Source organism: Arthrobacter sp. Z1-9 (assembly GCF_054792695.1).
Map to the genome: position 1 here is coordinate 629,083 of NZ_CP096456.1, position 108,751 is coordinate 737,833.

114 protein-coding genes, 3 tRNA genes and 1 pseudogene (2 of these 118 running past the window's edge) are annotated in these 108,751 nt (G+C 66.0%); 70 read left to right on the forward strand and 48 right to left on the reverse strand.

Translation table 11 applies throughout. The features are described 5' to 3' along the window. From M1D93_RS02915 to M1D93_RS02925, 3 genes are all read right to left on the reverse strand, one after another. Positions 1-10 carry the 5' portion of a 1-phosphofructokinase family hexose kinase gene (locus M1D93_RS02915; RefSeq protein WP_461173700.1) on the reverse strand. 986 nt of this gene lie to the left of the window's left edge, so only the first 10 of its 996 coding nucleotides appear in the window; it begins with the start codon at positions 8-10; its stop codon lies off the left edge, out of view. Continuing rightward, positions 7-813 carry a DeoR/GlpR family DNA-binding transcription regulator gene (locus M1D93_RS02920; RefSeq protein ID WP_461173701.1) on the reverse strand — a complete coding sequence of 269 codons (807 nt, stop codon included), beginning with the start codon at positions 811-813 and terminating at the stop codon, positions 7-9. The genes M1D93_RS02915 and M1D93_RS02920 overlap by 4 nt, the downstream gene beginning before the upstream one ends. Positions 814-1,128: 315 nt before the next feature. After that, positions 1,129-1,386 (reverse strand): DUF6458 family protein, encoded by a 258-nt coding sequence (locus tag M1D93_RS02925; RefSeq protein ID WP_458780808.1) that lies wholly within the window; start codon positions 1,384-1,386, stop codon positions 1,129-1,131. Positions 1,387-1,630: 244 nt separating this feature from the next. On the opposite strand from M1D93_RS02925, the gene M1D93_RS02930 reads away from it, so the two are divergent. From M1D93_RS02930 to M1D93_RS02940, 3 genes are all read left to right on the forward strand, one after another. Then, positions 1,631-2,269: an alpha/beta hydrolase gene (locus M1D93_RS02930; RefSeq protein ID WP_461173702.1), complete on the forward strand. Its 639-nt coding sequence runs from the start codon at positions 1,631-1,633 to the stop codon at positions 2,267-2,269. A 402-nt stretch (positions 2,270-2,671) separates the two neighbouring features. Then, entirely contained in the window at positions 2,672-3,421 is a 750-nt protein-coding gene (locus M1D93_RS02935) for an HAD family hydrolase (RefSeq protein WP_461173703.1), read from the forward strand. 162 nt (positions 3,422-3,583) lie between these two features. Next, positions 3,584-5,926, forward strand: a complete 2,343-nt coding sequence (locus M1D93_RS02940; protein ID WP_461173704.1) for a glycoside hydrolase family 65 protein — start codon at positions 3,584-3,586, stop codon at positions 5,924-5,926. Positions 5,927-5,992: 66 nt separating this feature from the next. Here the strand turns inward: M1D93_RS02940 and M1D93_RS02945 are convergent, their stop codons facing one another. Then, the gene (locus M1D93_RS02945; protein WP_461173705.1) at positions 5,993-7,324 is read right to left on the reverse strand and encodes an MFS transporter; all 1,332 of its coding nucleotides are present in this window, start codon (positions 7,322-7,324) and stop codon (positions 5,993-5,995) included. A 153-nt stretch (positions 7,325-7,477) separates the two neighbouring features. Here M1D93_RS02945 and M1D93_RS02950 point away from each other — a divergent pair, with 153 nt between their 5' ends. Together M1D93_RS02950 and M1D93_RS02955 are read left to right on the forward strand one after the other, a co-directional pair. Then, on the forward strand, positions 7,478-8,284 hold the full coding sequence (locus M1D93_RS02950; protein ID WP_461173706.1) for a hypothetical protein: 807 nt from the start codon (positions 7,478-7,480) through the stop codon (positions 8,282-8,284). Further along, a complete protein-coding gene (locus M1D93_RS02955; RefSeq protein ID WP_461173707.1) occupies positions 8,268-9,017 on the forward strand; it encodes a LamB/YcsF family protein in 750 nt (249 codons plus the stop codon). The genes M1D93_RS02950 and M1D93_RS02955 overlap by 17 nt, the downstream gene beginning before the upstream one ends. Positions 9,018-9,025: 8 nt before the next feature. Here the strand turns inward: M1D93_RS02955 and M1D93_RS02960 are convergent, their stop codons facing one another. Further along, the gene (locus tag M1D93_RS02960) at positions 9,026-10,381 is read right to left on the reverse strand and encodes a DUF445 domain-containing protein (protein ID WP_461173708.1); all 1,356 of its coding nucleotides are present in this window, start codon (positions 10,379-10,381) and stop codon (positions 9,026-9,028) included. A 49-nt stretch (positions 10,382-10,430) separates the two neighbouring features. Between M1D93_RS02960 and M1D93_RS02965 the strand changes: the two genes are divergently transcribed. The 6 genes from M1D93_RS02965 (at position 10,431) to M1D93_RS02990 (ending at position 14,878) form a co-directional block, all read left to right on the forward strand. Then, positions 10,431-11,330 carry a glycerophosphodiester phosphodiesterase gene (locus M1D93_RS02965; RefSeq protein ID WP_461173709.1) on the forward strand — a complete coding sequence of 300 codons (900 nt, stop codon included), beginning with the start codon at positions 10,431-10,433 and terminating at the stop codon, positions 11,328-11,330. 9 nt (positions 11,331-11,339) lie between these two features. After that, complete coding sequence (locus M1D93_RS02970; RefSeq protein WP_461173710.1) at positions 11,340-12,755, forward strand: CoA transferase; 1,416 nt, start codon at positions 11,340-11,342, stop codon at positions 12,753-12,755. Positions 12,756-12,852: 97 nt separating this feature from the next. Beyond that, complete coding sequence (locus M1D93_RS02975; protein WP_461173711.1) at positions 12,853-13,419, forward strand: DoxX family protein; 567 nt, start codon at positions 12,853-12,855, stop codon at positions 13,417-13,419. Further along, positions 13,380-14,216, forward strand: a complete 837-nt coding sequence (locus M1D93_RS02980; RefSeq protein ID WP_461173712.1) for an AzlC family ABC transporter permease — start codon at positions 13,380-13,382, stop codon at positions 14,214-14,216. Before M1D93_RS02975 ends, M1D93_RS02980 begins: the two co-directional genes overlap by 40 nt. Beyond that, the gene (locus tag M1D93_RS02985; protein ID WP_461173713.1) at positions 14,213-14,524 is read left to right on the forward strand and encodes an AzlD domain-containing protein; all 312 of its coding nucleotides are present in this window, start codon (positions 14,213-14,215) and stop codon (positions 14,522-14,524) included. Before M1D93_RS02980 ends, M1D93_RS02985 begins: the two co-directional genes overlap by 4 nt. A 105-nt stretch (positions 14,525-14,629) precedes the next feature. Further along, complete coding sequence (locus M1D93_RS02990) at positions 14,630-14,878, forward strand: hypothetical protein (RefSeq protein WP_461173714.1); 249 nt, start codon at positions 14,630-14,632, stop codon at positions 14,876-14,878. A 67-nt stretch (positions 14,879-14,945) separates the two neighbouring features. Here M1D93_RS02990 and M1D93_RS02995 read toward each other — a convergent pair whose 3' ends face one another. Continuing rightward, on the reverse strand, positions 14,946-15,170 hold the full coding sequence (locus M1D93_RS02995; protein WP_461173715.1) for a hypothetical protein: 225 nt from the start codon (positions 15,168-15,170) through the stop codon (positions 14,946-14,948). A gap of 161 nt (positions 15,171-15,331) precedes the next feature. After that, on the reverse strand, positions 15,332-15,979 hold the full coding sequence (locus tag M1D93_RS03000; RefSeq protein ID WP_461173716.1) for a TetR/AcrR family transcriptional regulator: 648 nt from the start codon (positions 15,977-15,979) through the stop codon (positions 15,332-15,334). A 120-nt stretch (positions 15,980-16,099) separates the two neighbouring features. On the opposite strand from M1D93_RS03000, the gene M1D93_RS03005 reads away from it, so the two are divergent. From M1D93_RS03005 to M1D93_RS03015, 3 genes are all read left to right on the forward strand, one after another. Beyond that, entirely contained in the window at positions 16,100-16,423 is a 324-nt protein-coding gene (locus M1D93_RS03005; RefSeq protein WP_461173717.1) for a thiamine-binding protein, read from the forward strand. A 72-nt stretch (positions 16,424-16,495) separates the two neighbouring features. Then, a complete protein-coding gene (locus M1D93_RS03010; RefSeq protein ID WP_461173718.1) occupies positions 16,496-17,173 on the forward strand; it encodes an O-methyltransferase in 678 nt (225 codons plus the stop codon). A 109-nt stretch (positions 17,174-17,282) separates the two neighbouring features. Continuing rightward, positions 17,283-17,756: a Dps family protein gene (locus M1D93_RS03015; RefSeq protein WP_461175100.1), complete on the forward strand. Its 474-nt coding sequence runs from the start codon at positions 17,283-17,285 to the stop codon at positions 17,754-17,756. A gap of 65 nt (positions 17,757-17,821) precedes the next feature. On the opposite strand, the gene M1D93_RS03020 is transcribed toward M1D93_RS03015, so the two are convergent. The 6 genes from M1D93_RS03020 to M1D93_RS03045 form a co-directional block, all read right to left on the reverse strand. Beyond that, positions 17,822-17,998 carry a CsbD family protein gene (locus tag M1D93_RS03020; protein WP_461173719.1) on the reverse strand — a complete coding sequence of 59 codons (177 nt, stop codon included), beginning with the start codon at positions 17,996-17,998 and terminating at the stop codon, positions 17,822-17,824. Between the two features lie 99 nt (positions 17,999-18,097). Continuing rightward, positions 18,098-18,355, reverse strand: coding sequence for a hypothetical protein (locus M1D93_RS03025; RefSeq protein ID WP_458780826.1), 258 nt, complete (start codon positions 18,353-18,355; stop codon positions 18,098-18,100). Positions 18,356-18,703: 348 nt separating this feature from the next. Further along, positions 18,704-19,900 (reverse strand): YihY/virulence factor BrkB family protein, encoded by a 1,197-nt coding sequence (locus M1D93_RS03030; protein WP_461173720.1) that lies wholly within the window; start codon positions 19,898-19,900, stop codon positions 18,704-18,706. A gap of 107 nt (positions 19,901-20,007) precedes the next feature. After that, positions 20,008-20,703, reverse strand: coding sequence for a DUF3618 domain-containing protein (locus tag M1D93_RS03035; protein ID WP_461173721.1), 696 nt, complete (start codon positions 20,701-20,703; stop codon positions 20,008-20,010). Continuing rightward, positions 20,700-21,131 carry a phage holin family protein gene (locus M1D93_RS03040; RefSeq protein ID WP_461173722.1) on the reverse strand — a complete coding sequence of 144 codons (432 nt, stop codon included), beginning with the start codon at positions 21,129-21,131 and terminating at the stop codon, positions 20,700-20,702. The genes M1D93_RS03035 and M1D93_RS03040 overlap by 4 nt, the downstream gene beginning before the upstream one ends. After that, a complete protein-coding gene (locus M1D93_RS03045; protein WP_461173723.1) occupies positions 21,131-22,105 on the reverse strand; it encodes a hypothetical protein in 975 nt (324 codons plus the stop codon). The genes M1D93_RS03040 and M1D93_RS03045 overlap by 1 nt, the downstream gene beginning before the upstream one ends. Positions 22,106-22,297: 192 nt before the next feature. On the opposite strand from M1D93_RS03045, the gene M1D93_RS03050 reads away from it, so the two are divergent. Continuing rightward, on the forward strand, positions 22,298-22,819 hold the full coding sequence (locus M1D93_RS03050) for a hypothetical protein (protein WP_461173724.1): 522 nt from the start codon (positions 22,298-22,300) through the stop codon (positions 22,817-22,819). Positions 22,820-22,861: 42 nt separating this feature from the next. Here the strand turns inward: M1D93_RS03050 and M1D93_RS03055 are convergent, their stop codons facing one another. Then, positions 22,862-23,917, reverse strand: a complete 1,056-nt coding sequence (locus M1D93_RS03055) for an NAD-dependent epimerase/dehydratase family protein (RefSeq protein WP_461173725.1) — start codon at positions 23,915-23,917, stop codon at positions 22,862-22,864. Positions 23,918-24,063: 146 nt separating this feature from the next. Here M1D93_RS03055 and M1D93_RS03060 point away from each other — a divergent pair, with 146 nt between their 5' ends. The 11 genes from M1D93_RS03060 to M1D93_RS03110 all read left to right on the forward strand — a co-directional run bounded on the left by M1D93_RS03060 (position 24,064) and on the right by M1D93_RS03110 (position 36,084). Beyond that, positions 24,064-25,002, forward strand: a complete 939-nt coding sequence (locus M1D93_RS03060) for a sigma-70 family RNA polymerase sigma factor (protein WP_461173726.1) — start codon at positions 24,064-24,066, stop codon at positions 25,000-25,002. Positions 25,003-25,157: 155 nt separating this feature from the next. Then, on the forward strand, positions 25,158-25,694 hold the full coding sequence (locus M1D93_RS03065) for a D-glycero-alpha-D-manno-heptose-1,7-bisphosphate 7-phosphatase (RefSeq protein ID WP_461173727.1): 537 nt from the start codon (positions 25,158-25,160) through the stop codon (positions 25,692-25,694). Continuing rightward, positions 25,694-26,782 carry a glycosyltransferase family 9 protein gene (locus M1D93_RS03070; RefSeq protein ID WP_461173728.1) on the forward strand — a complete coding sequence of 363 codons (1,089 nt, stop codon included), beginning with the start codon at positions 25,694-25,696 and terminating at the stop codon, positions 26,780-26,782. The genes M1D93_RS03065 and M1D93_RS03070 overlap by 1 nt, the downstream gene beginning before the upstream one ends. Beyond that, positions 26,779-27,813 carry a glycosyltransferase gene (locus M1D93_RS03075; RefSeq protein ID WP_461173729.1) on the forward strand — a complete coding sequence of 345 codons (1,035 nt, stop codon included), beginning with the start codon at positions 26,779-26,781 and terminating at the stop codon, positions 27,811-27,813. The genes M1D93_RS03070 and M1D93_RS03075 overlap by 4 nt, the downstream gene beginning before the upstream one ends. Next, positions 27,810-29,063, forward strand: coding sequence for a glycosyltransferase (locus tag M1D93_RS03080; protein ID WP_461173730.1), 1,254 nt, complete (start codon positions 27,810-27,812; stop codon positions 29,061-29,063). The genes M1D93_RS03075 and M1D93_RS03080 overlap by 4 nt, the downstream gene beginning before the upstream one ends. After that, complete coding sequence (locus tag M1D93_RS03085; protein WP_461173731.1) at positions 29,060-29,800, forward strand: D-sedoheptulose-7-phosphate isomerase; 741 nt, start codon at positions 29,060-29,062, stop codon at positions 29,798-29,800. The genes M1D93_RS03080 and M1D93_RS03085 overlap by 4 nt, the downstream gene beginning before the upstream one ends. Beyond that, complete coding sequence (locus M1D93_RS03090; protein ID WP_461173732.1) at positions 29,797-31,239, forward strand: PfkB family carbohydrate kinase; 1,443 nt, start codon at positions 29,797-29,799, stop codon at positions 31,237-31,239. The genes M1D93_RS03085 and M1D93_RS03090 overlap by 4 nt, the downstream gene beginning before the upstream one ends. 75 nt (positions 31,240-31,314) lie before the next feature. After that, the gene (locus tag M1D93_RS03095) at positions 31,315-32,013 is read left to right on the forward strand and encodes an SDR family oxidoreductase (RefSeq protein WP_461173733.1); all 699 of its coding nucleotides are present in this window, start codon (positions 31,315-31,317) and stop codon (positions 32,011-32,013) included. A 41-nt stretch (positions 32,014-32,054) separates the two neighbouring features. Next, positions 32,055-33,515 carry an aldehyde dehydrogenase family protein gene (locus M1D93_RS03100; RefSeq protein WP_461173734.1) on the forward strand — a complete coding sequence of 487 codons (1,461 nt, stop codon included), beginning with the start codon at positions 32,055-32,057 and terminating at the stop codon, positions 33,513-33,515. 38 nt (positions 33,516-33,553) lie between these two features. After that, on the forward strand, positions 33,554-35,110 hold the full coding sequence (gene rfaE2, locus M1D93_RS03105; protein WP_461175101.1) for a D-glycero-beta-D-manno-heptose 1-phosphate adenylyltransferase: 1,557 nt from the start codon (positions 33,554-33,556) through the stop codon (positions 35,108-35,110). A 65-nt stretch (positions 35,111-35,175) separates the two neighbouring features. Next, complete coding sequence (locus tag M1D93_RS03110) at positions 35,176-36,084, forward strand: spermidine synthase (protein WP_461173735.1); 909 nt, start codon at positions 35,176-35,178, stop codon at positions 36,082-36,084. A gap of 1 nt (position 36,085) precedes the next feature. Here the strand turns inward: M1D93_RS03110 and M1D93_RS03115 are convergent, their stop codons facing one another. Next, entirely contained in the window at positions 36,086-36,991 is a 906-nt protein-coding gene (locus tag M1D93_RS03115; RefSeq protein ID WP_461173736.1) for a LysR family transcriptional regulator, read from the reverse strand. Between the two features lie 94 nt (positions 36,992-37,085). On the opposite strand from M1D93_RS03115, the gene M1D93_RS03120 reads away from it, so the two are divergent. Next, positions 37,086-37,835 carry a 3-hydroxybutyrate dehydrogenase gene (locus M1D93_RS03120; RefSeq protein ID WP_256249421.1) on the forward strand — a complete coding sequence of 250 codons (750 nt, stop codon included), beginning with the start codon at positions 37,086-37,088 and terminating at the stop codon, positions 37,833-37,835. A gap of 49 nt (positions 37,836-37,884) precedes the next feature. On the opposite strand, the gene M1D93_RS03125 is transcribed toward M1D93_RS03120, so the two are convergent. Together M1D93_RS03125 and M1D93_RS03130 are read right to left on the reverse strand one after the other, a co-directional pair. Further along, positions 37,885-38,148 (reverse strand): hypothetical protein, encoded by a 264-nt coding sequence (locus tag M1D93_RS03125; RefSeq protein ID WP_461173737.1) that lies wholly within the window; start codon positions 38,146-38,148, stop codon positions 37,885-37,887. Between the two features lie 234 nt (positions 38,149-38,382). Next, positions 38,383-38,775: a winged helix-turn-helix transcriptional regulator gene (locus M1D93_RS03130; RefSeq protein WP_461173738.1), complete on the reverse strand. Its 393-nt coding sequence runs from the start codon at positions 38,773-38,775 to the stop codon at positions 38,383-38,385. A 98-nt stretch (positions 38,776-38,873) separates the two neighbouring features. On the opposite strand from M1D93_RS03130, the gene M1D93_RS03135 reads away from it, so the two are divergent. Then, entirely contained in the window at positions 38,874-39,737 is an 864-nt protein-coding gene (locus tag M1D93_RS03135) for an SDR family oxidoreductase (protein WP_461173739.1), read from the forward strand. Positions 39,738-39,822: 85 nt separating this feature from the next. On the opposite strand, the gene M1D93_RS03140 is transcribed toward M1D93_RS03135, so the two are convergent. Then, a complete protein-coding gene (locus tag M1D93_RS03140; RefSeq protein WP_461173740.1) occupies positions 39,823-41,316 on the reverse strand; it encodes an amino acid permease in 1,494 nt (497 codons plus the stop codon). 267 nt (positions 41,317-41,583) lie between these two features. On the opposite strand from M1D93_RS03140, the gene M1D93_RS03145 reads away from it, so the two are divergent. Next, entirely contained in the window at positions 41,584-42,555 is a 972-nt protein-coding gene (locus M1D93_RS03145) for an NAD(P)-dependent alcohol dehydrogenase (protein ID WP_461173741.1), read from the forward strand. A gap of 358 nt (positions 42,556-42,913) precedes the next feature. Here the strand turns inward: M1D93_RS03145 and M1D93_RS03150 are convergent, their stop codons facing one another. Further along, entirely contained in the window at positions 42,914-43,105 is a 192-nt protein-coding gene (locus M1D93_RS03150; RefSeq protein ID WP_461173742.1) for a hypothetical protein, read from the reverse strand. 361 nt (positions 43,106-43,466) lie between these two features. Between M1D93_RS03150 and M1D93_RS03155 the strand changes: the two genes are divergently transcribed. The 4 genes from M1D93_RS03155 (at position 43,467) to M1D93_RS03170 (ending at position 48,225) form a co-directional block, all read left to right on the forward strand. Then, complete coding sequence (locus M1D93_RS03155; RefSeq protein WP_461173743.1) at positions 43,467-44,300, forward strand: IclR family transcriptional regulator; 834 nt, start codon at positions 43,467-43,469, stop codon at positions 44,298-44,300. 206 nt (positions 44,301-44,506) lie between these two features. After that, positions 44,507-46,225 carry a urocanate hydratase gene (locus M1D93_RS03160; protein WP_461173744.1) on the forward strand — a complete coding sequence of 573 codons (1,719 nt, stop codon included), beginning with the start codon at positions 44,507-44,509 and terminating at the stop codon, positions 46,223-46,225. Between the two features lie 8 nt (positions 46,226-46,233). Next, a complete protein-coding gene (hutH, locus tag M1D93_RS03165; RefSeq protein ID WP_461173745.1) occupies positions 46,234-47,826 on the forward strand; it encodes a histidine ammonia-lyase in 1,593 nt (530 codons plus the stop codon). Between the two features lie 162 nt (positions 47,827-47,988). Continuing rightward, positions 47,989-48,225, forward strand: a complete 237-nt coding sequence (locus tag M1D93_RS03170) for a hypothetical protein (protein WP_461173746.1) — start codon at positions 47,989-47,991, stop codon at positions 48,223-48,225. An 84-nt stretch (positions 48,226-48,309) separates the two neighbouring features. Here M1D93_RS03170 and M1D93_RS03175 read toward each other — a convergent pair whose 3' ends face one another. Next, positions 48,310-48,570, reverse strand: coding sequence for a hypothetical protein (locus M1D93_RS03175; RefSeq protein ID WP_461173747.1), 261 nt, complete (start codon positions 48,568-48,570; stop codon positions 48,310-48,312). Between the two features lie 224 nt (positions 48,571-48,794). Here M1D93_RS03175 and M1D93_RS03180 point away from each other — a divergent pair, with 224 nt between their 5' ends. Next, positions 48,795-49,715 carry a fumarylacetoacetate hydrolase family protein gene (locus M1D93_RS03180; RefSeq protein WP_461173748.1) on the forward strand — a complete coding sequence of 307 codons (921 nt, stop codon included), beginning with the start codon at positions 48,795-48,797 and terminating at the stop codon, positions 49,713-49,715. Here the strand turns inward: M1D93_RS03180 and M1D93_RS03185 are convergent. The 4 genes from M1D93_RS03185 to M1D93_RS03200 form a co-directional block, all read right to left on the reverse strand. Then, positions 49,712-50,104, reverse strand: coding sequence for a universal stress protein (locus M1D93_RS03185; protein WP_142043255.1), 393 nt, complete (start codon positions 50,102-50,104; stop codon positions 49,712-49,714). The genes M1D93_RS03180 and M1D93_RS03185 overlap by 4 nt on opposite strands. A gap of 114 nt (positions 50,105-50,218) precedes the next feature. Then, positions 50,219-51,838 carry a tripartite tricarboxylate transporter permease gene (locus M1D93_RS03190; RefSeq protein WP_461173749.1) on the reverse strand — a complete coding sequence of 540 codons (1,620 nt, stop codon included), beginning with the start codon at positions 51,836-51,838 and terminating at the stop codon, positions 50,219-50,221. After that, positions 51,838-52,341, reverse strand: a complete 504-nt coding sequence (locus tag M1D93_RS03195; RefSeq protein WP_461173750.1) for a tripartite tricarboxylate transporter TctB family protein — start codon at positions 52,339-52,341, stop codon at positions 51,838-51,840. Before M1D93_RS03195 ends, M1D93_RS03190 begins: the two co-directional genes overlap by 1 nt. Then, on the reverse strand, positions 52,338-53,348 hold the full coding sequence (locus tag M1D93_RS03200) for a Bug family tripartite tricarboxylate transporter substrate binding protein (RefSeq protein ID WP_461173751.1): 1,011 nt from the start codon (positions 53,346-53,348) through the stop codon (positions 52,338-52,340). The genes M1D93_RS03195 and M1D93_RS03200 overlap by 4 nt, the downstream gene beginning before the upstream one ends. 328 nt (positions 53,349-53,676) lie before the next feature. Here M1D93_RS03200 and M1D93_RS03205 point away from each other — a divergent pair, with 328 nt between their 5' ends. Together M1D93_RS03205 and M1D93_RS03210 are read left to right on the forward strand one after the other, a co-directional pair. Continuing rightward, positions 53,677-55,254 carry a sensor histidine kinase gene (locus tag M1D93_RS03205; protein WP_461175102.1) on the forward strand — a complete coding sequence of 526 codons (1,578 nt, stop codon included), beginning with the start codon at positions 53,677-53,679 and terminating at the stop codon, positions 55,252-55,254. Next, positions 55,251-55,919, forward strand: a complete 669-nt coding sequence (locus tag M1D93_RS03210; RefSeq protein ID WP_461173752.1) for a response regulator — start codon at positions 55,251-55,253, stop codon at positions 55,917-55,919. The genes M1D93_RS03205 and M1D93_RS03210 overlap by 4 nt, the downstream gene beginning before the upstream one ends. A gap of 81 nt (positions 55,920-56,000) precedes the next feature. Here M1D93_RS03210 and M1D93_RS03215 read toward each other — a convergent pair whose 3' ends face one another. The 3 genes from M1D93_RS03215 to hutG form a co-directional block, all read right to left on the reverse strand. Next, positions 56,001-57,011 carry a cation transporter gene (locus M1D93_RS03215; protein ID WP_461173753.1) on the reverse strand — a complete coding sequence of 337 codons (1,011 nt, stop codon included), beginning with the start codon at positions 57,009-57,011 and terminating at the stop codon, positions 56,001-56,003. Then, on the reverse strand, positions 57,008-57,511 hold the full coding sequence (locus M1D93_RS03220) for a transporter substrate-binding domain-containing protein (protein WP_461173754.1): 504 nt from the start codon (positions 57,509-57,511) through the stop codon (positions 57,008-57,010). Before M1D93_RS03220 ends, M1D93_RS03215 begins: the two co-directional genes overlap by 4 nt. 171 nt (positions 57,512-57,682) lie before the next feature. Beyond that, positions 57,683-58,636: a formimidoylglutamase gene (hutG, locus tag M1D93_RS03225; protein ID WP_461173755.1), complete on the reverse strand. Its 954-nt coding sequence runs from the start codon at positions 58,634-58,636 to the stop codon at positions 57,683-57,685. A 209-nt stretch (positions 58,637-58,845) separates the two neighbouring features. Between hutG and M1D93_RS03230 the strand changes: the two genes are divergently transcribed. After that, on the forward strand, positions 58,846-60,150 hold the full coding sequence (locus M1D93_RS03230) for a cation:proton antiporter (RefSeq protein WP_461175103.1): 1,305 nt from the start codon (positions 58,846-58,848) through the stop codon (positions 60,148-60,150). A gap of 50 nt (positions 60,151-60,200) precedes the next feature. Here M1D93_RS03230 and M1D93_RS03235 read toward each other — a convergent pair whose 3' ends face one another. Next, positions 60,201-61,643: an NCS2 family permease gene (locus M1D93_RS03235; RefSeq protein ID WP_461173756.1), complete on the reverse strand. Its 1,443-nt coding sequence runs from the start codon at positions 61,641-61,643 to the stop codon at positions 60,201-60,203. 113 nt (positions 61,644-61,756) lie between these two features. On the opposite strand from M1D93_RS03235, the gene M1D93_RS03240 reads away from it, so the two are divergent. Then, positions 61,757-62,362 (forward strand): copper resistance CopC family protein, encoded by a 606-nt coding sequence (locus M1D93_RS03240; RefSeq protein WP_461173757.1) that lies wholly within the window; start codon positions 61,757-61,759, stop codon positions 62,360-62,362. A 6-nt stretch (positions 62,363-62,368) separates the two neighbouring features. On the opposite strand, the gene M1D93_RS03245 is transcribed toward M1D93_RS03240, so the two are convergent. Next, entirely contained in the window at positions 62,369-62,992 is a 624-nt protein-coding gene (locus M1D93_RS03245) for an NAD(P)-binding protein (protein ID WP_461175104.1), read from the reverse strand. A 422-nt stretch (positions 62,993-63,414) separates the two neighbouring features. On the opposite strand from M1D93_RS03245, the gene M1D93_RS03250 reads away from it, so the two are divergent. From M1D93_RS03250 to M1D93_RS03270, 5 genes are all read left to right on the forward strand, one after another. Then, entirely contained in the window at positions 63,415-64,452 is a 1,038-nt protein-coding gene (locus M1D93_RS03250) for a universal stress protein (protein WP_461173758.1), read from the forward strand. Between the two features lie 27 nt (positions 64,453-64,479). After that, complete coding sequence (locus M1D93_RS03255; protein WP_461173759.1) at positions 64,480-67,251, forward strand: PEP/pyruvate-binding domain-containing protein; 2,772 nt, start codon at positions 64,480-64,482, stop codon at positions 67,249-67,251. Positions 67,252-67,378: 127 nt separating this feature from the next. Continuing rightward, on the forward strand, positions 67,379-68,599 hold the full coding sequence (locus M1D93_RS03260) for a LolA family protein (protein WP_461175105.1): 1,221 nt from the start codon (positions 67,379-67,381) through the stop codon (positions 68,597-68,599). Between the two features lie 38 nt (positions 68,600-68,637). Beyond that, positions 68,638-69,633, forward strand: a complete 996-nt coding sequence (locus tag M1D93_RS03265) for an ABC transporter ATP-binding protein (protein WP_461173760.1) — start codon at positions 68,638-68,640, stop codon at positions 69,631-69,633. After that, positions 69,620-70,504: an ABC transporter permease gene (locus M1D93_RS03270; RefSeq protein ID WP_461173761.1), complete on the forward strand. Its 885-nt coding sequence runs from the start codon at positions 69,620-69,622 to the stop codon at positions 70,502-70,504. Before M1D93_RS03265 ends, M1D93_RS03270 begins: the two co-directional genes overlap by 14 nt. Before the next feature lie 34 nt (positions 70,505-70,538). Here M1D93_RS03270 and M1D93_RS03275 read toward each other — a convergent pair. The 5 genes and pseudogenes from M1D93_RS03275 to M1D93_RS03295 form a co-directional block, all read right to left on the reverse strand. Continuing rightward, a pseudogene (locus tag M1D93_RS03275) lies at positions 70,539-71,995 on the reverse strand (C40 family peptidase). Positions 71,996-72,225: 230 nt separating this feature from the next. Then, positions 72,226-73,146 carry a cation diffusion facilitator family transporter gene (locus M1D93_RS03280; protein WP_461173762.1) on the reverse strand — a complete coding sequence of 307 codons (921 nt, stop codon included), beginning with the start codon at positions 73,144-73,146 and terminating at the stop codon, positions 72,226-72,228. A 10-nt stretch (positions 73,147-73,156) separates the two neighbouring features. Then, positions 73,157-73,603 (reverse strand): metallopeptidase family protein, encoded by a 447-nt coding sequence (locus M1D93_RS03285; protein ID WP_461173763.1) that lies wholly within the window; start codon positions 73,601-73,603, stop codon positions 73,157-73,159. 21 nt (positions 73,604-73,624) lie between these two features. Continuing rightward, the gene (locus M1D93_RS03290; RefSeq protein WP_461173764.1) at positions 73,625-74,587 is read right to left on the reverse strand and encodes a DMT family transporter; all 963 of its coding nucleotides are present in this window, start codon (positions 74,585-74,587) and stop codon (positions 73,625-73,627) included. 110 nt (positions 74,588-74,697) lie between these two features. Next, positions 74,698-75,741, reverse strand: a complete 1,044-nt coding sequence (locus M1D93_RS03295) for a PHP domain-containing protein (protein WP_461173765.1) — start codon at positions 75,739-75,741, stop codon at positions 74,698-74,700. A gap of 164 nt (positions 75,742-75,905) precedes the next feature. On the opposite strand from M1D93_RS03295, the gene M1D93_RS03300 reads away from it, so the two are divergent. From M1D93_RS03300 to M1D93_RS03335, 8 genes are all read left to right on the forward strand, one after another. Then, positions 75,906-75,978: transfer RNA gene (locus M1D93_RS03300), tRNA-Glu, on the forward strand. A 91-nt stretch (positions 75,979-76,069) separates the two neighbouring features. Further along, a tRNA-Asp gene (locus tag M1D93_RS03305) sits at positions 76,070-76,143 on the forward strand. A gap of 48 nt (positions 76,144-76,191) precedes the next feature. After that, positions 76,192-76,267, forward strand: a tRNA-Phe gene (locus M1D93_RS03310). A 134-nt stretch (positions 76,268-76,401) separates the two neighbouring features. Beyond that, positions 76,402-76,857, forward strand: coding sequence for an Asp23/Gls24 family envelope stress response protein (locus M1D93_RS03315; protein WP_461173766.1), 456 nt, complete (start codon positions 76,402-76,404; stop codon positions 76,855-76,857). Further along, positions 76,854-77,045, forward strand: a complete 192-nt coding sequence (locus M1D93_RS03320) for a hypothetical protein (protein WP_159823958.1) — start codon at positions 76,854-76,856, stop codon at positions 77,043-77,045. Before M1D93_RS03315 ends, M1D93_RS03320 begins: the two co-directional genes overlap by 4 nt. Then, on the forward strand, positions 77,042-77,422 hold the full coding sequence (locus tag M1D93_RS03325; protein ID WP_461173767.1) for a hypothetical protein: 381 nt from the start codon (positions 77,042-77,044) through the stop codon (positions 77,420-77,422). The genes M1D93_RS03320 and M1D93_RS03325 overlap by 4 nt, the downstream gene beginning before the upstream one ends. Continuing rightward, positions 77,419-78,024: a hypothetical protein gene (locus M1D93_RS03330; protein WP_461173768.1), complete on the forward strand. Its 606-nt coding sequence runs from the start codon at positions 77,419-77,421 to the stop codon at positions 78,022-78,024. Before M1D93_RS03325 ends, M1D93_RS03330 begins: the two co-directional genes overlap by 4 nt. Beyond that, positions 78,021-78,632, forward strand: coding sequence for a hypothetical protein (locus tag M1D93_RS03335; RefSeq protein ID WP_461173769.1), 612 nt, complete (start codon positions 78,021-78,023; stop codon positions 78,630-78,632). The genes M1D93_RS03330 and M1D93_RS03335 overlap by 4 nt, the downstream gene beginning before the upstream one ends. Before the next feature lie 7 nt (positions 78,633-78,639). Here the strand turns inward: M1D93_RS03335 and M1D93_RS03340 are convergent, their stop codons facing one another. Further along, positions 78,640-80,448 (reverse strand): glycoside hydrolase family 13 protein, encoded by a 1,809-nt coding sequence (locus tag M1D93_RS03340; RefSeq protein WP_461173770.1) that lies wholly within the window; start codon positions 80,446-80,448, stop codon positions 78,640-78,642. A gap of 140 nt (positions 80,449-80,588) precedes the next feature. Between M1D93_RS03340 and M1D93_RS03345 the strand changes: the two genes are divergently transcribed. The 5 genes from M1D93_RS03345 (at position 80,589) to M1D93_RS03365 (ending at position 85,252) form a co-directional block, all read left to right on the forward strand. Continuing rightward, positions 80,589-81,881, forward strand: a complete 1,293-nt coding sequence (locus M1D93_RS03345; protein WP_461173771.1) for an ABC transporter substrate-binding protein — start codon at positions 80,589-80,591, stop codon at positions 81,879-81,881. 6 nt (positions 81,882-81,887) lie between these two features. Then, positions 81,888-82,925, forward strand: coding sequence for a carbohydrate ABC transporter permease (locus tag M1D93_RS03350; RefSeq protein ID WP_461173772.1), 1,038 nt, complete (start codon positions 81,888-81,890; stop codon positions 82,923-82,925). Next, positions 82,922-83,818, forward strand: a complete 897-nt coding sequence (locus M1D93_RS03355) for a carbohydrate ABC transporter permease (protein ID WP_461173773.1) — start codon at positions 82,922-82,924, stop codon at positions 83,816-83,818. Before M1D93_RS03350 ends, M1D93_RS03355 begins: the two co-directional genes overlap by 4 nt. After that, positions 83,815-84,063 carry a hypothetical protein gene (locus M1D93_RS03360; protein ID WP_461173774.1) on the forward strand — a complete coding sequence of 83 codons (249 nt, stop codon included), beginning with the start codon at positions 83,815-83,817 and terminating at the stop codon, positions 84,061-84,063. The genes M1D93_RS03355 and M1D93_RS03360 overlap by 4 nt, the downstream gene beginning before the upstream one ends. A 136-nt stretch (positions 84,064-84,199) precedes the next feature. Next, entirely contained in the window at positions 84,200-85,252 is a 1,053-nt protein-coding gene (locus tag M1D93_RS03365) for a LacI family DNA-binding transcriptional regulator (RefSeq protein WP_461173775.1), read from the forward strand. A 37-nt stretch (positions 85,253-85,289) separates the two neighbouring features. Here the strand turns inward: M1D93_RS03365 and M1D93_RS03370 are convergent, their stop codons facing one another. After that, positions 85,290-86,174 carry a hypothetical protein gene (locus M1D93_RS03370; RefSeq protein WP_461173776.1) on the reverse strand — a complete coding sequence of 295 codons (885 nt, stop codon included), beginning with the start codon at positions 86,172-86,174 and terminating at the stop codon, positions 85,290-85,292. A gap of 34 nt (positions 86,175-86,208) precedes the next feature. After that, positions 86,209-87,015, reverse strand: a complete 807-nt coding sequence (locus M1D93_RS03375) for an exodeoxyribonuclease III (protein WP_461173777.1) — start codon at positions 87,013-87,015, stop codon at positions 86,209-86,211. A gap of 182 nt (positions 87,016-87,197) precedes the next feature. Here M1D93_RS03375 and M1D93_RS03380 point away from each other — a divergent pair, with 182 nt between their 5' ends. From M1D93_RS03380 to M1D93_RS03395, 4 genes are read left to right on the forward strand one after another with little or no spacing between them, the layout of a single operon-like run. Then, positions 87,198-88,697 carry a CoA-acylating methylmalonate-semialdehyde dehydrogenase gene (locus tag M1D93_RS03380; RefSeq protein ID WP_461173778.1) on the forward strand — a complete coding sequence of 500 codons (1,500 nt, stop codon included), beginning with the start codon at positions 87,198-87,200 and terminating at the stop codon, positions 88,695-88,697. Then, the gene (locus M1D93_RS03385) at positions 88,697-89,788 is read left to right on the forward strand and encodes an enoyl-CoA hydratase/isomerase family protein (protein ID WP_461173779.1); all 1,092 of its coding nucleotides are present in this window, start codon (positions 88,697-88,699) and stop codon (positions 89,786-89,788) included. The genes M1D93_RS03380 and M1D93_RS03385 overlap by 1 nt, the downstream gene beginning before the upstream one ends. Beyond that, positions 89,781-90,839, forward strand: coding sequence for a 3-hydroxyisobutyrate dehydrogenase (gene mmsB / locus M1D93_RS03390; RefSeq protein ID WP_461173780.1), 1,059 nt, complete (start codon positions 89,781-89,783; stop codon positions 90,837-90,839). Before M1D93_RS03385 ends, mmsB begins: the two co-directional genes overlap by 8 nt. After that, the gene (locus M1D93_RS03395) at positions 90,836-91,612 is read left to right on the forward strand and encodes an enoyl-CoA hydratase (protein ID WP_461173781.1); all 777 of its coding nucleotides are present in this window, start codon (positions 90,836-90,838) and stop codon (positions 91,610-91,612) included. The genes mmsB and M1D93_RS03395 overlap by 4 nt, the downstream gene beginning before the upstream one ends. Here the strand turns inward: M1D93_RS03395 and M1D93_RS03400 are convergent. Then, complete coding sequence (locus M1D93_RS03400) at positions 91,599-92,576, reverse strand: NAD(P)/FAD-dependent oxidoreductase (protein ID WP_461173782.1); 978 nt, start codon at positions 92,574-92,576, stop codon at positions 91,599-91,601. The genes M1D93_RS03395 and M1D93_RS03400 overlap by 14 nt on opposite strands. A gap of 66 nt (positions 92,577-92,642) precedes the next feature. Here M1D93_RS03400 and M1D93_RS03405 point away from each other — a divergent pair, with 66 nt between their 5' ends. Both M1D93_RS03405 and M1D93_RS03410 read left to right on the forward strand, forming a co-directional pair. After that, positions 92,643-93,218: a helix-turn-helix domain-containing protein gene (locus tag M1D93_RS03405; RefSeq protein WP_461173783.1), complete on the forward strand. Its 576-nt coding sequence runs from the start codon at positions 92,643-92,645 to the stop codon at positions 93,216-93,218. Positions 93,219-93,293: 75 nt separating this feature from the next. Beyond that, the gene (locus tag M1D93_RS03410; protein ID WP_461173784.1) at positions 93,294-93,947 is read left to right on the forward strand and encodes a DedA family protein; all 654 of its coding nucleotides are present in this window, start codon (positions 93,294-93,296) and stop codon (positions 93,945-93,947) included. Between the two features lie 44 nt (positions 93,948-93,991). On the opposite strand, the gene M1D93_RS03415 is transcribed toward M1D93_RS03410, so the two are convergent. Then, the gene (locus M1D93_RS03415; RefSeq protein WP_461173785.1) at positions 93,992-94,501 is read right to left on the reverse strand and encodes a MarR family winged helix-turn-helix transcriptional regulator; all 510 of its coding nucleotides are present in this window, start codon (positions 94,499-94,501) and stop codon (positions 93,992-93,994) included. Positions 94,502-94,610: 109 nt separating this feature from the next. Here M1D93_RS03415 and M1D93_RS03420 point away from each other — a divergent pair, with 109 nt between their 5' ends. Continuing rightward, the gene (locus M1D93_RS03420) at positions 94,611-95,798 is read left to right on the forward strand and encodes an acyl-CoA dehydrogenase family protein (RefSeq protein ID WP_461173786.1); all 1,188 of its coding nucleotides are present in this window, start codon (positions 94,611-94,613) and stop codon (positions 95,796-95,798) included. 126 nt (positions 95,799-95,924) lie between these two features. Beyond that, positions 95,925-96,902 carry an SDR family oxidoreductase gene (locus M1D93_RS03425; RefSeq protein WP_461173787.1) on the forward strand — a complete coding sequence of 326 codons (978 nt, stop codon included), beginning with the start codon at positions 95,925-95,927 and terminating at the stop codon, positions 96,900-96,902. Between the two features lie 60 nt (positions 96,903-96,962). On the opposite strand, the gene M1D93_RS03430 is transcribed toward M1D93_RS03425, so the two are convergent. The 5 genes from M1D93_RS03430 to M1D93_RS03450 form a co-directional block, all read right to left on the reverse strand. After that, positions 96,963-97,748, reverse strand: coding sequence for a MerR family transcriptional regulator (locus M1D93_RS03430; protein ID WP_461173788.1), 786 nt, complete (start codon positions 97,746-97,748; stop codon positions 96,963-96,965). A 33-nt stretch (positions 97,749-97,781) separates the two neighbouring features. After that, positions 97,782-98,174, reverse strand: a complete 393-nt coding sequence (locus M1D93_RS03435; RefSeq protein ID WP_461173789.1) for a hypothetical protein — start codon at positions 98,172-98,174, stop codon at positions 97,782-97,784. A 169-nt stretch (positions 98,175-98,343) separates the two neighbouring features. Next, on the reverse strand, positions 98,344-98,547 hold the full coding sequence (locus M1D93_RS03440) for a cold-shock protein (RefSeq protein WP_013599688.1): 204 nt from the start codon (positions 98,545-98,547) through the stop codon (positions 98,344-98,346). A 131-nt stretch (positions 98,548-98,678) separates the two neighbouring features. Then, the gene (locus M1D93_RS03445) at positions 98,679-99,305 is read right to left on the reverse strand and encodes a response regulator (RefSeq protein WP_461173790.1); all 627 of its coding nucleotides are present in this window, start codon (positions 99,303-99,305) and stop codon (positions 98,679-98,681) included. Beyond that, entirely contained in the window at positions 99,302-100,558 is a 1,257-nt protein-coding gene (locus tag M1D93_RS03450; RefSeq protein ID WP_461173791.1) for a sensor histidine kinase, read from the reverse strand. Before M1D93_RS03450 ends, M1D93_RS03445 begins: the two co-directional genes overlap by 4 nt. 207 nt (positions 100,559-100,765) lie before the next feature. Between M1D93_RS03450 and M1D93_RS03455 the strand changes: the two genes are divergently transcribed. Together M1D93_RS03455 and M1D93_RS03460 are read left to right on the forward strand one after the other, a co-directional pair. Continuing rightward, entirely contained in the window at positions 100,766-101,335 is a 570-nt protein-coding gene (locus M1D93_RS03455) for a GlcG/HbpS family heme-binding protein (RefSeq protein ID WP_461173792.1), read from the forward strand. A 9-nt stretch (positions 101,336-101,344) separates the two neighbouring features. Continuing rightward, entirely contained in the window at positions 101,345-102,046 is a 702-nt protein-coding gene (locus tag M1D93_RS03460) for an ankyrin repeat domain-containing protein (protein WP_461173793.1), read from the forward strand. Positions 102,047-102,162: 116 nt separating this feature from the next. Here the strand turns inward: M1D93_RS03460 and M1D93_RS03465 are convergent, their stop codons facing one another. Genes M1D93_RS03465 through M1D93_RS03475 form a run of 3 tightly spaced genes read right to left on the reverse strand, consistent with a single transcriptional unit; the run spans position 102,163 to position 104,819 of the window. Next, a complete protein-coding gene (locus M1D93_RS03465; protein ID WP_461173794.1) occupies positions 102,163-103,356 on the reverse strand; it encodes an acetyl-CoA acetyltransferase in 1,194 nt (397 codons plus the stop codon). Further along, complete coding sequence (locus M1D93_RS03470; RefSeq protein WP_461173795.1) at positions 103,353-104,060, reverse strand: CoA transferase subunit B; 708 nt, start codon at positions 104,058-104,060, stop codon at positions 103,353-103,355. Before M1D93_RS03470 ends, M1D93_RS03465 begins: the two co-directional genes overlap by 4 nt. Before the next feature lie 27 nt (positions 104,061-104,087). Further along, positions 104,088-104,819 (reverse strand): CoA transferase subunit A, encoded by a 732-nt coding sequence (locus tag M1D93_RS03475; protein WP_461173796.1) that lies wholly within the window; start codon positions 104,817-104,819, stop codon positions 104,088-104,090. Positions 104,820-105,000: 181 nt separating this feature from the next. On the opposite strand from M1D93_RS03475, the gene M1D93_RS03480 reads away from it, so the two are divergent. Continuing rightward, on the forward strand, positions 105,001-105,795 hold the full coding sequence (locus M1D93_RS03480; RefSeq protein WP_461173797.1) for an IclR family transcriptional regulator: 795 nt from the start codon (positions 105,001-105,003) through the stop codon (positions 105,793-105,795). A 119-nt stretch (positions 105,796-105,914) separates the two neighbouring features. On the opposite strand, the gene nadE is transcribed toward M1D93_RS03480, so the two are convergent. Beyond that, complete coding sequence (nadE, locus tag M1D93_RS03485) at positions 105,915-106,769, reverse strand: ammonia-dependent NAD(+) synthetase (protein WP_461173798.1); 855 nt, start codon at positions 106,767-106,769, stop codon at positions 105,915-105,917. Positions 106,770-106,843: 74 nt separating this feature from the next. On the opposite strand from nadE, the gene pyrE reads away from it, so the two are divergent. From pyrE to M1D93_RS03500, 3 genes are all read left to right on the forward strand, one after another. Beyond that, the gene (gene pyrE, locus M1D93_RS03490) at positions 106,844-107,428 is read left to right on the forward strand and encodes an orotate phosphoribosyltransferase (protein WP_461173799.1); all 585 of its coding nucleotides are present in this window, start codon (positions 106,844-106,846) and stop codon (positions 107,426-107,428) included. A gap of 117 nt (positions 107,429-107,545) precedes the next feature. Then, positions 107,546-108,313, forward strand: a complete 768-nt coding sequence (locus M1D93_RS03495; protein ID WP_461173800.1) for a GAF and ANTAR domain-containing protein — start codon at positions 107,546-107,548, stop codon at positions 108,311-108,313. A gap of 85 nt (positions 108,314-108,398) precedes the next feature. Then, a protein-coding gene (locus M1D93_RS03500; protein WP_461173801.1) for a hypothetical protein crosses the window boundary here: on the forward strand, positions 108,399-108,751 show its 5' portion. It continues 298 nt past the right edge of the window; only the first 353 of its 651 coding nucleotides appear in the window; the start codon lies at positions 108,399-108,401; its stop codon lies beyond the right edge, outside the window.

A 108,751-nucleotide genomic window follows, 5' to 3' on the forward strand; every position in this document is an offset into this window, starting at 1 on the left:
TGACGATCATGCGATCACCACGTCTACGCCGGCTTCTTCCAGGGCGGCTGCAAGGTCCGGGCCGGGTTCGCTGTCTGTAATCAAGGTGTCCAGGTCTTTCAGGGAGGCGAACTGGACCAGGGTTTCCGTGTCCAGCTTGGAGGAGTCGGCCAGCACCACAATGCTGCGGGCCGAACGGACAAAAGCTGCCTTGACGGCCGCTTCTTCGGGATCGGGAGTGCTGAGCCCGAATTGTGGGTGGATGCCGTTGGTGCCGATGAAGGCAATATCCGGCCGAAGCCTGCCGGCGGCGTCGACTGTTGCCTGGCCCACGGCAACCTGGGTGATGCCGCGTACCCGGCCGCCCAGGATCTCCAGGGCGATGCCGGGAACGCTCGAAAGCTTGCCGGCAATGGGAACCGCGTGGGTAATGGCAACCAGTTCCGCCCGGGGTGCTCCGCCGTCGAAAGGCTCGACGGCGGTGCGCCGCGAGAGCAGGTCCGCCAGTACTTCCGTGGTGGTGCCGCCGTCGATGAGGACGCTGCCCCGGGAATTGCGGGGGATGAGCGCCAGCGCAGCCTCGGCGATCCGGATCTTCTGGTCGGGCCGCTGGATGGCCCGTTCGTTGACGCTTTCTTCGGTGGTGCTGAAGCGGTCTGCCGCCACGGCCCCGCCATGCACGCGCCGGACGGTGCCGGCGTTCTCGAGGGTGGCGAGGTCCCGCCTGACGGTTTCGGTGGTGATGCGGAAGCGCTCGGCCAGGAGGGTCACGCTGACCCGGCCGGTGCCGGCTACAAGCTCGGCGATCTTTTGCTGGCGCTCCTCGGCAAACACATACCCTCCGTTGCGTAAAGCCTGATCCTGCGGCTGTTGATGGTGCTGCTTCTGATGCTGAGACGCCCGCTGCTGCGTGACTGGCATCACATGATGTTGAGTTACTTGACTTTATCTTTGCTTGTGTTGGTTTGTCAATGGAAATCCACATGAAACAAAGTTGGGGCAGGTTTGATCCTTGCGAGGGGCGGTGGACCGTGGCAGGGCCGTGGTCTGGCGCCTTCAAGGAAGTACGACTCAGCGAAAAAGAAAACCGGGCCGGACCACAGTGGGGTCCGGCCCGGCTTGGCGGGTCATGGCGATTCTTCTGCGCCGTTACAGCCTGCCGTCGCGGCTTTCGTTCCGGGTAATGCGCTCTCCGGTGTTGGGGTCCACGACGGAGCGGCTTTCGCTGATGCGCCTGCTGCGGCCCGGGGACGCGAGGATGAGTGAGGCGATGAGGCCGATCACGCCGACGGCCATCAGGATGTAGCCAACCAGGACCTGGTCAACGAAGGGGATGAGGCCTGGAGCGACCGCCCACGCGAGGATGGCGCCGAGGGCGATGAGGAAGATGGAGGATCCGATTCTCATGACTGCTCCTTGTTGTGGCTGGTGGGCGCGTTCTGAGCCCATTGACGGTTGCTAAGCATGCTTCCCGTTAAGCGTCACGCTACAGCCCGGAGTTGTCGTATTCAATGACCGTCTCAGGACATTCGGTGGCGGTGGGACGTGGGGCGCTTGTGGCTGATGTGTTTTTTGGTTCCCGTTCCTGTTGTGGCTGTAGGGTGCGGCACGGCTTCAAGTGCTTCCCGATCTGCCTCGTTAGGCTGATTCGATGGAAACAGTTGTGTGGTCAAAGCCGGAGGACGAGCGGGCGGGAACTCCGTTGCTGGTGATGATGCACGGTTACGGCACTGATGAGTCGCGCATGGTCCGCCTTTTTGAGTACCTGCCGCCAGAATTCACCTGCGCGGCGCTGCGGGCCCCCATGCCCATCGGTGACCACTTCGGCTGGTTCCTGCTGGACTACTTCCTGGCCAATGACTTTGCAGACGTCATCAAAGCCTCCAGCGCCGTCCAGGCCTGGATTAAGAGCGTCAAGGGCCAGCACAGCAGCGTCAGCCTGCTGGGGTACTCGCAGGGCATGGCAATGGCCAGCACGCTGCTGCGCCTGCACCCCAAGGATTACGTCGCAGTTGTGGGGCTTTCCGGTTTTGTGCTCGAAAATGAGTTGCTCTCCCTGACGGAGTCCTTTGATACCAAGCCGCCGTTCTTTTGGGGGCGGGACAAGGCTGACCTGGTCATCAACGAAGACGCGATTGCGTATACGGAGGAGTGGCTCCAGGAAAACACCCTCCTGACTGCCAGGACCTACCCGGGGATGGGACATGCTATGTCCAAAACCGAGATGGTGGACGTGAGTGCCTTCCTGCGCCATTACGTGTTGAAGCCCAATGGAGCTTTGAAGGCGTAGGCGCCCCGGGCCATCTTGGGTGAGAAGTCCGTCACAGGAAGGATGGCGCGTAAAAACAGTTGCCAGCCAAATTTGTAAGCGCTTACACTCATCTTCGGCCGTTGTTGCGGCCCTGAACTGGGCGGACAAGGAGATCAGTGCGGTGCGGACGTTTTACTGCGGGCCGATACGGCATGGCGCCCTTGCCTTCGCGGTCGCTGCCCCGTCCTTCACGGGCTTGTCTGGTGGCGGGCAACACGTCCATGATGGTATTAACGATCAGCAAGGCTGCGGCAACCCTCAGCCTGCGCGCCGGCCATTGACTGCCGCGCCTGCGGATCGTCCGGGCATCGAGGCCTCCACACTCCCACAGCATCCCGTCCTCGAGGCTGCCCGCCGTCCTGAAAGGACAACCCACCGCTCATGACTGAAAACACGGCTACCGAACACGCCACCGCCGAGCTCTCGGCCTGGACCGGCGCCTCTGCCATCCTTTTCGATCTGGACGGGGTGCTGACCCCCACAGCCACCGTCCACGAGCGGGCGTGGCAGGAGCTGTTCGAAGGCTACCTCGCGTCCCAGCCGCAGGTGGCCGGCTACAGCGAAAGCGACTACTTCGACCACATTGACGGTAAGCCGCGCTTCGACGGCGTCCGGGACTTCCTGGCTTCGCGCGGGATCGTGCTTCCGGAAGGCCCCACGGACGACGACCCCGCCAACATTACGGTCCAGGGCCTGGGCAACCGGAAGAACCGGATTTTCAATGACATCGTCAGTGCCGGCGTCGAGCCCTTCGAGGGCTCCGTGCGGTTCCTTGAAGCCGCGCTGGAACGCGGACTGAAGGTCGCCGTCGTCTCTTCCTCCCGCAATGCTCCCGCTGTTTTGGCGGCCGCAGGCCTCAGCAGCCACTTCCCCGTGGTCGTGGACGGAGTGGTGGCAGCCAGGGAAGGCCTGCCGGGAAAACCGAGCCCCGCCACCTACGATTACGCAGCCCGGCTGCTGGACCTGCCCAGCGAGGAATGCGTGGTTGTTGAGGACGCAGTCTCCGGTGTCCAGGCCGGAAGCGCCGGCTCATTCCACTCCGTGGTTGGTGTGGACCGCGGCGCCGGACGGCAGACACTTCTCGACGCCGGGGCCACCATGGTGGTGAACGAGCTCGACGAGCTCCTCTAGCCGCACCGTACCGGCTGGCGTCCCCCATCGCGCCGCCGGAACACAACGAATCACTTAAGCAAGCAGTAAGAAGTAAGCAGCACCCCCAGCTGCCACAATCATCATCGGCACGCCCAGCCGGCCAACCGGCAGCACCGCCACTCGCACAAGGACCCCAACATCATGGCTCTGATCTCCGCGGACCGCGAAAGGTTCCCCAACACACCCTGGCAGCTCGTGGAAACACGCCACGAACAGGGCAACGAAGGGACGCTGGAAACCCTCTTTGCCCTGGGCAACGGGCACTTGGGGATCCGCGGTGCCCACTGGGCGGCAGCCGACTCCGACCTGCCGGGCAGCTTCATCAATGGCCTGCACGAAATCTGGGACATCAAGCACGCCGAAAACGCGTTCGGCTTCGCCCGCACCGGCCAGCGCATCCTGTACATCCCGGACGCCAACAACTTCAACGTCGTCATTGACGGCGAACCCCTGAGCCTGGCCGAATCCGAGGTGCTGGACTACCGGCGGTCCGTTGACTTCTCCAACGGCGTCTACGAATGCCGGATCACCTGGCAGTGCCGTTCCGGCGCCACCGTCACCACCACCGAACGACGCGCCGTCGGATTCGCTTCCCGGGGCACCCTCGGCATCTCGCTGGAAGTTGCAACGGACCGTGATATCTCCGTGGACGTCACGTCGTCAGTGGTCAACCGCCAGGACCAGCCGGTGGAAGACCACTCCGTCCACGATCCGCGCCGGGCGGGCCGCCACGCCGGACGCGTGCTGCTGCCCCTGCGCCTCGACGGTGCTGACGGATCCCTCCGGTTGGCCTGGGAGGCCGCCGAATCCAAGCGACGGATCGGCGTCGCGGTGGACCACTGGACCTCAGCAGGGCATCAGCCCTTTGACACGCTCGTGGACCAGGACGACAGCAGCGTGCGCTATGTCCTGGCAGTGGGCGCCGATGAGCCTTTCCGCCTCGAGAAGAGCGTCAGCTACTCGGCGGGCGCCGCTGTCCAGGACCCGTCGACTGACCCGGCGGCGGTGGCAGAAGGAAACCTGCGTTCCGTCCGTGACATATTCGCCGAAAGCGAAGCGCACTACAGCGGTTACTGGGCCACGTCGGACATCGTGGTGGCCGGCCAGCCCGAATTGCAGCAGGCCATCAGGTGGAACCTGTTCCAGCTTGCCCAGGCAACGGCCCGCGCGGACGTTGCCGGGATCCCGGCGAAGGGCGTCACGGGTTCAGGGTACGAGGGCCATTACTTCTGGGACCAGGAGGTCTACCTCCTGCCGTATCTGACCTACACCAATCCGGACGGGGCCCGCCAGGTCCTGGAGTTCCGCCACGGCATCCTTCCCGAGGCCAAGATCCGCGCCAAGGAACTCAGCGTGGACGGGGCGCTGTTCCCGTGGCGCACCATCAACGGACTGGAAGCCAGCGCCTACTATGCAGCCGGTACCGCCCAGTTCCACATTGCAGCGGCCATCGCCTTTGCCACCAACCGGTACGTCTGGGCTACGGGGGACACCGCGTTCCGCGACGGAATGGGTGCGGAACTGCTCATCGAGACCGCTCGCATGTGGATCTCGCTGGGCTTCTTCGGCAAGGACGGGCTCTTCCATATCCACGGCGTCACCGGGCCGGACGAATACACGGCCGTGGTCAACGACAACCTCTATACAAACGTCATGGCGCGGTTCAACCTGCGTGCTGCCGCTGCCCTGGAACATGCCGGCATCAGCCAGGAGGAGCGGCAGCTGTGGGAGGCGGCCGCGAACCGTATGCAGTTGCCGTTCGACGAGCGCATGCAGGTCCACTCCCAGGACAACGACTTCATGACCCTCGAACCCTGGGACTGGACCACGCCCCGGTCCAAGTACCCCCTGCTGCTGCATTTCCACCCGCTGGTCATCTACCGCCACCAGGTCCTGAAACAGGCGGACACCGTCCTGGCAATGTTCCTGCAGTGGCAGGATTTCTCCGCGGAGGAAAAACAGCGGGCCTTCGACTTCTACGATCCGCTGACAACGGGCGATTCAACGCTGTCCGCGTGCGTCCAGGGCATCATGGCGGCCGAGGTGGGATACTCCCGCGAAGCGCTTGAGCACTTCACGAACGCCGTGTTCATCGACCTCGACGATACGCACGGGAACACCATCGACGGTGTCCATATCGCCTCCACCGGCGGCGTGTGGAGCTCCCTGGTGTGCGGGTTCGCCGGCCTGAGGGACCAGGGCCCGGTCCCGTACTTCGATCCCCGGCTCCCCGCGGAATGGGAAGGTTTGGCGTTCCACCTCAAGATCCGTGGCCGCCTGCTGCTGGTTGAGCTCACCGCCGGTGCCATCACCCTGACTGTCAAGGAAGGCGATGCCCTGGAGGTGGACGTCCGCGGCCAGGTACTCATCGTGGGCGCGGAGCCCGTCCGGGCAGCACTTGAACCCGTGCCGGAACCTGAACCTACGGTGTTCCCCAGCGGGCATCCGACGGCGAGCATCCCGGTGGTGCGCGCCAACCATTGACCCCGCGGGCTCCCCGGAGGCAGGGGCCGCCTGCGGACCGCCCCTGCCCGCAGCCCGTTCGGCAGCCTAATCTCCGGCCGCGTAGTCTCCGGCCGCCGTCGAACGTTCCGCAACAGGAGCCCTGTCCAGCGGGTGGGCCAGTTCGTCGTCGGGCATGCGTGCCACCATCATGGCGATAACCGCCATGACGGGGCAGACGAGGCCGGCCACCAGGAAGATCAGCCAGATGGGCAGGACCTCCGCGGCCGGCCCGGCCAGGGCCATGGACACGGGCATGAGGGCGAGCGACACAAAAAAGTCCAGGCTGGAAACGCGGCCCAGAAGGTGGGGCGGGACGCGCCGCTGGAGCAGGGTCCCCCAGATGACCATGCCCACGCTGCCGGTCACGCCCCAGATGAACAAGGCAGCCGCGAGGATCCAGAAGCTGTCCATGATCCCGACGGCGGCCACCGGCAAACTGCCCGCGCCCCAGGACACCATCATCACCGTGAGGTAGCGCCGGGGCAGCGTCAATGATGCCGTGACCAGCGAACCCAAGGCTGCGCCCACGCCCATCACGGCGAGGAGGAAGCCGAACATGCGCGAATCACCGCCCAGCTGGTCACGCACCACAAACGGCAGCAGCACCTCGATGGGGCCTATCAGGAACAGGACCGAGATGCATGCCCACACCAGGGTCCACAGCAGCCACGGGGTACGCAGCGTGTAGCTGACACCCTCGCGCAGGTCCTGAAGGAAGGACGACCTGCCCCTTTCGGCTCCCGCAGTCGGGGAACCGTCCTCGGCCCCGTTGACGGGCGCGTCCAGCGAGTGCCGGCCCAGGAAGTTCAGGACAACGAAGGCCGAAAGGTGGCAGAAGGCCACCGCCGTCACGGCATGCGACGGCGAGAGGGCGGCCACCACAACGCCCGCAACGGCAGGACCTGCGGCCTGTTGGAGCACCGGCCGCATGGAACCCTCCACGCCGTTCGCTGCGAGCAGGTCTTCCGGCGGGAGGATACGCGGCAGGATGGCCGAATACGCGGGGAAGAAGAAAGCCGCTCCGACGCCCAGCACGAAGGCGCCTCCAGCCAGGTGCCAGAGTTGCAGCCAGCCGGCAATGGCCAGCCCGCTGATGGCGGCGATGACGGCGAGATTCGCTCCCTCCACGGCGATGATCAGGCGGCGCTGCGGAACCCTGTCGGCAGCGATCCCGCCGGCCAGGAGAAAAGCCACCAGGCCCACACTTCCGGCTGCAGCCACAAAGGACAACTCCAGCGGCCCGCCGCCCAGATGGATCACCTGGTAAACCATCGCGACGGCCCACATCCCGGAACCGAAAATAGAGATGGCCAGCGCCGAAATCAGTACCCGGTACTCACGATGGGCAAAGGGCCGCAAGGCTTTGGGGGCGGGCATAGGGTAAGTCTAGGCTTTGGCCGGATGCCCCGGACAGCCGGGCAGATACTCCAGATGCGGAGCCTGTCCGGGGTGCGGTGGCCTAGTGTTAAGCAACCTTAGTATTAGGAAAGGCCGCGACCATCGCGGCCGGCGAGACCAACAGAGGTGACCATGGCCAAGCGCAGCAATCCCGCAGTACGAATCGCACACGAAACGGCCCATAACGCCGTCTTCGACGCCGACGGCAACCCGAAGCCGGGCGTCCACAACATGCTCCTCCGGGCGGTGGAAATCCAGCGACCGCTGGTCCTGGCCTACATCCGGCGGCTGCAGCGCAAGCACCCGCGTGCCACCGCCGCCCAGTTGGCGGACATCATCGAACGCGACTACCTCCGCGCCGTCACAGGTGGCGGTGCAGTGGTTGGCGCCACCGCCGTCGTTCCCGGCGTCGGTACCGTGGCGTCCCTCGGCCTCTCCGCCGCCGCGACCGTGGGATTCCTGGAAGCAACGGCCCTTTACGCCACGTCACTGGCCGAACTGCACGGCATCCGCCTCACCAACCCGGAAAAAGCAAGCACGATGGTCATGGCCCTCATGCTGGGCGAGGAAGGCACCGCACTGCTCGGGACGCTCAGCGGCCAGGCGGCGGGCAACGGCGTTAACGCCACCAAGGCCTGGGGCAACGTCCTGTCAAAGTCGATGCCCGTGCCCGGCTTTGGCTCCGTCCGGACCCGGATCCAGAAAGCCTTCCTCAAGAACCTCCTCAAACGCCAGGGCACGGCGCTGTTCGGCCGGGCGCTGCCGTTCGGCATCGGCGCAGTAGTGGGCGGAGCCGGTAACCTCATGATGGGCCGTGCGGTGGTGTCCAACGCGAAGGAAGCGTTTGGTCCCATGCCGGAGACCATCCCCGGCGAGCTCAACGCAGCCGCACCGGACAACCTGACGCTGGAAGGCAACAACCTTGGATCTCAACGCTGACCTTGGCGAATCATTCGGCTCCTGGAACATGGGGGACGACGCCTCGATGTTCCGGCTGGTCACCAGCGCCAACGTGGCCTGCGGCTTCCACGCCGGGGACCCCATCACCATGCTGGGCAGCTGCCGGGCGGCCTATGAGCTGGACGTGACCGTTGGCGCCCACGTGGGCTACCGCGACCTCGCCGGGTTCGGCCGCCGCTCGCTGGACATGTCCTTTGACGAGTTGTTCGGCGACGTGCTGTACCAGCTCGGCGCGCTCGACGGCGTCGCCCACGCGGTGGGTGCCTCCGTTGACTACGTCAAGCCGCATGGCGCGCTGTACAACCGGCTGGTCCACGACGCGGACCAGGCCTCCGCGGTGGTGGCCGCCGTGAACTCCTACGATCCCGGCCTGCCCATCCTTGGCCTCCCCAACTCGGAGCTCCTCAAGCAGGCCCAGGAAACCGGCCACCCGGTCTTCATCGAAGCATTTGTGGACCGCGCCTACCTGCCTGACGGGACACTGGTGCCGCGCTCGCAGGAGGGCGCCGTCCTGCATGATGTCGACTCGATCGTCGAGCGTGCCGTGCGCATGGCCACCAACGGCGAAGTGGTTGCCCTTGACGGCACCGTGCTGCAGGTACGGCCGGATTCGCTGTGCATCCACGGCGACACCCCGGGGGCGGTTGAGATGGCGGCACGCGTCCGGGCAGGCCTTGAGGCTGCCGGTGTGGAGCTGGAGTCTTTCGCGTAGGTGCTGGCTCACCCAAAAATCAGGTGCGCCACCGTAAAGATGGTGAGCCCGGCCAGTGAACCCACCACGGTGCCGTTGATCCGGATGAACTGCAGGTCCTTGCCCACCTGGAGCTCGATCTTCTGGGAGGTCTCCTCGGCATCCCAGCGGGCAACGGTATCCGTGATAACCCCGGCGATGTCGGAGCGGTACGTCCGCACCAGGTAGCCCGCGGCGTCCCCGATCCAGGCGTTGACCTTGCCGGCGAGTTCGGGGTCGTTGACCAGCCGCGAGCCGAAGTCACGGACCGCTGCCTTGAACTTGACGGTCAGGTCGCTTTGCGGATCATCAACAGCACCCAGCAGGGCGTTCTTCACGGTTCCCCACGTCCGGGTTGCGAGTTCCCGGACTTCGGGATCACCAAGGACCTGGGCCTTGATGTCCTCGGCACGCGCGATCATCGCCGGATCGTGCTGCAGGTCCTGGGCAAGGTCGTTCAGGTACTTGTCGATGGACTGCCGGACCTGGTGGTTCGGATCGGACTGCACGGCCCGGACGAATTTGAGGAATTCGATGTAGACCTTGTCGCCCACGAGCCCGTCCACGAACTGCGGTACCCAGGTGGGGGAGCGCTCCGAGACCAGCCGGCTCACCGTTTCGTGGTTTTCGCTGACCCAGTCGGCCGCACGGTCCACCAGCAGGTCCACCAGCTTGTGGTGGTGCCCGTCATGGAAGATCCGCTCGGCCATCCTGCCCACGGGAGGTCCCCACGGCGGAGTGAGCAGGTGCTTGCGGACCATGCCCTCGATGACTGCCTGGACGTCGTCGTCGTTAAGGACCTTGAACGCACCGCGGATCACGGCGGCACCCTCCTTGGCCACCCGCTCGGCACCTGCCGGCGTCGCCAGCCATTCGCCCGCCCGGCGCGCAATGTTCACGCTGGCCAGCTTGTCTTGGACCACCTGCTCGGACAGGAAGTTGGTTTCCACGAACTCGCCCAGTGACGCGCCGATCTGGTCCTTCCGGCGCGGAATGATGGCGGTGTGCGGGATCTTGATGCCCATGGGGTACTTGAACAGCGCGGTGACGGCGAACCAGTCCGCCAGCGCGCCGACCATGCCGCCTTCAGCCGCAGCACGCACGTACTGGAGCCACGGGTACTCCTTCTGCAGCGCAAACGCGAACACAAAGATTACCGCCATGGCCACGAGCAGCCCCAGCGCCACAAGCTTCATTTTCCGCAGCGCTGCCGCCTTTTCGGCGTCACCGGCACTGAGCTGGTGGCCGACGGCGGCACGGACCTTTGTGCCGGGCGGTGCGGCCGGAGCGGACGGTGTCTGGTTGGTGCGTGCTTCCCGGGTAGTTGTCTCAGAGTTCACCTGCATGTGCCAAGCCTAGTCCCGCAGGACGGGCCCGGTCGGTTACCGTGTCTCCATGACTACTGACCGGTCAGTGCCGCAACGGCCCTTGGTCTTTGCCCACCGGGGCTCGAGTGGCGCGTTTGCCGAGCACACCCGCGCGGCTTACCTGCAGGCGCTGGCAGACGGCGCGGACGGCGTGGAGTGCGACGTCCACCTTACCCGCGACCAGCACGTCATCCTCCTGCACGACGCCAACCTGGACCGCACCTCGGATGGAACCGGGCCGGTGGCGGAACGGACGCTGCGCGAACTCCGCCGCCTGGACTTTTCTTCCTGGAAGGGGGTGCGCATCCCCGAGGAGTACGGTGCGCGGTCCGAGCAGTTCCTGACTCTTCCCGAGCTGCTGGAGATCCTCCGCGGGGCCGGACGGCCCGTGGGGCTGGCCATCGAGCTGAAGCATCCCAGCCCGTACCAGCTTAAACTGGAGGACCGGGTGCTTGAAGTTCTCCGCGACGAGGGCTGGGACGCCAAAAGCTCAGCGGTGGACAATGTGGCGGTGACCTTCATGAGCTTCAGCCCGGAGTCCGTGCGCCGCCTGCTCCGGTCGGTTCCGGCAGAGTTCGTCTGTCAGCTGGTGGATGACGTGGACGTACGCGAGCTCCGCCAGGAATTGGGTTTGGGATTGATCACCGGCGGAGCGATTGCCAACGTGATGAAAGCCGCGCAGTTGGAGGGTGAGCGGATCCTGGAGCACGGCGAAGCGTCGCTCGCCGGTCCGGGCGTGGACTACGTCCGCCGCCACCCGGCGACCATCCAGCGGTGGCTGGAGCAGGGCCGGCGCTTCCGGGTGTGGACCGTGGACTCCGAGCAGGACGTGGCACTCTGCCAAGGCCTCGGCGTCCACGAGATCACCACCAACGTGCCGGCGCGCGTGCTCAGCCAGCTTGAGGTGGCTTCGCCGCAGGGAAGGTAGGCAGGCACAGTGGGCAACTTTTTCCACAGCATTCCGCTGCTCCGGGATCTCGAGCCCGCGTTCGGCAGTCTGGGGGCGGTGGGTGGTGGTGCGGAGGCTGCAACCGGCAGTGGCGCGCCGCCTTGGTCCGGTCCCCGAAGCTGGTGGGGTGGCCCGCTGGACGTGGAAGGACTCGCGCTGGGAGCCGTTGGGACTGCGGCCGCAGCCTTGAACCTCCTCGCCGGCGCGCCGGGCCGCTTCGCGACCACGGCGGCCCTGACGGCCGGCGCTTTTGACTCCTCAGGGCACCTGCGGATCAACGGCCGGAAGATCCAGGGCTTCGCCCCGCTGTCGGGCTTCCGGCGCACCCAAGACGGCTGGATCAGGCTGCACGCCAACTACCCGCACCATGAACAGCGGCTGATGCAGGGGCTGGGAACCGGCACGGCAGACGGCCTTGCCGCTGCCCTCCGCACCATGACGTCCCTCGAAGCCGAGGCCGCCATCCAAGCCCCTGGCGGGGTTGCCGCAGCGGTGCGGCGCCGCAGCGAATGGCTGGAGTCCGGGATGGGCCAGGCTGCAGCAGCGGGGCCATGGATCGAATGGACCCTTGCGGACGGAAAAGCTTCAGGAGACGGGCAACCGGGGCTGTCCGCCGAAGACCCGCGCCGCCCACTCAGGGGAGTGCGCGTGCTGGACCTGACCCGCGTCATCGCCGGACCTGTGTCCACCAGGCTGCTCGGGGCATTGGGTGCCGACGTCCTGCGGATCGATCCGCCGCACCTTCCCGAAATCACCGACCAGTTCGTTGACACCGGATTCGACAAGAGGAGCGCCGAGGCCCACCTTGCCGCGGCCGGGAACAGGCATCGGCTGGAGCCGTTGCTGCAGGCAGCCGACGTGGTGGTCACCGGTTATAGGCGTGGCGCCCTTAACCGCTTCGGCCTGGAGCCGGAGGTTCTGCTCGCATCCCGGCCGGAGCTGGCCGTGGTCACGCTGGACGCCTGGGGTGCAGCAGGCCCTTGGAGCGGCCTGCGCGGTTTCGACAGCATCGTCCAGGCGGCCACCGGAATCGCCCACCTTTACGGGTCGGAGAACAACGACGGCGAGTGGCGGCCGGGTGCGCTCCCGGTTCAGGCCCTGGACCACGCCACCGGGTACGGGGTGGCCGCGGCGGCCATCGCGCTGCTTGCCCGGCGCCGGCAGACCGGCTTCGGCGGGTCGGCCCGGCTGTCGCTGGCCCGCACCGCAGAGGAGCTTTTCACCCTGCCGGCCGTGCCTTCCGCCGACAAGCCAGGCCTGCTGCCGGAACCCGAACTGGGAAACATGGAGAGCACCTACGGAGAACTGCGCTACGCCCTGCCACCTCTCCTGCTGGCCGGACAACCCCTCGACTACACCTCCCCGCCAGTGCCTTACGGGAGTTCGGCCCTCGCCTGGGCCTGACTGTTCGCACAGGGCTGCTGCGGTCCGAGTTGTGCGTGACGGGTTTACGGTGGCTGGCGGTTGTAATGGCCGGCGGTGCTTGTGGTTGAGTGGAGCCATGCCCTTTCCCCGGTCCGGCCGGGCCCTCCAGAGCCTTTCCGCTGCAGCCATGAGCGCACTGCTGCTGGCCAGCGCCATGAAGCATTTCCGCGACCCCGGCTTCTTCCGCCAGGTGGTGCCCGACTACCTCTGCCGGGAGGACACGCAAAGGCAAGCAACGGGCGGCGCCCGTCCTGCCGCCGGCGGCACTGATACGCCCACCGGCACTTCCGCCGGAGCTTCTGCCGGCGGTGCCGCAGCGGCCTTCGGCGGCGGAATGGAACAGGACCGCCGTCGGCACTTGGCCGTGATGACCAGGGAGGAATGGATAGCCGTCAGCGGCCTGCTGGAGCTCTCTGCCGCCGTCGGCATTGTTGTCCCGTTGACACGCAAGGCGGCCGCAACCGCCCTTACCGCGATGTTCATCGCCTTCCTTGCCGGCCATGCCGATGCCCTCCGCCGCGCCTACGGCCCGGAGGGATCCGCTCTGCAGCGCAAGGTGCATACCCTGCGCCTCCCGCTTCAGGCGCCGCTGATCCTCTGGGCATGGAGTCTTCGGAAGCCTGCACTGGGTTTGCGGACGTGAAACTCCTGGCTTCCCCTGCCGTGCGCGTGGGGCTCTCCATCAGCGTTGCCACCGGCCTGTACGGAATATCCTTTGGCGCACTCTCCGTAACGTCCGGGCTGGACTTCTGGCAGACAATGGCGCTGAGCCTGCTCCTGTTCAGCGGCGGTTCGCAGTTCGCGTTTATCGGGGTCGTGGGCGGTGGCGGCTCAGGCATCGCCGCGATGAGCGCCGCCACGCTCCTGGGAATGCGCAACGGCATCTATGGCATGCAGCTCAACGCCTTGCTGCACCCCACGGGGTGGCGCAGGTACGTTGCCGCCCAGGTGACGATTGATGAATCCACCGCCACCAGCACCGGCCAGAGCGATCCCGCTGAGCAGCGGCGTGGTTTCTGGGCGGCCGGCATCGGCATCTACGTGCTCTGGAACCTGTTCACCGCAGTGGGAGCGCTCGCCGGAAGCGGGCTGGGGGATCCCAAGCAGTGGGGACTGGACGGGGCAGCCGTGGCCGCCTTCCTGGCCCTGCTTTGGCCCCGGCTGAAGGGCCGCGAACCGATCGCCATTGCGGTGGTGTGCGCACTCGCCACGGTGATGGCAGTGCCGTTCGTTCCTGCCGGCGTACCGATCCTGGTGGCCGCCGTCGTGGCGGCTGTGCTCGGCTGGTTCAGCCACGGCCGGAGCGACGAGGGCCTTGAGCCGGACGTGGATCCCTACCGGGAGCACCTCCACCGCGGCGCGGACCATCAGGGCGGGCACCGCCAGCCCGGCGGGCAACACCGTGGCAGCGACGGCGGCACCCCGGGGGCCGCCACATGAGTCTTTGGGTCTGGCTGCTGATTGCCTGTGCCTTGGCCTACGCCTGGAAGCTGGAGGGCTACTTTGTCCCGGCCAGGTTTTTGAAGGACCCCCGGATGTCGCGGGTCGCAGGCACCATGACCATCGGGCTGCTTGCCTCCCTGACGGTGGTGAACGCCGTAGCGTCGGGGCAGGCGCTGGCAGCCGATGCGCGCCTGGGTGCCCTGGCCGCAGCTGCGATCGCCCTGGCGCTGAGGGCACCGTTTCTCGTGGTGGTGGTCGCCGGCGCGGGAACTGCCGCACTGCTTCGGATGCTGGGCTGGAACTGAATCACCCCACCCCCGAATGTGGCAGGCATCACTTCCCTTGCCCGTGCTGAGTTGTACTATGGGATCGGCTATGCAGCTGGCCCAACGACTTGACGAATGGCACCAATGGAAGATCAACTGCACGCGGCCAAAAAACCTCAATCCAACGTCAATCACGGACGACGCGCGGGGCTGCCCGTCAAGCGTTTCTTCACCCGCTTTGCCCGTGTTTCCGACGTCCCTGCCGAGGACTTGGAGGCGCTCTCCGAAAGCCTCCGAAGGGCGATGGACGTGGACCCTGCGTCCCAGGTTTCCGCGCTGCAGGCCCTGGTGCGCCGGGAGATCCTCGCCAGGGGAGCAGCCGACAGCAACTAACCTTGCCGGGCACGCCAGGAGGCTTGCGGGAACCGGGGGGACTCACCGCGTTTGTGAACGTAGGTGGCTAAGCTACCCCGTGGGCGGCGCCGTCAGGTGCTGCTGACCGCCGACAGCTTTCTTCAACCGCCATCTCGTACCAGGCCTGGGCGCCGAACTCCGGCTCGGGAGTGTCAAGGTTCTGGTAAAGGGCATCCAGCAGTTTTGCGAGTTCCTCCGCCGGCAGTGTGGGAAGGACTTCCTCGGGGCCGCGCGGATCGTTGATGTAGTGCAAAAGTTTGGAACTGTTCATCGCGCTGCGGCCGTGGAGGGCCGGAGGTGCAGGAACTGTGGCATCGGTGGCTCCATCTGGAAAGAACAGAGGCTGGCTGCGTAACCCACTTGAAGTGTATTGCACCCGCTGGAGGCCCACAATGGGGAGGACCCGGCCTCCCGCGCGCGGGAATCCTGCGGTTAGACGGGCTGCTGACCCGCCAGCTGGCCCGCCAGGGAAGCGGCCGGCAGCGGCACATGGATGGGAAGCGGTCGGCTGGGCCGGACCGATCGGATGGCGTCCTCCACCAGGGCCAGCGGACGGCGCCAGGCGTCGGACCCGGGTTCCATGGTGTCCACAACCCCGATGAGCATGGCGAGCAGCCGGAACATGTCAGTCATGGAGATGTCCGCGCGCAGGCTTCCCTGGCCTTGCCCCCGGACCAGCAGCACACCCATCGACTCCATCAGGGAGCCGGTAATGCCGGTAAGCAGCTCACGGCGGCCGGCCACGGCTCCCAAAAGATTGGCGTCATCGCTCGCGGCGGCCATGAGGGCCTCCATGACCCGCAGCAGTCCGGCGGCCGCATCGATATCTGCGAGGGCCCCGTCCACCACCGGATCCACGGTGAGCCGCAGCTGCCTGTTGAGGGCTGCCAGGACCAGCTCCTCCTTGTCGGAAAAATTGCGGAACAGGGTGGCCGGGCCCACTCCCGCTGTGGCCGCAATGGTCTGCAACGGTACGTCGGGGCCGAACTCGCGGAAGCATTGGCGCGCCGCCGTGATGATCTTGTCCACGTTCCGCGCTGCGTCGGCGCGGAGCGGCTTGCGGGCGACTGCGAGGCTCATGCTCAAAGGTTAGCAATCGGGCCTTCGGCGTTCACCGTTACTGCACGGTAGGGGGTTTTGTGACGGCGGCGCCCGCTGCCCCGCTGCAGGTGGCGTGGACGCCGTGGCACACTGGGCAACATGTTGCTTGCGTTTTCTGTCGCCCCGTCCGGTACTCCCAGCGAAGGTTCACGGCCCGGTGACGCCTCCGTTCACGACGCCGTCGCCGCCGCCGTGAAGATCGTCAGGGAATCGGGACTGCCCAACAAAACGGACTCCATGTTCACCACCATCGAGGGTGATTGGGATGAGGTGTTCGATGTTGTGAAGCGTGCTACCGAAGCGGTGGGCCGCTACGGCAGCCGGGTTTCCCTGGTGATCAAGGCTGACATCAGGCCCGGTTACTCCGGTGAGCTGACGGCCAAAGTGGACCGCTTGGAAGAGGCGCTCTCCGGCGGTTCCTGAACGCGCGCGTCCCATCCGGCGTCGTCTGTAGTTCCTCTGGACCCGCACGTGGGCGCGTGCCAGACTGTGCCCATGTTTGAGCACAAGCCCCGGCCAGAGTGGATTGCCACGGAGAAGTTCCTGTCCGACGTCGTGGTCCATCCGGATCCCGCCGTGCTCAGGGCCGTGCAGTCCGCCGCCGCTGCCGGCATGCCGGCCATCGAGGTGGCGCCCAACGCCGGCAAGCTCCTCAAGCTCCTGGTTCAGCTCTCCGGCGCGCGCCGGATCCTGGAGATCGGCACCCTGGCCGGCTTCAGCACCATCTGGATGGGGCAGGGGCTGCCCGACGACGGCACCCTGGTGACGTGCGAATTCCTCCCCAAGCATGCGGAGGTGGCGTGGGCCAACATTGACGCTGCCGGATTGGGGCAGAAGGTGGAGATCCGGCTTGGACCGGCCCTGGACACCCTCGCCGCACTGGCAGAGGAGGACCGGGAACCCTTTGACTTCATCTTCATTGATGCTGATAAGGAGAACAACAGCCGTTATCTGGACTGGGCCATCCGCCTGGGGCGCCCTGGGACAACCGTGGTCCTGGACAACACCATCTGGGAAGGGGCCGTGATGGACCCCGACATGGATCCTGTTAACGCCCAGGGAATTGTTGATGCACTCCGGCTCTTGGGCGGGCATCCCCGGCTCGATGCCACCGTCATCCAGACAGTGGGCTCCAAAGGCTGGGACGGTTTCGCGCTCGCGCTCATTCGATAGGGCGGTGGTCCGCCCCGTTTTCCTGCCGTTGATTCAAAACCGCTAAGTATGCTTAGAGTAATTGTCCGGTTTGATTCGCATCCGGAAGCAGCCGCAGCGGAGGAACATGATGAAAGCGTCGCCCGCCCTTGCCAGCAATTTGCAAATGGTGCTCACCGACCTCATTGAATTGCACCTGCAGGGGAAGCAGGCCCACTGGAACCTCGTGGGCACTAATTTCCGTGACCTGCACCTGCAATTGGACGAAATTATTGCGGCTGCGAGGCTCTTTGCGGACCAGGCGGCAGAACGGATGCGCGCCCTGCATGCCCTTCCCGACGGCCGCAGCAGCACAGTCTCGGCGGGCAGCCGGCTGGAGGAGTTTCCGCAGGGGCTGACCCCTACCAAGGACACCGTTCAGCTCGTCACTGACCGGCTGGAGCGGACGGTTCAGACCATGCGGGACGTCCATGACGAGGTGGACGAAGAGGACCCCGCCAGCGCAGATCTGCTGCATGCTGCAATCGAGCGCCTGGAACAGCTGGCCTGGATGGTCAACGCGGAAATCATGGCTGCCACCACGCCCGTCACTGAGCCGGCCTAGCCACTGCTCCCGTTCAACGAAAAAGGGCCCGCCGCGGTATCCGCAGCAGGCCCTTTTTGCTTAATTCACTCTTTCCTGAAAGCGTCCTTGACCTTCTCGCCGGCCTGTTTCAGGTCCGCTTTGGCCTGGTCCATTTTCCCTTCGGAACGAAGGCCCTCGTCATTGGTGGCCGCACCGGTAGCCTCTTTGGCCTTGCCGCCCATTTTCTCTGCGGCGTTGTCGATTTTGTCATCCAAACCCATGGTGATTCTCCCTTCGGCTGGTGGCCGGCGGACAATAACCGCTGGCCAAGTTCAATGCTAACCAGCCACGGGTAGCTTCAACAGGTTTGAGGAGGATTGTCAGACCAGGTCCGGCGCGCTGGCCACGATATAGTCGGCGGCGGCAGGACCGGTCATGGACAGGTTGTTGCTGTCCGGGTTGATCCCGTGGGACTGAAGCGCCTCCCACAGGGCTTCCGGAGCGTGGAGCGGTGCTTTGTGGAGGAGGCACCAGCTGGTGTAAAGCCCGTAGAGCTCATCGCGTCGGAGGCCCAAGCCAGGCTCCCTGTCTGCGACAACTGCTTCGGCAAGAAAATCTTCAAAATGTGTAGCAGGCATGTTCGCTCATTCGGGGTCGACCGTGTTGCCGCCGTTTCTGCTTCAGCGGCACTGCCGGCCCTTAGCGGAACCAGCAGAGTAATCACGAACGTATGGCAGGAGGGATCGTTTTGTCCAGTTACGGCGGGAATTTCACTGGATCGAGGGGGCCGACGGCGACTGGGGGGACTGGCCTCGGTCTCAGAAGAGGCCATCTCACCGCCGGCCCCGCCTTTGCCCCGGGCCACCTTGCTGACCCGGGAAACATGAACAGGACCTCCAAGACAATTTTCCCCCATCTTGAAGGTCCTGCCTAGTCCCCGGAAACAACGGCTAACGCCTGCGGGCCGCGGTCATTGTGCCAAAGTTTCAGTCCCGGTTGGTGCCACGGTCACGCAGCTTGTTCCGAACCCGGTCGCGATGCGGCTCCCTGGGCTGGCCTGCGTCCTGATTACCGTCCTGGCCGTTGTCTCCGTTTCCCCCGGAATCCCCTTCCTCGCCGTTCTGCGCGCTGTACTTTTCACGCAGTTCACGACCGTGCTGGATGTCCTCTTCTTCCTGCTTCTGCAGCTTCTCGCTTTTCTTGGTGTCCCGGGGCGGCAGCTGGATGGTCTCCTCCGCCTTGATGCCGGCCTGGAGCTGGCGTCCCCGCTCCATTTCCGCGTCGAATTCTGCACCGAAGAGCAGCGACATGTTCAGGATCCACAGCCACAGCAGCATGACGATCACGCCACCCAGGGCACCGTAGGTCTTGTTGTAGTTTCCGAAGTTGCCTACGTAGAACCCGAAACCAAGTGAGGCCAGCAGGAAGACGAACAGTGCGATGCCCGAACCCATGCTCATCCACTTGAACTTGGGCTGCTTGACGTTGGGGGTTGCGTAGTAGAGGACCGCGATGATCGCGATGATGAGCACGATCATGACCGGCCACTTGGCGATGTTCCAGATGGTGAGGAATACGCCACTGAGCCCGATCAGGCCCCCAACCGCCTCAGCTACCGGGCCGCTGAGGACCAGCATGCCGGCGAGGATGGCAACAATAACCACAGCCAGGAGCGTGACCGCCAGCATGGTCCCGCGGAGCTTGACGAACGCACGGCCTTCATCCACCTCATAGACCCGGTTCATGGCCCGTCCAAAAGCGCCCACGTACCCGGAGGCGGACCACAGTGCGGTGGCAAGGCCGATCACCAGGGTCAAGCCGGCAGCAGGTGCATTGGCAAGGTCTGCCACCACTCCGCCTACCGTGTCAGCAGTTTCGGCCGGGACAAATCCCCTGACGATCTGCAGTAGCGCGTCGGTGGTCTTCTGCGGGTCACCAAAGAGGCCTATCAGGGACACAAGCGCCAGGATGGCCGGAAACAGTGACAGGACCGCGTAATAGGTCAGGGCCGCCGCGAGGTCCGGGCACTGGTCCTTATTAAACTCCCGCAGGGTCTTCTTGGCGATGTATTTCCAGTTCGGCTTGTCCAATTCCTTGGGGCTGTCCGGCTTCCGGGGATCGTTTGGATCCGGCGCCTGCCCTGCCTTCGCAGTGCTGGTTTCGGAAGAGTCGTGAGTGGCCATGGAGTGTCCTCTCGGTCAGGGCCTATACCTGACAAGCCGGCTCCGCGGTTTGGCGGGCCGGCCTGTCAGGTGGTGCTTGTTGCCTTTGGGGTGCCGCAGCAGGCCCGTTAGGTGTTCTGGACGTTGGTTTTGGCGTCGGCGGCGCGGTCCTTGACGTCGGTGGCGGCGCTTTGGCCTTCGGCTTTGACGTTCTGCATGCCGTCGGTGGCCGTGGTTTTGACGCTTTCCATGGCTTCCTGGGCAGGTTCCTTCAGGTCCTGGACCATGTCCTTGGCTGCGTCGGTGACCTGGGTGGCCAAGGGCTGCGCGGCGGTTTTGAGCTGGTCGGCCGCTTCGCGTTCCTTTTGGCTGGCCGGGATCAGGGACGAGACGAGCATCCCGGCGCCAAACGCGATCAGGCCGGCGGCCAGGGGGTTGCCCTGGGTTTTGGCTTTGACCTGGTCCGGCGCGTGGGAGATCGCGGTCCCGGCGTCAGAAAGCTTAGCGGCGGCAGTGTCCTTGGCCCCGTGCAGGGATTCGCCGGTGCTGTGCAGGGCGTCCCCGGTGTGGCTGGTGCCGGAGGACACCTTGCCCTGGACCGTGGAGACCTTGTCTCCGACTGTGGACGTAGCGGAATCGGCTGCTCCCATCACCTTCTCCTTGACGCCTGCAACGGCGTCTTTGACGCTGCCCTTGACCTTGTCGGTCTGCCGCTGGACGACATTTGCTGGCGTGACCTTGTCGGCGACCGCGTCCACGTTGGTGCCCAGGCGTGCTCGGGTGGCTTCTATGTCTTGGCGGATTGCGTCCGGGTTATCGCTCATCGGTTTACCTCACCTGGTTTTAGGGTTGGGGGAATTTCGGAAAGTGTTTCGGTGGTCTGCGGGATGCCCTTGATTTGTTTGAGTTCCTTGCGGCCCATCGAGGCCAGGACCGCGGCGATAATGCCCCAGATCACGGCGACGATCACGGCGGCCCAGCCCAGCGGCATCAGGGCGCCCAGGGCGAACATCAGGGCCAGGGACAGGAACAGCAGGACGAAGTGTCCTGCGACGCCGGCGCCGGCGAGCATGCCCGCGCCCTTGCCGGCCTTGGTGGCGGACTGCTTGGCCTCTGCCTTGGCCAGTTCGACTTCCTGGCGCATCAGCGTGGACAGGTCCCGGGTCACATCACCCAGCAACTCACCCAACGACGCGTTGTCCGCCTTCACATGCGCCTCACTCGGAGGCGGCTCCGGTATCTGGCTGCTCATCAGAGCCCGCCTGTCTGCCCACCGGCACGGCGGTCGCGGGCGAGGGGATCGTCATCCAGCGGATCAGCGGCAAGACGGGGGTCACCCAGGGGGTCCTCAGCTGTCCGGTTTCCGGACCAGGGCTCCTCTTCCACCAGCTGGGGGCTGTCCAGCGGGCTGGCAGGACGTGCTGCGTCCGGGTAGCTGGTACCCGTGGCGCCGCCCGCGTAACCCGCTGTGGTGGTGGCCGGACCGGGAAGCTGGACCGGAGGAGGCGGTACCGTTCCGCCGGCCGGGCTGTATCCTCCCGTGTACTGGTCGCCGTAGGGGCTGGAGTATTGGCCGGAAAGCCCTGCAGTGCCGGCAGTGCCCGACGTGGATGAAGTCCCGGTGGTGCCTGCCGTGAGGCCGCGGGTCAGGCGGCCTGCGAGGACGCCGGCGCCGGCGGCAAGCAGGAGGAAGGTGCCGGGCTTGTTGCGGGCGAACCTCTGGACCTCGCCGAGCAGATCGCCTGGCTGCTTGTTCTCGAGCCAGGAAGCTACCGACTCGCTGCGCTGCGCAGCCTGCCGGATCAGGTCGCTCGCCATACCCTGCTGGTCCGGGGCGTCAGCCATGCTCTGCAGCTGGCTGGAAATGGTGCGGATGCCTTCGGCTGCCTTCTGCTGCTGCGTGCCGGCCTGGCTGGACAGCCCTGATTTTGCCTGGGACAGCAGGCCCTGCGCGCTGGACTTCGCCTCGGAAGCGACGTTGGCCACTTCCTCCTTCGCCGTCTGGGCCACATTCTGGGCGGAACCCTTCGCGGTCCGGGCTACATCAGCTGCTTCTTCCTTTGCTGCGTCCTTGCGGGACGAGCCGGAGGCGTCGCCGGTGGGGGTCTCGCCATATTGGGGGGTGGCGGCGGACGGGAAAGTGCTCGCGGTTCGCTCGCCCGGAATTCCTGTAGAGGCCGGCGGAGCCGTGTAAGCGGGATCCTCGGGCCATTGGTTCTCTGTCATCTTCGCTCTCTCTTTCCAAGAAGGCCGGTTGTTGATCAAGAACCAGCGATACTGGCCCTAAAATAATAAGCATGATTACTAATAAAAGGTAAGTACGCTTGCTAAGCGAGTTATAAACGGTTCCAAAAAGTCAGCCGGAATGGCTTCCGCCGGCCCGGTCACATCGAAGTGGAAGTGGTGGGTAATTTGGAAATGGCTCCGTGGGTTTGGGTGGTAATTGCCGTTGTTGTGGTGGTGCTGATTGTGCTGCTGCTGCTCGGAACGGGACGGCGCCGGAAGGCGATTCAGCAAAAGCGGGACAACGCGAACCGCGAGAAGGCGGCGGAAATCCGGCGCGAGGCCGAGAACAGGGAGCTCGACGCCCGGGAGCGGGAAGCGAAGGCGGCACGTGCCAGGGCGGACGCAGAGCAGGCGCAGGTCGAAGCCGCACGGTTGAGCCAGCATGCGGACCAGCAGGCCACCGAGGCCAAGACGCTCCGCGATGACGTGGGCGAAAGGACGCGGAAAGCCGACGAGCTCGACCCCGACGTCAAGAGGGACCGCGACGCCAACCGCGGTGCGGCCAACCCCGCAAATGCCGCCCGCGACGCTGCTGACTCCGCCCGGGGAGCGGGAGCCCGTGATGGCGCCCGCGAGGACCGCCGCAACGATGGTGCCAACCCTGGCCAGGGCGGTTCCCACCTTGATCGCGACAATCCGCGCTCAGGCATCTAGGCCGTTTGGCTGGCGGCATGCAGTCCAGGGGCGGGGCGGCAGCTAGCTCGTAGGTGCAGTGCCGCGCCTCGGTTTCAGGGCGGGGGAGGGAGTGATTCCTTCCCCCGTTCCTATGCCGTCCAGCACGTCAAGAACTGCCTCTACTGCCGAAGTCTTCGCCTCCCAGCCCAGGATCCGGCGGGCCCGGCCGGTGTCCATGACTGGTACCCCGGCCGCCATCTCTACCCAGCCGGAGTCGGTGGGTATAAGCCGGAGCCGCCAGGCCAGGCCCACCGCCTTGTGGAGCAGGCCCATGGGGATGGGAAGGATCCTTTGTGCCCGCACGATCCGGGCAAGTTCCTGCGGTGTGAGTACCGGCTCCGCTGCAATATTAAAGGCCCCGGAGGCCCGCTGGTCGATCACGCGCCAGTAGGCCTCGGCTACGTCATCCGCATGGACTGCCTGGAAAACCAGGTTGTCCGGAGCGGGCAGCAGCGGAAGCCAGGGTCTTCTTGGCAGGAGCCGGGGAATGAGCGGTCCGAGGAAATACCTGCCGATCTCGCTCCCCGCGTCACGCTGGAAGATAAGCCCGGGCCGGAGCCTTGCGACGGCGATGCCCGGCTCGGCTGCCGCGAACTCGTCCAGGAGTTTTTCCTGCGCCGCCTTGTGCCGGCTGTAATGCGAGCCCGCCATGCCCTGCGCCGGCCAGGATTCATCCGTTCGCCGGTCCTTGGGCGCCTTGCTGTAGGCACCGATCGATGACGCGCAGACGACCTGTTTGACGCCGGCCTTCCGGGCGGCTTCCAGGACATTCGCTGTTCCAGTGACGTTGGTCCGGTACAGCTGGTCCAGGTCCCTGTTTGGTTGAATCTGCCAGGCCAGGTGGACAACGGAGTCCACTCCGGCCAGCGCCGATTCAAGCTTTGGGCGGTCGCTTCCCAGCCCGACATCCAGCGTGTGCCACTCCACGCCCCCATAGGGCGGCTGTGACGTGTCCGGCAGGCGCCTGCTGATCCCCTTCAGTTGCAGACTTTCCGGCTTCCTGGACAGCTGGGCCTGCAGGTTCCGAAGCAGTGCTGTTCCTGCGTTTCCGCTGGCTCCGATAACGGCGATGCGCATGACAAAGGCTCCTTGGCAGGGGGTATGCGGTTCGTCTTACATGCCGAGCCTAATGCCGCCGAGGATTGTTTTATAAGCAACCTTATGATTTCCTATGGCTAAGTCTTGCCGCAGGCTTCGGAACCAGACCGAGGGAACCAACGACAATGCCCGAATCTTTTGCCGCGCTTGCCGTGGACGCTATGCCTGTCCAGGAGCCGTGCCTGGAACCACCGAAGGACAACCGCTCAGCCGCCAAGGCCGGGCGGTTGCGGGAGACCTTCGAAAATGACCTGGTCCTGAGTTATCTGGACCTTGCCGAGGCCCTCGCCGCCCGCTTCGAAGCCCGGGGACGGGAACGGGCAGACCTGAACCAGGTGGCCTACCTCGGCCTGGTCAAGGCCGCCCGCGGCTTCGACCAGACCAAAGGCGAGAGCTTCCCCGCCTATGCTGCTCCGACCATCGCAGGGGAGTTGAAGCGTTACTTGCGTGACCGGACATGGGTGGTCCGGCCGCCCCGGCACATCCAGGATCTTCGCACCAGGATGTTTCGGGTGGAACCGGAGCTGGTGCAGTCCTTGGGCAGGAATCCCAGCGTGACGGAACTGGCCACGGAGCTGGGGGCGGATGCTGCCGACGTGCAGGAAGCCATCTCGGCGTCCAGCAGCATGCATCCGGACTCCTTGGACGCGGCGAACGTCCACAGTGACGCTCCCTCGATCGGTGATTTGCTGGCTTGCCCGGAGACGCCGCTGGAGCGGCTTGAGGACCTTGCCTGCCTGCGGGAGGCCATGCAGGACCTGGATGCCGCGGACAGGGAACTTTTGTACCGCCGCTACTTCTGCGAGGAAACCCAGGTTCAGTTGGGGAAGCGGCTGGGGATGTCGCAGATGCAGGTTTCGCGCCGGTTGGCCCGGGTCCTCGTTGAACTCCAGCGCAGGCTCTTGAGCAGTGCCCAGGGAGACGGCGTGCGTCCGGAGCAGGTGCGCGCAACGGGCTCCACGGCGTCTGTAGGGCCGGTCAGCCGTACGGCCGGCCCAGGATCTTCGACAACCGTTTCCGCCCGCAGGAGCGGCTCGCGGGCAGGAGCAGATAGCCCTGCATAGCCCGCCCAGGGGCCCCGGAAGCAGGCTCCGACCGGGGCGGGTGGAGCATTGACAGCCTATCTTGCCTGTTCAAACCCCTGGGAGTTATTCAACCGAAAGGCGAGAAAAGCAGCAGCCCCTGTTTAGGAGCAGCAGCAGTGGGGAACAAGGAGGATATGGGAAGCTCCGTATCCTCCAAGCTCCGCGCTGTCCTGTTCGACCGGGACGGGACCCTGGTGGTCGACGTGCCCTACAACGGCGACCCCGGGCTGGTCACACCAATGCCCGGTGCCAAGGCAGTCCTCGACGCGCTTCGTGCCGACGGGATAGCAACCGGCGTCATCAGCAACCAGTCCGGAATCGCCCGCGGCCTGATCACCGCCGCCAACGTGGCGGACGTCAATGCCCGGGTGGAAGAGCTCCTGGGCCCCTTTGATGTGTGGGAGGTGTGTCCACATTCCGAACAGGACGGCTGTGCCTGCCGCAAGCCTGCGCCGGGGATGGTCCACAGCGCCTGCCGGAAACTCGGCATCCAGGCATCGCAGGCGGCGCTGATCGGTGACATCGGCGCTGACGTCCGGGCCGCAGAGGCCGCCGGAGCCACCGGGGTCCTGGTACCAACGCCCGTGACCCGGGCCGAGGAAGTGGCCGAGGCGCAGCTGGTGGCCCGGACCCTGGCCGAGGCCGTATCGCTGTTGTCGGAGCAGCCCTGATGGGCCGCGTCCTGGTGGCACGCCTGGACAGCATGGGCGACGTCCTCCTGGCCGGACCCGCAGTACGTGCCGTGGCCAATGGACGGTTCCCGGACGGCAGCCGGCCAAACCATGTGGTGATGCTGTGCGGAAGGCAGGGCGAGGCCGCTGCGGGCATGCTGCCGGGCGCCGCCGAGGTCTACAGCTGGGACAGCCCATGGATCATGAATCCCGCGCCCAAGATGACCGGCCCGCACGCTGACAGGCTCATCGAGTATGTCCGGAATTCCAGGATCACCGAAGCGGTCATCCTTACCTCCTTCCACCAGTCGCCCCTGCCGCTCGCCCTGCTTCTCCGGCTGGCCGGTGTTGAGCGAATCACCGGCGCCTCCACCGATTACGCCGGCTCCCTGCTGGATGTCCGGCTCAAACCGGGTGAAGACTTTCCTGAGGACCAGCCCGAGGCGGAACGAGCGCTGGGCATCGCCGAGGCGGGAGGATTCCGGCTCCCGGCAGGGGATGACGGAAAACTCCGAATTGCGTCCGTCCCCAATGTCCGCGACCTGGTGGGTGAGGACCCGTACGTGGTGGTCCACCCCGGAGCTGCCGTTCCCGCCAGGGCGTGGCCGCCGCTGCACCATGCGGCCGCCGTCGAACTTCTCCAGGGCGCGGGACACCGCGTCGTGGTGACCGGCGGTCCCGGGGAGACTTCGCTGACTGCCACCGTCGCCGGGCCGTCCGCACTTGACCTTGGCGGGCGCACGGACCTGCACACCCTGGCGGGAGTCATGGCGGGGGCCGACGCCGTGGTCACCGGCAACACCGGGCCCGCACACCTTGCGGCAGCAGTGGGCACACCCGTTGCATGCCTCTTTTCACCGGTAGTGCCCGCCATCCGTTGGGCGCCGTACGGGGTATCGCTGGAGCTGCTCGGTGACCAGAATGCTCCCTGCCGGATGACCAGGGCCCGTGTCTGCCCCGTCCCGGGCCATCCCTGCCTCGACTCCGTTTCACCTGAGGAAGTAGTGGCGGCCGTAGAACGCCTGATCGGCGGAGTCAGCTCCTTCAGCACCCACGTCAGTACCCGTAGAAAGGCCCGCAACAGATGAGAATCCTGCTCTGGCATGTCCACGGTTCCTGGACGGACGCGTTTGTGCGCGGCCGTCATGAGTACCTCCTTCCCGTCCTGCCGGAAGGTGGTGCCTGGGGGCTTGGCCGTGCCGGCAGGGATTGGCCGGCGTCGGTGCGGGAGGTGGACCTCGCGGCGCTGGACGCCGGCGCCGTTGACGCCGTCGTTCTTCAACGCCCCGAGGAAATTGACGAAGTTGCCCGGCTGCTGGGCCGGCGGCCCGGCGTTGACCTGCCCGCCGTGTACCTTGAGCACAACACCCCCAAGGGCAATTTCCCCTTCACGCCGCATCCGCTCGCGGACCAGCACGCCATCCCCCTGGTGCACGTCACCCATTTCAACAAACTGGCCTGGGACAACGGATCAGCCCGCAGCCTGGTGATCGAACATGGAATCCCGGACCCCGGGGAGCTCTATACGGGGGAGTTGCCGGAGCTGGGCGTGGTGGTGAACGAGCCCATCCGCCGTGGCCGGGTCACCGGGACGGACCTGCTGCCCGCCTTCGCATCCGTGGCGCCGCTGCAGGTCTTCGGCATGAAGACGGACGGCTTGGCTGCCGCGGCCGGGATCGACGAGTCCCGGCTGACGGCCCGCGGCGACCTCCAGACCCGGGAACTGCACCGCGAACTGGCCCGCTGCCGCGTTTATGTGCACCCCATGCGCTGGACCTCCCTGGGCCTGTCCCTGCTCGAAGCCATGCACCTGGGGATGCCGGTGGTCGCCCTGGCAACCACCGAAGCACCGCGGGCGGTGCCGCCGGAAGCCGGCGCCGTTTCCGCCGACATTGACGAGCTGCTCCGCTGTGCGCGGCGGCTGGTCAAGGATCCGGATGAAGCCCGACGGCGGGGCCTTGCCGCCCGCGAGGCAGCACTGGAACGCTACAGCCTGGGCAAATTCCAGGACCGCTGGGATGAGCTCCTGGCGGACCTGGGCGGCCGGCTCCGGCACTCCGACAACGAACGCCTGGACGGGAAGATCCTTGTTCCGGCGGGAGAGAGGAAGACCCCATGAAAATCTCCATGATTTCCGAGCACGCGAGTCCGCTGGCGGCACTGGGGGGCGTGGACGCCGGCGGGCAGAACGTGCACGTTGCCGCGCTGTCCGAAGCCCTTGCCAAGCGGGGCCACCACGTAACGGTTTATACGCGCAGGGATGCAACGGAGCTCCCGGCCCGGGTCCGCGTGGGGCGCCGCCTGGAGGTGGTCCATGTGGACGCCGGCCCGGCCTGCCATGTCCCCAAGGACGAACTGCTGCCCTACATGGGAGAACTTGCCGACGGCGTGGCCAGGGACTGGGGCCAGCGGCCGCCGGACGTTGTGCACGGGCACTTCTGGATGTCCGGCGTTGCCGCCCTGGACGCAGCCCGGCGGGCAGACCAGGGCTACCGGGTCCCCGTCATCCAAACCTTCCACGCACTGGGCACCGTCAAGCGGCGGCACCAGGGCGCAGAGGACACCAGCCCCCTGGAGCGGCGTTGGCTGGAGCCCGGAGTCGGGCGCTCCGCGGACCGGATCGTCGCCACCTGCTCTGACGAGGTCTTCGAACTCAAGGCCATGGGAATCACCACGGGGAAGATCTCCATCGCACCCTGCGGCGTTGACCTTGGCTTCTTTTCCGCTGAAGGTCACGTCGCGGCCAGGAAGCGTACGCACCGCATCCTCTCGGTAGGCCGCCTGGTGCCGCGCAAGGGCGTGGACCTGGTGATCCGGGCGCTCCCGTACCTGCGCGAGGCGGGTTTTGACGACGTCGAACTCCTGATCGTGGGCGGCGGCGGAGACTCGGGTGCGCTCCATGCCGACCCCGAGGTGCGCCGCCTCATGGACCTGGCAGCGGAACTTGGCGTTACCGACCAAGTGAGCCTGCAGGGCCAGGTGTCCCGCGGTGAGATGCCCGGGATTTTCCGCAGCGCCGACGCCGTGGTGTGCGCACCGTGGTACGAGCCGTTCGGCATCGTCCCGCTGGAGGCCATGGCCTGCGGTGTGCCGGTCGTTGCTGCCGCAGTGGGCGGCCTGCGGGATACGGTGGTGGACCACGGAACGGGCCTGCACGTGCCGCCGCGGGACCCCGAAGCGATCGCATCGGCGCTCTCCCTGCTGCTCGCGAACCCCACCCTGCGGGTGGAGCTTGGCAGCGCAGGCAAGAAGCGTGCCCGCACCCGGTATTCCTGGGACCGGGTGGCGGCCGAAACCGAAAAGGCCTATCAGCTGGCCCTGGCCGGGGCTGCCGCCGGTGTTGTCCCGATGGAAGGAGCGGCACTGTGACTGCGGAATCGTCCCTGCGTGAGACCCTGCAAACTTTGGCAGCACCTGCCGCGTTGCCCGAAGTCCTGCCGGGTGCCTCCTTTGTGGACCCCGACAGTGTGGACGCTGTCCGTATCCATCTGGACAACGTGATACCGGCGCTCGATTCGCTGCGGAACCAGTCCGGCCGACTTGCGGCCTGGGGTGTGGAACTGGCCCAGCGCCTGCTCCGCGGCCAACGGCTGCTTGCCGCCGGCAACGGCGGTTCAGCAGCGGAGGCCCAGCACCTCACCGCGGAGCTGGTGGGCAGGTTCGACGGCGAGCGGGTTCCGTTTTCTGCCATTTCCCTGCACGCGGAGTCCTCTGCTGTAACCGCCATCGCCAACGATTACGGCTACGACGACGTCTTCGCCCGCCAGGTGCGGGCGCATGGCCGGTCCGGGGACGTGCTGATCCTGCTGTCCACCAGCGGCAAGAGTCCCAACCTGCTGCGGGCCGCCGAGGTTGCCTCCCGGCTGAACGTGACCACCTGGGCGCTCACGGGAGCCGGCCCCAATCCGCTGGCCGACGCCTGCGATCAGGCCGTGATGATTGACGCCCTCAATGCCAATGCCCAGGAGGGCCACCTGATCGCCCTGCATGCGGTCTGCCGCGCCTTCGACATGGAAGTGGCCAGGCACAGCTCAACGGAGGGGCAGGGCCTGCAGAACCTGGGCCTGCAAAACAATGGACTGCAGAAGCGGGGTGCTGGGGCATGAGGATCGTCGTTGTCGGTGATGTGATGCTGGACGTGGACCTGTCCGGCGAGGCCACGCGGCTGAGCCCGGACGCGCCCGTTCCCGTGGTTGATGTTTCCGGCGTCCAGCGCCGTGCCGGGGGAGCTGGGCTGGTGGCGCGGATGCTTGCCGAGGACAAGTGGCCAGTGACGCTGGTGACGGTCCTGGGCGATGACGACGCCGGCCGCCAGCTTGAAGCCCACCTCGCCGGAGTGCGGCTCGTGGCTGGTCCGAGCGGCCACCCTTCGCCGGTGAAGACCCGCGTGCGGGCCGGATCGCATCCGGTGGTCCGTTTCGACCAGGGCTGCGAGAAGGCTCCCGTCCCCGATGTCAGTCCTGCCATGCTCCGCGAGGTGGAAAAGGCGGGTGTGATCATCGTGGCCGACTACGGCCGGGGACTGGCTGCCAACCCGCAGCTCCGGGAGCTACTGGCCCGGCTTGCCGGTCACGTGCCCATCGTGTGGGACCCGCATCCTGCCGGGCCGGACCCGGTGCCGGGGGTCGCCGTCGTCACGCCCAACCTGTCCGAGGCGCAGAAGGCCCTGCAGCTGCGAGGCCGCAACGGAACCCGGCGCAGGCAGGAGGACTCGTCACGCGGAAACGCTGTTGCCGGCGATGCCGCTGCCGGGGGCGATGCCGCTGGCGATCCTGCCGCCGAGGCGGGCGCAGTCCTGCTGGAGGACTGGGGCAGCCGCGCTGTCCTGGTTACCAAGGGCGAGCAGGGCGCTGTCCTGTGCCGGCAAGGCCACAGTCCCCAGCCTGTTCCCGCGCCGCGGGTGGAAGCGGGAGACCCCTGCGGAGCCGGTGACCGGCTCGCAGCCAGCCTCGCGGTCCACCTTCTGGCCGGGCGGGATCTTGCCGAAGCCGCCGAACTGGCCGTCCACGACGCCGCCGATTTCCTCGCCAACGGCGGGGTGTCCGCCCTTCCCGATCGCGGCGGGGAACCCACGCAACCAAAGCCACGGGTCAATGACCCCCTGCTGCTGGCCCGCGCCGTGCGGGAAAACGGCGGCAAGGTAGTAGCCACCGGCGGTTGCTTCGACCTGCTGCACGCCGGGCACGTCCGGTCACTGGCCGCCGCCCGTGAGCTGGGGGACTGCTTGATCGTCTGCCTGAACTCGGACGACTCCGTGCGGCGGCTGAAGGGTCCGGAGCGGCCCATCATTGGCCAGCACGACAGGGCTGAACTGCTCCTGGCCATGGAGTGCGTGGACGCCGTGATGGTCTTTGACGAAGACACGCCGGAGGCAGCCCTCGAACGCCTTCGCCCCGACATCTGGGTCAAAGGCGGCGACTACAAGGGTGCCAGCCTGCCGGAGGCCGGCCTGGTGGAGAGCTGGGGCGGCCGTTGCCTCACCGTGCCGTACCACCCGGCCCGTTCCACCACCGGCCTGGCCGATGCCCTCGCGAAGGTCAGCTAACCAGGCTGACCCGCCGGTGGCTCGGGGAGCGTGGCCGGCAAACAAAGTTTTGTATTTCCCATTGAAAGGAACACCATGACTGAATCAAACACCCCCGGCCGAGTGCTCGTTACCGGAGGTGCCTCCGGACTGGGGGCCGCCGTCGTCGACGCCGTCCTGAAAGCGGGCGGCACCCCGGTGGTCCTGGACCGCGATATCAGCAACGTGTCCGCCGTGAAGGCCTTCGAAGTGGACGTCTCGGACCGGCAGGCCGTGGAGGCCGCCGTACGCGAAGCCGCGGAATCCCTTGGTGGCCTCGAAGCAGTGGTCACGGCCGCAGGAATCGACCGCTGCGGCAAGCTCGCCGACGTCGAGGCCACGGAGTGGGAGAAGGTCATCGGCGTGAACCTGATGGGCACCGTGTCCGTGGTGCGCGCAGCCCTGCCCTACCTCAAGTCCTCGCACGGCCGGGTAGTGACTGTCGCTTCCACCCTGGGCAAGCGCGCCGTGGCCGACGCAACGGCGTACTGCGCCTCCAAGTTCGGCGTGGTGGGATTCAGCCATGCGCTGGCGGCCGAGACCGGCGGGGAAATCGGCGTGACCACCATGATCCCCGGCGGCATGAAGACGCGCTTCTTCGACGACCGCACCGAACAGTACAAGCCCCAGGACGATTCGCGGCTCAACGACCCCACCAACGTGGCGCAGGCCATCCTCTTCGCCCTGTCCCAGCCCACCGGCTGTGAGGTCCGCGAGATGCTGATCTGCCACGAGGAAGAGGGCTCCTGGCCCTAAACCGCCACCACCACCAGGCCGGAACCGACGGGAGGAATCTCATGCCCACCATTGCCACAGAAACGACTGCACGCTCGGAAGCCGCCGACAGCAACGGCATCACCATCCGGAACCCACGAACAGGTGACGTCCTCTGGACCGTGCCGGAGGCCGAACCGGAAACGGTGACGCATGCCGTAGGGGTGGCCCGGAGCGCTGCGCCGGAGTGGGCGGCCACCGCGCCGGCCGACCGTGCTGCGGCACTGCGCGTTGCGGCAAAAGCCCTCGCTGCGGCAGCCCGGGAGCTCGCGGAACTCAACGCCAGCGAAACGGGGCGGCCGGTGGAGGAATCACTCGCCGGCATCGGCGCAGGCGTTTCCACGCTGGAACAGTACGCGGAGCTGGGGCCCGTCCACCGCGGCCACAGCCTGCGCGGCAACCGGCTCGCCTCCGATTACACCGTGGCCGAGCCCCGCGGTGTGGCGGTCCTGCTGACCCCCTGGAATGATCCCGTAGCGGTGGCGTGCGGCCTGATTGGCGCCGCGCTGGCCACCGGCAACACAGTAGTGCATAAGCCAAGTGAGCGCTGCCCGCGGCTCGGTGAAGCCCTTGGCGACGTCCTGGCACCTGCCTTTCCGCCCGGAGTGTTCCAGACAATTACGGGCGGCGCCGGAGTTGGTGCACTCCTGGCCCAGTCGGAGGTGGACGTCATCACGCACGTGGGTTCGAGCGCGGCCGGCGCCCGGATCGCCAGGGCCGGAGCGCTGACGGGCGCCCACGTCATCCGGGAAAACGGTGGAAATGATCCGCTGCTGGTGGACCGGGACGTGGACCCGCTGTGGGCAGCCGGGCAGGCCGCGATCGGTGCCTTCAGCAACAGCGGCCAGATCTGCGTGGCCGTTGAACGGATCTACGTCCATCAGGACATCGCCGCGGAGTTCTGTGCAGCGTTGGAAGCCGAAGCAGCACTGCGCAACAGCAACGGGACAGTGGCCCCGCTGGTGGATCTGCGGATGCGGGACGAGGTCCACGCGCAGGTCACCGACGCCCTCAGGCAGGGCGCGCACGCGGTCGAGGGCGGCGCGCTTCCGGAAGGACCGGGCTCCTTCTACCCCGCCACCGTGCTGCTGGAATGCACGGACCGGATGCAGGTCATGACCGAGGAAACCTTCGGACCGGTTGCCCCCGTGCAGGTGGTGAAATCGTTCGACGACGGCCTTCGCCTGGCCTGCAGCGGCAGGTACGGCTTGGCTGCCACCGTCCTCAGCGGCAACATCGCCCACATCCAGGAGGCGGTCGCTGCCCTCCCGGTCGGAACGGTGAAGATCAACGAAGTGTTCGGCGGCGCCCCCGGCGGTGCTGCCCAGCCGCGCGGCGAAAGCGGCGCGGGCTTCGGCTATGGCCCGGAATTGCTGGACGAGTTCAGCCGGGTCAAAGTGGTGCACATTGCGGCGCCTCCGGCTGCTGCGCCTGGCCCGGCGGCAGCCGGCGGGGAGTCCGTGTCTGAACAGGACGAGTCATGAGTTTGTCATCAGGCGACCTGCCTGCCGAACCTGCCGGTATGCCTGGCGACTTGCCTGGCGACCTGCCTGCCGAGCCTGGCAGCGTGGACCTTTCCAGCCAGCGGGCGCTGTCCGAATGGCTGCCAGGGCGGCTGGCCGCGGAGGAACCGGCGATCCTGGTAATCGGTGACCTCATGCTGGATGGCTGGTGGAGCGGCAGCATCGAAAGGCTCTGCCGGGAAGCCCCCGCACCTGTGGTGGATGTGCAGACCCGGGAATCCGTTCCCGGGGGAGCCGCCAATACCGCCATGAACCTGGCTGCCCTCGGTGCCCGGGTATCCGTCGCGGGCATCATCGGAACCGACGACGCCGGGGTGGACCTCCGGAACCAGTTGGTGGCTGCGGGCATCGATGTCAGCCATCTGCAGAGCCACGCGGACATGGTGACCACCACCAAGATCCGGATCAGCAGCGGCGGGCAGGTGATGCTCCGAATCGACGACTCCGCCAAGGCGGTGCCGGCCGAGGCGCTGGCCGCGCTGGCTGCTTCCGTGCGTGCCGCCGTCGGACAGCAGGACGCCGTGCTGGTGTGTGATTACGGCAACGGGGTGCTGGCGGACCCGGTCCGGGCCAGCCTGGTGGACGCGCTCCCGGGCCCCCCTTCCGGCGGGGACCGTCCGCTGCTGGTGGTCGATTCGCACGATCCCCGGCCGTGGGCGCCGCTCCGCCCGGACCTGGTGACCCCGAACGCGCAGGAGACGGCGCGGATGCTGGACCTGCGCCTTCCGGACGGCCAGGACAGGGCTGCCGAGGTGAGCAAGCACGCGGACGCCCTGCTGGAAGCCACGGGCGCGGGGGCCGTGGTGGTCACCCTGGACCGTGACGGCACAGTCCTGCTAAGGCCCGACGGCGTGACGCACCGTACGTGGGCCCGCCCGGCCGCGGAAAAGCAGGCCTCCGGTGCCGGCGACACCTTCGTGGCTGCCCTGACGCTGGCACGCTCCGCCGGGCTGCCCTTGACGGCGAGCCTGGACCTTGCGCAGTCCGCTGCGGATGTGGTGGTGCACCAGCCCGGCACGTCCGTCTGCAGTACAGGCCAGCTCAGCCGGTACCTCAAGGCCTTTGCCGACACTGCCCTGGGTGCGGACGAACTGCAACGGCAGCTGGAGCTGCACCGCGCCGAGGGCCAGCGCATCGTACTCACCAACGGTTGCTTCGACGTGCTGCACAGCGGCCACACCCGCTATCTCAACCAGGCAAAACAGCTGGGTGACGTGCTGGTGGTGGCGCTCAACAGTGACGAGTCGGTCCGCAAGCTCAAGGGCGCCGGCCGGCCCATCAACGCGGTGGCGGACCGCGCGGCGGTGGTGGCGGCACTGAGCTGCGTGGACTACGTAACGGTCTTCGACACTCCCACTGCCGCCCCGCTCATCGGGCAGCTCCGGCCGGAGGTATATGCCAAGGGCGGGGACTACACCCCGGAAATGCTCGCCGAGACGCCGGCGGTGGAGGAGTACGGCGGCCGGGTGGCCATCTTGGACTATGTGGCGGAACGGTCCACCACGGCTGTGGTGAAGCGGATCCGGGAAGGTGAAGGGGCTGTGCCGGGCAGCTAGGGTGCGGGCACCGGTGCTGCCGGAAGCAATTAGGGTTGAAGCATGACTGAAGCGCGGCACGGGTAATGGCAAAACGCGGCAGGTCAGCTGGCCGGAACGGCCTGCGCCCGGTGGCAGGAGTAGTGGAGGTCCCCGCGGGAGCCCGGCCCAGCGGGCCAGTTGAAGGCATCTACTACGTCGACACCGGGGACTGCGAGCTGATCGCGGACCAGGACAACTCCACCGGCTGGCTCCTGAAGATCAACGGCGTCATGAGTTCGCACATCGACCTCGCCGACCCGCTGTTCCTGGACTTCGAGTACATGCGCTGGATGGCGGCGCTGATCGAGTCGCGCTGGCCGCCGTCGGGCACTGCCGGAACCAGGCCGAAGCTCCGCGGCCTCCATCTGGGCGGCGGCGCCTGCTCGCTGGCCCGCTACTTCCACGCTGTCTATCCGGACGCCCGGCAGGTGGTGGTGGAGCTGGACGGCAAGCTGGCGGAGTACGTGCGCGGCTGGTTCGACCTGCCCAAGGCGCCGCTGCTCCGCCTGCGGGTGGGGGAGGCCCGCGAAGTCACCGAGACCCTGACTGCTGAGACCAGGGACTTCATCATCCGGGATGTTTTCGCCGGTGCCCTGACCCCGCGGCCACTGACTACCGCTGAGTTCAACCAGCACGTCAAGCGGGTCCTTGCCCCCGGCGGGCTGTACGTGGTGAACTCCGGAGATGCGCCGGACCTGAGGAACGCCAGGCAGGACGCCGCCACCATTGCAGCCGCCTTCCAGCACACCATGATCATCGCCGACCCGGCCATGCTGAAGGGCCGCCGCTACGGAAACATGGTGATGGCCGGCAGCGATACCCCGTTCCGCGACGACCCCCAACTGGCCCGCAGGCTCCTGGGCGGCGCCGTCCCGGCGCACCTGTGGGACGACGCCCAGGTACGGGCCTTCGCGGCAGGATCACCGGTGCGGCACGACCCGCCCGGTAATTAGCTCAATCACCGGAACCCCGGCCCAGCAGCTTCTCCCGGTGCTCCGCCATCTGTTCCCGCAGCGCGTGCACTACCGCCGCCACCGCAGGCCGCCGCAGCGAGTCCGGCCGGAGCACCATCCAGTACGGCAGCAGCTCGGCGATCTCTGAGGGCAGCAGGCGGACCAGGTCATCGTGGAGGTCGCCCATAAAGCAGGGCAGGAAACCGATGCCAGCCCCCGCGCGGGTCGCTTCCACGTGGACAAAGACATTGGTGGAGGTGAGGCCGTCGCGCATCCCCGGGACCAGGCGGCGGGGCGCGTCAAGGTCATCCACCTGCAGCATGGAATCAACGAAGTACACCAGCGGGTGTTCGTTGAGTTCGCCTACGGTGGCGGGCGTGCCGTGCTCCTCCAGGTAGGCGCGCGAGGCATACATGCCCAACATGTAGTCACCCAGCCGCACCGCCTCGGCCCGGTGCACCTGCGGTTCGCCCACCACCACTTCGATGTCCAGTCCCGAGCGCTGCTGCAGCGCCCGCCGCGTCATGGTCACTACCTCCACGCTCAGTCCGGGGTGATCGCGGCGCAACCGGGCGACGGCAGGGGCGGCGATATAGGCGCTGAAGCCATCTGTCGCCGTCATGCGGACGACGCCGGTGATCGGGTCGGGCGCCTTCCCGGCCGCTCCCAGCGTGCCCACCACCGCTTCCACCTGTTCGGCGACCTGCACGGCCCGGGCTCCGAGGTCAGTCAGTTCCCACCCTCCCGTGGCGCGTGCCAAGACCCGGCCGCCGAGCGCCTTCTCCAGCGCGGCTATCCGGCGCGAAACGGTGGTGTGGTTGAGCCCCAAGGCCTGGGCCGCCGTCGTGTACTTAGCTGACCGGGACACCGCGAGCAGTACCAGCAAGTCATCGGGGTTGGCTTTCATATGTGCAATTCTGCATGCACTTGGTGCTTGATTAGTCATTGAAGGTGCATGTCTGTGCAGTAATACTCAGTGGGAAACACCCGAGGGGATTGCTATGGAAAACACTTTGAATGGCCGCAAGGCATTGGTCACCGGCGGCGCCAGCGGCATCGGCGCCGCCTGCGTCCGGGAACTGGCCGCCCGTGGAGCGAAAGTGGTGGTGGCCGACGTCGACGCAGCCGGCGCCGCCGAGCTCGCCGACGAGGTGGGCGGCACCTCCTGGGCCGTTGACCTGCTGGACGTTGACTCGCTCGCCACCCTGAGCCTGGACTGCGACATCCTGGTGAACAACGCCGGGATCCAGCGCATCAGTCCTATTGAAGAATTCGACCCGGTGGAGTTCCGCCGGATCATCGCCCTGATGCTGGAGGCGCCGTTCCTGCTGATCCGGGCTGCCCTGCCGCACATGTACACCAGCGGGTTCGGCCGGATCATCAACCTGTCGTCCGTGCACGGCATCCGGGCCTCGCCGTTCAAGAGCGCCTATGTTTCGGCAAAGCATGGCCTGGAAGGGCTGAGCAAGGTCACAGCGCTCGAAGGCGGGGACCACGGGGTGACCTCCAACTGCATCAACCCCGGATATGTGCGCACGCCCCTGGTTGAAAAGCAGCTCGCGGACCAGGCCCAGGTGCACGGCATCCCGGAGTCCGAGGTGCTGGCCAAGGTCATGCTCACCGAGTCGGCCATCAAGCGGCTGGTGGAGCCTGAGGAGGTTGCCTCCCTGGTGGCATGGCTGGCCTCGGACCATGCCGGCATGGTGACCGGCGCCAGCTACACCATGGACGGCGGCTGGTCCGCGCGGTAGCAGCGCCTGCGCCTGAATCCCCCAACAGCTGGACTGGCCGCAGCAGCGGCTAGTCCAGCTTTTTGAGTTGCCGGTGGTCGTAGAAGAAGACGCCTTCGGCGGTGTCCACACCCGCGGACAAGCCCTGCAGGAACACAACTACTCCCTCGCGGCGGCCCTTAAAGGGATCGTCCGCCGCCACCGCGTCACCGATCCTGTAAGGGGGCCGCGGAGCGAAGGGCTTCACGACGCGGTTCCACGCTCGCCCCGCGACGGAGGCCAAGGTTACGGGCTGCCCCATGCTGGACAGGTCCTGGACAAGAGGTTTGACCATGCGTACCAACTCCTTGCGGGCGGCGGGCCGCCTACTGGCGGTGCAGGTAAACCGGAACGCTCCCAGTGGAGGGCGGTCCTCCCATTCCGGCTGGCACCTTACGCCAAAGCTATGCGCTGTTCACATCCGTCACACCAGTAACATGTACTCGCTTTTTGGAAGCGCTGATACTGGTTTTCTTTGAGTACTTAGGGGAACGGCGGGTGCGCCTCTCGCGCAACAGCGATTCAGTGGTCAAGGCTGCCCATTAATGATGTCGTCCGCGTTCTCGAAGGCCCACGCCACCAGCGGAACGAGCAGGGCGCTCAGCTCATAACCGCGCCCGGTCAGGCTGTAATCTACCCGAGGTGGAATGACGGGCTGGGCCGTCCGCGTGACCAGGCCATCACGCTCCAGGGTCTTGAGGGTTTGGGCCAGCATCTTTTCGCTGATGCCCTCGGCCCGCCGTCGTAAATCGCTCCAGCGCTGCTCGCCCTCGGACAGGGCCAGCAGGATCAGGACGCCCCACTTGCTGGTGATGTGGTCAAGGACCGTTCGACTGGGGCAACCGGCCGGGAAGACGCCGTCGGCAAGGGCCGCCGGAAGGGGTGCTGCGGAGGGGGTAGGGTCCGGGGTACTAACCAACATGTAAGTACCTTACCTGAAAGTGCGTACTCTCTCTCGGGAAGTAATCCGGAAAAAGGGTGGTTGTGCTCCTTGGACAGACCCCGAATGGAAGGAAAATCATGACCATCGTTATCACCGGAGCAACCGGCCAGCTGGGCCGCCACGTCATCGAGGCCCTGCTGGAGCGGAACGTTCCCGCCGGGAAGATAGTGGCCGCGGGCCGTTCCATCGAAAAGATTGCAGACCTGGCTGAACGCGGAGTCCAGGTCAGGAGCATGGACTACGCCGATGCAGCCTCTGTAGCGGAGGCCTTGAAGGGCGCCCGCAAGGTGCTCCTTATCTCGGGCAGCGAGGTGGGGCAGCGGGTGGAGCAGCACCGTACCGTCATCGAGGCGGCGAAGGTTGAGGGTGTTGAGCTGGTGGCGTACACCAGCATCGCGAACGCGGACACCACGGGGATGAAGCTGGCAGCCGAGCACCAGGCCACTGAGGCCATCCTGCAGGAATCCGGCGTTCCCTTCGTCCTGCTGCGCAATGGCTGGTACCTCGAGAACTACACCGACCAGCTGCCCGGCACGCTCGCGCAGGGTGCCATCGCCGGCAGCGCGGGGGAGGGGCGGGTCAGCGCGGCTTCCCGCGCAGACTACGCCCACGCGGCCGCCGCAGTGCTGGTTGCAGGCGCCCAGGCCGGCAGGATCTATGAATTGGGTGGCGATGAACCGTTCACCATGGCTGAGCTTGCGGCCGAGATCAGCGCCGCGGCCGGAACGCACGTTTCCTACCAGGACCTTCCGCCGCAGGAGTACGCCGGAATGTTGACCGGCTTCGGAGTGCCGGAGGCGTTCGCGGAGATCCTCGCCGATTCGGACCTGGGCATCGCCCGCGGTGACCTCCTGGTGAGCTCCGGCGACTTGCGCAAACTGATCGGACGCCCGGCCACGTCGTTGGCTGAGGCGGTCCGTTCAGCTGCAGCCACTGCGTAGCAGCACTGTCCGTTCGGCCGCTGTGTTCCAGGGCTGACCCGCAGCAGCGGGTCAGCCCTGGGCGCCCCGGCTTCCCTCCGGGCAGCTAGGACTTGGTGCCGGGGGCTGCGGCGACCACCGGCAGGGGCGAGGTCTCGTCCACGAGGTCGGCACGTCGTCGTCCGTCACCTTTGACCCACAGACGGTAGGCAACCACCAGAAGTGCCAGCCAGGCCCCGCCAACGTAGAGCGCGATCCTGGTGTCCTCGAATGCGCCCAAAACGGCGATCACCAGCGCCATGAACGCAATGGTGAGAAGGGACGCCGCGGGCCACAACGGCGACGGGAATTCCGACGCCGGCAGGCCGGTACGCGCGATTTCCCGCTTCATGGCCACATGGGAGGCCAGGATCATGACCCACACCCAGACGGTGGCGAAGGTGGCGATCGAAGCGATGAGGAGGAAGACGTCTTCGGGAATTACGGCGTTCAGGATGACGCCGACCAGGAGGATCCCGGCCATCATCACCACAGTCATCCAGGGCACGCCGTGCCGGGATACTTTGCCGAAGGCAGCGGGTGCGTGACCTTGCCGGGAGAGCCCAAAGAGGATGCGGCCGGCGCCGAAGATGTCGCTGTTGATGGCGGAGAGGGCCGCTGTGATTACCACGGCGTTCAGGATGTGCGGTGCTGCCGGGATGCCAAGCCCGCTGAAGATCTGCACGAAGGGGCTGCCGTTGCTGCCGATTTCATCCCACGGGAAGAGGCTCATGAGCACTCCCAGCGTCAGGACGTAGAACAGCAGGACACGCACCGGGACGGTATTGACTGCCTTGGGGATGATTTTCTTCGGGTCCGCGGCCTCGCCGGCCGTGATGCCCAGCGTCTCGATACCGCCAAAGGCGAACATCACCACGGCGAAGGATGCCAGCAGGCCTTCGAATCCGAACGGGAAGAAGCCGCCATGGTCCACGAGGTTTCCAAGACCAGGGGCAGCAGTTGAGCCGCCGGCCTGGAAGCCGAACGCGATTATGGCTGCGCCGCCGGCGATCATGGCGATGATGGCCACTACCTTGATCAGGGAAAACCAGAACTCCAGCTCGCCGAAGACTTTGACGCTGAGGAGGTTCAAAGCTGCGAGGAAGAAGATGATGGCCAGGATCCAGACCCAGCGCTCCACCTGCGGGAACCAGAAGCCCATGTAGATACTGAAGGCTGTCACGTCCGCGATGGCGACGATGGCCATTTCGAAGACGTAGGTCCAACCTGTGACGAAGCCTGCCAGCGGACCAAGGTAGCGGCTCGCATACTGGCCGAAGGAGCCGGAGACGGGATGTCGCACGGCCATTTCGCCCAGGGCCCGCATCACCATAAACACTGCTGCGCCGCCAATGATGTAGGCCAGCAGGACCGCTGGTCCGGCTTTCTGGATTGCGGAGGCGGAACCGTAGAAGAGTCCTGTTCCGATCGCCGAGCCCAGGGCCATGAACCGGATATGGCGCACGTTCAGTCCGCGGTTAAGGACGTTTCCGACGGCGGCTGCGGGCGCCTGTTGTCCGGCCAGACTTTTGGTCGGGGCAGGGCTGGGTGCTGGTTGCATACAAATACCTTCTCGTCTTTGGGAGGGGAGCCGCTAACCAGCAGACCACTTTCGGAAGCCACGTGATGAGCCTCACGGGGCGTTGGTGTCTTTGATCTCAGACGACGGACAGTTTTGTGCTTTTCCCGCCCTGCGGGGTTCAACCCTTGACTCCACGGCCAGGTTCTCCTTACTTTGAGGGGCCCGCTGCTGAGCCCGGCGAATGACGCCGCACGGGAACTGCTTGAGGACGGGTTCAAGTACCCGCAGCCCTGAAGGAGATTGACCATGAAAGCTATCGTGCAGGACGTTTATGGAGCGGCCGACGTACTCCAGCTGCGGGAGATCGCTGCGCCGGTGCCCCGCGGGGGTGAGGTATTGATCCGCGTGAAGGCGGCCGGAGTTGACCAAGGCGTGTGGCATCTGATGACCGGGCTGCCGTATCTTGTCCGGCTCTTCGGCTACGGCGTGAAGAAGCCCAAAATTTCTGTGCGGGGCCGGGAGGTGGCTGGCGTTGTAGAGGCCGTGGGGGCGGGAGTAACCCGCTTCTCTGCTGGTGACGAGGTCTATGGAACGTGCGAGGGATCCTTCGCGGAGTACGTTTGCGCGAAGGAGGACAAGGTGGCCCGAAAGCCGGCGAACCTCTCGTTTGAGGAAGCGGCTGCGGCACCCATCTCCGCCGTCACCGCCCTCCAGGCTGTCCGGGATGCCAGCGAGGTAACCGTGGGCCAAAAAGTGCTCATCATCGGAGCCGGCGGGGGAGTTGGGTCCTTTGCTGTACAACTGGCCAAGGCTTTTGGAGCAGAAGTCACTGGAGTGTGCAGTACCGGCAAGGTGGAGCTTGTCCGGTCCCTTGGCGCTGATGCAGTCATCGATTACACGACCTCCGATATTGCCGGCTCCGGGGTGCTGTACGACGTCATCCTGGACACGGCCGGCAACCGAGCGCTATCCGTCCTGCGCCGGGCTCTGGCGCCGAAGGGCACCTTGGTGATCGTGGGAGGCGAAGGCGGTGGCAAGCTGACCGGCGGCTTTGAACGGTCCCTTGTGGCTCCCTTTGCTTCACTGTTCTCCGGGCAGAAACTAAAGGGGCTTGTTACGAAGGAAACGTACCTGGATCTCGAAGCCCTGACGTCGCTCATTGAAGCCGGCAGCGTGAAGCCCGCCGTTGATAAGGTCTTTTCCCTTGCTGAAGCTCCCGCCGCCATTACCTATCTGCACGAGGGGCGGGCGCGGGGCAAGGTGGTCATTACGGTCTAAGCGGCCACTTATCCACATAGGGACTAAGCGGGATGATCTTGGGGGTCCACTCAGGGACGCTGGAGGCATGGGAAGCAAGGCAGAATGGGATGCCGAAAACAGAAAAGCTCTTGAGCTAATCCGCTGGACACTCAGTGTTCTCGCAGCGAGATGTGCCGCGACTGACGCCAGTCCGCCCTCGCCCTATGGTCGTTCCGTCGACGCAGTTGCCGGACAAGGGTTTTACTTGGCCATACTCGAAGAGTTGGCCCGGCTCCATGCCAGAATCGACGCGTTGAAGGCAAGGGTGGCCGCAGGGTATCCGGCCACCCCGGCTCCTGCCCCTTTGGCGTATCCGTCACTGAACCAAGCCTCGACCTCAGGCCTCGTAGGTGAGTCCGCTCCCGACGGCGGCTGACTGGAGGATCCGCACAGCCTTGGGGCCGATGCCGTGCATGGCCAGCAGCTTCCTGCCGTCCAGTGATGATGTCCCGGCCAAGGAAGGAATGTCCGCCTCCAGCGGGGTGCTGTTGGCGTGCCGGCCAACAGCGGGGCAAGGCCCTGACTGCACGCAGCCCTGAGGAATGGGTCGCCCACCGTGCCGCCATTGAAGCTGGGCCTCGATCTTGGCGGGGCGCCCCGGGTACTTATGCCTGCCGCGCCTCAATGGTGGCATCGCGGTGGGCAGCGGCAAACCGGTGCAGTTCAATAGCGGGACTCTACCCAACGGCCAGACCAGCCGTCTGACTGGCGACGCAGCGGTCAGTGCGCTCAGAGGAAGCATTGCCCCAAGTTGCCCCTTGCGTGAGTATGTCTGGTATTTGAGACAGCGCAGGCACCCGGACCGCATTCTCGGAGCCAACAAAGGCGCAAGCTTAAGTACGGGATCCCGGACAGGACGGGAAGACCCCGCGAGGACGAAGGAGGATCCCGTGTTGGCTACAGACGCGAGGCCGCAGGCGGCCAGCGAACCGAAGGCGGCATCAAAAGTGGCGTCGAAGGTTCCCGCTGCCGAAAACACGCTGCGCATCCTGAAACTGCTGGCCTCCCGGCGGGGGCCGATGGCGGCGTCGCAAATTGCGTCTTCCCTTGGCCTGCCCCGGTCCAGTGTTTACCACCTGCTGGGCGTTATGGAGGCAAACGGTTTTGTGCTCCACCTTCATGAGGAGCAACGGTACGGGCTCGGCATCAGCGCCTTCGAGCTAAGTTCCGCGTACTCCCGGCAGGAGCCCCTGTCCCGGCTCGGCCGGCCACTGCTGGCGTCCCTCGTGGATGCCCTCGGAGAAAGTGCACACCTGGCGGTGCTGCACGGCCGGGATGTGCTCTACATCGTGGAGGAGCGGGCCAAGAACCGCCCGTCCCTGGTGACCGACGTCGGCGTCCGGCTCCCCAGCCACCTCACCGCCAGCGGTCGGGCCATCCTCGCGGCTCTGCCAAAGTCCCAAGTGAGGGCGCTGTACCCGAACGCCGCAGCCTTCACTGCCCGGCACGAGGTGGAGGGCGCCATCATGAAGTACTCCGCATTGTCCTCGCACCTGGACCAGGTGCGGCAGCGCGGCTACGCCACCGAACACGGTGAGGTCACACCCGGCTTTGGCTCCATCGCCGCCGCCGTCACCGACCACCTGGGATGGCCGACGGCGGCAGTGGCCGTGACGTTCCTCGAGGACAAGTTGCCCCCGCAGGAATGGCCGGTGCTGGCCGGCCGGGTCCAAAAGGTAGCCGACGAACTGTCCGTCCGGCTTCACGGCCGCCCCGGAAAGTAACTCCCCCGCTCCCCACTTTTGCCCTATCCCCCATGGATCCCAACCGGGGCTTTTGGGAACCAAAAGTGATGGCGCAAGGGGAGGGGAGCAGCGTCTGGAATACCGGACAGCGCCCCGTCAAAACCCCTGTAAAGCCCACCCGCCAAGGGCTTTAGTTGATACAGAACCTCTTTCACACCACAGACACCAGACGAAAAGGAGCCACCATGGCACCCGCCGATTTCACCACCGGTGCCCGCCCGGTCAAAGCAGCCCGCGGCACCGAGCTCACCGCCAAGTCCTGGCAGACCGAAGCCCCGCTGCGGATGCTGATGAACAACCTGGACCCCGAGGTGGCCGAGCGCCCGGATGACCTGGTGGTCTACGGCGGCACCGGCCGCGCCGTCCGGTCCTGGGCCGCGTTTGACGCCATCACCCGCACCCTGGAAACCATGGAAAAGGACGAGACCCTGCTGGTCCAGTCCGGCAAGCCGGTGGGTGTGTTCCGCACCAACGAATGGGCGCCCCGGGTCCTGCTGGCCAACTCCAACCTGGTGGGCGACTGGGCCAACTGGCCTGAATTCCGCCGGCTCGAGGCCGAGGGCCTGATGATGTACGGCCAAATGACGGCTGGTTCCTGGATCTACATCGGGACCCAGGGCATCCTGCAGGGCACCTTCGAGACCTTCGCTGCTATCGCCCGCAAACTGACCGGCGACGAAAACGGCACCCTGGCCGGCACCCTCACCCTCACCGGCGGCTGCGGCGGCATGGGCGGCGCCCAGCCGCTGGCTGTTACCCTGAACGACGGCGCCTGCCTGATCGTCGATGTTGACGAAACCCGCCTGCGCCGCCGCGCCGGCAAGCGCTACCTCGACGAAGTGGAAACAGATCTCGACGCCGCCATCACCAAGGTGCTCAAGGCCAAGGAAGAGCGCCGCGGCTGGTCCGTGGGCTATGTGGGCAACGCGGCCGAGGTGTTCCCCGAAATCCTGCGCCGCCACGAGGCCGGGGAGCTCACGGTGGACATCGTCACCGACCAGACCTCCGCGCACGATCCTTTGTCCTACCTGCCCGAGGGCATCTCGGTGGAGGAGTGGCACCGCGAAGCCGAAGCAGACCCCGAAGGCTTCACCAAAAAGGCCCAGGCCTCGATGGCACGGCACGTCCAGGCAATGGTCGAATTCCAGGACGCCGGCGCCGAGGTCTTCGACTACGGCAACTCCATCCGGGACGAAGCCCGCAAGGGCGGCTACACCCGGGCGTTCGAGTTCCCCGGCTTCGTACCCGCCTATATCCGCCCGCTGTTCTGCGAGGGCCTCGGCCCGTTCCGCTGGGTGGCGCTGTCAGGAGACCCCGAGGACATCCGGGTCACTGATGAGGCCATCAAGGAACTCTTCCCGGAGAACAAGCACCTGCACCGCTGGATCGACGCCGCCCAGGAACGGGTGGAGTTCGAGGGCCTGCCCGCCCGCATCTGCTGGCTCGGCTACGGCGAACGCCACAAGGCCGGGCTCCTGTTCAACCAGCTCGTGAAGGAAGGCAAGGTCAAGGCGCCCATCGTGATCGGCCGCGACCACCTGGACTCCGGCTCCGTTGCCTCCCCGTACCGCGAGACCGAGGCCATGGCAGACGGTTCGGACGCCATCGCCGACTGGCCGCTGCTGAACGCGCTGCTCAACACCGCCTCCGGCGCCACCTGGGTATCCCTGCACCACGGCGGCGGCGTCGGCATCGGCCGGTCCATCCACGCCGGCCAGGTCTCCGTGGCGGACGGCACCGACCTCGCCGCCCAAAAGCTCGAGCGCCTCCTCACCAACGACCCCGGCATGGGCGTCATCCGCCACGCCGACGCCGGCTATGACCGAGCTCTCGATGTCGCCAAAGAACGCGGCGTCCGCATCCCCATGAAGGAATCGGCAGATTCCGCAGAGACAAAGAAGTAGGAACACCAGTGACTGCAATTACCCACGAACCGCTCACCGTCACCCTCGGGGCCAGCGGGGTCACGCCCGAGGACGTCGTCGCCGTCGCCCGCCACAACGCCAAGGTCACCATCTCTGCGGAAGCACTCGAAACGGTGGCCAAGGTCCGCGCCCACATCGACGACCTTGCTGCCAGCGACGTCCCGGCGTACGGAATCTCCACCGGCTTCGGCGCCCTGGCCAACCGCCACATCCCCAACGAACTGCGCACGCAGTTGCAGAAGAGCCTGATCCGCAGCCACGCTGCCGGCATGGGTCCCGCCGTGGAACGCGAAGTGGTGCGCGGGATCATGTTCCTGCGCGCCAAGACCCTCGCTTCCGGCCGCACCGGCGTCCGCCCCGTGGTCCTGCAGACGATGGTGGACGTGCTCAACGCCGGCATCACCCCCCTGGTCCGCGAATTCGGTTCTCTTGGCTGCTCCGGCGACCTCGCCCCGCTGTCCCACTGTGCCCTGGTCCTGATGGGGGAGGGCGAAGCAGCCGGGCCCGACGGCGAGCTTTACGGCGTGGCCGGCCGCCCCGCCGTCGCCGAACTTCTCGCCGAACACGGCATCGCGCCGGTCACCCTCGCCGAAAAGGAAGGGCTGGCGCTGGTCAACGGCACGGAAGGCATGCTGGGCATGCTCCTGATGGCCATCGCGGACCTTCGCCTGCTGCTGACGACGGCGGACATCACCGCCGCGCTGAGCGTCGAGGCGCTGCTGGGCACAGACCAGGTGTTCCTGCCGGAACTTCACGCCGCGCTGCGCCCGCACCCGGGCCAGGCGGCAAGCGCGGACAACATGCTGCGCGTGCTGTCCAACTCTCCAATTGTTGCCTCCCACCGCGTGGGGGACTCGCGGGTACAGGACGCCTATTCGCTCCGCTGCGCCCCGCAGGTTGCCGGTGCCGTCAGGGACACGCTGGACCATGCAACCCTCGTCGCTTCGCGTGAACTGGACGCAGCCATCGACAATCCGGTGGTCCTTCCCGACGGGCGGGTCAGCTCCAATGGGAACTTCCACGGTGCTCCGGTGGCCTACGTGCTGGACTTCCTTGCCATCGCCGTCGCCGACCTGAGCTCCATCGCCGAGCGGCGAACGGACAGGATGCTGGATCCGGCCCGTTCCCACGGTCTTCCTGCCTTCCTCGCCGCTGACCCCGGCGTCGATTCCGGGCTCATGATTGCCCAATACACGCAGGCGGGGCTGGTATCGGACAACAAGCGGCTCGCCGTTCCCGCATCAGTGGACTCGATCCCCAGTTCGGCCATGCAGGAGGACCACGTCTCCATGGGCTGGCACGCGGCCCGCAAGCTGCGGAAGGCAGTGGAAAACCTGCGGCGGGTCCTGGCGATCGAGCTGGTGGCGTCAGCCCGGGCCCTGGACATCCGCACCCAGCTCTCCGGTGGCGTGCTGACGCCGGGACCGGCAGGCGCGGCCGTCGTCGCTGCGCTTCGCGCTGTGGTGGACGGGGCGGGAACTGACCGCTTCCTTTCGCCGGAGCTGGAGGCGGCAGACAGCCTGGTCGCAGCCGGGGAAGTGCGCCGCGCCGCCGAATCCGCAGTGGGCTCACTGGCGTAAGGACGAAGAATCTTCAGCTTCACAACACAAACCGTCCGCCTGATGGAATTTCCGGCGACACGTTCATCAGGCGGACGGGGAGTGTAGTAGAACTGAAGGTGTAGTGAAAGTCACATCAAAGAGGCTGTGACGCCGAACATATACAAAGGGGTAGAAGTTCAAATGAAAGCACGTGGGGCAGTCCTGTCGAGGCGCAATGCCCATTCCGCCGCGGTTACCGACTGGAGGACTCTTCAGGCCGGGGAACGCGTCGAGATCATGAAGCAGGCGCATGTGGTGGCCACCGGGGAGGTGGAGGAAGTGTCCCAGAGCGGAAACGTCCTGTGGCTTGTGCCGGCTGGTCCGACGGAAAAGCAGCTCTATTTAAAGTCCGACGGCGTGCAGGTGCGCCGCGGCTGACAGCCTTGGCAGTACGAAAAAAGTCCCCGCCGCTGCTTGACGCAGGGCGGGGACTTTTGTTTAAGGGGCGTCCGTCGCAAACTGTCAGGCTGCGATGGCCTCGTAGGTTTCGCCGAACGGCACTGATTCATCCAGCGCTATGGTGTAACGGCCGGGATACAGCCGGGTCACCAGGATTCCGCAGGAGGCGTCCTTGGCAGCTACCGCAATCAGCTCAGCAACGGCCTCTTCCAGGCCTGCGTGCATTTCGCCTGCAGTGGAGAACTCCAGGTCGATGATCCGGTTCTGCGGCTCTTCCACAACGACGGAAGGGGCCGGAACGCGTTCCAGAGTGGCTGTAGACATGTACTGACTTTCTGTGGTTTGTCCCCCAGGGCCTCCCTAGTCTACCGGCGGGCCGCCATAATGTCAGATGTCTGTCCTATGGGGAGTCGGGGCCTTCCCGCTGCGCCCGGGGACACCTGCGGAAAATGCAGTCACAATCGGTGCGGTGGCGGAAGCCGTCCAGTCTCCGCCACCATGGTGGTATTCCATCATCCCGCCCGGCTCCAGAAAGAAGGATTTCCGGTATGAAGATCATGCGCCTTGGGGACGCCGGCAATGAGCAGCCAGCCGTCCTGGTGTCAGCCCCAGACGGAGCGGAACAGTACTTCAGCCTGTTGCCCCTTACCCAGGACGTGGACGGCGCCTTCCTCGCAGCGGGAGGGCTGGACAAAGTGTGGAAAGCACTGGGTGCAGGTACTTTGCCTGTCCTGGAGGTATCAGCCGGCCTCCGCGTCGGGGCTCCGCTGGCCCGCCCCGGAGCAGTGGTGGGCATCGGCATGAACTACGCGGCCCACGCGGCCGAGTCGGGCTCGGCACCGCCCGAGATTCCCGTGGTGTTCCTCAAACCGACCAACACGGTAACGGGCCCCTACGACCCCGCCCCCGTTCCGCCGCACTCCAGCAGATACGACTGGGAGGTGGAACTGGGCATCGTGATCGGCAGGGAAGCCAGCTATCTCGAATCCGTGGACGAGGCAAGGAATTGCATCGCCGGCTACGTCACGGCCAACGATTTCTCCGAGCGGGAGTACCAGCTTCCAGGGGCAGCGGGCCAGTGGACCAAGGGCAAAACGCTGCCAAATTCAACGCCACTGGGCCCATGGCTTGTCCCGGCAGATGCCATAGACGGCGGGAATCTTCGGCTGCGCAGCTGGGTCAACGGCGAAGCACGGCAGGACTCCACGACGTCGGAACTCATTTTCGACGCTCCCACCCTGGTCCACCACTGCAGCCAGTACATGCGACTGGAGCCCGGTGATGTGATCATCACCGGGACTCCAGAGGGGGTGGCGCTAAGCGGCCGCTTCCCCTACCTCCAACCGGGCGACATCGTCGAGGTGGAGGTAGAGGGGCTGGGACGCCAGCGCCAGGGACTTTATCGTGCAGGGCAGCCCCGGACCGGGCAGCCTGAGCAACGGGAGCAGGAGCAGCTGCAGTCCCGCTAGCCCGCCTTAACCGCCAGGACCGGGCAGTCGGCCTCCAGCAGGATCCGCTGCGACACACTGCCCATAATGAGCTTGCCCACCGGTGTACGGCGCCGCAGCCCGATCACGATCAGCTCGGCATTGTTTTCCTCTGCGGCATCCAGGACTTCTGCGGCGGCATCATGGCCACGGACCGGCTGCTTGATCACGTGGTCGATGCCCTGGGTGGCCAGCCGGTCCTCGATGCTCTGGATCTCCGGCTCCTGGGCGTAGCGGTTGTCCACCAGGGCGTCGCCCTTGGATGAGTTGATAACCAGCAGCGTGGTGTTGCTCTTCCGGGCTTCGTGGATGGCCTGGGTCAGGGCTGCTTCGCCCTCGGGGGTCGGGACGTATCCCACCACGATGGTCATGGTGTCTCCTTTGTTTTTCTGGGGCCACATGGACAGGGTTCCCTGGCCGAGCTTGCGAGGTTAGGGGGTCCGTGGGGACGGTGGTTGATGCCGGGAGGAAGTGCAGGACGGCTTTTAGCCGTCGCCGTCGCCGTCGGCCGGACCGTCGGCGCGGTGGCTGCCGTGGCTCACGCTGCCGTGGCTCATGCTGCCGCCGACCTCCCTTGGGACGGTTGCGCCGGAGTTGGCGGGGACCGCGGTGCCGGGCGCCGGACGTGTCCGCCGGAACAGCTTGAAGAGCAGCGGCCACAGCAGGATGAGCCCCACGATGATGTAAACAACGACGGCGATCGGCTCGCTGAAGAGTCCGGCGGGGTCACCGGCGCTGAGCTGCAGGGTCTTCCGGAGCTGGCCTTCGATGCGCGGGCCGAGGATCACGCCGAGGATGAGCGGCAGGACGGGCAGGCCGAACCGCCGCATCATGAAGCCGAGTGTGCCGAGGACCAGCAGGAGCACCAGGTCGAACGCCTGCAGGTTCACCGAGTAGGCGCCCAGCGTGGCGAAGAAGAGGATGCCCGCGTACAGGTACGGCCGGGGGAGCTGCAGGAGCTTTGCCCACATTGGTGCCAGCGGCAGGTTGATCAGCAGGAGCAGCAGGTTGCCGATGAACAGGCTGGCGATCAGTGCCCACACCAGGGGACCCTGGCTGCTGAAGAGCTGCGGGCCCGGCTGGATTCCGTAGGACGTGAAGGCGGCGAGCATTACCGCGGCCGTGGCGTTGGTGGGCAAACCCAGCGCCAGCATCGGGGTCAGCGTGCCGGCGGCGGCGGCGTTGTTGGCAGCTTCCGGACCGGCGACGCCCTCGATGGCGCCCTTGCCGAACTCTTCGGGGTGTTTGCTGAGGCGCTTCTCCGTCACATATGAAAGGAATGTGGGGATTTCGGCGCCGCCTGCCGGCAGGGCGCCGAAGGGGAAGCCGAAGGCGGTACCGCGCAACCACGGCTTCCAGGACCGCTTCCAGTCGGACTTGCCCATCCAGGGCTGCCCCACGGGAATGGCGTGCAGCGGGGTGCGGCGCAGGTGGGCGGCCACCCACAGGGCTTCACCCACGGCGAAGATGGCTACCGCCACTACCACGATGTCCAGGCCGTCAGCCAGCAGCGGCTGGCCGAAGGTCAGGCGGCGCTGGCCGGTGACGGAGTCGATTCCCACCAGGCCGATGGCGAGGCCGAGGGCCAGCGAGGCAAAGCCGCGGAGCCGGGACGATCCCAGGACCGCGGTGACGGCCAGCAGTGCGAGGACCATGATGGCGAAGTAGCTGGGGGCACCCAGGCTGACGGCGAACTCGACCACGATCGGTGCGCAGACGGCAAGCAGGGCGGTGCCGATGGTGCCGGCAACGAATGAGCCGATTGCCGCCGTCGCGAGCGCCTGCGCCGCCCGGCCGGCCTTGGCCATTTTGTTGCCTTCGATCGCCGTCACCACTGACGACGATTCACCGGGGGTATTGAGCAGGATGGAGGTGGTGGAGCCGCCATACATGCCGCCGTAGTAAATGCCGGCGAACATGATGAAGGCGCTGGTGGGCTCCAGGGCGTAGGTGACCGGAAGCAGCAGAGCCACGGTCATAGCCGGGCCCAGGCCCGGAAGGACGCCGACGGCGGTGCCCAGGAGTACGCCGATCACGGCGTAGAGGAAGTTCATGGGGGTGAGGGCGGTGGCGAAACCGTCCATCAATGAGGACCAGACGTCCATCAGAGGATTCCTTCCAGGAGTCCGGCGGGCAGTGCAATGCCGAGGCCGAGGTAGAAGCCGTAGAAGGTCAGCAGGGACAGGGCCACGGAGATGAGCCCGTCACGGATGTAGTGGCGGCTGCCCAGCGCCAGGACGCTGCCCCAAAAAAGGACAGTGCCGGAGATGACCCATCCGGCCCAGTCGATAAGCAGGATGTTCAGGATGAAGGCTCCCGCCAGGGGCAGGACGGTCTTCCAGTCGGCGGGGTGGGTGAGGTCGACGTCTTCGCCGCCTTCCGCCTCGCCCTGGCCGCCGCGGATGACGTTAACTGCCAGCAGGACTGCGCAGGCCAGCAGTAGGCCGGCCACGATGTACGGAACGGTCTTGGGGCCTACCGGGTCCGACTGGGAGTACGGGGTCACCAGCCTGTTGGCGTCCAGGAAGACCAGGACGCCGGCCGCGCCGAGCAGGAGTGCAACTCCCAGCTCGGCGCGGCCTTTCAGGCCTGAAATCAGGGAGCTCACGCCAACCCAAGCTTGGTGAGGACGTCCGCCACCCGCTTGTCCTGGTCGGTGAGGAACGCTTCGAACTCGTCGCCGGTGATGAAGGCGTCGGACCAGCTGTGGGTCTTCAGTGCTTCCTTCCAGCCTTCGGTTGCATGCATCTTCTCAAGGGCGGCGATCATGGATGCCTTGTCCTCGTCGCTGATGCCCGGAGGGGCCACGATGCCGCGCCAGTTGGTGAACACCAGGTCGATGTTGGATTCCTTCAGCGTGGGGGCGTCCACACCCTCAAGCCGCTCTTCGCCGCTGGTGGCCAGGACGCGCACTTCGCCGGACTGGATCTGCTGCAGGAACTCGCCCGCGCCGGAGGCGGCAAAGCCAAGCTTGTTGCCGAGGATCGCCGGCAGGAGGTCACCGCCGCCGTCGTAGGAAACGAAGTTGACCTTGGTCGCGTCGATGCCCACGGCGCCCGCAAGCTGCATGGGCAGGAGGTGGTCAGGGCCACCGGGGGAGGAGCCGCCGCCCACGGAGATGGAAGCGGGGTCGGCCTTCCAGGCCTTCACCAGGTCGTCGATGGTCTTGTAGGGGGAATCCTTGCTGACCATGATGGCGCCGGGCTCTTCGATCAGCCGTGCCAGCGGGGTGGTCTCGGTCAGCTTCGACTCGGACTTGTTGGTGTAGCTGGCGCCCACGACGCCCAGGCCCATAAGCATGGCGAGGTCGCCGTTGCCCTTTTCGTTGACCACGCGGGCCAGGCCCACGGTGCCGCCGGCACCGGCGAGGTTGAAGACTTCGGTGTTGGTGGAGATCTTCTCGTCGTCGAGGACCTTGGCTGCTGCGCGGGCGGTGGTGTCGTAACCGCCACCCGGGGTGTTGGGGACCATGATCTGCAGTCCGGTGATGGGTCCGGCGGCGGCGCCGGAGCTTTCCGAACCGGTGGAGCTCTTGCCGGTGGCACCGCAACCGGTGGCCATCAGGGCGATGCCGGCGGCGACGGCGGCGACTCGCAATGCGCGGATCTGGCGCATGGTGTTCCTCTTCTCAGTGATGCATGCTCTACGGGGATGATCAGCGAACCTGACCTTGTGTTTCGATGCTAGGTCCATCCGTGACGGCCATCACTCTTGTGTACGCAGAGAAAGTTAAGTTCATTGCGTTCACGTTTCCGGGGTCCCACCCCGCCTCCGGCAGCAAGGCGCCGAAACGGGCGCGACGGCGGTCCCCGCAGATTCATCCACGCCCTGCGGTATAGTTCCGATACGCCGGGAGGGACGGGCGGTGCGCTCCTGCGCACCAGTGCCCGCGGGCACTTGGACCACCACTGAAGGAACCTGAGCAGTGACTCGACGAAGAGGAATGTCCCTCGCCGGACAGTACCTTGTGCTGCAGTTGCTGATTGTCCTGGCGGTGCTGGTAGCTGTGGTGGCCATCTCCCTTGCGCAGTCTGCTGCCGCCTTCGAGCGCACTGAGGGCCGCCGGGCGCTGTCGGCCGCGGAAGCCCTGGGCAACAACCCCGCGGTACGGGCGCTGCTGCCCGACGCGCAGCCGCGGGTGGGGGCTGCCCTCCCCGCGGTGGCCGAGTCCGTCCGGACGGTCTCGGGGTCCTCGCATGTGGCGCTCGCCAGGCTGGACCGGACGGTAGTGGCCGCTTCCGATCCCGGCCTTGTGGGCAACCCCCTGGAACTTGGGCCCAGCAGGGTCATGGAAGGCCGCGCCTGGACCGGGGTGGTGGGTGGCAGCGGCGCCGCCGTCCTGTCCGCCCACGTGCCCGTTCTCGATGACGCCGGAAAAATGATCGGTATCGCAGCCGTCAGCCGCAACTACCCCTCCACCCTTGAGCGGCTGGGTGACGCCGTACCCAACCTCCTGACCTATCTCGGCGTCGCGAGCATCCTGGGTGTGGCGGGATCCCTGCTGCTGTCCCGCCGCGTCAAACGACAGACGCTGGGCATGGAGCCCAGCGAAATTACCGGACTGGTGGAAAACCGCGAAGCCATGGTGCATGGCCTGAAGGAAGGCGTGGTGGCGCTGGATCCCCATGAGCGCATCACGGTGGCCAATGACAGCGCACGGAAACTGCTGGGGCTGCCGCAGGACTGCGTGGGCAAGAAGCTCGCTTCCCTGCCCGTGGACCCCGCGCTCAAGGCGGTCCTGACCCGCGAGCAGCAGGACCCCGACCAGCTGGTGCTGGTGGGGGAGCGGCTGGTGGTGGCGAACCGCGTCCCCATCCGCTCCCGCGGCCGCGACATCGGCTCGGTCACAACCCTGAGGGACCGGACCGAGCTGTCCTCGCTGGAGCGCGAGCTGGGCGCGACCCGTACTGCCACGGACACGCTGCGGGCCCAGGCCCATGAGTTCGCGAACCAGCTGCACGTTATCTCAGGCCTGATCCAGATCGGCGAATACGATTCCGTGGTGCAGTTCGTCAACGGAGCCACGGTGGACCGGACCAGGCTGAATGATGAAGTGACCAGCCGCATCCAGGACCCGGCGCTCGCCGCCCTGCTGATCGCCAAGTCCAGCCTCGCCACCGAACGGGGCGTGGCACTGCAGCTCGATCCCGAGTCAGCGCTGCGCCAGGCCAGCGATGACCTGTCCCGGGACCTCACCACTGTGGTGGGGAACCTCGTGGATAACGCGTTCGACGCCGTCACCGGACTTCCGGGCGCCACTGTCCGGGTGCTGGTGGAGGACACCAGTGACTGCGTCACCGTCACGGTCCGCGACACAGGGCCGGGTGTCCCGGCCGACGCTGTGGAGGAGATCTTCCGGCAGGGGTTTTCCACCAAGGAAGCGGGACCGGCAGACGGCCGCGGCTTTGGCCTGGCTCTTTCACGGGTGGTCTGCCGGCGTTCCGGCGGCGACCTCACGGTGGCGAACGACAACGGGGCAGTCTTCACAGCACGATTCAAAAGAGGTAGAACGCAGCCATGATCAAGGTGCTGATCGTTGATGACGACTTTATGGTGGCCAAGGTCCACGCCGGGTTCATCCAGCGGACCTCCGGGTTCTCGGTGGTGGGGGTGGCCCATACGGGTGCCCAGGCCGTGCTGGAAACGGAACGGCTGCAGCCGGATCTGGTGCTGCTGGACATCCACCTCCCGGACATCAATGGGCTGGACCTGATGCAGCGGCTGCGGGACGTGGCCCCGGAGCTGGATGTATTGGTGATCAGCGCGGCCCGGGAGGTGGAAACCGTCCGCAAGGCTTTGCGCGGCGGGATTGTGCACTACCTGATCAAGCCGTTTTCGCAGTCCGACCTGCAGGAGCGCCTGGAGCATTACCGGAGCGCGTACCAGGGCCTGGATTCAGCCAAGGACGTGGCGGAGCAGTCGGACGTGAACCGGGTGTTCGGCCTGGACCGGACAGAGCGCCCGCTTCCCAAGGGCTGCAGCATCGAGACACTCAAGCTGGTGGAAGCAACGCTCAAGGCGGCCGACGGCGACCTGTCCGCGGCCGAGGTGGCCGAACAGTTGGGAACGTCCAGGGTCAGCGCCCGCCGGTACCTCGAATACCTGCATGATGAAGGATCCCTCGAGGTCCGGCTGAAGTACGGGGTGGGGCGTCCGGAGCGGCGCTACGTCCTCAAAGGCCAGTAAACGGCGGCCGCCGGCCTTAGTCCTCGAGGTTCGCGCCCCAGTGCTCGCCGCCCGCTGCCTTAGTGCTCGCTGCCTGCCGCATCAGTGCTCGCCGCCCGGCGTGGGGCCGGGAAGGAACTCGGAGGGCAGCTCGGCCACCGGGACGATCACCATGTCCTGCACTTTCCAGTCCATGGCCACGCAGGCATCGCGCGCCGCTTTAAGCTGCTCGAGGGAGGGCGCGGCCTTTCCGGCCGGGACCACAAAGGACTCCACGTGGAACACGTGTCCCTCATCGCGGATCCGAGACCTGGCATCCTCCGTCCAGTCGAGGCTGCGGAGGTACTCATCCAGTTGCCGGCCGAGCGGGTGGGGCTTGCCGTCGTCGTACGTCATGGCGCGCTTGTCCATCAGGGCCGAAACGGCGGCACGGGTGTTCTTGAAGCCGTCGCGCAGGATGCTGGCCGAGATGATGAGCGCGGCAGCGTAGTCGGCCCACCAGAGCCCGATGCCGATTCCTGCCACCCCGGCAACCGCCGCTATGGCCGTCATCCAGTCGGCCTTGTTCATGTCTGCATCGGCGTAGAGCACTTTGTCGTGCAGTTTCTCGGCGAGTTTCATTTTGGCCCGGCCCAGGAAAACAGGCGGCGCCGAAGTGATGATCATGACGGCCATCATCAGCCAGCCAAGCCAGATGGTATTGCCGAAAAGCTCGATGCCCCCGATGGTGGGATGCTCAGCCTTGAGCAGGCCAAGCCCGGACTCCACCAGGAGGTAACCGCCCATCACCGTGAGCGCGACGGCGGCCACCAGGTGCGCCACCCCCGTGGACCGGTGGTAGCCATAGGGATGCTTCTCGGAGGGAGGTTTGCGGATGGCATGGGCCGCCACCAGGAAGGAGATGGGCGGCAGGAAGGAAAGCAGGTCCTCGATCCAGGCGGCCTTCATGGCCTGCGAGTTGCCCAGCACCAGGAACACCATCGTGGTGGTGACCACCAGGAAGCCCATGGTGGCCCACTCCACCCTGATGGCCTTGCGCAAAGCCTCCTGCTGTTCCGGCGGCAGTTCGGTGTTCCCGAACCGGACAGTGTCATGGCTGGTGACGTTTGTCATTGCTGCTCCTTCACTGCCATCAGGAACTTATCGAGCTCAAGCAGGAAGGCGTTTTCGCCCAGCGGCACCAGCATGACGTGCTTGTGGAGGTTCCCCCGCTCGTCGCGGGATTCGGAGTAGGGGCGGGTCACGCCGGCGTGCGTCACCCACGGTGTCTTGTCATCCAGCCCACCGATCACCAGGTCAAGCCCGCCGTGCTTGAGCTCTTCGGCAAGGACCTGCTCGGTGCCGGCCACCCACTCGACGTCCGCGCCAAGCCGCGCCGCGAAGTCCCGTACCAGGTCGGCCTCCGTACCCTGGACGTCGCTGCTGCGCACGTCTCCGCCGGCGTCCGCGGAGATCCGGACCCAGTCCCCGTTCATGCTCGCACCCACCCTGAGGGTGCCGCCCTGTGCTTTCTCCAGGGTTCCCTGGGGGTCGGCGGGGAAGCTGCCTGCGCAGCCGGTGAGCATCAGCAGGACGGCCAGCAGCAGGCCCGCCACCATTCCTCGGCGCCGCATTCCGCTTACTCCCTTCCTCCGGTAGAAGTCCAATATTAGACAGCCTACTTACTTTTTCCGGGAATGGCCCGGCAACGCAATGACCGGCGACGGAGGGATCAGCGGAAGAAGCCGGGGGGGCAGAAGGACCAGAGCAGAAGGACCAGTGCAGGAAGGACCAGTGCAGAAGGATCAGCGCAGCAGGGTCTCTACCAGGCGGGCGGCGACTTTTGCGGTCCTGCCATCGATATCGAACCCGGGGTTCAACTCGGCGACGTCCAGGTGCAGCAGCTTCCCGGACCGGGCCACCTGGCGGCACACGGCACTGATGACCGCAAGGGGCACGCCGTACGCTGCCGGCGCGCTGACGCCCGGGGCCACCGCTGCCGGCAGCACATCGAGGTCGATGGTCAGGTACAGGACGTCGATGTCCGCAAGGAAACCTGCCACGAAGTCCCGGACGCGCTCCGCGCCGCAGTCCTCGTCGAGCAGGTACCGGACACCCAGCTTCTCTGCGGTGTCGAAGAGGGCGCGGGTGTTGTTGGGTTCGGAAATTCCGACGACGGCGTACCGGAAGTCGCGGCCGGTGGCGGCTTCTGCCCGGGCCATCTGGAGGAACGGGGTCCCGGAACTGGGTTCGGGCTCATCGCGCAGGTCGAAGTGGGCGTCGAGGTTCAGGACGCCCAGCCGCCGGCCTTCCTGTACGGCAGCGGATCCGGCCACGCCCAGGTAGCTGGCGTACGCGGTTTCGTGGCCGCCGCCCAGCACCACGGTGAGGTGCCCGCCGTCGAGCATTGCCGTGACTGCCTGGCCGGCGCGCTCCTGGCCGGCCTCGAGATCGCCGCCGGAAACCACCACGTCCCCTGCGTCGGCGACAGCGCGGTCGAGGTGGAGTGCCAGCGGCCCGAGGGCGGCGCGCAGAGCAGCCGGGGCGGCCGCGGCTCCCGTCCGGCCCTTGTTCCGGCGCACGCCTTCATCGCTGCAGAAACCGAGCAGGACGGCGGGCTTTGGTGCGGCCGCCGGCGCAGTTCCGCCCCGGTAGGGGGTTACTGCCTGCCACCAGCGGCGGTGCTCGGCGCCGTCACCGTCGAACCTGCCGTTCCAGGGCTTCGGCGGGACGTCGACGGCGGGGATTGAGGCAGGCATGCCTCAAGCTCACCGCATGCGGGCGGCTAAAACCAGCAGCGCCGCCGTCGTGATGTCTGGAATGCAAGACTCCACCAGTCGGACCGGACCGGGGCAACAACATCCATCCAGGGCACCGAAGGGGCTATGGTGGAGCAATCCCTTCCCGGGACCAAAGTGCCATCTTGCCGCGCCAACAGGCGCAACGATCCAGGCCGGAGAACAGCAACGTGTTTGAAGCCCCCAACATCCTGTTTGCGGCCGCCGGCCTTGCGGTGTTCATTGCCGCGGTGCTCCCCAAGCTGCTGCGCGACGTGCCCTTTTCCATGCCCATGGTCTTCCTTGGCGCGGGAATTGCTGCGTTCGCCCTGATTCCCACCCTTCCCGATCCCGACCCGGTAGCGCATTCCGACTTTGTCCTGCACCTCTCGGAAGTCTGCGTGATCATTTCCCTGATGGGCGCGGGGCTGGCCCTGGACCGGCCGGTGGGGCGTAAACGGTGGTCCACCACGTGGCGGCTGCTGGGGATCGCCATGCCCGTGTGCATCATTGCGCTGACCCTGCTGGGGCTGTGGTTCCTCGGGCTTGGCCTCGGCGCGGCCCTGCTGGTGGCCTCCAGCCTTGCGCCCACGGATCCCGTCCTGGCGTCCGAGGTGCAGGTGGGTGAGCCGGCAGACCAGGAGGAGGGCGCCAACAAAGAGGACGAGGTGCGGTTCGGCCTAACGTCCGAAGCCGGCCTCAACGACGGCCTGGCCTTTCCTTTCGTCTACCTGGCCATCGCCATCAGCATCGCCGGGTCATCCCCTTCAGCCTGGTTCCCTGAATGGTTTGGGGTGGACGTGCTGTGGCGGCTCGCCGTCGGGCTCCTCCTGGGCTTCCTCACGGGCAAGGTGCTGGCCAGGATATTCTTTTCGGCCCGGGCCGAAAGCCTGCGGCTCTCAAACCACTCTGAAGGCTTCGTGGCGCTAGCGGCCACGTTCCTGGCCTATGGCGTCACTGAGATGGTGGAGGGCTATGGATTCATCGCGGTCTTTGTCTGCGCGGTTACCATCCGCGCCGCTGAACGCACGCACGGCTACCACCGGGTGCTGCACTCCTATGTGGAGCAGTTGGAGCGACTCCTGACGGTGGTGATCCTGGTCCTGCTGGGCGGTGCGATTGCCCGCGGGCTGCTCGAGGGGATCGGTTGGGTGGAAGTGCTCGTTGCCCTCGCGTTCCTGCTGGTAGTCCGGCCGCTGGCTGGTTGGCTGGGGCTGCTGGGTGGCAAAACCGGCCCCCGGGAGCGGATTGCCCTCTCGTTCTTCGGGATCCGCGGGATCGGCTCGCTGTACTACCTCTCCTATGCGCTGGGCAAGGGACAGTTTGCGGACCAGGCGGAGTGGCTGTGGGCCTTCGTGGGCCTGGTGGTGGCGCTGTCCATCGTGATCCATGGTGCCACTACCTCGCCGCTCATGAACCGGCTGGACAGGCTCCGCGAGAAGAAGGCCCTCGCTGTATCCGGCGACGAAGGCCTGGCGCCCAACACTCCCGTCTAGCCTGCCGCCCTGGCCCGGCCTGTGCGAGGGCGGCAGGCCAGGCCTGCCGGCTACATGCCTACGACGGCCTCGATCGGACCGATCGCGAAGAACAGGAGGAATGCCCCGGCCACTGCCCACATCAGCGGGTGGATGTCCCTGATCCGGCCCTGGACAGTGCGGATCAGCACGAACGCGATGAATCCGGCGCCCAGGCCGTTGGCGATGGAGTACGTGAACGGCATCAGCGTAAAGGTCAGGAAGGCCGGAATCGCTATGCCCCAGTCCTGCCAGTCGATCTTGCCCACCTGGGACACCATCATGAAGCCCACCACCACCAGGGCCGGGGCAACAGCCTCAAAGGGCACCAGGTTGATCAGCGGAGTAAAGAACATGGCCACCAGGAACAGCAGGCCGGTTACGATCGAGGCGATGCCGGTGCGGGCGCCTTCGCCGATGCCGGCGCCGGCCTCGACGTAGATCTGGTTGGAGGATACGGAAGCGCCGCCGCCGGCTATCGCCCCGAGTGCGTCCACCTGGAGGACCCGGTCGACGTCGGGAATGTTGCCGTGCTCATCCACGGTCCCGGCTTCGTTCGCAAGGCCCACCATGGTGCCCATGGCGTCGAAGAAGATGCTCAGCAGGATCACGAAGGCCAGCAGGGTGGCGGCCACGAAGCCCAGGTGTTCGAAGGCGCCGAACGGGTTGGCCTTGCCGATCAGGGACAGGTCGGGGGCAGCCCATTCGGAAAAAGTCGGAGCCACCAGGGACCAGCCCTGCGGGTTGAAGGGTTTGCCCGGCTGGACGCTGGGGCCGATCCGCAGTGTCGTTTCCAGGATCACGGCAATGACGGTGGACGTGATGATGCCGATCAGGATGGCGCCCTTGACCTTGCGCACCACCAGGGCGATGGTCAGGATCAGGCCAAAAACGAACACGGCAGTGGGCCAGCCCAGGAGCTTGCCTTCAAAGCCCAGCCCAACCGGAACGGTGGTGCCGGCCACGTCCGGGATGCGGCGGACAAAGCCGGCGTTGACCAGCCCGATCAACGCAATGAACAGCCCGATGCCCACCACAATCGCCGTTTTGAGCCCCTCCGGTACGGCCCGGAACACGGCGGTACGAAAACCAGTGAGGACCAGGATCAGCATCGTGACGCCCGACAGGACCACAAGGCCCATCATGTCCGGCCACGTGAGGCCCGGACTGGTGGCAACCGTGACCGCCACGAAGGCGTTGACGCCCAGCCCGGTGGCCAGCGCGAAGGGATGCCTGGCCCAGGCTCCCATCAGGATGGTGAGGATGCCGGCAACAAAGGCCGTGACGGCCGCAACTGCCGGGAAGCCGAGGGTGTTGCCGCTGGAGTCCGGGACGGAGAGGATCAGGGGATTCAGCACCACGATGTAGCTCATGGCGAAGAACGTGGCGAAGCCGCCGCGGATCTCGCGCGAGAAGTTGGAGCCGCGCTCGGTGATCATAAAATACCGGTCCAGGGCAGAGCCTTGCTTAAGCATTAGTCCTCCGGGGGAGTCTTTGGGGATACCTGAATCCTATTGGGGCCCCGACGGGGTAACCGTCAATTTCGCCTAGTCTGTTAGGAAGCCAACACCAAGGGAGCAGTCCAAGCATGCGTTCCATCCGCCGCCGTCTTTTGAGCTTTGTCCTCGGGTCCTTTGTTTTTGCTGCCGCCGTCCTCGGGCCGGCCGGTCCGGCCGCCGCGCATGACGCTGCCGAATCCAGCAGCCCTGCCCAGGGCGCAACGGTGCCGGTGCCGCCGGAGCAGGTATCCGTGACCTTCAGCAACAATCCGTTGGGTATCGGCTCATCCTTCTCCGTCAAGGATGCTTCGGGCGCGGAGTGGGCGGAGGGGCCGGTGGACATCGTGGACAACGTTGCCAGCCAGAAGCTCAAGGCGGGCGCCCCGGCCGGGCAGTACACGGTCGCCTGGCGGGCAGTCAGCTCCGACTCGCATCCCATCGAAGGGACGTTCACGTTCACGGCCTCGTCCGCAGTCGAAGGGGCTGCTACGGCGGCGAGTCCGACGGCGGCCGCTCCAGTTCCCGGCATGGGGACCGCTGAGCCGGGCGTGACAGCAGCGCCGGACACTGCCGGCTCCGGTGAGCCGTTCCAGTGGAGCATCGTCATTTTCGCCGCGGCCGCGGTGGGCTTGCTTGCAGCGCTCGCCATCCTGGCCCGCCGGAGGCTCGCAGCGGGCGCGGACGACGAGAGCTGACCGGCGCTAGCAGGGCAGGATCGCCAGGCTTCCGGTGTAAGGGGGAGCCGGGTTCTCCGGGTTGACCTTTGCGGAAATGGCCTGGCCCACAGTCTTTGCCTGGCGCAGGACCTCTTTGGGCGAGGGGGTGATCAGGTCGCCGACACCCACCAGGTAGATGCCGATGGCCCGCATCGCCGCCACGAGGTTACGGCCCACCGAGATGCCGAAGTCGTTAATCATGCGCCGCAGCTGGCTGTGGGCGCACCGGGTGAGCACAATGTGGTCGGCCAGCAGGATGCCGGTGGGTGTATGAACCTCCCACTGCTGTACGGAACTTCCCGTCGTGGCCTCCACCTTTGTCAGTTGAACGGCGCGGGTGGTGTTGCGGACATCCACATCATGGCTGGCAGCATAGTTGCGCAGGTGCCGCAGGATCTCGTTCCGTTCCCGCAGGCTGGCCGAGTCCGCTGCGTCGCAGCGCTGCAGTGACGTTGTGTTGGCCGGTTGTCCGGCGCCCAGGATGTCCAGTCCGTCCACCACTATGGAGTCCACCCCGCGCCGGCGCAGCTCGGCCGCCACGGCCAGGCCGGACAGGCCGGTGCCAATGATCACAGTGGTGGTCTGCTCGGTCCCGGCATTCCCAGGCATGCTTGACACTACAGTTTCCTCCTTCGAAGCTTCGGCAGGTGCGGGCGTCCTCGCCCGCGCGCGTCCCGTTACCCCCAAAGTCCGGCCGCAGTGCGTTGCCGGGCAGCTCTGACAGGAAAAGGCAGTAGGCGTCCCGGACCAACAATGTCCTGAAGACTACAGAAGAATTGCGGCGCTGGATAGCCCAATCCGTAAACATTCCCCTGCAGGTGAACACGCTTTCCGGAGCGCCGGTCCGAGGCTGTGGATAACCGCCGTTTCCTGCCCTGAACAGGCTTGCCATGCAACGGTGGACGGAGAATAGTGAGAAATGGAAGCAGGCCTTCCTGGGCAGCGGCGGCTGCGATACGGGTGCACGGGGAACGGCCGGCTTTCTGGCAGAATAGCCGCAACATCAGGCAGTATCGCAAGGAGGCGGCCCAATGGGCGCACAGGAGTTGCATCCGGACCCGGCGCGGGACAGCGGTGGCGCTCATGCCGCTCCCGACGGGATCGTTGTTGGCGTGGACGGGTCTGACCACGGCCAGTGCGCGTTGGTGTGGGCAGCCCGGGAAGCCCGGCGCCGCCGTCGTCCACTGCATATCGTTACCGCTTACTCGGTGCCAATCTTCGCTGCGTCGGGACTCGACGGCGGATACGCCACCGTGGATGACTCCGTGATCCGCGAGGGTGCCGAAGCGGTGGTCAAGCAGGCCCTGGAAAAAGTCTCAGCCTATGACATCGACGTCAGCGCTTCCGTGGAAAACGGCGACGCCTCCGGTGTGCTGCTGGAGATGTCCGAAACAGCGGAGCTCCTGGTGTTCGGCACCCGTGGCCGGGGCGGCTTCGTGGGAAGGCTCCTCGGCTCCGTCAGCAGCGCGCTGCCGGCGCACGCGAAGTGCCCTACGGTCACCGTGCCCCTGGTCTGCTCGGACCGGCTGGGAGAAACCACCGAGGACCGGCGCGTGAAAGCAGAACAGGCCAAGGCCGGGCACCAGCGGGTGGAAAACGTGGTGGTGGTAGGCGTGGACGGCTCGGAACAGGCACGCGTTGCCGTGCTTGAAGCCGCGGACCAGGCTGAGCGGCTGGGTGCATTGCTGCACGTAGTTTGCGCAGTTCCGCAATACAGCGGCTCCCTGGCCTGGGTTCCTGCCCCGATGGACCGCAAGGCGCTTTTCGCGGATATCCAGCTGACCCTCGATGCAGGCATGGCCTGGCTGAGGAGCCACTACCCCAACCTCCCCGCAGAATCAGAGCTGACGGACGGCTCTCCGGTTGACGTGCTCGTGGAAGCAAGCCGGCACGTGGAACTGGTGGTGGTGGGGACCCGCGGCCGCGGCGGCTTCACCGGCATGCTCCTGGGATCGACGTCGGATGGCGTCCTCCATCATGCCAAGGGCCCCGTTATGGTGGTTCCGGACCGTGATGACCCGCGCCTGGCCGACCGCGCCCGCTTCGGGCCGGTCCTCGGCGCGGCCTGAGCAGATCCTGCCGCAGGGAGCGTCGCGATGGCAGCCGACCCACCAGGAAAGGCAGGGCAGGTTTCCCGCCCGTCGGACGGCAACACTGCCCCTGGCCTCATCCTTCGCCTCAGCCATGTTGATGGCGGCATGCTTCCGCTGGTGGGAGGCAAGGCCGCCAACCTCGGTGAACTGATAGCAGCGGGTCTGCCGGTTCCAGATGGCTTCTGCCTGACCACCCAGGCATACCGGGAAGCCACCGGAACCGTTCGGGACGGGGTGCTCGCAGAGTTGGGGAACCTTCAGGCCGCACTGCAGCCGGGAACCGCCGGGCAGGCCGCCGACCTGGCCGCACTGGCGGGCAGGGCACGGGAGGCGATCCGTGCCCTCCCGGTTCCGCCCCGGATCGTTGCCGCCGTGGAGCAGGCATATGCAGCGCTGGGTAAAGGTGTTCCGGTGGCCGTCAGGTCCTCCGCAACGGCGGAGGACCTTCCGTTTGCGAGCTTTGCGGGCCAGCAGGACACCTACCTGAATGTCATAGGCATCGACGCCGTCCTCCAGGCAGTGCGGAACTGTTGGGCTTCCCTTTGGACAGACAGGGCAGTGGCTTACCGGGCGGCACTGGGGATCGCGCCGCACGAGGTAGCCCTCGCCGTCGTCATCCAGCGGATGGTTGACGCGGCAGCGGCCGGAGTTATGTTCACCGCAAATCCGGTGACCGGCAGGAGGCGGGAGGCCGTCATCGATGCCGCGCCGGGGCTTGGCGAAGCGGTGGTCTCCGGGACCGTCAATCCGGACCAGTTCGTGGTGGATATCGAAAAGGGCGGGATCCTGGACCGGAAGGTGGGCGACAAGCGCGTCATGGTGCGGCCGCTTCCGGGCGGTGGAACGGAGTTGCAGGACCTCGTCGGCGGCGCGGAGGCTTCCAGCCTTACGGACGGGCAGGTGCTGGAGCTTGCTGTTCTTGGCCGGCAGGCCGAGCGGCACTTCGGGTCCCCACAGGACACCGAATGGGCCATCGACACCGGGGGCGCCCTCTGGCTGACCCAGTCCCGGCCCATCACCACCTTGTACCCGATCCCCGAGAGCCGTTCAGCCGGCACGGGAAACAGGGTCTACCTGTGCTTCAGCCTGGCTCAGGGCCTCACCCGGCCCCTCACGCCCATGGGGCTGGCATCACTGAGGCTGGTTGCCTCTTCAGTAGCCAAGGCGGCGGGCTTCGCCGTCCCGGAACCGCGGGACGGCCCTTCACCGTTTGCCGAGGCAGCCCAGCGTATCTACTTTGACCTCACCACGCCCGTCCGGAGCAGCGTGGGCCGCCGGATTCTTCCACGAATATTTGACGTGATGGAAGCCCGGTCAGCCATGGTGTTGCGCCAAGTTTTTGACGACCCCCGGTTCGCGGTAACCCGCAGGACTGCGCTCGGGCTGGTGCGCCATATCCTGCCGGCGGCGGTGCGGGCGCGCGTCCCGGAGTCGTTGCTTCGGGCGCTGTTCAGGCCAAAGGCGGCGCTGCGCCGATTGGACCGCTTCACCAGGGAATTCGCCGGTGATCTGGAGCTCAAGGCAGGAGCCGGGCCAACTGAACGGCTCGACCACGCGGAGCGGCTCCTGGGCGGCCGGCTCTTTGCGATTGTGCCGGCCATCCTGCCCCTGCCCGCGTTGGGCTTCGCGATGCTTTGGCTGGCGGGAAAGCTGCTGGGACCGGACCGTGGGGTGGACCTGCAGAAGGTGCTCCGGGGCCTGCCGCAGAACGTGACCACGGAGATGGACCTCGACCTGTGGCACCTTGCAAACGCAATGAAGGACGACCGCGAGTCACGTGCGGCCCTGGAAACGCTGGAGCCATCGGCGCTGGCAGCCGACTACGCTGCCGGGCGGCTGCCACCGGTCCTGCACGCGGGCCTGGTACGGTTCCTCGAACGCTACGGGCACCGGGCCGTAGCCGAAATCGATGTGGGCCTGCCCAGGTGGTCCGATGACCCCAAACACATCCTGGGAGTCCTGGCCAACTACCTGCGCCTTACGGATCCCGGCATGGCGCCGGACGTCCAGTTCAGCCGGGCGAATGCAGAGGCAGAGGCGGAGGTGGAGCGGCTGGTGGCCGAGGCGCGCCGCCGCGGCAGGGCACGCGCGCTGCTGGTTCGTGCCGCGTTGCGCCGTACCAGGCTTTTCGCCGGGCTGCGCGAACTGCCCAAGTACCAGCTGATCCTGGGCCTCGCTGAAGTACGGAAGCAGCTCGCCCACGTAGGAACTGCGCTGGCAGCGGACGGCCAGCTGGAGAGCCCGGATGACATCTTCTTCCTGGACTTTGAGGAAGCCCGGCAGGCACTGGGCGGCCGCACTCCCGAGGGCGCCGGCCAGCCGCGAAAGCTGCGCGCACGCGTCCTCGAGCGCCGTGCCGCTTATGCCCGTGAACTGGGCAGGCGCCACATTCCCAGGGTCCTGCTCTCGGACGGCACCGAGCCCGAGGTGCTGCAGGCAGCGGATGCTGCGACTGCCGACGGCGCGCTCTCCGGCAGCCCGGCCTCGGCGGGCGTGGTCACGGCTCCGGCCCGGGTCATCCTGGATCCCGTCGGAGCTCACCTCGAACCCGGGGAAATCCTGGTGGCACCGTCCACCGATCCGGGATGGACTCCGTTGTTCCTGACGGCCGGCGGCCTGGTGATGGAGATGGGCGGGCCCAACTCGCATGGTGCCGTGGTAGCGCGGGAATACGGCATTCCCGCCGTGGTGGCGGTTCCGGAAGCCACTGCCCGGCTTGCCACCGGACAAAGAATAACGGTCGACGGCGGCGCCGGAACCGTAGTGCCCGAGTAGCCGCCGGCGGGCTGTGCCGCAGGTGTTGGCGGCAGGTGTAGGGAGTGGTTCGGAGGCGTACCCTTGGACTATGGGCTCCAAGGACGGAGACGGCCGGACAATGAACGACAGTGTGGACCGCCGGAGTATGAACGCCCCGGATCTGAACCGGGTTGTAAGGCGCGGCAGTAACCGCGCCTGGTTGCGGTGGGTTCCTGCCGTGGCGGTGCCTGCACTGATCGCCGCCGGGGTAGTGGCGGGATCCATCCCTGCACGTGCAGGGGATCCACTGCCGGATAAGACCCCGGCCGAAGTGATCGCCCTGCTCGCCGGAAACAGGACGCACACCTTCTCGGGCACCATCGAACAATCCTCGGAGCTGGGGTTGCCGGAACTGCCGGCAACAGGTCCCACCTCCGGCCCTGCCTCTGCCGGCGGTGCAGCCTCAGTCATGGAGTTCCTCACCGGCGAGCACACGGCCAGGGTCTTTATGGACGGCAGGACCAAGGCGCGCGTCCAGGTAGTCGACCGGCTCGCCGAACGGGACGTGATCCGCCGCGACAACGACGTCTGGTTCTACTCGTCAAAGGACAACTCCGCCGCCCACCTGACCCTGCCGGCCTATGCCATGGACCTGCCGCTGACCCACCCGGGCAACACCGGGAGCCAGCCGCTTGCGGAGCCTCAGCCGGACGCCCCGGTCCCGCCCACTCCCCAGGAGCTTGCCGACAAGTTCCTGGCCGCAGCTGACAGTTCAACTGCCGTGTCCGTGGGCCCTGACGTGGAGGCCACCGGGCGTCCTGCCTACAATCTGCTGCTTGAACCGCGCACCGGGGGCACACTCGTGGGCAAGGTAGCTATCGCCGTCGACGCCGCGACTGGGATGCCGCTGTCCGTGGAGGTGACGGCACGCGGTGCGGCGCAGCCGTCCTTCACCGCCGGATTCACCAGCCTGTCCCTGGAAGCTCCGGACGAGGCACTGTTCAACTTCGTCCCGCCGCCCGGCAGCACCGTGGAGGAGCTGCAGTTCCGCCATCCCGAACATGGGCCCCTCACAGAATTCCCGGGCGGTCCCGGCACGCACGCGACTCCGGATGACCCGGCAGGGAGCGTCAAGGACAAGATCCGGCCATACCTGGACGGCGCCGGCTGGGAAACCGTAGTGGAAGTCCCAGCGGAGGCAGGGGCCGCCTCAGCTGCCAATACGTTGCTGTCCCGGAATCCGCTGCTGGCCCAGGCCGCCGTCGCCGTCCCTGGCGGGCGGCTGCTGTCCACCACACTGTTCAACGTCCTGCTCACCGACGACGGCCGGATCTTCGCGGGCATGGTACCGCCGGAGAGGCTGCAAGCCGCATCAGCAGCTCCGTGACCGGGGCCGCAGGAGGCCCCGGCGCCCGGGCGTATGGCTTGACCATCGAGACGCGCGGGCTGACCAAGCGCTTCGGGCAGCAGTTGGCTGTGAATGACATCAATCTGGCGGTGCCTTCGGGCGCCGTCTTTGGGTTCCTGGGACCCAATGGCTCCGGAAAGACAACCACCATCCGGATGCTGCTGGGCCTCGCTGCCGCCTCCGCGGGAACCGTCCGCCTGCTGGGCATGGACATGCCCGGCAAATTCCAGGACGTCCTCCCGCGCGTAGGGGCGCTTGTGGAGGGACCTGCCTTCTATCCCTTTCTCTCCGGGACCGCGAACCTGCACCGCCTTGATGCCGCCACCCGCCATGCCGCCCCTGCGACGCGCAAAGAGCGGGTAAACGAGGCACTGGAACGGGTGGGACTGGGCCACGCGGCGGGCAAGCGGGTGCATGCCTATTCGCTGGGTATGAAGCAACGGCTGGGCATTGCCAACGCGCTGCTGTCACCCCGCGAACTGCTGGTGCTGGATGAGCCCACCAACGGCCTCGACCCGCAGGGCACCCGGGAGGTGCGGAACCTGGTCCGATCCCTCGCGGCGGACGGGACCACTGTTTTTGTGTCGAGCCACCTGCTGGCCGAGGTGGAGCAGATCTGTACGCATGCAGCCATCATGAGCGCCGGGCGGCTCGTGGCCCAGGGTCCGCTTCCGGAGCTGCGCCGGTCCGGAAGCACCAGCATCCGCCTCGTGACGCCGGATGCTGGGGCGGCGATGAAAGTCCTGGCACGCCTGGGCCTTGCGCCGGAGCCTGCGCCGGCGCAGTCGGACGGTGGAGTGGTGACGGCGGCGCTTGCCGTGTCGGGACAGCTTTCCGCGCCGGGACAGCGTTCTGCGTCGGGACAGCCTGCCGCAGGCGACCCCGCCCCTGAAGAGATAGTGGCCCACCTGGTGCAGGCCGGCGTCCGGGTCCGTGGCTTTGCGGTGGAACGGGAGAGCCTTGAGGACCGCTTTGTTGCCTTGACGGGGGAGGGGTTCGATGTTGCCCAGTAGCGCACGGCTTGGGGCCAGGGGAACCGACGGAGCAGCGACCGCGGCAGCACCGCGCGGGTCCGGGCTTTCACTCCTGTGGTCCGAACTGCGGGTCTTGTTCGGGCGGCGGCGCACGTGGGCCTTGCTGCTCGCGCTTGCCGCAATTCCGGTGCTGGTGGCAGTGGCGGTGAGGGTTTCGTCAGCGGTCCCCCCGGGGCGGGGTCCTGCTTTTCTCGACCGCATCACGCAGAACGGGCTGTTTGTGGCCTTCACCGCCATGCTGGTGTCCGTTCCACTCTTCCTGCCCCTGACGGTGGGTGTGGTGGCAGGCGACACCATCGCAGGCGAGGCCAACATGGGAACGCTACGGTACCTGCTGGTTGCTCCCACGGGCCGTGTCCGGCTGCTGTTGGTGAAGTACGCCGGGGCGCTGGCGTTCTGCCTGGCTGCGCCCCTTACGGTGGGCTTGGCCGGTGCCGCCATTGGAGCCGCCTTGTTCCCGGTGGGCCCGGTGACACTGTTGTCCGGGGACGTGATCGAGCCGCCGGAGGCCGCACTGCGCATCCTCCTGATCGCGGCATACCTGGCCGTTTCCCTGGCCGGGCTCTCCGCGATAGGGCTCTTCCTGTCTACCCTGACCGTGGTTCCGGTGGGGGCCATGGCCGCAACCGTGGTGGTTTCTGTGGTGTCCCAGGTCCTTGACCAGTTGCCGCAGCTGGAGTGGCTGCACCCGTGGCTGTTCAGTCATTACTGGCTGGGTTTCGGTGACCTGCTCCGTCAGCCAGTGCTGTGGGACTCATTCACCAGCAACGCCCTGCTGCAGGCGGGGTACGTGGCCGTGTTTGGTGCGCTCGCCTACGGGCGGTTCGTCACCAAGGACGTGCTGAGCTGAGACGTGCCGGTCGGAAGGGCCCTGCTCCCGGGGGTCAGTACCGCGCCGCGTACGGATGGAGCTGCATGCCGGCCATCGCGCTGAGTTGCGTGACGCCAATGCCCTCCTGCGGGTTAAGCGCCTGCACCACCTGGCCGTTGCCCAAGTAAATGGCAACGTGGTAGAAGTTCGACGGCGATCCCCATACCAGCAGGTCGCCGCGCCGTGCCTGCGAGATTGGCACGTGGACGGGAGCAGCAGCGTATTGCTGGGCGGCTGTGCGGGGAAGGTATTTCCCGGCGGCCGCAAACGCTGTTTGCACCAGGCCTGAGCAGTCGAAACCGTAAGGGCCAGTGCCGCCCCATTGGTAATGGTAAGGCGCGCCGGCCTTGCTGAGTGCCACCGAGATGGCGGCCTCATAGGTTCCGCTCCCGGTTGAGGGGGCGGGCGCCGGCGCTGGTGCGGGAGCAGGTGCGGGAGCCGGGGCTGGGACAGGTGCTGGCGCGGGAGCTGGGGGAGCGGGTGCTGCAGGCGCGGCCGGTGCGGGAGCTGGAAGAGTGGGAGCGGGGACGTGCGTAGGCGCCGGAGCTGCAGGTGCGGCTGCTGCAGGCGCCGGTACTGCAGGTGCTGCCGGTGCAGCAGCTGCCGCCGCGGCAGGACGGGTTGCCGACGCAGCCGGCTGTTCCTGGGAAACCCGTTCGGCAGCTGCCAATGCCGCTGCAAGCCGGGCTTCCTCGCGTTGCCGGTCCAGGGCATCAACCCGTGCCGACTCGAGGGCCACGGTGGTGTTCCGGAGCTGGGCCAACTGGTCCACCAGGACGATGCGCTGGGCCTTGGCGTCGGCCACGGCCTTGACTTGGGCTGCGTTGGCTTCTTCCGCCTCGGTTTTCCGGATTTCTGCCGTCATCGCCGCGTCGGCGGCAGCTTTTGTGGCGTCTTCCGCAGCTGCGGTCAATGATTGCGTGGCATGGGCTGCGGCATCTGCCGCCTCAAAGGTGCGGCTTCTGCCGGCCGAGAGGGCCTGCAGCGTGGCCGCCTGCTGAAGGGTTTCACCGGTGCCGCTGACGAAAGTGCCGAGGGTGGGGTTGAGGCCCCCGTGGCGGTAGAGGTCGCCCGCCAGCTGTCCACCTGCTTCCGGGCCCTGTCCTGCTGGTCCTGTGCCGCCGTGGCCTTCGCCGAGGCGGCAGCAGCCGCTGACGATCGTTGCTGCAGCTCTACGAGGGCCTCGCTATAGGCATTGTTGGCCTGCATCGACACGGCAAAGGCAGCCTGCTGTGAACTCGCCGCTGCTTCCAGGATGCGTTCAATGGCGGAGACTTGGTCTGCGGTGGCAGCCTCGCTGGCCTTGGCCGCGGCGATGTCTTCGGGGGACGGGATCCCGGGAGCTGCAGGAACGTAGACGGCTGGCGACAGTGGAGTAGCGCGGGCCCCGGCCGGCGTCGCCATGCTTCCGATAAGTACGACGGCGGCGCACAGCACAGCCGCTTTGCGCCCGGATCCGGTCAAAACCATCTGCAGCAACCTCGAAGGAATAAGGCTGGGAGGTCCTGATCACGGCAGGGCGGTGCCCCTGGTTTGCTCCCCAGCAGTCCCGAGGCTACGTGAGGTATTGCACTTTGGCAACAACAGTCACATCAATAACATAAATCACACTGCGCCACCTCCCGGGTAAGAAAGGCCCGCGTGTCGCGGAGGGCTTTGAGGCTACGTGCAATAGCCGAAGGCTAGGGCTAGGGCTAGGGCTAGGCGTGCTGGTGCGCCTCGTGCTCGGAGTGTGTTGCCGGTTCCAGCTGGAACGTGCAGTGGTCGGTATCGAAGTGCGAGCCCAGGCAGGTCACCAGCTTGTCCAGCAGTTGGTCTGCACCGCGGGCGGTCAGCACTCCGTCCTCCACCACCACGTGTGCCGAAAAAACCGGCACGCCGGCGGTGATGGTCCAGATGTGGATATCGTGCACATCCGAAACGCCCTCTACCGAGAGGATGTGCTCACGGATCATCTGGACTTCCACGCCCTTGGGGCTGGCTTCCAACAGCACATCAACGACGTCGCGCAGCAGGCTCCATGCCCGCGGCAGGATCAACAGGGCAATCACCACCGACGCGATGGTGTCGGCGGGGTGGAACCCGGTCAGCATGATCACCACGGCGGCGCCTATGACGGCGAAGGAACCCAGCAGGTCACCAAGGACTTCCAGGTAGGCGCCGCGGACGTTCAGGCTTTCCTGGTGCGCGCCGCGCAATATAAGCAGCGACACGATGTTGGCGGCCGCACCCAGGATGGCGGCAAACAGCATGATGTCCGTCTGCACCTGCGGCGCGGAACCAATGCGCCGGATCGCTTCGGTGAAGATAACCACGGAGATGACAATCAGGATCAAGGCATTGGCCAGGGCAGCCAGAACTTCGGCCCGCTGGTACCCGTAAGTCCGCTGGTCGCTTGCGGGCCTGCCTGCAATCCAGGCAGCAAGCAAGGCGATGGTTACCCCGGCCGCATCCGAGAGCATATGACCGGCATCGGCAAGCAGCGACAGTGAATCGGAGAGGGCTGCGCCCACCACCTGCACCAGGACCACAACCAGCGTGATGACGAGGACGGCCACAAGCCGCTTGCGGTGCCGGCCCGTTGCGGTGATGCCGTGCGTATGGCTGTGGTCGTGTCCCATGCCTACAAGGCTAGCCCCAGCCAAGCTCGTGCAGCCGGTCATCATCGATGCCGAAGTGGTGGGCGATCTCGTGCACCACCGTCACCGCCACCTCGTGGATGACGTCCTCGCGCGATGAACAGATATCAAGAATGGGTTCACGGAAGATGGTGATGCGGTCGGGCAGGGACCCGGCGTCCCACCATGAGTCCCGTTCGGTCAGCGGCACTCCTTCGTAGAGACCCAGCAGGACTGTGTCCGGGTCCTCCCCGGGCCGCGGGACATAGTCGTCCTCGATGAATACCGCCACGTTATCCATGGCCCTGGCCAATTTGTCCGGGATGCTGTCCAGGGCATCCTGGACCGCCGCCTCAAATTCGTCCGCGGACATGGTGAAGCTGAAGGATCCGTTGAAGTGAAGGGGCTCGCTGGGGCCCTCAGGGACGATGGGCAGGCCCGGTGGGAGGGTGGCTGGCATACTCCGACTTTAGCGAAGAACCTATTGCCTGGCTTCGCGTCCGGGCCGGGTCCTGCGCCGGGTGAGTCCGACGCCCACGAGGCAGACCAGGCCGCCCACCAGGCCCAGTGCGGTGGGTATCTCACCCAGGAGGAGCCAGGAGATCAGGATGGTGGTGCCGGGCACCAGGTAAGTAGTGGCTGCAAGCTTTCCCGCCTCGATCAGTGAGAGCGCGTAGGCCCAGGTGGTGAAGGCGATCGCCGTCGGAAAGATCCCAAGGTAAACCAGGCCCATCGTTGCTTCGGGCGGCGCAGCCTGCACTTCGGTAACCAACTGTCCGGTAAACGGCAGGCAGCACAGGGCGCCCACCATGATGCCGAACCAGGTGGCCTGGGCGGCGGGAAACTTCCGCAGCACCGGCTTTTGAATGATGACGCTGACTGCGGCGAGCACAGCGGCAAGGAGGCACAGCAGCACGCCGGCAACATCCGCCGTCGGACTTTCCCCTGGTGCAGAAGGCTGTCCGGATCCGACGGCGATCATCGAAACCCCCGCGAAAGCAACCAGGCTCCCGATGATCAACCACCGCGGGAAGCCCTCCTTGAGGAAGAATCCGGCCATGATCGCCACCAGGATGGGATTGACGTTGATGAGCAGGGCGCTGGTGCCTGCGTCGAGCACGTGCTCCGCCGCGTTCAACGCCACGTTATAGCCGCCGAACCACATCACTCCGTACGCCAGGATCGGCCACCACTCCCGGCCCCGGGGAAGGAGGCGGCTCTTGAACAGTTGGGGAAGGACCAGCAGGGCCAGTACGACGGCGGCGATCGCCAGCCTGCCCAGTGTCAGGGAGCCGGGGGAAAAGTGGGGGCCGATCGCCCGGATCCCCACAAACGCCGACGCCCAGAGGACCACAGTGACGGCCATCGCCGTCACGCCGAGGGCTTTGACACGGGATGCGGATGTGGGTGGGGGAGATGTTGTGCGGACGGGGCCTGATGTCATGAAGCCAATCTAGCCGCGGGCACGGATCCCGGGCTGGCGGAAATCGGCCACGTCTAGCCAAGTTCCTGCCAAAGATTCACCGGCGTCTAGGTCATCGCGTACAAGTAAGGCTAGTTCGCCCCGGCCCACTCCAGCAGCCGCTCCACCGGCCATGTGGTGACGATACGCTCGGCCGGAACACCATTCCGGTCTGCGCGCTCGGCGCCGTACTGCAGGAAGTCCAGCTGTCCCGGCGCGTGAGCGTCGCTGTCGATGGAGAAGAGGCAGCCGGCATCCAGCGCCAGCTGGATCAGTGCGTCGGGCGGGTCCTGGCGCTCAGGCCGCGAATTGATCTCCACTGCGACGTTGTGTTCGGCGCAGGCCGCGAACACTTCCTTGGCATCGAATTCGGACGGCGGCCGCGTTCCCCGTGATCCTTCCACCAGGCGCCCTGTGCAGTGTCCCAGCACATTGGTGTGCGGATCCTCAATTCCCGCGAGCATGCGCCGGGTCATCGTCTTCCGGTCCGACCTCAGCTTCGAATGGACGCTGGCCACCACGATGTCCAGGCGGTCCAACAGTTCCGGTTCCTGGTCCAGCTCTCCCGACTCCAGGATGTCCACCTCGATGCCGGTCAGCAGCCGCACCCTATGATCATGCTGGCCGTCCGAGCCGGGATGCGTGCCGTCGTTGATAGCCGCCACGATGTCCAGCTGCTGCAGGAGGCGTTCCGCTGAGAGCCCGTTGGCGATCGTCAGGTTGGGGGAGTGGTCCGTCAGCGCCAAGTACTCCCTGCCCAGGACACCGGCCGCCGCCGCCATCAGCTCAATGGGGGACCCGCCGTCGGACCATTCGCTGTGGCTGTGCAGGTCTCCCCGGAGGGCTTCCCGGATGGCGGTCCCGCCGGACGCCAAGGGCTGCGCACCCTTCTCCCGGAGGTCTGCGAGGTAGTCCGGGACCTGGCCCTCCACCGCATCGCGGATCACCTGGTAGGTCCGGTCACCGATGCCCTTCATGGATTTCAACCGGCCGCTCCGGACCCGGGCTGCCACTTCGTCCGGCGCCAGCGGGGCGATCACCCCGGCGGCTTTCCGGAAGGCCTGGACCTTGAAGGTGGCAGCGCGTCCGCGCTCCAGCCAGAAGGCAATCTCGTTGAGTGCTGCAACGGCGTCCATCAGTCCATCTTCACCTGTTCTTCCCGCTCTGGACGGGTGTTTTGGCCGATTTTGGATTATTCCTGAGTAGGCCCTATAGTTTTAGAGTCCAGTTCGGAGAAACGCAAAGGACAAAGACGGAAAGCCTCGCTTGACGCCTTTTATTTTGTTCCGAACGGGTTCTGGCCCCCATCGTCTAGCGGCCTAGGACACCGCCCTTTCACGGCGGCGGCACGGGTTCGAATCCCGTTGGGGGTACGCAAGGAACTGGTCAAACAGACAAAAAATGTCTGGTAGGCTGGAAGCCTTGAAAAAAGCGGTAGAGATACTGCTGAAGCAAGAAACGCAAGGCCCTGTAGCGCAGTTGGTTAGCGCGCCGCCCTGTCACGGCGGAGGTCGCGGGTTCAAGTCCCGTCAGGGTCGCTCTGATTGTTGGAAGAAATTCCGGCTCTCATGGTGACTAGTCACCTAGGCTCTGTAGCTCAGTTGGTAGAGCGTTCGACTGAAAATCGAAAGGTCACCGGATCGACGCCGGTCGGAGCCACCACTGGGAAGCATCAGTTCTTCGGAACTGGTGCTTTTCTTCTTTAACACTGTCGCTCTCTGCTGCAAACTTCTTGCCTTCTGCCGTTAAACCGCAGGCGGGGATAGGGTTGGGATCAACAGAAGGGGGAGTGCCTGATGGAATACCAGAACCCGCAACCCGGCCAAGGCATCCAGAGCCGCGCAGTGCCGGTTCCTGTGCCCGGCCCCGGCCGCACAGTAATCTCCGAGAACGCCGTCGCCAAGGTAGCTGGAATTGCTGCCCGTTCCGTCCCAGGGGTCTACTCCCTCGGTTCGGGACCATCACGTGCGCTCGGCGCCATCCGCGACGCCGTCGGCAGTTCCGAGCATGCCGCAGGCGTGCGTGCCGAAGTCGGCGAAACGCAGGTTGCGGTTGATATCAGCCTCGTGGCGAGTTACGGAACGCCCCTCCACTCGTTGGCCAATGAGGTCCGCGCAGCGGTTTACCGGGCTGTCGAGGAACTCGTGGGGCTCCAGGTGATCGAGGTCAACGTGGAAGTCACTGACGTCTATGTGCCACCTCCCGTCAAGCCCACCATTGCCGGCTCGACTGAAAGGGAGGCCCTGCTGTGAACCTCACCGTGGCCGGCACGGCGATGGGCGCCTTCGTGGCCTTTATGTCCCTGCAGTTCGGCCTGTGGGGCTTCCTGATTTCCCTTCTCTTTATGGCCATCGGGGCACTCCTGGGCCGGGCCGCGGAAGGGAAACTGGATCTTCGCGGCGTCCTGGACGCCATCATCGGCCGGCGCTCGTCCTCATGAGCTCCACAGCCCCGGCTGTCCGGGGCCAGGAGCTGGGCGGCCACAACCGCATCAGCACGCAGGCCCTGACAAGCCTTGCCAAAGCCGCAGCTGCCCAATACCTGGGCGTGGACGCGGAGGATGTCCGGGCGGACTGGACGGACGACGACGGCATGCTGGCGTTGTCCCTCGTCACCCCTATCAGCATTCCACCGTTGAACGCCGTGGTGGTTGACCCCTCCCGTGTTGAGGGCGCCGGGGGCTCCATTTGGGACCGCACGGTGAAGGCAAAGGCCCGCATCCTGGCAACAGTCACGGAGCTCAGCGGTGCTCGGTTGAGCCGGGTTGACATCAGGATCAGCGGAGCAAAGATCAGCGAAGGGGGACGCGTCAAATGAGCCGGAACATCGAGAGCCAGGGACCGGACATGGAGCGCATCCTGCAGCGGGAGACGCATTCCTCACGGGCAGTGGTGGCCACAGTGGCCGCCATCCTGGTCATTGCGCTCGCGGCCTACGGTCTCCTCGAAGCCGCCGTCCACGCGATCGGCCAGCCTGCCTGGCTGATCGAACCGCAGGTGGCAGCTGAACGCCTCGTGGCCCTGCCCGCAGGGATTTCACCCTTGCTCCTGGGCGCCATCGGAGCGGTGCTGGCAATGATCGGACTGGTTTTTTTCCTCAATGGGGTCCTGCCCGGGCGCCGGGCCCGTCACCTTCTGCGTGGCGGCCCGGACACCGCCGGTACTGCCGTGGTGGACGATGAAGTGATCGCCTCATCCCTTGCACGCCGCGCCCGGCTCGCCGCGAACGTCGCGCCGGAACAGGTCATGGTGATCGTCTCGCAACGGCAGGCGGAAGTGAATGTACGGCCCACCTCCGGAGTCCCCGTGAACCGGGAGGCTGTGCTCGCCGCCGTCCGAAGCGAGCTCGACGCCATGGCACTGGATCCTTCCCCTGAAGCGCGCGTCAACGTGGCGCCGTCGGGAGTGATCGGCGCATGAACAGTACCCCCACCCTTCTCAACCGGATCCTGATTGCCGTCCTGGGGCTGGTGCTGCTTGCCGTGGGCGCTCTGCTGATGTTGCTGGCCGCCGTGCCGGCCGTGGCCCCGTGGTGGCATTCCTGGTCCGCGGGCGTGTGGAGTGGAATCAACCAGGCCTTCAACGCGACCAGGTTTCCCGGGCGCACCGAAAGCTGGTTGTGGATCCTGGTGGCGCTGGCCCTGGTGGTGCTTATCGGACTCATGGTGGCGTGGGTTGCCCAGCAGGGAAAGGGCCGCGCGAACCTTCTGGCCATCGAGTACGATCCCGGGGACGTCCCGGGCGATGTGAGGATCGGCGGGGGAGTGGCGGAGCAGGCGCTGAAACATGCGCTCTCGAACCGTCCCGATTTAGCCGGTGCCACCGTCACCACCTATGACGTCAAAGGCACGCCCGCCTTGAAGGTGCGCCTCCTGCCACGCCAGGGTGTGGCCCCGCACCTGCTCGCAGAGGAAGTCACCAGCCTGGTGGCGGCGCTGGAAACGGTGGTGGGAAAAAACATTCCCGTGCTGATCCACATCGGGGCCGGCGCACGGACGCGCTTCAGCAGAGCCGAGCGCGTCCGCTAGGCACCTTTTACTCTTTAGCCAGGTAAACCGTGCAATCGACGGGTACTTCCCGCATGTCCGCCCACTCTGCAGCAGGCTCAGGGCCGCTCGAGAGCACCACCGAATACCCATCCGGAACCGGGGCGGAGGCGAACCCCAGGTTGCCCAGCACCAGGACGCCGCCGTTGTCGAAGGCCAGCAGTCCGCTGTCCGGGGCGTGGATCTCTGCCCAGGCAACGGAGCCTGCGCCCAGGCCCCGGGCGGAACGGAAAGCAAGGGCGGCCCGGTACAGCTCCAACGTTGAGCCTTCCACGCCGTCCTGCTGGTCCGCCGCGAGCGGGCCGAAGCTCTCCGGTTGGGGAAGCCAGGGCTGCGAGGCCTTCCCGTCCCGGGCGGACGCAAAGCCGTAACCCGGCAGGTCCGCTGCCCACGGCAAGGGGACCCGGCAGCCGTCACGGCCGATTTCTGCGCCCTTGGTGCGGAGGAACGTCGGGTCCTGCCGCGCCCCGGCCGGGAGACTTGTGTGTTCGGGGAGCCCGAGCTCCTCTCCCTGGTACAGGTAGGCGGAACCGGGCAGGGCCAGAGAGATTAGTGTGGCGGCGCGGGCGCGTGCCAGGCCCAGGGCGGCGTCGGGTTGCTCGTCGTCCGCCGCGAGGCCCTTGGGGAACATTGTGGGGTCCTTGAGGCCGAACCGCGTTGTGTGGCGAACGGTGTCGTGGTTGCTCAACACCCAGGTGCAGGGAGCTCCTACTGAAGCGGCCGCTGCCAGGGAAGCTTCAATGGAGTCGGCCATACGCCCCGCATCCCAGCCCGCGAGCAAGAAATCGAAATTGAAGGCCTGCTGCATTTCGTCCTGCCGGGTGTAGCGTGCCAGCCGTTCCGCCGGCTCCACCCAGGCTTCGGCCACCATCATCCGGTCGCCGTCGTACTCGGCGAGAACCCGGTGCCAGTCGCGGTAGATCCCGTGCACGCCGTCCTGGTCAAAGAACGGCGAGGGCGGGTATACCGGGGATACTGCGCGGTGGGGCTCCTCGGCGTCGGTATGGGCTCCGGGCGCGTCACCGGGGCGGTGCGCTGCTTCCCTGGACACTTCGGCTGTGCCTTCCACCATAGCGGCCACCCCCTCCCAATCGGGCAGGCCGGGTTCTTTAACCAGGCCGTGGGCAACGTCCACCCGGAAACCATCCGCGCCCCGGTCCAGCCAGAAGCGGAGCACCGAGCGCATTTCCTCGTGCACCTCGGCGTTCTCCCAGTTCAGGTCCGGCTGCTTTGTGTCGAAAAGGTGGAGGTACCACTCGCCGGGTGAACCGTCAGCTTCGTTGATCCGGCTCCAGGCAGGCCCGCCGAATATCGATTTCCAGTTGTTCGGTGCGAGGCTTCCATCGCCGGAACCGGGAACTTCGTCCTTGCCGGGACGGAAGATGTAGCGGTCGCGCTCCGGCGACCCGGGCGGCGAAGTTAGTGCCGCCTGGAACCACACATGTTCGTCGGAGGTGTGGTTGGGGACGAGGTCAACGATGACCTTCAGGCCGCGCTGGTGAGCTTCCTGCAACATTGCATCGAAATCATCGAGAGAGCCGAAGAGGGGGTCCACTTGGCGGTAGTCGGCCACGTCATATCCGGCGTCCGCCTGCGGAGACTTAAAGAAGGGGGAGAGCCAGATGGCGTCCACCCCCAGCTGCTGCAGGTAGGGCAGCCGGTTCCTGACGCCGCGCAGATCTCCCATCCCGTCGCCGTTGCCGTCAGCGAAGGAGCGGGGATAGATCTGGTAGACGACGGCGTCGGCCCACCATTGCAGGGCGGCTGGGCGATCAGCAGGAACGTCCGGGTTGGACATTTGGTTCCTCTCAGATAACTTTTTGATGTAAACGCTTGCATTACCCGCAGCAACCTTACTAGTGTGAGCGTCACCACATCAACCTCACCCAGCAAGCGCACTGTCGACTTACTTGTCACTCAGCGAGGAGCTTCAAGCTAATGAAAACCCCTAGATTCCTACTTCCGGCCGCGACCGCCGGCATCCTGGCACTGACCCTGTCCGCCTGCGGCGGCGGAGGTGGTGGAGGGACCACGGGCGGTGGCGGCGGCGGAGACGCCGAAGCCAACCTCGACAGCCGGGGTCCCATCACCTACGTGCAGGGCAAGGACAACAGCAACGTTGTGCGTCCGCTGATCGAGAAGTGGAACGCGGCACACCCGGACGAGAAGGTCACGTTCAAGGAACAGACCGACCAGGCAGACCAGCAGCATGACGATCTGGTCCAGAATTTCCAGGCCAAGAATGCCGACTATGACGTAGCCAGCGTTGATGTTGTTTGGACCGCGGAGTTCGCTGCGAAGGGCTGGCTGCAGCCGCTCAAGGACAAGATGGCCGTCGAAACCGAGGGCATGCTCAAACCGACAGTTGACGCCGGCTCATACAAGGGCACGCTGTACGCTGCTCCGGTCTCCTCCGATGGCGGCATCCTCTACTACCGCAAGGACCTGGTTCCCGAGGCGCCCAAGACCTGGGACGAGATGATGCAGATGTGCTCCATCGCCAAGGAGAACAACATTGGCTGCTACGCGGGCCAGTTCAAGCAGTATGAAGGACTTACCGTCAACGCTTCCGAGTCCATCAACTCAGCCGGCGGTTCCGTGCTGAACGATGAGGGCAAGCCGAACCTGAACACTGCGGAGGCCGAAGAAGGCCTGAATAACCTGGTGGAAGCCTTCAAGAACGGGAACATCCCCGCTGAGGCCATCACGTACCAGGAAGAGGAAAGCCGCCGCGCTTTCCAGGAAGGCAAGCTGCTGTTCCTGCGCAACTGGCCTTACGTTTACAACCTCGCCACCACTGAAGGTTCCTCCCAGGTCAAGGACGTGCTGGGAATGGCTGCCCTGCCAGGCAAGGACGGCCCCGGTGCTTCCTCCCTCGGCGGCCACAGCGCGGCCATCAGCGTCTACTCCGACCACAAGGCGACAGCCCTGGACTTCGTAAAGTTCCTTGTTGAAGAGGAACAGCAGAAGTTCTTCGCAACTCAGGGTTCTCTGGCTCCGGTATTCGGCGCTCTCTATGAGGACCAGGAACTGGTTGCCAAGCTGCCGTACCTGCCCGTCCTGAAGACGTCCATCGAGAACGCTGTCCCCCGCCCGGTAACCCCGTTCTACCCTGCAGTCACCCAGGCCATCCAGGAAAACGCCTACGCTGCACTGAAGGGTGAGAAGCCGGCCAAGGACGCGCTGTCTGACATGCAGAAGTCCATCGAGTCCGCTGGCGCAGGATCGTAGCAAGTCATGGCTACCGAATTGGGCCCGACGCCGGTCAAAGGGCCGGCGTCGGGCACTACCCCGGTCCATCACGGACCCAAGGGCGTAGGCGAAGACAACAAGATCCTCAGCCAGGGCAAGTGGGCTTCGTGGCTTCTTGCCCCCACCATCATCGCGCTCGGTATTGTGATCGTTTACCCGATCATCAGCGCCATGATTATGTCCTTTCAGAAGGATGCCGGACTCGACCCGGTCACCGGCCTCTTCACCGAGGGCGGCCCTGCGGGCATCCAGAATTATGTGAACTGGCTGGGACAGCAGTGTGCGGCCCCAGGGGGCGGCACGGTGGCTTGTCCGCCGGGTACCCTTGGGGGCCAGTTCTGGACGGCTACCGGCACCACGTTCCTCTTTACGGCGGTCACCGTGGCCTTCGAAACCGTGCTCGGTTTCTGGATGGCCATGATCATGGCCCGGACGTTCAAGGGCCGGGGCCTGGTCCGTGCGGCAGTTCTGGTTCCGTGGGCCATCCCCACGGCGGTTACCGCCCAGCTGTGGCTCTTTATGTTCGATTTCAACGGCATCGTCAACAAGCTGTTTAACGTGTCCATCCTGTGGACCGGCAGCGAATGGCCCGCGAAGTGGGCAGTGATCATCGCTGACACCTGGAAGACCACGCCGTTTATGGCGCTGCTTATCCTCGCCGGCCTGCAGATGATCCCGGCGGAGGTCTACGAAGCCGCAAAGGTGGACGGCGCCACCGCCTGGCAGCGGTTCCGGATGATCACCCTTCCGCTCGTCAAGCCGGCGCTGATGGTGGCCATCCTGTTCCGTACCCTGGATGCGCTGCGAATGTTCGACCTTCCGTACATTTTGACCGGCGGTGCCAACAACACCACCACGCTGTCCATCCTGGTAATCAACCAGATCAGGCAAGGCTTCAACTCAGCAGCCGCCTTGTCCACCATCACGTTCATCATCATCTTCCTGGTCGCGTTCATCTTTGTCCGCTTCCTGGGAGCGAACGTTGTGGAGCAAAGCGGAGCCACCGGCAAGGGGAAGAAATGACAACCACGGCTGCCTCAACGGCATTGCGGGCGCAGCAGGACAAGGGTCGCAAGACGGCGCAGAACCGGGAAAAGTGGGCCAGCGTCCGCACCTACATCAGCGCCGCCGTCATCCTCATCTGGTGCCTTGCACCTGCTTACTGGATGGTGGTGACAGCGTTCCGTGAAGTGGGCTTCACCTACGACACGACGCCCTGGCCCACCCACGTGACGCTGGACAACTTCATCACGGCCTTCGATACCTCGTTCGGCAACAGATTCGGCCAGGCCCTGCTGAACAGTATTTTCATTGGCGTTACCGTCACGGTGATCTCGCTGGTGATCGGAGTGTTCGCGGCGTACGCCCTGGCACGCCTGAACTTCCGGTTCAAGTACCTGGTACTGGGCTTCATCCTGGGAGCCTCCATGTTCCCGGGCGTCGCCCTGATCACCCCGCTGTTCCAGCTGTTCACCAACATCGGCTGGATGGGGACCTACCAGGCGCTAATCATTCCGAACATCTCCTTCGTTCTGCCGCTCACCGTCTACACCCTGACCTCCTTTTTCCGCGAGATGCCGTGGGAGCTTGAGGAATCAGCCCGTGTTGACGGCTGCACACAGGGCCAGGCTTTCCGGAAGGTGATCATGCCCCTGGCGGCTCCGGCAATTTTCACTACGGCGATCCTGGCGTTCATCTCCTCCTGGAATGAGTTCCTGATTGCCAGCCAGTTGTCGAATGAGGCAACGAAACCCGTGACTGTTGCCATCGCCAGCTTTGCGGGCGCTCAGCCGAACCAGATCCCGTATACGGCCATCATGGCGGCGGGAACGATTGTCACCATTCCTTTGGTGATTCTGGTGCTGGTCTTCCAGCGCAAGATCGTTGCCGGTCTCACGGCAGGTGCGGTCAAGTGACAGACGGCCTTTCCCGCCCCCGGTCCACGGGGGCGGGAAGCGACCGCCGCCGGATGAGGTCCGGTGAAGACTTTGACATCATCATCGGGTTCCTCGGCTTCTGGGCAATGGTGCTGCTCGTCGTCACCGTTTGGATGGAAGTAACGGCGCAGCCGGCACTCGGCTGGGCCCTGGGCCTTTTGGCTACGCTGTTGGCACTCTATGGAATGGTGCGGCTGCGGCGGCGGCTGCCGGACCGGAGGTAGTACACCCGGTTGCTTCCGCTGCCGCCCGGCATCCGGTGAGGTAACACAACAGACGCGGGCCGGCGATCAAAATACTATGACCTAGGTATCGCGCGAAGCAGGGCGGATGCCTGCAGGGAGTACATGAGGGGACACCGTGGCACGCACAAGTGAAAGGTCTCAACGAGGCGGCCATAGCGGCGTCAGCATCGAAGACGTAGCGGCAGCCGCGGGCGTCTCCACAGCCACGGTCTCGCGGGCGGTCCGGGGACTGCCCCGGGTGTCACCGGCAACACGGCAAAAGATTCTTGAGGTAGCCGGGAACCTGGGCTACGTGGCCTCGAGTTCCGCCTCAGGCCTGGCCACCGGCCGGACCAAAACCATCGGCGTGCTGGCGCCCTTCGTGAGCCGGTGGTTCTTTTCCAAAGCCATCGAAGGCGCGGACCGGGAACTCCACGCCCGGAACTACAATCTTTCGCTGTTCAACCTGGGCGGCCATGGCAGCAACCGTGAGCGGCTCTTCAGCAAGACTATGGTCTACAAGCAGATCGACGCCCTGCTGGTCCTGTGTATGGCGCTGTCCCATGACGAACTGGACCACCTGCAAAAGATCGACATCCCGCTGGTGGTCGTGGGCGGCCACGTCGAGGAGTGCGCCTACATCGGCATTGACGACTACGCCGCCGCGTCCACCGCCGTCCGGCACCTGATCGACCTGGGCCACCGGGACATCGCCCTGCTGCACGGCGACGACGAGACAGACCTGAACTTCGATGTTCCCCGCGTCCGGATCCTCGCCTTCAAGGACGTGATGACGGCGGCCGGCCTGCCCACCCGCCCGGAATGGGACGAGTGGGGGGACTTCACCGTCCGCAGTGGGCAGGAGGCCTTCCGCCGGCTCTGGTCCAAGCCGGGAGACAAGCCGACAGCCATCTTCTGTGCGTCGGACGAGATGGCCATGGGCGTCATTTTTGAAGCATCCCGGCTCGGCGTCCTCGTGCCGCAGGAACTTTCCGTCGTAGGCATCGACAACCACGATTTTGCTGACGCCATCGGCCTGACCACCGTGGGGCAGCGGCCTGACGAACAGGCTGAGCTGGCCACCAAGATGCTCCTCGACGAACTGGACGGTGAGGCAGGAGCGGTGCAGTCCGCCGTCGCGCCCCATGAATTGATCGTCAGAAGGACGACCGCGCCGCCCCAGTCCTAACTGCCCCAGTCCCAGCGCCGCAGGCCTAGGGACAGCTTCAGGAGGCGCGGGCCAGTTGCCGGATGGGGATCCATCGGGACGCAAGCCGGCGGTACGCTGCAGCGGCGCCCGTCATGTCGCCCTCGGCCAGGCATTCAATCCCAAGCCTGATGTCCATGGGTGAATCGTCCGGGTACACCTTGTCGGCAACAGCTCCGTAGTCCAGCTCCACCATTGAGTTCATATGGAAGAGTTCCAGCCACTCGGTGAGCTGGGCCAGATCGTCCAGCATGTCCAGATCCGGTGCCGCCAGTGCCAGGTTGGCCACGGCGTAACGGGCGCGCTCCAGGGCTTCCGTAATGGGTGCCCACACCCGGACCGTGAGGATCCGGCCGGAAGCCTCCACCACGTCTTTGTGGTCCGAGTCCATAAACAGGGAAAACCAGCTGAAGGGGATTCCCCAGGTGGACGCCCGCGTGTGCACCCGGGTGGACCCGTCACGCGCCTTCACCTGGTCGATCCGCTCCTGGTGCTTGTCCCGCTGCTGCTCGGGGATCAGCAGTTCAGCCAGCGGGCCGTGGATGCCTTCCATCAGCGCGTTCGCCGCCAAGCCCGCCCGCAAGACCAGCTGGCTGGGACAGTATAGCAGCTCATGCTCTGCGTCAGCACCGTCGTCGGACGTGGTTCCGCCGGGAGCCGGGGCCGTGGTGACCCGCACCAGGTCGGTCCGCCCGGTGGGAAACGGGTCACCGCCCGAGCGGGTAATCCGTCCCAGCGAAGCCAGCAGCTCCGCGTTTTCGACGGCGGCACGCGAGGCAGTCTGCGCCCCGGCGGCGACGATGGCTTTCCGCTGCTCCTCGGGAAAGGCGTCCAGGGGCTCGTAGACGCGAAGCGTCGAGGAGAACGGGAGGCCTGCCTGGCCCCGATAGAGGTTTCCCGTCATCACGGCCTCCTTGAATGGGTCCAGGACGATGTCATCAGTCTGCCAGTTCCACCAGCACGGGTGCATGGTCCGACGCGCCCTTGCCCTTGCGCTCCTCGCGGTCGATTGACGCGCCGGTCACCCGTGCAGCCAGGGCGGGGGAGGCCAGCACGAAGTCGATCCGCATGCCCTCCTTCTTGGGAAAGCGCAGCTGGGTGTAATCCCAGTACGTGTAGACGCCGGGGCCGGGGGTGTACGGGCGCACCACATCGGTGAAGCCTGCGGATTCGAAAGCGTGGAACGCCTCGCGCTCCGGCGGGCTGACGTGGGTGTACCGGTTGTTGACGAACAGGTCGATGTCCCACACGTCGTCGTCGAAGGGAGCAATGTTCCAGTCCCCCATCAGCGCGACCTGTGCCTGGGGGTCCTGCGTGATAAGTCCCTGCGCATGCGTTTTGAGGCTTTCCAGCCACTTGAGCTTGTACGGCATGTGTTCGTCGTCCAGCGAGCGCCCGTTGGGGACGTAGAGGCTCCAGATCCGGACGCCGCCGCAGGTTGCAGCCATGGCCCGGGCTTCCTGCACGGGATCCGTGCCGGCCTTGCCGAACGCGGGCTGGTCAAGGAACGTCCGCTCAACATCGTCGAGCCCCACCCGGGACGCGATAGCCACGCCGTTCCACTGGTTCACGCCGAAGTGGGCCACTTCGTAGCCCATCCGCTCAAACAGTTCCCACGGAAAGTTTTCGTCTTTGCACTTGGTTTCCTGAATGGCCAGGACGTCACAGTCGCTGCGCTGCAGCCAGGCCTCCACACGGTCGGCACGGGCTCGGAGCGAATTCACATTCCAGGTAGCAATCTTCACAGTTCCTAACTTACCGTGGCCGCGCCACCGCGGGTAAAGGCCAAGTAAAGCTCCGGCAAGGCCCCGGGCAAGCTCCCGGCACGCGCATCCGGGATGATCCCGGCCCGGTGGAGTTCAGTAGGAAGTCCGAGTATATTCGCAACCAGAAATGACCTGGGTCACATGCGAAGGAGCTTCCGGCCATGGTGCGCGAGCTTTCCCACTACGTCGGCGGGCACCATGCAGCCGGCAGCTCAGGTCGCTTCGGCGACGTCTTTGACCCCTGCACTGGTGCTGTCCAGGCCCGTGTACCCTTAGCCGGCCGGGACGAGGTGGCCAACGCTGTTGCTGTCGCGGAAAAGGCCCAGGAGGACTGGGCGGCCATGAACTCCCAGCGCCGTGGCCGGATCCTGCACCGGTTCGTGGACCTGGCCAACCGGGACATGGACGGACTGGCGCGGCTGCTGTCCTCGGAACACGGGAAGACCCTCGCTGACGCCAGGGGTGACATCCAGCGCGGCCTGGAAGTGGTGGAGTTCGCCGCCGGCGCGCCCCACCTGCTCAAGGGAGAGTTTTCCACCGAGGCCGGACCCGGAATAGACATCCATTCGCTGCGCCAGCCCCTCGGGGTGGTGGCCGGGATCACGCCGTTCAACTTTCCCGCCATGATTCCGCTCTGGAAATCCGGACCGGCCCTGGCCGCGGGCAATGCGTTCATCCTCAAGCCCTCTGAGCGGGACCCCTCCGTGCCGCTCCGCCTGGCCGAACTGTACTCCGAAGCAGGCGTGCCGGATGGCGTGTTCAACGTGGTCAACGGCGACAAAGAGGCGGTGGACGCCCTCTTGGAGGATCCCCGGGTCAAGGCCATCGGGTTTGTGGGCTCCACCCCTGTTGCCCAGTACATCTATGCCACGGCGGCCGCCCACGGCAAGCGGGCGCAGTGCTTCGGCGGCGCAAAGAACCACATGGTGGTGATGCCGGACGCGGACCTTGACCAGGCTGCCGACGCCCTCATCGGTGCCGGGTACGGCTCCGCGGGGGAGCGTTGCATGGCCGTTTCAGTGGCCGTGCCGGTAGGGCAGGAAACCGCTGACCGGCTGGTCGCCAAACTCCAGGAACGCGTGAAGGGCCTGAAAGTGGGCCACAGTTTCGACCAGGACGCGGACTTCGGTCCCGTGGTGGCTGCTTCCTCCAAGGAACGTATTGAAGGCTTGATCCAGGCGGGACTGGACGAGGGCGCAACGCTCCTGGCGGACGGCCGGGGCCTCACCGTGGAAGGCTATGAGGACGGTTTCTGGGTGGGGCCAACGCTGTTTGACCACGTGACGCCGGATATGGGCATTTACCGGCAAGAGATCTTCGGTCCGGTCCTCAGCGTGGTGCGGGCGTCCGACTACGATGAGGCGCTCCAGCTGTGCAGCAGCAACGAGTTCGGCAACGGCGTGGCCATCTTCACCCGCGACGGGGACGCAGCCCGCGATTTCGCCGCGCGCGTGGATGTGGGCATGGTGGGCATCAACGTCCCCATCCCGGTGCCGATCGCGTACTACACGTTCGGCGGCTGGAAGGCGTCGGGGTTCGGCGACCTGAACCAGCACGGCGCAGACGCCTTCCGTTTCTACACCAAGACCAAGACAGTCACCACACGGTGGCCCTCAGGCATACGGCACGGGGCCAGCTTCGTGATGCCGGAAGGAAGCTGATGACGGACAGCCTGAAGCCGGCTGCGGACAACCAGGCCGAGGTGCACTTTGAGCGCCGCGGCCGGCTGGGGGTCATGACTCTCAACCGGCCCCAGGCGGTTAACGCGTTGACCGCGGGAATGGTGGATGCGCTGCTCGAGCAGCTCACCGCATGGGCGTACGACGACGGCGTTGCCACGGTCCTGGTGCGCGGCGCCGGTGACCGTGGGCTGTGTGCCGGGGGCGACATTGTGGCCATCTATGAGGACATGCTGGCAGGCGGCAGGCTGACGGCGGACTTTTGGCAAGCCGAGTACCGGGTTAATTCCCTGATCGCCCGCTACCCCAAGCCATATGTGGCCTTGATGGATGGCCTGGTTCTGGGCGGTGGTGTGGGGATTTCCGCGCACGGTTCGGTCCGGGTGGTGACAGACCGGACCCGGATGGGCATGCCGGAGACCACTATTGGTTTCGCGCCCGACGTCGGCGGGACCCTTCTGCTGTCCCGCGCACCGGGGGAGGCGGGAACCCACGCGGCGCTGACCGGCGCCCACCTGAGCGGGGCGGATGCCCTGCACCTTGGATTAGCCGACCACTTCGTCCCCTCGGACAGGCTCGAGGACCTGCTAGCGACGCTGGAAAGTGAAGCCGCGGAAGCCGCCGTCGGCCGTTACAGTGAGGCGCCTCCGCCCTCGGCCCTTGAGGAGCAGCGTGACTGGATTGACAAGTGTTACACCTCCGATGACGCCGAGGAGATTGTCCGGCGCCTCCGGAGCTTTGACGGCGACGGCGGCGAAGCGGCACGAATTGCCGCGGACACTATCGAAGCGAAGTCGCCCACGGCGGTGAAGGTCACGCTGGCTTCCCTCCGCCGCGTGAAGGGCCGCACCCTGGATGAGGCCCTGGCACAGGAGTACCGGGTGGGTTTGCGTTTCCTGGAAGCGCCCGACTTCCGGGAAGGCATCAGGGCACAGGTGGTGGACAAGGACCGAACGCCCCGCTGGCGGCCGCCCACCCTGGCCGACGTGGCGCCGGAGCAGGTGGACCATTTTTTTGAGCCGCTGGGCAGCGGGGAACTGGATCTGCAGTTGAAGGAGACGGACCATGCCTGAGAAGTACACGGTTGCCTTCCTGGGCCTGGGCCACATGGGCGGACCCATGGCGGTGAACCTGGTCAACGCGGGGTACACAGTAGCCGGCTTCGACGTCGTGCCCGCAGCCCTTGAAGCGGCCCGCACAAATGGTGTTCCGGTGGCAGCCAGCGCTGTCGAGGCAGTATCCGGCGCAGACGTGGTCCTCACCATGTTCCCCAGCGGCCGGCACGTGCTCGATGCTTACCTGGGCGTGGATGGCGGCCCCGGCCTGCTGGCGGTGGCTGCCCCCGGGACGATGTTCCTGGACTGTTCCACCATCAACGTGGACGAAGCCCGGGAAGCAGCGACGCTGGCTGTTGACGCGGGCCACCGCTCAGTGGATGCCCCGGTCTCAGGCGGAGTGGTGGGCGCCGAAGCCGGCACGCTGACGTTTATGGTCGGCGGCGACGAGCCGGACTTCGAGGCAGTGCGTCCGCTGCTGGACGTGATGGGCAAACGCGTGGTCCACTGCGGCGCCCATGGCGCAGGGCAGGCAGCCAAGATCTGCAACAACCTGATCCTGGGGGCCTCGATGATTGCCGTCAGCGAGGCCTTTGTGCTGGGGGAGAAGCTGGGCCTGAGCCACCAGGCGCTGTTTGACGTGGCCTCGGCAGCATCGGGTCAATGCTGGGCCCTCACCACGAACTGCCCCGTACCCGGTCCCGTCCCCACCAGCCCGGCGAACCGCGATTACCAGCCCGGCTTCGCCGGAGCACTGATGGCGAAGGATCTCAATCTTGCCGTCAACGCACTGCGCAGCACGGGAGTGGCAGCCCGTGTTGGACCGCTGGCTGCCGAGATTTACGATACGTTTGCCGCAGAAGGCGGTGCCGGCCGGGATTTCTCCGCGATCATCACGGACATCCGGGATAAGTCGGACACCACCCGGGACAAGTCGGACACCTGGGACGATCCGGCGGACCTTCCCGCATCAGTAAACCCGGCGGCCTCCGGAAACCCGGCAGGCGGCGTTCCACCCCGACCACAGGCATCACATCAGGCAGCGAAGGACGACGGGAGCCCGGAATGACGGAGTACACGAACATCCTCGTGGAACAGCGGGGCCGGGTGGGTCTGGTGACGTTGAACCGGCCGCAGGCGCTGAACGCCCTGAATAAGGCCACCATGGAGGAACTCGTGTCCGCCGTCCGGGCCATGGATGCCGATCCCGGTGTGGGGGCAGTGGTCATCACCGGATCGGGTAAGGCCTTCGCCGCCGGGGCTGACATCAAGGAAATGGCGGCCCAGGGTTACATGGACATGTACGCCGCCGACTGGTTCCGCGGCTGGGAGGACTTCACGAGGCTCCGCATACCCACGATCGCCGCAGTCTCGGGATTCGCCCTGGGCGGGGGCTGCGAGCTGGCGATGATGTGCGATCTCATCATCGCCGGGGACAACGCGAAGTTCGGCCAGCCGGAGATCAACCTGGGCGTACTGCCGGGCATGGGTGGATCCCAGCGGCTCACCCGCGCCGTGGGCAAGGCCAAGGCCATGGACCTGATCCTCACCGGCAGATTCATCGGGGCAGAGGAAGCTGACCGCTGCGGCCTGGTGTCCCGGGTGGTGCCTGCTGAGGATGTTGTAGACGAGGCAATTAAGGCCGCCGAGGTCATCGCCGCCAAGTCCAAGCCGGTGGCAATGGTGGCGAAAGAGGCCGTGAATGCCGCCTTCGAAACCGGGTTGGCCCAGGGTGTCCTGTTTGAGCGCCGGCTGTTCCACTCCCTTTTCGCCACCGAGGACCAGAAGGAAGGCATGGCGGCGTTCACGGAAAAACGCCAGCCCGAATTCAAGCACCGCTAAGCGAAAGCGACGCCCGGTAGGCCGCCAGGTCCGCGGCCATCTCCTCGGCCATCAGATGGTTATTGATAACGACGGCGGTCCAGGCGGCAGCTGCCGCGGAGGCAAGCACCTGCGCCTTCAGGTCCGTCACGTTTCCCGCCGCCCATACGCCCGGTACGGACGTGGCGCCATCCGCATCGGTGGCGAGGTAGGTTCCCATTCCGGTGGGGTGCTCGGACGGGGCCAGTCCGAGGCCGGCGAAAGCTTCCAGCCGTGCCTGGACCCGTGCGCCCACCACCAAGGCTTCCACGGCAACTTCCGGTCCTCCGGCCAGGGCAACACCCCGCAGGCGGTCCTCCTCCACCCGCACCGCTTCCACGGCGCCGGCTGCCACCTTGATTCCGCGGGCTGCCAGTTGTTCCGCTTCGGCGGCGGACGGGAAAACCCTGTTGTTGAGAAACAGCGTGATGTTGCCGCTCCACTGCCGGAAGAGCAGGGCCTGGTGCACGGACCACGGTCCGTTCCCCAGGATCCCAATCGCCTGGTCGCGCACCTCCCAGCCGTGGCAGAACGGGCAGTGCAGCACGTCCTTGCCCCAGCGTTCCCGGAGCCCGTGAACGCCCGGCAGTTCATCGACCAGGCCCGTGGCGACCAGGAGCCGGCGGCCGCTCAGCCGCGAGCCGTCGTCGAGCGTTACTTCGAAGCCCTGCTCCACGTTGCCGCGCGCGGCCGCCACCGTGCCGCGGACGATGGCCGCACCGTAGCTCCCGGCCTCACCCCGGCCGAGGGCGAGGAAATCGGCGGGCTTGATGCCGTCGCGGGACAGGAAGCCATGGACTCCCTCCGCGGGGGCGTTGCGTGGTTCAGCGTTGTCCACCACCACCACGGAGCGGCGGCTGCGCCCCAGCATCTGCGCGGCGCTCAGGCCAGCTGCGCCGCCGCCGATTATCAGGACATCGGACATTGATTCCTTGGATTTCGTCATAGTCCAATGATCTGGTGCCGCTCCTCAGGCTGGCAAAGGCTTTTGCTGAAGTGGCAAGATGAATCCATGGATGAACAACTGGACGATGTCCTGGCGGCTGTCGGACCGAGGCTGCGGGCACTCCGTCTCACGCGGGACATCACCTTGTCAGCATTGGCGGAGGCCACCAGGATCTCGGTCAGCACGCTGTCCCGGCTGGAGTCCGGCCAGCGCCGGCCCAACCTCGAGCTTCTCCTGCCGCTGGCCAAAGCCCACCAGGTGCCGCTCGATGAACTGGTGGGTGCTCCTGCCACCGGGGATCCGCGGGTCCACCTGCGTCCCATCAAGGCAAGGGGAATGACGATCATTCCGCTCACCAGGAAGCCGGGCGGCATCCAGGCTTATAAACACATCCTGCCCGCCGGGCCGCTTGAAGAGCCCAGTCCGAAGGTGCACGAGGGCTACGAGTGGTTGTACGTGCTCAACGGGAGACTCCGAATGATTCTCGGCAGCCAGGACCTCGTGCTCGGGCCTGGGGAAGCGGCGGAGTTCGATACCCGGGTGCCGCACTGGTTCGGGCGCGCGGACGGCAAGCCCGTGGAATTCCTCAGCCTTTTCGGCACACAGGGTGAGCGGATGCATGTCAGGGCCAAGCCGGCCTGAATCCCGGTCCAGCCTTCGCTCAGGTGCGTAAGCTAGACAGGGCAGACCAGACGTGGACGCAGACGGGGGAGTTGTATGTGGGGAACGGCGGCGGACGCAGGCGGCTCGACTGATAACCTCACCGGGCTGGTAGGCATAGCTGCCCGGGGCATCGAGCAGTTGGGTGAATGGGGAGTGGGGCTCTTCACCCTTGCTGAAACCGTGGTGCCGCCCATCCCCAGCGAGGTAATTTTGCCCATGGCCGGCTACCTGGCAAGGCAAGGCACCCTGAACCTGTTCCTCGTATTCGTCACCAGCACGCTGGGAGCCTACCTGGGGGCACTGTTCCTGTACTGGCTGGGCGCCAAGCTTGGGCTTGAGCGTTCCATCCGCGGCTTATCCAAGCTGCCGCTGGTGGACCGCGAGGACTTTGAGCACGCGGCCGGCTGGTTCCGCCGTCATGGACGGTCGTCCATCTTTTTCGGCAGGTTGCTCCCGGGAGTGCGGAGCCTGATCTCCCTTCCTGCCGGGGCTTCTGCAATGCACCTTGGAACCTTCAGCCTCTACACCGTCGCGGGCAGCGGACTGTGGAACGGGGCGCTCCTGGGGCTGGGCTACCTGGTGGGCACCCAGTACAAGATCATCGAGGAATATTCGCGGTTCCTGAACTACGCCGTTTATGCCGCCGTGGGCGTCACTGTGGTGCTTCTCGTGGTCAGGCGCATCAGGCGCAAAAAGTCGCCGCGCTGATCGGGCAGTGCGGAATTTCGGTCCGGAACAATTGAGGGGCCTGATCAGGAGTCGATGAAGTCGCCGGCATCCCGCCGGAAGTCCCGCAGGATCCGGATCAACTGATCCACGTCATCCCGCCCAAACCCGGGATCACTGAATACCCCGGTGTTGAGTGCCGCCGTCGAACGTTTCGCCAGGATGCGGCCCTCGGCGGTGAGCTCAACCAGCGTGGTGCGGCCGTCCGTAGGGTGCGGCGAGCGGCGCACCAGCCCAGCAGCCTGGAGCCGGTCCACAGCGTTGGTGATGGAGGTCGGGTGGACCTGGAGGAGGGTGCTCGCCTTCTTCATGGGAAGGGACCCGTTCCGTGCGAAGCTCAGCAGCGCGAGCAGCTCATAGCGGGCGAAGGTCAACCCGAAGGGCTTAAGGGTGAGTTCGATCCTGGCCAGCAGGATCTGCTGGGTCCGCATGATGGCGGTGATGGCGGCCATCGGGGCGGCGACGTCCGCCCAGCCGTGCTCCTCCCAGTTGCGGCGCGCATCTGCGATGGGATCACGGGATAGCGGAGTGCCCACAGCCAGCCTTTCGCCAGGTGATGTATCTCACGTCAGTGATGGACCTGTGCAATATACTAGGACATCCAATGGTTTTCCTGGAGCGGTCAGGTGCAGGGGGTGGTCGGCAATGCAGCCCCCAATAGATGATGCAGGAGCGCCGCCCTTCAAGGACGCGGACTTGATGTATATCGTGGAGCTCCTGCAGCCGGCTGAGCGTGACAGGTACTCCAGCATCCGCCACTTCCTGCAGACCTCCGTCCGGCAGCCCTCCATTGAGTACTGGAACCGCGAGGAGTTCCCCTTTGGCCTGCTGGCGGACATGGGAAAGCACGGCCTCGGCGCCCTCCAGCTGGACGGCAGCTCCACCCTGTTCAAGGGCCTCATGTACGTGGAACTCGCCAGGGCTGATGTCTCCCTGTCCGCACTGGCCGGGATCCACAATGAGCTGATTCTCGGGATGATCAGCCAACTGGGCTCCGAGGAGCAAAAGGCCCGGTGGCTGCCTGGCCTGAAAACCTTCCGCCACCTCGGAGCCTTCGCGCTGACAGAGCCGGAGCACGGCTCGGACATCGCCGGCGGGCTGGAAACCTCAGCCATGCTGGACGGCGATGCCTGGGTCCTCAACGGTGCCAAGCGCTGGATCGGGGCCGGGACCATCGCCGATTTCGCCCTCGTGTGGGCGCGGGACGAGGCCGACGGTGAAATCAAGGGTTTCATCGTGGAGACGGACCGTCCCGGGTATGCGGCCACCAAGATCTCCCACAAGATCGGCCTGCGGATCATGCAGAACGCGGACATCGTTCTGGAGGACGTGCGGATTCCTGCCGCCAACCTCCTGCCCGGGGCCACCAGCTTTTCACGCGCCAATGAGCTGCTCCGGGACTCCCGTGCCTGGGTTGGCTGGCAAGGTGCCGGCATCCAGCTGGGTGCTTTCGACGTCGCCCGTGCCTATGCCCTGGACAGGCGGCAGTTCGGCAGGGAGCTGGCCCGGTTCCAGCTGGTCCAGCAGCAACTGGCGGACATCCTGGGCAACGCCTCCGCATCCTTGGCGCTAATGGTGCAGTTGGCCCGCATCCAGGAGGAAGGGAAGCTGGAGATGGCTCAGGCGGCCATGGCCAAAGCCACCATTACCCGGTTGGCACGCGCCTCGGTGGCCATGGGCCGTGCACTGCTGGGCGGCAATGGCATCAGCAGCGATTATGAAATGGGCAAGCTGTTCGGTGACGCCGAAATCCTTTACACCTACGAAGGCACGTATGAGATCAACTCGCTCATCGTGGGAAGGGCTGTCACCGGGAAATCCGCGTTTATCTGAGGCTCCCCCTTATCTTTTATCCCAGCCGGACCTGGACCGTTGTTCCGCCGGCCCGTGCTCGGTAGCATCAAACACTAAGCCTGCTTAGTGTTGATTTCCGGATGTTCGTTGGAAAGGGGAGGCGGAATGCTTGCCAAGAACCCGGTTGTGGTGATCACTGGCGCGTCCAGCGGGATCGGCAGGGCTATCGCCCTGCGCTTCGCGACCAAGGGCGCCCGGCTGGTCCTGGCTGCGCGGGGAGCAGATTCCCTGGAAGCCGTGGCTGCAGCATGCAGGAAACGGGGCGCGAAGGCCATCGCCGTCCCCACCGACGTAACCGATGCGGACAAGGTGGAGGAACTGGCATCCCGTGCCGTCGAGGAGTTCGGCCACCTGGACGTATGGGTCAACAATGCAGCAGTCGGCGTTTTCGGTTTGCTGACCGAGATTCCTCCGAAGGACTTCCAGCGGGTCCTGGATGTCAACATCACCGGCTACGTCAATGGCGCCAGGGCAGCGCTGACCCGCCAGACAGCCCAAGGCTGGGGCACCCTGATCAATGTTTCATCCATCGTGGCGGAAACCCCGCTGCCGTACTCCGCCGCGTATTCCATCTCCAAGGCCGCGGTGCGGGCCCTCAGCATCAGCCTGCGCTCGGAACTGGCCCGGGAAGGCGTCACCGGGGTGGACGTGTGCACGGTCCTCCCGGCCACCATTGATACGCCGTTCTACCAGAACGCAGCCAACTTCACGGGCCGCCGCCCGATGGCCATGCCCCCCGTTTACACGCCGCAGCGGGTGGCAAAAGCCGTGGTGAAGCTCGCCGCCCACCCGCGCCGGGAAATGGTAGCGGGAGGACTGGCAGGCCGTCTCCTGGTCCTGCAGCACAAGTTCACCCCGGGCGCCGTGGAAGCGGCCGCTGCCCGCCAGGTGGACCGCCGCCAGCTCTCCCGGCGGCAGACCGCTCCTGAGACTCCCGGCAACCTTCATCAGGAGTCGCAATCCATCGGAAGGGCTTCCACCACGGGCGGCTGGCACGGCCGACGGCGGACGGCGCAGCGGACCGTAGCGGGCGCTGCTGTTCTGGCGGGCGCCGCCGTCGCCTTGCGGAAGCGGCTGGGCTGACTGCCCGGAGCCGTACCGGGCTTCCCTGGCCGCACCCCGCCGTCGTGCCGGCAGTAGCTCCTAAAGGTTCCTTTCCGCGTAGGCCCGCAGCGCATCCCGTACGAAGCCGGCACCCGCTTCGCCGCCGTAGTTGGCCGCGAACCGGGCATCGGCGACGTACATCTCCGCCAGCCCCACGACGTACCCCTTAACGTCCCCGCCGCTTTCCGAAGCGGGAGTGCCGGGGATGGACGTCAACCATGCGACGTGGCGCCGCGCCAGGTCCTGCGCCTCGGGGCTGTCAGCGGCGAGACCTGATCCGGACGCCACGATCCAGTCGTTGCCCAGCTTTTCGGCGCTGGACTTCCACTCCTGTTTCTGCTCCGTTCCCATGCCCCGCCACCAGGCGTCGCTTTTGGCGTAGGCATCCTTGCCCCAGCGTTCCTCCACTTCGTCCTTGTACTGTGTGTGGTCGAAGCCATCAAACATCTTTTCGGCCATGAGCTCGCCTCCCAGTTTCACTGTTTCGATTGTTTCTTGTACGGCCAGAACCTGGCGGGCCAGCCGCTCCTGCTCCTGCCGGAGCCAGGCCAGGTGGCCGGTCAGCGCTTTGACAGCGTCTGTCTCCTGCTGGAAGACCTCGGCGATGGTTGGCAGCCCCAGCCCGAGTGCCCGGAGCAGGAGGATCCGCTGCAGCTGCACGAGCGCTCCGCCGTCGTAATAGCGGTAGCCGTTAGTCCCCACGCGGCTGGGCTTCAGCAGCCCGATGTCGTCGTAGTGCCGGAGGGTCCGGCTTGTTGTGCCTGCCATTTTGGCAACGTCCTGGATAGACCAGTCCGCGCCTCTTTGGGCTTCGGTTGCTTCCATGCTCCGAGCGTAAGGTTTGACGCAGCGTCAAGGTCAAGCAGGTTTTTCCGGATTTCTGTGACGCATTGGGCGGGTGCGGGTGCGGGGCGCGCGGGCACGGGCTTGGGCGACGAGACGCGTGAAGGCGAAGATAAAAACTGCCTCGATGAGGACCATCAGTGCCACAAGCAGCCACTGTTTTTCGGCAACAAAAACGATACAGCCCGCAAGAGCGAGCGCTGTTCCCAGCACCAGGGTGTAGACGGCAAAGCCGACGGCGACACGGGCACTGCGGACTCCGGTTCGAAAACCGAACCCCTGGGGCTCCCCGCCGGGCTGTCCGGGTACGCGGTCGGGCGCGGCAGGCGGAAGCCTGTCAAACTCTTCCCACGGATCCTTCGGGGGGTCGTTGCCCGGAACCTTGTCATCCGGGTGCTGTCCGGTCATAGTTCAATTGTCCCAGCACCCGCCCAGGGTTAGGGAGAGGGGACAGGAAGTCCTCGCCGTGGGCGGGCCCGGGCACTGGGAACACAAAACAGCGGCCCCTCCAACCAGGTTAGGGAGGCCGCTGCCGTGGCGTGGTTCCTCCTGCAGGCGCAGGAGGCAAGCCGAAGCCTTAGAGCGGGCGGATGTTCTCTGCCTGCGGGCCCTTGGGACCCTGGGTCACATCGAATTCAACCTTCTGGTTCTCATCGAGTGAGCGGTATCCGCTGCTGGCGATTGCGGAGTAGTGGGCGAAAACGTCAGCGGACCCGTCATCGGGGGCAATGAAGCCAAAACCCTTTTCGGCGTTGAACCATTTAACTGTGCCTGTTGCCATGGCTGCATTCCTTCGTGTGACTCTGATTCTCTCCCCGGGCCACCGGCCCGAGGTGCGCGGAGAACGTCCCCCGCACCCCCAACGTACGGGGCTGGCGCCAACCTTGCAAGGGTAACGACATTTAAGTGTTGTCAGCGCATGCCCTCGCGGCGGATTGCGGTGGCAATGGCAGCGGCCCTGGTTTCCACTCCCAGCTTGGCGTAGATGTGGGCGAGGTGGGTCTTAACGGTGGCCTCCGAGATGAAAAGCCGCTGTCCAAGTTCCCGGTTGCTGAGGCCCTGCGTGAGGAGGCTGAGCAGTTCGGCCTCGCGCGGAGTGAGGATTTCGTCGGGATTGCGCAGCTGCTGGAATAGCCGGGAGGCCACGGGTGCGCTCATGACGCTCTTGCCTTGGACCGCCCCGCGGATGGCCGCGAAAATTTCATCAGGTGCGGCGTCCTTCAGCAGGTATCCCATCGCTCCGGCGTCCACTGCCCTGACGATATCCGCATCGGAGTCGTAGGTGGTGAACACCAGGATCGCCTGACCTTTGTTGCGCTCGCGGATCCGCCGGATGGCTTCGATCCCGTCCATGCCTGCGCCCATCGCCAGATCCATCACCACTACCGCGACGGCGTCCTGTTCCAGGCGTTGCAGCGCTTCCTGCCCGGACGCAGCCTCGGCGACGACGGCGATGTCGGGTTGGGTGCCCAGCAGGGCGCGCAGACCGCTTCTCACCACCAGGTGGTCGTCCACCAGCAGCACTGTTATGGGGCTCATGCGGGCTCTTCCTTGCTTCCCGGCTCCGCCGGTGCGGGCAGCTGGGCCGCGACGATGGTCCCGTGGCCGGGTTCGCTTTCCACCGAGAAAACGCCGCCTAACTGCTCCACCCGCTGCCGCATGGCGCGCAGACCGTACCCGCCAGCGTCCGACGGCGGTGCTGCCGCCGCGGGATCGAAGCCGGCGCCGTCGTCGTGAATGTCCAAAGTAACGGCGTCCGGAAGGTAGCCGAGGGTGAGCGTGGCCGTAGCGGCGCCCGCGTGAAGCTTGATGTTTGATGCTGCGCTTTGGACCACCCGGAGGAGGGCGTGGCGCACATCCGGCGGCACGGGCCGCTGGTCACCGGTGACCAGGAGCCTGGCATCCGGGACGTACTGCCTGGCCGCGAAAAGCAGGGCCTCAGGCAGGGGCGACGCGTCCAGTCCGGGGGAGGCGAGTTCATGGACCAGGCTGCGGGTCTCGGACAGGTTGCCCCGCAGCAATGCGGTGGCCTGGCCGAGATCGGCGTGGGCTGAAGGGCTGGGCCATGCCCTGTCGGCTGCTTCCAGCAGGAGCAGGCTGCTGGCCAGACCCTGGGTCACGGTGTCGTGGATTTCCCTGGAGACACGCTCCCGTTCGGCGATTGTTCCTGCCCGGCGCTCGCTGGCCGCCAGCTGCCCTTGGGCGAGGAAGATTTCCGCGTGCAGGCGGCGCTGTTCCTCGGCGTCGTGCTGGATCCTGTCGTAGATCAAGGTCAGCATCAGACCCACGGCGAGCGGGCCGAGGAGCATGGCAAGGTCAGTGCCGCCACTTAACCGGAACAGCCCTGCCGCGGTGGCAGCAGCGGTGGCTCCGGCCGCTGCGTAGGCGGCCGCGCCGCTCAGTGCACTGCGGCACAGGAAGAAGAGTGCGAAGGAGCACCAGGCAAAGCTCGGCGCCGCGATGACCAGGACCGCCCACACTGCAACCAGGGTGAATACCCACGGCGCCCCGGGCTTCCCGCGCGATGCGAGGATGGCGACGGCGAAGTACAGCAGGCAGGCGGCCGCAGCCAGTCCCAGGACGAAAACATTGTCGGCAGGGCTATGCCGCATCACGTACCTCACCAGGGACGCGACCAGCAGGACAGCGAAGCCAAGATGAACTGCGGCGTTAATGCTGCCGAAGCGGGCTGCGTTGCTGATGGACGCGCTGGTGCCGTGCGGGCCTGTCCCGCCGGCAGCGGTCGGGCCTGGGACGGGTGCGGCCGGGGCGGGGCTGGCTTGGGTAGGCATGGGAGGTCCGGTTCCGGTGGGGAATGCTACCCACCATGCTATTGCCCCCGCCCTTGCACAGTCTCTCAGCCTTTTGGCTGATACGGCTGGCCCATCGGAGCAGGACGGTACAGCCAAAGGCCCGATGGCAGGCAGCCGGAGCCCCGGAAGGATTGGGGATGAAACGAACCCCGCTCCGAAGGTGGAGCTCCGAGCAAAGGAAACAGCATGAAGAAGTCCACGAAAGTTCTTGCCGCCGCAGCCGCCAGCGCGCTTGCCCTCACCGCCGGAGTGACGGTTGCCGCAAATGCCGGCGCCGGTTCCGCTCCCGCTGCGGTCCCTGCTGTCGACATCCAGCCCGTCCCCGAGAACGTGGTGCAGCAGAACCGAATTTCGGTTGGCGCCTCAGCCGAGGCCGTGGAAGCGGCGCTGGCCAAATGCCAGGCTGACAAGCTTCCCTTTGTGACGGTGGCACTTGTGGACCGCTTCGGGACTGTGCAGGCGCTGCTTCGAGGTGACAACGCGGCCGAGCACACCATTGAAGCCGCACAGCAGAAGGCCTACACTGCCGCCGCCTTCGGAACCCCCACCAGTGAACTGGCCAAACGGATCAACGGAACCGGCCCCAGCATCGCCGACCTCCCGGGCACGCTCTTCCTTGCCGGCGGCGTCCCGCTGAAGGTGAACGGGGTTTCGGTAGCGGGCATCGGCGTCGGCGGCGCTCCCGATGGCGCGCTGGATGAGGCCTGTGCTGCGGCGGGTGCGGATGCCATCGCGACCGCCGGTGCCGCTAAGTAGGCTAAGCGCATGAGGTGGTTCGGGGCCTTGTTTCTGATGCTAAGCCTGGCTGCGTGCCAGGCGGGCCCTGGCGAGCAGCAGCCGGCGTCCCCACCGCCGTCGGTCCTGGCCACCCCGGACGCCCAGCCGCCCGCGGGGGACCGGGTTTTATCCCCAACGTCCCCCGCGCCGGCAACCGCACCGGCGACCACGCCGCCTGCGCTCTCCCCGGAAGCGCAGGCGCAGCTTGACCAGGAACTCGTAGCCGCAGCCAAAGCCAACAACGTGCCCCTGGTCAGCCAGCTGATTGCCCGCGGGGCCAATGTGAACGCCAAGGACGCCATCCAGGATTCGGCCTTCCTCTACGCGGGCGCCGAAGGATTCAATGAGGTGCTCCGGCTGACGTTGGCTGCCGGGGCAGACGTCGCCAGCGCCAACCGGTACGGCGGGACAGCCCTCATCCCGGCCAGCGAACATGGCCACGTGGAGACGGTGCAGATCCTGATCGATGCTGGTGTCCCGGTCAATCATGTCAACAACCTTGGCTGGACCGCCATGCAGGAGGCCATCCTGCTCAACAACGGCGGGCCCAGGCAGCAGGAAGTGGTCCGGCTTCTCCTGGCGGCGGGGGCCGACCCCAACATCAGGGATTCGCAGGGAAGGACAGCGCTGCAGAACGCCGAACGGATGGGCTTCGCGGAGATCGCTGCCTTGCTTCGCGTCCGGGGTTGATTTCAGCCGCAGCCCGCCGCTGGGTTTCCCCACCTTTGCCGGAAAAGTACGACGGCGCGCGGCACTTTTGGCGCGGCACGCCGCCGTCGTACCTCGAAGGTGGGGAGGTTCGGCGCCTACACAGCCTCGAGGACGCTGACGTAGTTGGCGATGCCCACGCCGCCCATGTTCTGGACCGCGGCCCGGCGGGGGCTGGCGAGCTGCATGCCGCCCGCCGTCCCGGTCAACTGCATGGCGGCGATGACGTGCTGGGATACTCCCGTGGCTCCCACGGGATGGCCCTTGGCCTTGAGGCCGCCGGAGACGTTGACGGGCAGTTTGCCGTCCTTGTACACCCAGCCCTCCTCGATTGCGCGGGCGCCCTGGCCCGGTTCCGTCAGGCCCATCGCCTCGTACATCAGCAGTTCGGCGATAGTGAAGCAGTCGTGCACTTCCGCGAAGTCCAGGCCCTCCAGCCCGACGCCGGCCATGGCCAGCGCGCGCTGCCAGGACACCCGGGTGGCGTTGAAGGCAACCGGGTCCCGGCGGGAGGCGGGGAAAAAGTCGTTGGCGTGGCCGAACCCTGCCAGCCGCACGGGTGCAGTGACGCCGCCCGTCGGGGAGCTGGACAGCACAACGGCGGCGGCGCCGTCGGACACGGGAGAGCAGTCAGTGCGGCGCAGCGGATCGGCGACCATCGGGTTCTTGTCCGAGACCGTGCGGCAGAAGTCTTCGCCCAGGTCCTTGCGCAGCTGGGCGTAGGGGTTGTCCACGCCGTTGCGGTGGTTCTTGGCGGCGATGCTGCCCAGGACGTCGCCCAGTTTTCCGTCGGCGTCGTAGCGCTTCCCGTAGTGCTTGGCCACCTCGGCAAAGAGGCCCGTGAAGCCTGTGGTGGAGGCTTTGCCCGCCATGTCATAGTCGGCGCCCAGCAGGCCTGCGCCCACCACGTCGGCGCCCGCATGGGTCATCTTTTCCGCGCCGATCACCAGCACTGTCTTCGCCGTGCCCGCCAGCAGGGACTTGGTGCCCTGCTGAAACGCCGCGGAACCGGAGGCACAGGCATTCTCCACCCGGGTGGCGGGCACGTTTGCCAGGTCTTCCGAAACCTGCAGGGCAAGTGATGACGGGAAGGCCAGCGGCATCATCCCGGAGTTAAACTGGCCGAGGTAGATTTCATCGATCCGGCCGGGCTCGATCCCGGCGTTCGCGATGGCCTCGGTGGCAACCTGGACGATCAGGGACTCCAGGGTTTCCTCCGTCAGCTTACCGAAGCGGCTGTGCCCCCAGCCGGTCAGCAGGACATCCTTGCCGAACTGTTCCTGCAGGCTCATGCCGTTGGTCCTTCCAGGGCATCGGCTGGCGTCGCAGGCCCGTCCAGGGCCACGGTGAATTCGGCCTCCGTCTTTTCCCGGATTTCCTCCACGGTGACCCCCGGGGCGAGGCGGGTCAGCGTGAGCTGCCGCCCGCCGTCGCCCGCTTTTTGCTCATTCTTCGCGAGGTCGAAGACCGCGAGGTCACTGATGATCCGGTCCACCACGGCAAGGCCGGTGAGGGGAAGCGTGCACTGCCGCACGATCTTGGCGCTGCCGTCCTTGGCGTTGTGCTCGGTGAGAACCACCACGCGCGGTGTCCCTGCCACGAGGTCCATGGCGCCGCCCATGCCCTTGACCATCTTGCCGGGGATGGTCCAGTTGGCGAGGTCCCCGTTCCCGGAAACCTGCATGGCCCCCAGGATGGCCACTTTGACGTGGCCGCCACGGATCATGCCGAATGATGTGGCGGAGTCGAAGATGCTTCCGCCGGGCAGCACGGTGACGGTCTGTTTGCCGGCGTTGATGAGGTCGGCGTCCTCCTCGCCCTCGTAGGGGAACGGTCCCATGCCCAGCAGCCCGTTTTCGCTCTGCAGCACAACCCGGACGCCATCGGGCAAATTGTTGGCCACCAACGTGGGAATCCCGATGCCCAGGTTGACGTAGTCGCCGTCGTTCAGTTCTTCGGCTGCGATGGCAGCCATTTCATCCCTGGTCCAGGCCATGGGGGTCTCCTTTGTATCGTTGGTCGCTCAGACGGTCAGGGCTTCGGTTTGCACGGCAATGGGGCGCTGCCGGACGGTGCGCTGCTCGATGTCCTTGACCCGGTCCCTGGCCTGGACGAGGCGCTGGACGAACACGCCCGGCGTGACGATGTGGTTGGGATCCAGTTGGCCCGGTTCCACGATTACCTCGGCCTCCGCGATGGTCAGGAGGCCGGCGGTTGCGACCACCGGGTTGAAGTTCCGGGCGGTGTAGCGGTAAATCAGGTTTCCGTCCGTGTCTGCGGTGTGCGCATGGACCAGCGCGACGTCGGCCCTGATGGCGCGCTCGCGGACGTACGTCTCGCCGTCGAACACCTCGTGCGGCTTGCCTTCGGCAACCAGGGTGCCCACGCCGGTTTTGGTGTAGAAAGCGGGGATGCCGGCGCCGCCGGCTCGGAGGCGCTCCGCCAGGGTGCCCTGCGGGGTGAACTCCACCTCCAGGTTGCCGGCCAGGTACTGCTCGGCGAAGAGCTTGTTTTCGCCCACGTAGCTGGCGATGACTTTGCGGACCTGGCCAGCCTCGATCAGGATGCCCAGGCCCTTGCCGTCCACCCCCATGTTGTTGGAGACCACTGTCAGGTCCTTGACGCCGGAGTCGCGAACGGCCTCGATCAGGTCCGCGGGAATTCCGCTCAGGCCGAATCCGCCGACGGCGATGGTGATGCCGTCCTGCAGTGCCCCCGCCAGGGCGTCGGTGGCTGCTGGCTGAAGTTTGGACATGGCGCCTCCTCATTGAGAATCCCGCGGTGGTGGTCCATCTTGTGGACGCGGGGCTTGAGAAGGGACACTACGGGCGGCGCGGAGGGGCTGTCAAGCAGTGAAAATTCCGGTTTGAAGTCAGTTTTTACAGTGTGGACGGTATCATTCGAGGAGTCCACATTGTGGATGCCGAAGGAGGAAAATGACTAATTCGCCAGTGCAGGGAGCCCAGGTAGTCAGCCGCATTGCCAGGCTGCTGCGGCTCGTGGGGCGCAGTTCGGAAGGGATGCCGTTGTCCGTGCTGGTGAAGGAATCCGGTCTCACAAGGCCCACCGTCCACCGGCTCCTCACCTCCCTCGCATCGGAGGGGTTGCTGGATCACGATGCCGGCAGCGGGAAGTGGGTGCTGGGCCCCGAGATGCTCCTCATGGGGTCGGTGGCAGCTGCGCGGTTTCCGCTGGAGGACATTGCCCGGCCAAGCCTCCGCAGGCTGGCCGAGGCCACCGGCGAGAGTGCCTTCTTCTCCATCCGCCGCGGTTCCGAGACCGTGTGCCTGCTGCGCGAGGAGGGGAGCTTCCCGGTCCGGTCCTTTGTGCTGCACGAGGGCGTCCGGTTCCCCCTCGGTGTGGCCTCCGCGGGCACTGCGATCATGGCGTTCCTGCCCGAGGCCGAGCAGGAGGAGCTGCTAAAGGGGTGGGCGGAACACGCAGGTGCTTTCGCTGCGGCGCATACGGAGGAACGCGTCCGGGCCAACCTCGCACAGACCAGGTTGGCGGGCTACTCGGTGAACCCGGGGCTGGTCCTGGAAGGCAGCTGGGGGATGGGCGCCGCGGTATTCGATGCGTCCGGCAGGCCCGCCTGGGCGCTTTCCCTCACGGGCATCGAGCCGCGCTTCAAGCCCGAGCGGCAGGAAGAGCTGGGCAGTCTCCTGATGGCCGAGGCGCACCGCATCACCCAGCAGCTGGGCGGCGACGGGAAGGGCGGCCGGCCCCGCTGAGTCTCCCCATGTTTGCCGGGGAACGACGACGGCGCGCCGCCCTTTCCGGTGCGGCGCGCCGTCGTGCTTGGCAAAACTGGGGAATTCAGCGGCCCTGAGCTGAATTCCCGGCTGGATTCCTACAGCCCTGCGCGCGGCTCTTCCGGGCCCTGGTGCTTCCACCAGGTATCAAAGATGGTGACGGGCACGGTGCGCTTGTGCCGGGTGCGCAGGTACTTCTCCTCGATCAGCCCAGCCACGGATTCGGGAACGTCCCGGCCTTCCAGGTAATCGTCGATCTGGTCGTAGCTCAGGCCCAGTTCGTCCTCATCCGTGCGGCCCGGCTTGTCGTCCAGCAGGTCCGCGGTGGGCACCTTTTCCCAGACGCGGGCGGGCGCGCCGAGCTCGGCCAGCAGGGCCCGGTTTTGCCGTTTGTTCAGGCCGAACAGCGGAAGGATGTCGGCGCCGCCGTCACCGTACTTGGTGAAGAAGCCGGTGACGGACTCCGCGCCGTGATCCGTGCCGACCACCAGGTAGTTGTGTTCGCCAGCCAGCGCATACTGCGCGATCATGCGGGTGCGTGCCTTGGTATTGCCTTTGTGGAAGTCGGAGATTTCCGAGCCCACGGTCTTCTCGAACTCGTCCTCGAAGCCGTCCACGGCGGCCGAGATGTTGAAGGTCCACTCGGTCTTGGGCTGGATGAAGTCCAGGGCGGCCTGGGCATCTTCCTCGTCGTGCTGGACGCCGTACGGCAGCCGCACGGCCACGAAGTTGGCGTCCACACCCTCGGCTTCGAGCTCCTCGACGGCCAGTTGGGCCAGTTTTCCGGCCAAGGACGAGTCCAGTCCGCCTGAAATACCCAGGACGAAGCCCTTGGTGTGGGTGGCCTTCAGGTAGTCCTTCAGGAATGTGACGCGCTTGCGCACCTCCCCGGCGGGGTCGATCCGGGGCTGAACGCCCATTTCTTCGATGATGCTGGCCTGGAGTTCGCGCATGTGGTCCAGCCTAGTCAGGCCTGTCAGTCCGCCTCAAGCATCCACACCGGCACGCCCCCACTAAACTGGAGTCCATGACTTCCCCCAGTGACACTGCAGTAGACGCTGCAGCCGCCCGAGCCCGCCTGCTGGAACTGATCAAGGAACTCGCCGTGGTCCGCGGCAAGGTAATCCTGTCCAGCGGAGCGGAAGCCGATTACTACATTGACCTCCGCCGCATCACGCTGCACCACGAGGCCTCCAAGCTCGTGGGCCAGGTCATGCTGGCGCTGGCGGACGACGCCGGAATCGACTTCGAGTGCGCGGGCGGACTCACCATGGGGGCCGACCCCGTGGGGACCGCGGTGATGCACGCCGCCGTCGACGCCGGCCGGAATGTTGACGCGTTTGTGGTCCGCAAAGCCCAGAAGTCCTACGGCATGGGCCGCCAGGTTGAGGGCCCGTCCGTGGAGGGCCGCAAAGTGCTGGTCCTCGAGGACACCTCCACCACGGGCGGTTCGGCGCTGACGGCAGTGGAAGGCGTCCGCAAGGCCGGGGGCAATGTTGTGGCTGTCGCCGTCATTGTGGACCGGGACACCGGCGCCAAGGAAAAAATCGAAGCGGAGACCGGGGTTCCGTACCTTTTTGCCTTCGGCAAGGACGAGCTCGGGCTTTCCTAGTCCCCGTCGTTGAGGAGCCCGGGCGCCCTGTGCCCGGGCTCCGGTGTTGGAGCGGGACGTAGGGCTGGCTTATCATTTGCGTTATCCCCTTAATTTCCCGTACGGAGAACGTGCACGATGCTCCCCCCTCAACAGCCCTTGAGCGCGACCGACCAGATCCAGAACCTCATTCTGGAAAGTGCCGACTTCGAGGCCTTCCTGAACGAACTGGCGCGGTTCTCCGCGCATCAGGTGGCCGGCGACGGCGATGACGCACTCTGCGGCATCACCCTGCTCCGGGACCGCAAGGCGGCGACGATTGGCTGGAGCAGCGACTCCGCCCGGGAAGTGGACGAAATCCAGTACTCCTTGTCCCAGGGCCCCTGCCTCACTGCGGCGGAAGAGGAACGCGAAGTCCATGTTCCGGACCTGTTCGAGGAGGACCGCTGGGGACCGGACTACGCGTCAGCAGTGGCCTCGCACGGGCTGCGGTCAGTACTGTCGCTGCCTTTCAACCTGCAGGGCGAGGCGAAGGCTGCACTGAACCTGTACTCCGACGTCCCCCATAAATTCGATGAGCGTGCCACCGCAAAGGCCCGTGGCTATACAAGGGAAATTTCGCAGGCGCTCAGGCTCGCAGTGAGGTTCTCGCTGCATACGGACAGCGCCGCAAATCTCCGGGCAACCCTGGAGTCCCGGACCATCATCGACATCGCCATCGGCATTGTGATGGCACAGAACAGGTGCAGCCAGGAGGCAGCGGTCAACATCCTCACCGAAGCCTCCAGCAACAGCAACACCAAGCTGCGCGATATCGCCAAATCATTGGTGGACTCCGTAGGAGGCGCGGGGACGCGCACGCATTACCAGGAACCAGGGAAGCGGCAGGCCGACCAGACCGCGTGACGAACGGCTTGTGCGTGGCTCGTGCTGGAGGTTACGCTTACCGAGGTTGAGCCGTCGGCCATAGACACCCTTTTTTGGAGTACCTATGGACCGCGCACTAAACGCCCTCGTTAACCTTGATGTCCCTGCCGACATTGTTTGCATTGATGTCCGCGGGAGCCTCAACCAGGACTCCCGGCCGGGTCTTGTCCAGATCATCCGCCGCATCAGGAGGATGGGGATCCGTTCCCACATCCGGGTGGAGCTTTCCCGCGCTGCCTTGGTGGAGTCCTCGGCACTGGCGGGCCTGCGCAGTGACCTCAACGCCATCGACACCGGGAGCCTGACCGGGATTTCCGGCGCAGGGGTTTCCCTTGATCTTTCGCCCGCCGGGAACGAATGGGCTGCAGCTTCGGGCTCCGCCGGGCAACCACTGACAATCCTCGACGGCTTTCCGGC

Coding starts and splice junctions, on each gene's coding strand:
- M1D93_RS03270 (WP_461173761.1), top strand. CDS start 69,620: ATGTTGCCCAGTAGCGCACGGCTTGGGGCCAGGGGAACCGACGGAGCA.
- M1D93_RS03425 (WP_461173787.1), top strand. CDS start 95,925: ATGCTTGCCAAGAACCCGGTTGTGGTGATCACTGGCGCGTCCAGCGGG.
- M1D93_RS03465 (WP_461173794.1), bottom strand. CDS start 103,356: ATGAGCCTGCAGGAACAGTTCGGCAAGGATGTCCTGCTGACCGGCTGG.
- M1D93_RS03420 (WP_461173786.1), top strand. CDS start 94,611: ATGCAGCCCCCAATAGATGATGCAGGAGCGCCGCCCTTCAAGGACGCG.
- M1D93_RS03245 (WP_461175104.1), bottom strand. CDS start 62,992: ATGCCTGGGAATGCCGGGACCGAGCAGACCACCACTGTGATCATTGGC.
- M1D93_RS03185 (WP_142043255.1), bottom strand. CDS start 50,104: ATGACCATCGTGGTGGGATACGTCCCGACCCCCGAGGGCGAAGCAGCC.
- M1D93_RS02950 (WP_461173706.1), top strand. CDS start 7,478: ATGGCCAAGCGCAGCAATCCCGCAGTACGAATCGCACACGAAACGGCC.
- M1D93_RS03340 (WP_461173770.1), bottom strand. CDS start 80,448: ATGTCCAACCCGGACGTTCCTGCTGATCGCCCAGCCGCCCTGCAATGG.
- M1D93_RS03015 (WP_461175100.1), top strand. CDS start 17,283: ATGAAAGCGTCGCCCGCCCTTGCCAGCAATTTGCAAATGGTGCTCACC.
- M1D93_RS03075 (WP_461173729.1), top strand. CDS start 26,779: ATGAGAATCCTGCTCTGGCATGTCCACGGTTCCTGGACGGACGCGTTT.
- M1D93_RS03060 (WP_461173726.1), top strand. CDS start 24,064: ATGCCCGAATCTTTTGCCGCGCTTGCCGTGGACGCTATGCCTGTCCAG.
- M1D93_RS03295 (WP_461173765.1), bottom strand. CDS start 75,741: ATGGACGCCGTTGCAGCACTCAACGAGATTGCCTTCTGGCTGGAGCGC.
- M1D93_RS03400 (WP_461173782.1), bottom strand. CDS start 92,576: ATGACGAAATCCAAGGAATCAATGTCCGATGTCCTGATAATCGGCGGC.
- M1D93_RS02965 (WP_461173709.1), top strand. CDS start 10,431: ATGACTACTGACCGGTCAGTGCCGCAACGGCCCTTGGTCTTTGCCCAC.
- M1D93_RS03325 (WP_461173767.1), top strand. CDS start 77,042: ATGAGCTCCACAGCCCCGGCTGTCCGGGGCCAGGAGCTGGGCGGCCAC.
- M1D93_RS03005 (WP_461173717.1), top strand. CDS start 16,100: ATGTTGCTTGCGTTTTCTGTCGCCCCGTCCGGTACTCCCAGCGAAGGT.
- M1D93_RS03175 (WP_461173747.1), bottom strand. CDS start 48,570: ATGTCTACAGCCACTCTGGAACGCGTTCCGGCCCCTTCCGTCGTTGTG.
- M1D93_RS02985 (WP_461173713.1), top strand. CDS start 14,213: ATGAGTCTTTGGGTCTGGCTGCTGATTGCCTGTGCCTTGGCCTACGCC.
- M1D93_RS03435 (WP_461173789.1), bottom strand. CDS start 98,174: ATGACCGGACAGCACCCGGATGACAAGGTTCCGGGCAACGACCCCCCG.
- M1D93_RS03030 (WP_461173720.1), bottom strand. CDS start 19,900: ATGGCCACTCACGACTCTTCCGAAACCAGCACTGCGAAGGCAGGGCAG.
- M1D93_RS02935 (WP_461173703.1), top strand. CDS start 2,672: ATGACTGAAAACACGGCTACCGAACACGCCACCGCCGAGCTCTCGGCC.
- M1D93_RS02940 (WP_461173704.1), top strand. CDS start 3,584: ATGGCTCTGATCTCCGCGGACCGCGAAAGGTTCCCCAACACACCCTGG.
- nadE (WP_461173798.1), bottom strand. CDS start 106,769: ATGCGCGAACTCCAGGCCAGCATCATCGAAGAAATGGGCGTTCAGCCC.
- M1D93_RS03440 (WP_013599688.1), bottom strand. CDS start 98,547: ATGGCAACAGGCACAGTTAAATGGTTCAACGCCGAAAAGGGTTTTGGC.
- M1D93_RS03190 (WP_461173749.1), bottom strand. CDS start 51,838: ATGGACGTCTGGTCCTCATTGATGGACGGTTTCGCCACCGCCCTCACC.
- M1D93_RS03280 (WP_461173762.1), bottom strand. CDS start 73,146: ATGGGACACGACCACAGCCATACGCACGGCATCACCGCAACGGGCCGG.
- M1D93_RS03040 (WP_461173722.1), bottom strand. CDS start 21,131: ATGAGCAGCCAGATACCGGAGCCGCCTCCGAGTGAGGCGCATGTGAAG.
- M1D93_RS02975 (WP_461173711.1), top strand. CDS start 12,853: ATGCCCTTTCCCCGGTCCGGCCGGGCCCTCCAGAGCCTTTCCGCTGCA.
- M1D93_RS03445 (WP_461173790.1), bottom strand. CDS start 99,305: ATGAGCCCCATAACAGTGCTGCTGGTGGACGACCACCTGGTGGTGAGA.
- M1D93_RS03335 (WP_461173769.1), top strand. CDS start 78,021: ATGAACAGTACCCCCACCCTTCTCAACCGGATCCTGATTGCCGTCCTG.
- M1D93_RS03470 (WP_461173795.1), bottom strand. CDS start 104,060: ATGGCCTGGACCAGGGATGAAATGGCTGCCATCGCAGCCGAAGAACTG.
- M1D93_RS03285 (WP_461173763.1), bottom strand. CDS start 73,603: ATGCCAGCCACCCTCCCACCGGGCCTGCCCATCGTCCCTGAGGGCCCC.
- M1D93_RS03370 (WP_461173776.1), bottom strand. CDS start 86,174: ATGACGGGAAACCTCTATCGGGGCCAGGCAGGCCTCCCGTTCTCCTCG.
- M1D93_RS03255 (WP_461173759.1), top strand. CDS start 64,480: ATGGCAGCCGACCCACCAGGAAAGGCAGGGCAGGTTTCCCGCCCGTCG.
- M1D93_RS03235 (WP_461173756.1), bottom strand. CDS start 61,643: ATGCTTAAGCAAGGCTCTGCCCTGGACCGGTATTTTATGATCACCGAG.
- M1D93_RS03330 (WP_461173768.1), top strand. CDS start 77,419: ATGAGCCGGAACATCGAGAGCCAGGGACCGGACATGGAGCGCATCCTG.
- M1D93_RS02990 (WP_461173714.1), top strand. CDS start 14,630: ATGGAAGATCAACTGCACGCGGCCAAAAAACCTCAATCCAACGTCAAT.
- M1D93_RS03220 (WP_461173754.1), bottom strand. CDS start 57,511: ATGCGGCGCCGAGGAATGGTGGCGGGCCTGCTGCTGGCCGTCCTGCTG.
- M1D93_RS03215 (WP_461173753.1), bottom strand. CDS start 57,011: ATGACAAACGTCACCAGCCATGACACTGTCCGGTTCGGGAACACCGAA.
- M1D93_RS03065 (WP_461173727.1), top strand. CDS start 25,158: ATGGGAAGCTCCGTATCCTCCAAGCTCCGCGCTGTCCTGTTCGACCGG.
- M1D93_RS03495 (WP_461173800.1), top strand. CDS start 107,546: ATGCTCCCCCCTCAACAGCCCTTGAGCGCGACCGACCAGATCCAGAAC.
- M1D93_RS03460 (WP_461173793.1), top strand. CDS start 101,345: ATGAGGTGGTTCGGGGCCTTGTTTCTGATGCTAAGCCTGGCTGCGTGC.
- M1D93_RS03430 (WP_461173788.1), bottom strand. CDS start 97,748: ATGGAAGCAACCGAAGCCCAAAGAGGCGCGGACTGGTCTATCCAGGAC.
- M1D93_RS03180 (WP_461173748.1), top strand. CDS start 48,795: ATGAAGATCATGCGCCTTGGGGACGCCGGCAATGAGCAGCCAGCCGTC.
- M1D93_RS03010 (WP_461173718.1), top strand. CDS start 16,496: ATGTTTGAGCACAAGCCCCGGCCAGAGTGGATTGCCACGGAGAAGTTC.
- M1D93_RS03080 (WP_461173730.1), top strand. CDS start 27,810: ATGAAAATCTCCATGATTTCCGAGCACGCGAGTCCGCTGGCGGCACTG.
- M1D93_RS02925 (WP_458780808.1), bottom strand. CDS start 1,386: ATGAGAATCGGATCCTCCATCTTCCTCATCGCCCTCGGCGCCATCCTC.
- M1D93_RS03025 (WP_458780826.1), bottom strand. CDS start 18,355: ATGCCTGCTACACATTTTGAAGATTTTCTTGCCGAAGCAGTTGTCGCA.
- M1D93_RS02960 (WP_461173708.1), bottom strand. CDS start 10,381: ATGCAGGTGAACTCTGAGACAACTACCCGGGAAGCACGCACCAACCAG.
- M1D93_RS02945 (WP_461173705.1), bottom strand. CDS start 7,324: ATGCCCGCCCCCAAAGCCTTGCGGCCCTTTGCCCATCGTGAGTACCGG.
- M1D93_RS03070 (WP_461173728.1), top strand. CDS start 25,694: ATGGGCCGCGTCCTGGTGGCACGCCTGGACAGCATGGGCGACGTCCTC.
- M1D93_RS03210 (WP_461173752.1), top strand. CDS start 55,251: ATGATCAAGGTGCTGATCGTTGATGACGACTTTATGGTGGCCAAGGTC.
- M1D93_RS03385 (WP_461173779.1), top strand. CDS start 88,697: ATGACGGACAGCCTGAAGCCGGCTGCGGACAACCAGGCCGAGGTGCAC.
- M1D93_RS03120 (WP_256249421.1), top strand. CDS start 37,086: ATGGAAAACACTTTGAATGGCCGCAAGGCATTGGTCACCGGCGGCGCC.
- M1D93_RS03405 (WP_461173783.1), top strand. CDS start 92,643: ATGGATGAACAACTGGACGATGTCCTGGCGGCTGTCGGACCGAGGCTG.
- M1D93_RS03355 (WP_461173773.1), top strand. CDS start 82,922: ATGACAACCACGGCTGCCTCAACGGCATTGCGGGCGCAGCAGGACAAG.
- M1D93_RS03290 (WP_461173764.1), bottom strand. CDS start 74,587: ATGACATCAGGCCCCGTCCGCACAACATCTCCCCCACCCACATCCGCA.
- M1D93_RS03135 (WP_461173739.1), top strand. CDS start 38,874: ATGACCATCGTTATCACCGGAGCAACCGGCCAGCTGGGCCGCCACGTC.
- M1D93_RS03090 (WP_461173732.1), top strand. CDS start 29,797: ATGAGGATCGTCGTTGTCGGTGATGTGATGCTGGACGTGGACCTGTCC.
- M1D93_RS03160 (WP_461173744.1), top strand. CDS start 44,507: ATGGCACCCGCCGATTTCACCACCGGTGCCCGCCCGGTCAAAGCAGCC.
- M1D93_RS03455 (WP_461173792.1), top strand. CDS start 100,766: ATGAAGAAGTCCACGAAAGTTCTTGCCGCCGCAGCCGCCAGCGCGCTT.
- M1D93_RS03045 (WP_461173723.1), bottom strand. CDS start 22,105: ATGACAGAGAACCAATGGCCCGAGGATCCCGCTTACACGGCTCCGCCG.
- M1D93_RS03315 (WP_461173766.1), top strand. CDS start 76,402: ATGGAATACCAGAACCCGCAACCCGGCCAAGGCATCCAGAGCCGCGCA.
- M1D93_RS02995 (WP_461173715.1), bottom strand. CDS start 15,170: ATGAACAGTTCCAAACTTTTGCACTACATCAACGATCCGCGCGGCCCC.
- hutG (WP_461173755.1), bottom strand. CDS start 58,636: ATGCCTGCCTCAATCCCCGCCGTCGACGTCCCGCCGAAGCCCTGGAAC.
- M1D93_RS03020 (WP_461173719.1), bottom strand. CDS start 17,998: ATGGGTTTGGATGACAAAATCGACAACGCCGCAGAGAAAATGGGCGGC.
- M1D93_RS03000 (WP_461173716.1), bottom strand. CDS start 15,979: ATGAGCCTCGCAGTCGCCCGCAAGCCGCTCCGCGCCGACGCAGCGCGG.
- M1D93_RS03240 (WP_461173757.1), top strand. CDS start 61,757: ATGCGTTCCATCCGCCGCCGTCTTTTGAGCTTTGTCCTCGGGTCCTTT.
- M1D93_RS03250 (WP_461173758.1), top strand. CDS start 63,415: ATGGGCGCACAGGAGTTGCATCCGGACCCGGCGCGGGACAGCGGTGGC.
- M1D93_RS03095 (WP_461173733.1), top strand. CDS start 31,315: ATGACTGAATCAAACACCCCCGGCCGAGTGCTCGTTACCGGAGGTGCC.
- M1D93_RS03260 (WP_461175105.1), top strand. CDS start 67,379: ATGAACGCCCCGGATCTGAACCGGGTTGTAAGGCGCGGCAGTAACCGC.
- M1D93_RS03450 (WP_461173791.1), bottom strand. CDS start 100,558: ATGCCTACCCAAGCCAGCCCCGCCCCGGCCGCACCCGTCCCAGGCCCG.
- M1D93_RS03055 (WP_461173725.1), bottom strand. CDS start 23,917: ATGCGCATCGCCGTTATCGGAGCCAGCGGAAACGCAGGAACAGCACTG.
- M1D93_RS03125 (WP_461173737.1), bottom strand. CDS start 38,148: ATGGTCAAACCTCTTGTCCAGGACCTGTCCAGCATGGGGCAGCCCGTA.
- M1D93_RS03395 (WP_461173781.1), top strand. CDS start 90,836: ATGACGGAGTACACGAACATCCTCGTGGAACAGCGGGGCCGGGTGGGT.
- M1D93_RS03110 (WP_461173735.1), top strand. CDS start 35,176: ATGGCAAAACGCGGCAGGTCAGCTGGCCGGAACGGCCTGCGCCCGGTG.
- M1D93_RS03475 (WP_461173796.1), bottom strand. CDS start 104,819: ATGTCCAAACTTCAGCCAGCAGCCACCGACGCCCTGGCGGGGGCACTG.
- rfaE2 (WP_461175101.1), top strand. CDS start 33,554: ATGCCTGGCGACTTGCCTGGCGACCTGCCTGCCGAGCCTGGCAGCGTG.
- M1D93_RS03170 (WP_461173746.1), top strand. CDS start 47,989: ATGAAAGCACGTGGGGCAGTCCTGTCGAGGCGCAATGCCCATTCCGCC.
- M1D93_RS03050 (WP_461173724.1), top strand. CDS start 22,298: ATGGCTCCGTGGGTTTGGGTGGTAATTGCCGTTGTTGTGGTGGTGCTG.
- M1D93_RS03410 (WP_461173784.1), top strand. CDS start 93,294: ATGTGGGGAACGGCGGCGGACGCAGGCGGCTCGACTGATAACCTCACC.
- M1D93_RS03345 (WP_461173771.1), top strand. CDS start 80,589: ATGAAAACCCCTAGATTCCTACTTCCGGCCGCGACCGCCGGCATCCTG.
- M1D93_RS03035 (WP_461173721.1), bottom strand. CDS start 20,703: ATGAGCGATAACCCGGACGCAATCCGCCAAGACATAGAAGCCACCCGA.
- M1D93_RS03350 (WP_461173772.1), top strand. CDS start 81,888: ATGGCTACCGAATTGGGCCCGACGCCGGTCAAAGGGCCGGCGTCGGGC.
- M1D93_RS03140 (WP_461173740.1), bottom strand. CDS start 41,316: ATGCAACCAGCACCCAGCCCTGCCCCGACCAAAAGTCTGGCCGGACAA.
- mmsB (WP_461173780.1), top strand. CDS start 89,781: ATGCCTGAGAAGTACACGGTTGCCTTCCTGGGCCTGGGCCACATGGGC.
- M1D93_RS03480 (WP_461173797.1), top strand. CDS start 105,001: ATGACTAATTCGCCAGTGCAGGGAGCCCAGGTAGTCAGCCGCATTGCC.
- M1D93_RS03130 (WP_461173738.1), bottom strand. CDS start 38,775: ATGTTGGTTAGTACCCCGGACCCTACCCCCTCCGCAGCACCCCTTCCG.
- M1D93_RS03100 (WP_461173734.1), top strand. CDS start 32,055: ATGCCCACCATTGCCACAGAAACGACTGCACGCTCGGAAGCCGCCGAC.
- M1D93_RS03145 (WP_461173741.1), top strand. CDS start 41,584: ATGAAAGCTATCGTGCAGGACGTTTATGGAGCGGCCGACGTACTCCAG.
- M1D93_RS03380 (WP_461173778.1), top strand. CDS start 87,198: ATGGTGCGCGAGCTTTCCCACTACGTCGGCGGGCACCATGCAGCCGGC.
- M1D93_RS02930 (WP_461173702.1), top strand. CDS start 1,631: ATGGAAACAGTTGTGTGGTCAAAGCCGGAGGACGAGCGGGCGGGAACT.
- M1D93_RS03205 (WP_461175102.1), top strand. CDS start 53,677: ATGTCCCTCGCCGGACAGTACCTTGTGCTGCAGTTGCTGATTGTCCTG.
- M1D93_RS03115 (WP_461173736.1), bottom strand. CDS start 36,991: ATGAAAGCCAACCCCGATGACTTGCTGGTACTGCTCGCGGTGTCCCGG.
- M1D93_RS02980 (WP_461173712.1), top strand. CDS start 13,380: ATGGAGTCTTCGGAAGCCTGCACTGGGTTTGCGGACGTGAAACTCCTG.
- M1D93_RS03200 (WP_461173751.1), bottom strand. CDS start 53,348: ATGCGCCAGATCCGCGCATTGCGAGTCGCCGCCGTCGCCGCCGGCATC.
- pyrE (WP_461173799.1), top strand. CDS start 106,844: ATGACTTCCCCCAGTGACACTGCAGTAGACGCTGCAGCCGCCCGAGCC.